The following is a 115,343-nucleotide window of genomic DNA, read 5'->3' as shown; positions in this document are numbered from 1 at the left end:
GCCGAAAGATAAAAATATTTTATTCATCATTAAAAACTTTAAAGATGACGTTGAAAACTTTCTAGCGGCAAAGCAAATTGCTAAAGAAGAAGGAAGAAAAATTGACCACATCATCGTAAATGACGACGTTTCAATTGAAGATGATGCTTCTTTTAATAAAAGAAGACGCGGCGTAGCTGGCACTGTTTTCGTTCAAAAAATACTTGGTGCGGCCGCTCTTGAAGGACATTCTTTAGAAGAACTAACAGCACTCGGCCGCTCTATTACTGAAAACTTACACACATTAGGAGTTGCCCTTTCCCCTGCCAACGATCCAGTGAAAGGAAAAGCTTCATTCACATTAAACGATGATGAAGTGTTTTATGGCGTCGGCATTCACGGAGAAAAAGGTTACCGTAAAGAAGCACTATCCTCTTCTGAAATATTAGCGATTGAACTGATGAACAAACTAAAAAGTATTTACCGCTGGAGAAAAGGAGACAACTTCGCTATCCTTATTAATGGACTCGGCGCAACTCCATTAATGGAACAATACATTTTCGCAAATGACATTCGCCGTTTGTGTGAACTGGAAGGATTACATGTGGAGTTCGTAAAGGTTGGTACGCTGTTGACTTCTTTAGATATGAAGGGTGTTTCTCTCAGTTTGCTTAAGGTAGAGGATTTGGATTGGGTGAAGTGGTTGAAGGCGGATGTTAGAGTGGGTAATTGGTAAGTAAAAATTATGATGATAAAAGCCTTTAACTATAACAAGTTAAAGGCTTTTTACAAATTGAAATATCGCTCGAGCGTTCAAAAGAAATTCATACTCACCTCACTGAATGATTACAGGTCTTCCAAATAAAGCTGGATAATAAATGAACATCGCACCTACAAATGAACACACTAAACAAAAAACAGCCTCGTATTTTATGACTAGAGACGAGTTTGTATCAAGCTTTTTTTCCTCTCTTTTCAATATCAATTTAAATAACGCTGTATATAATACTTTATATAAGACATACCCAATAATTGCCCCAAGGGTATTCGTAAATAAATCATCAATATCTGTAATTCTATTATTTAGTAATTGATTTAACTCAATTGCCAATGAAAAAAAGAATCCCGCGCATACGGTGTTTTTTATCTTTCTAAACTGCGGCCAAATAGTCGGTAATAAAAAACCTAACGGCATAAACAGTACAATGTTCAAAAGATACGTAGTACTACCTACCGTATCAAATAGAGTCAAGTTGATTTGACTTACACGAATCCACGTTTCATATCTACTTATATCCCATACAGTCGCGATTTGCGTCACCTTATACACTAGCGAAAGGTAGAATAGAAAAACATACACCCATAAAAAATGCCGAATAGATATATTGTTTTTCGCTTTAAAATAAAATCCAATTTGAAACACAATACAAAAAATTATAGTAAAAAAATACGTATACAAATAACTAATCAAAACTCCTGTATGCATGTAGAATCCCCTAACTTTACATTTTCATCTATGACTTTGTCTTTTTTAGTCTCCTTCATGATGTAAGTCATTTATAGGATAGGATAAACTTTTAAAATAAAGAGTGGGATAAACATAAAATTTTTCTTAAATCTTCAGTTGGGTTTTATTATTACTCTTCTTAGGAATACGCCATTGATAGCTAGGCAACAACATGCTTAAACCTAACAATACTATCATTTTTGCCTGTAATACTTTAACCGATGCAGCATATATAAACTCATGTGAATCGTTTGTTCAGTTAACACATGAAATTAAGAAATATATGACGTACTATAATCACTCTTGCTATCAATAGAATTTAAAGAAAATGACTCCTGTTTGCATACAGAAATCATCTTTTTTAGGTTGCCTAACTTTTTTTAGAATGTCCTTTACAAAAGGTACAGATCAAGAGCACCCTGTTCCTATTCGAGGGGATCAACTATACCTTCTTCCCTTAAAATCACACAAACCCATTTACAAATCTATAAAAGTAGATATAATATCCTTATGGAACCTTTATTAATTTATAAAGCATTGTCAAATGAAACAAGATGTCAAATTTTATCATGGTTGAAAAATCCAGAAAACCATTTCGATGAAAAAGCTTATCTAGAGCAAGGCCTTAGTTTTCAAGTTGGAGTGTGCGTAGGAGATATCCAGCTTAAAACTGGCTTAGCCCAATCGGTTATTTCTAGTTATTTATTAACTATGAAAAAAGCAGGTTTACTACAATCTGACCGAATTGGAAAATGGACCTACTATCGCCGAAATGAAAAAACAATACGAGAGTTTTCTGAATACGTTCAAAACGAATTATAAAATGAAAGCAAATAATCAACCTACCAATTGATTATTTGCTTTCACACATTCTACTTTTATATAGCTGTCCAATACATTCTTTTTAAAACTTCGCTACCTATAAAAGTAAGAAACATAGAAAGGAGCATTTTTTTAACATATCATATCTAGTTATTTAGATATCTGTCTTTGTATTTAACATTACATAATTCTAATACTATTGACATCCAATCATGCTCATTTCTTTGTTAATAAATCGATTTTACTTTCAAAATAATAATAAGAATGGAGAGTTTTACAAATGAAAAAAGTAAGTCCTTTACTTATTCTTACACTAGCAATAGGGGTGTTTGGAATTATTACTACCGAGATGGGTATTGTCGGCGTATTACCACAAATCACTCAGAAATTTGGCATTTCAACTGCACAAGCAGGATTTTTAGTAAGTATATTCGCACTAGTCGTTGCTATTTCTGGTCCGTTTTTAATTCTGCTCATTTCTAGTATTAATCGCAAAATAATTTTATTAACAGTCATCTTTGTTTTTGTTATTTCAAATATAATCTACGCTTATACAACACAATTTGAAATCATGCTTGTTTTTCGTATTTTACCAGCAGCACTTCACCCACTCTTCTTTTCAATCGCTCTTGTAACAGCTGCTAAACTTGCCCCTCCTGAAAAGAGTGGTCAAGCGGTTACAAAAGTTTTCATGGGAATTACGGTTGGCTTTGCACTAGGTGTACCATTAACCTCTTACCTTGCAGATCAATTTTCATTAGAAATTGCTTTCTTATTCGGAGCGCTTATTAACGCCCTTGCATTCATTGGAATGCTAATCTCACTTCCTTCTATGCCCGTTAAAGAAAAAATGTCTTTCGGCAAACAAATTCGTATACTCGGCAAACCAGGATTATGGTTAAATATTTTAACCATCACATTCCTTTTTGCAGCTATGTTTTCCGTATACAGCTACTTCGCCGAGTACCTTGCAAAAGTAACTTCCATGAATGGATCTCTCATCAGTGTCATGCTATTCATATTTGGTATAGTTATGATTTTAGGCAATCATTTATTTGGTAGTCTCTTGCAAAGAAGCATAGTAAATACAGTAATATCGTTCCCTATTTTATATTCTATTGTTTACATATTGGTTTATTATTTAGGTTCTTATCTTGTTCCAATGATTTTTATGGTATTCATTTGGGGAATCGTGCATGCTGGTGGATTAATTGTTGGTCAAACATGGTTAATAAGTGAAGCAAGAGAAGCACCCGAATTTGGTAATAGCCTATTCGTTTCATTCTCAAATCTCGGAATTACTCTAGGAACAACTATTGGAGGCTGGTTCATTTCAAACTTAGGTATTCATCAACTTATTTGGAGTGGATTTATATTTACACTACTTTCATTTCTATTAATTATAATAAAACTAAAATTTTTCACTTCTAATAACCTAGCTTCATTATCAAGCTAGTACATTTTCAATTCCAAATTGGATAAAAAACATTATAAAGTGAAACTTTAATCAGCTCTCACCACTTGGGCGTTTACAGGCAGCCCGGCAAATAGCGGGATAAATTCTATATAAAATACTGGTTATTCTTCTTATAAGATTTTATAAACTATAAAGTATGACACTTAGAGCCTTTAGCTATAATTACAAGTTAAAGGCTTTTTATATAAAAACAGCTTTAAAAGGTGCTAATCTTATGGAACATCATCAAAATAGAATACTAAAAAAAGGCTCCATTGCTGGAGCACTCAAAAAATAATATAACTAAACGAATTAAAACAAGGAACAGACAATTAAAATATACAAATAAAACATAAATAAATCTATATATATGTAATATTACATATAAAAACCCTATTTATCGCTGCTATAATAAACTTACTCGATGATTGTTATATTATTCATAGGTTATACCTTCTTAACACCAATTTTACAAAGAAAAAAGGACATCTTAATTGATGTCTTTTTTCTTATATGATAACGACGCAATACAATTAAGATGATTCCAATCGAAAGAAGGCACCTTAAAGTGTTTTTTCTTCATTACACAATACGAAAGCATACTCTCTTTCGCCTTCAACTTTATGTAATTATACATATTAACAAAAAATACACTTAATGAATATTAAATATAGTAAAATATAAACTGTGGACACGTTCTATAAAGCAGATTCTTTTGATAGGCGTAACATATCAATCATTTTAGGGGATGTGGCGTTACTCCGATACTAATCTCAAATTTCTTGTATTTTATGAACTAACAATCTGGTGTATATAGATGATTCTGTTTTATAGGGTGTGTTTACATTTATAACAAAGGGGTAATACGGATAGATTCGTATTAAATGAAAATGGTTCAAGTCGAAGGAAGGCACCTTAGGGTGTCTTTTCTTTATTCCTCCGCATCCCTCATACTGTAATACCCTAAATTAATAATAACCAAGAAATATCCCCCCATGATTCCAGCAGCAAATGTCCACATGAATTCATGGTGTTCTATTTCATACATAATAATCGCACCTAGTATTGCGGCTGCGAACCGATTCATCATTCCGAGCATCGGTGCTTTTTCTTTTTTTACAATGCTATCTCCGAACTTTTCAATACGCCTTCCTAAAATCCAGGCGCAGTACATACTCACCAAAAGGCCAATACTTATCCCTACAAACTGGGCTGAAAAAGGTGTCATCAACCATCCCAATAACATTACGCCTAGCAAACAATACATTTGTATGTTGAACGATCTTAGTGCCATACGAATCATGTTATTCTCCTTTATCTTTCTCATTGTAGTTCCGTATCATCAATCCAATCTTTCAGGCTTCAAGCTTTCAGCTATATCTTTTTTAAAATGAGGAAATTTGATTTTGCTCACCATTAAATAAGCGAGTACGCATGTACCAAATGCCACGGAAACTGGATTATTTAGGCGGCATAAAATGAGGATACACATCGCCGCAAATGGAATGGGCATTCCGATGAATGTTGGGAGTTTGCTTTGCCGTGTGTTAAACCTCGCAAGCCGAAGCATTCCACAAATACTATACGCGAGGGCACATATCATCCCGATAGACTGTAAATCTTTTAACGAAGCACTATATGCAAGAATAGACGGTGCCACACCAAAAGTAACTAAATCCGCAAATGAGTCTAGCTCTCCGCCTATTTCCGAAACAGAATCAAGTTTCCGAGCGACCATGCCATCAAAAAGGTCAAACAACATACCCGTAATAATAAAAACTGCTCCCAAATAAATATCGTGAACGAAAACAGCGTGAATAGCCAAAAGCCCACACACAAAATTTGCTATCGTAATCATATTCGGTATGTAACTCATCACATGCTTCCCCTCCTTTCTACTAATTGTTTCATCTTGCTTCTTACTCATTACAATCAATATCCTTCTGCTTTTCTTCCAATATCACTTTATTTATTTTCGTTAACGTATCGGTCATTTGCTCTAGGGCATTTATATCGATTTTGGAAAAGTATTTCTCAATTAATACATCATCTAACTCAGACAACCGCTCTATATACTTACTACCTTTTGGACCAAGTGTAAGAAAATACTCCCTTTTATTATTAGGGTTTACTTGTTTTGAAATCATCTGTTGTTTTTCCAATTTCGATAAAACTTGGCTCACAGCACTTTTCGTTATATTAAACGTACTCGCAATGTTATTTGCTGTCGTGTTTTCATTTAAATGAATATGAAATAACATGCTCTCTTGCTGCCCAGTAAGACCGAACTCATCCTTTAAATCTTGAAATAGTAAAATATAGAGTTCCGTATAGGCTCGATTCATTTCATTAATTACTTCTTTATACGTTCTAGTCATAGCATCCTCCATGCTTTTATTTCGTTTCACTTAATAGTTAAGTTTACTTAACTTAACTATATTATACCGTTATGTTCGTGTAAAGGGAAATATAACTCTACACTTTATCAGCTGTGCTTTTAATGTATGTAAAACTTTCTCTCTTCATAATCTTCTACATCAGCTTCTTCCCAAAGCTCACGATTTTCCCCTCGCTCGATTAATGCAAACCTCCCCTTTCTCCAGTTGTATTGCCGCAAGACCAATGTATAAGACATAGCACCTATATCAAGTTCATCTAAATACTCTTCTAAAACAAGCTTAGTTCCTTCATCTAAACACTTAACAAATAGTTATGAATAATCAAAATTAAAATCAAATAAATTCCATATAGACCCATTACTGGTTAAAATGTTATAATGAAATCACCCTACATAGTTACTCATAGCCAGACTGAGGAACTAGCGTCTTATTAAGTAATGCGCATAACTAAAATAAAAAAGACACTTTTTAAAGTGTCTTTTTTATTTATATTCTATTCCTAGGAATTATCTCTTTTATAAACAGAATCTATCAAACAGTAAAGGAGACTAACAGATGGAACATCCTGTTGCAAGAGAATTACGTTTTATACGTGTATGTCTTATCGTTTTGATTATTGTCATTGCATTCTGGGATCGTGAGAAAACTGTGGAAATCACTGATCACGGTAGTGAACCTATCGTAAACACGAGCAATATGACCCAAGTTGGTGAGAATACATTTGCATACAAAGACGAATCTAATCAAATTAAAATATTTAAGTTTAATCCAGATACAAATGAAATAAAATTAATAAAAGAGTTTTATGCTAACGAATATTAATGAAATTACATTGGACAAAAGGCACCTCAAGGTGTCTTTTTTATTTTCAAAAGGACCCGCTCATGTTTATACTTCAAAACATAAAGTAAATGGAATCCGTTAAAAAACACGAGTGCCCCTTTGTTTTCCCCTCTTATTAAAGGAGGAACTATTATGGGATTTGGCGGTAGTTGCGTTGGAAGCTGCGGTTTTTCTGGAGGATTTGCACTATTAGTTGTATTGTTTATTTTATTAATCATCGTTGGAGCTTCTTGCTTCTGCTAAAAAACTATTGGAAAAGACACTCTTATATGGGTGTCTTTTCTTTGTAAACTAAAATGTATGTGAAATGAAAACATAGTAAGAATAGAATACTCACTTAAATTATTTTTCACTTCACAAACTACATCCAAAAAGTTGGATAATTTCTTTTACTACTCATATTATTAATGAATAAAGCAATAACTACAATAACAACGGAGCCAATTAAAACTGGTGTTACTAAATAACTCCAACTATTTGCCCCTAAAATAACGATAATCGGATCGGCGCCTGCTGGAGGGTGCGTCGTTCTCGTTAACATCATAACGGCTATTGCCATCCCCACCGCTAAAGCAATTGTCCAATATTCATTCCCAAACAAATGATATATTGATAGACCGATGAAAGTTGAAATCAAATGTCCTCCAATAATATTACGCGGCTGAGATAATGGCGCATTCCAAACTCCAAACGCTAATACACAACTCGCCCCAAATGGAGCCATTAATAATTCTGTAGAGGTTATGCTCGTTAAATATGTTAAGGTAAGAATTGTTAAAAATCCCCCTAGTAGTCCCGTTAAAGAGTCCTTTACATTTACTTGTAATGGGCTTCTTCCTTTCCCTTTCATTTTTGTAAAATATCGTACACTTATTGGTTGAGGATCTTTCTGCTTAGTTGCTGTTATATTATCCATCGTTCTCCTCCTTTATTTACCAACAATTATAACCTGACATAACTAACCTGTAAACGTTAATTTTAAGGGTTAGTTCAAGAATACAAAAAAAGAATCAACTGTTATAAGTTGATTCCCTAAACTTCTTCACATTTTCGATTCTGGAATTTTGCTACCTTTTTCCGGTTCCCACATATTTTCATAGAACACCATTTTCGTTTTCCACTCTTATCTATAAATAATAAAACACAGTCAGGGTTTGAACACCTTTTAAGGGAAATAAGCTTATTTTCTACTATTAAAGTTAAAGCATCAAATGCAATTAACGATGTGAGTACATCCTCGATTTCTCCAACCGGGATAGGTACTAGCTGCTGTTCAATGATTTTATATGTAAACGGTGCTTTCTCAATTTGTTTTTCTAAATACGTAATAAAATCATTGGAAATTTCGTGCTGATCAGCAATTGCCTCAAACTGCTTTCTTATTATATTTCTTATTTCTAATATACTAGATGTAACCAGCTTCATTCGCTCTTGAATCCCTATAAATGTTTTTCCATTCAAAAAAGGAAGATTAACCTTTATTACATATAGCCATTCTAATACATCTTCATCTGTTATTAATAAATCATAACGTTGTCCACGCTTAACTAACTCTGTATTTACTAAATCTAATGAGAGATTTCCCGATATAAGTGGGAATTGTTTTGTTTCCTGCATGTACTCATCACCTTCTCTTTAAATAATCATATTCCAAATTAATACAGAAGTACAACTTTTTTATAAACTACAAAGTATGAAGATTAAAGTCTTTAGCTATAATTACGACTAGAGGCTTTTGTATGTAAGTAAATGAAAAAGGAGCTAATTTTATGGAACATAATAAAAATGGAGTGCTTGCTTTAATTGTTTTATTTTTAGGATTAGTGTTTTTTGTTAGTGGAATGGTTTATCATTTATGGGGCTCATTTTAATTTCAACTTTTAGACAGATAAATAATTCGAATCAGAGAAATGCACAATATTTTCCCTTTTCCTTCCAAAATCAATATAATAAGATATAAAATGTAATACATATAAAGATAAATATATATAGCACTCATTAAAAGTGCTTCTATTTTGGAAGGAAGAAACAAACGATGAACAAAAAGTTATTAACATCATTATTATGTAGCACATTCTTGTTTGGAGTATCAGCTTGCAATTCACATGATACATCTGCGAAAAACGAGCAAAAGACTTCAAAAAAAACAGAGAATAACGAACTTAATCGCAAGGTTCCGCAAAAAGAACTTCCTACCAATGTAGATTCCTCTGATGTATACATGTCAATGGGATCTGCCGAGTCATTAGATGTTCTAGGGACTGGAGAAGTTAAAGCACAAGGTGTCTTTAAAGTATTAGATATCGCAGTTTATAATCACAAAGAAGAACCCATTACACTAGATATCAACAACTTTAAATTAATTGATGGATTTGGAAGAGAATATCACATTTCCAATGAATATCAGTCAGTACTTAAAGCTGCAAATATCTCCACATTCAAATTTAATATTGTTAATCCTAATGAAAGTTCGGAAGGAAACATTGTATTTGATGTACCGAAAAACACGCAAGGATTAACTTTAAAAATTAATAATGATAAGTTAGATAAAGAACTCCAATTAAAAGTGGAATAGGCCAAATAAATACGTCTACCTTAACATTCTCTACTGACATAAAAAAGTACAGTCTTTTCTACAGCAGACTGTACTTTTTTACTTATCATTTCACATAACATTCCCTAATTTTTTTGACTAGATGCTCTCCAATCACGAAAAGATGTTGGGCGTCCAGAAAAAGCTCTTTGCTTTGTAACAGATGGTTTTTCTTCAGGAGTCATTGTTTTTTCTTTAAGAGTCGCTGGTTTTTCTTTAAGCGTCACTGATTTTTCTTCAAGAATAGTCACAGCTGTTTGCATTTTTTCTAACTGTTCTTTCAACAATTGTTGTTCAATCTTTAAATCCGTAAGTAAACGTAAAATCATCTCAGAATTAGCCATAAGATCCTCCTTCCCCCAATACACAGAATAAAATACAATATGTAGAAGACAAAATACCGGTGACAAAAATAAGGTCGTCAACTCTTTTTAACTTCCAAAATCCTTTTATTTTTTTAAGGACCTGCTCCATTCATCCTTAAAAACATAAATTAAATTAAATCCATTAATAAATGGTCTTTATGGAAGGAGGAGTTAATATGGGCTATGGCGGTAGTTGTGGTGGAGGCTGTGGTTTCGGCGGCGGATTTGCCTTACTTGTTGTGCTCTTCATCTTATTAATCATCGTTGGCGCTAGCTGTTGGGGCGGCGGATTCGGCTGCTAAGGAGAGGCACTCTTGAGAGTGTCTTTTTTTTGATATGCGGCTCGTATACATATTGTTCAAATCTATATATTTTTTAAAAATATAGATTTAAAACATATTTCTCAATGAATAAAATAACTTAACATGGTAAAATAATATTTGGATGGGAGTCCAATATATTATTAAAATTAAGATGGTTCAAGTCGAAGGAAGGCACCTTAGGGTGTCTTTTCTTTTTTATAAATAATTATAAATTAAAATCGCAAAAGATACTTACTACTTATAAGGAACATTTTGTTTAGTCCAACTATCCCCATATTTATTTGAAACTAATTACTATCATAAATATAAAGAAGTTATGGATAAAATAGTGAGGTAAATAAAACAAAATATAGATTTGATTCATATTTCTCAACGAGGTACCACCAGCGTTTTTTTTAAAATAAGCTAAGCAAAAAAATAATCAGCTGCCCATATGGACAGCTGATTTACATCATTACATTTCTATTATTTATCTTACCACCTGAACAGATGCTGGTTTCCACCCCTGATTTTCTACCCAATCAATATTAACCTTATATTTTTTATTATTTTGCTTATCTCGTACATTACCGTAGGCTTTATTATTACCATTATTCCCAATAAAATCGAAAATCAATTGGCTCTCTGGAACATCAACAGCATAAGAAATTGCTTTTTTCATCTCACTCCAATCTACTGTTCCTTCTTTAAATTTCATTTCAGGTTTTGCTCCTTGCTCGGTACCAATTGGCTTCCAAGAAGGATTAGTTTGAGAACCCTTTTCTTGAGATGCCGCTTTTTCTTCCTCATTATTTTCATTTCCGTTTGTTTTTACCGATTTTTCTGCTTTTGATTTCTCTTCTAGCTGTGCTGCTTCTTTATCTTCAGTTTTCTTCTCTTCTATCTTTGCTGTTTCTTTATCTTCAGTTTTCTTCTCTTCTATCTTTGCTGTTTCTTTATCTTCAGTTTTCTTCTCTTCTATCTTTGCTGTTTCTTTATCTTCAGTTTTCTTCTCTTCTATCTTTGCTGTTTCTTTATCTTCAGTTTTCTTCTCTTCTATCTTTGCTGTTTCTTTATCTTCAGTTTTCTTCTCTTCTATCTTTGCTGTTTCTTTATCTTCAGTTTTCTTCTCTTCTATCTTTGTTGCTTTCTTTTCTTGAGCAATTGCTTTCTTTGATGTATTAGAAGCAGTAAATAACTGGTATGTCACTATACCAACTGTCACTAATATTAAAGTAAATGCAATATTAAAAATTGCCTTTTGACGACGATTCTGTTGTTTTTCTTGAAATCTACTTACTTGTCCCATTCTTCAAACCTCCGCGTTTACTTTCTCCTCTACTCTTTATGTATTATCTCTATAATTTTCTTAATATTTTATTAAATAATAGAAATAAACTACACTTTCCTACAGGATCTCAGATCATAATAAAATTTATTTTTTTCAAGCATCTGACATATGTCATTCAAAATAGTTTAATACATTAAAAATTGATAAGCTTCCGCACTTAAGAAACCTTCAATTTTATTCAAAGGTGATTCCAATTATGTCCACATTAGATCTCCTGTAGAAAGCTTTTTAACAATTAAACCTCTTCTTCCCTTATTTATAATTTTTAAATTAAATTTCCCTCTATAGTATAATAAAGATGTTTCGTTTTCTAATGGGGTATGTCGTAAAATCAAAAGGGATTTTATCTCTTTTACCTTCTTTTCAGAGTAAATTTCACCACTAGGAAATTCTATTATTCCTAATGTAATCTTTAATTCGCTCTCATCGAAAGGCCACTCCTTATTAAGTTCCCTTATCTTTTGTATAAAGCTTCTTTTGGTTTGTCCTATATATAGCAATGTTACATTCTTAGCACATACTCTAGAGATTGCAAATATCCCCTTCTTAGAAGCTTCTTCCCTATTATAAAAATCATTTATACTATACATTCCATACCATTTAATATTTACTGTTTCTATGAATCTCACCTCATTTTTAGACAATATTATAATTTCTGAATGTTCAAATTATAATAGACACATAGTCCTGATTACTTGAATTATAAATTGTGCTTTTCAATAATACATTTTATTATTACTAATTTCAATAATACAAAAAAAATACAATATTATAGTTTAATTACAAAACTTTATAAAAAAACAAAGTGATGTCGTACCAAATATTATATTTTTTCAATATCAGACTATCGTGAACAAAAGTTAGAGAGTTATGGAATAAAATATAATTTGTATGTACATACATTTCTTTAAAAAGAAGTTTTGTAGTTTGCAACTGAATTAAAAAAACATAGATTTTTATGACTCTTTTTGGGGATATAGCAAAGTGGGATCTTTTATATGCACGTTACTATACCGAACTAAATTTCGGTATAGTATTTTTTTGCAGCTCCTTGATTTTTCACCAAATACGCATAAAAATCAATAGTATGAAAATAAACTACTGGCTAAAAGTTTACTTTCGATAAAATAAAAAAGAACCTGCTCCATTCATTCTTAAAAACATAAGGTAAAGTGAACCCGTTAAAATACACGAATGAACCTTAGTTTTATCCTCTTACCTAAAGGAGAAACTATTATGGGCTATGGTGGTAGTTGCGGAGAAGGCTGTGGTTTTGCTGGTGGATTTGCTTTACTTGTTGTACTCTTTATACTATTAATCATTATCGGATGCAGTTGCTTCTGCTAAAAAACTATTAGAAAGGACACTCTGATATGGGTGTCTTTTCTTTATGGAAAATATCTACTATCAACCTAATTAATTTTGCCTTATAACTTCTATCATCAACAAAGGGTGATACAAACTATTACATATGTTTGTACCACCCTTTGTTGATGCGTTTAGACTTCACAAGTGTTGAAGTTTTAGACTTCTCCCTTAGTGCACCCATATTATTAGAACATCCTGTAATCTGTAGACAAAATGTAGCTAATAAAAACAATATTAATAATTTCTTCAATAAATCCTCCTACATACATAAAACACCATATGTTACAAAACAAACATAACATCAACTCTTTATAAAAACAATATAATCCTCGGTCCTTAAGCTATCTCTTAACATAGGAGTACCGTCACATATCCATCAAGCTAAGATTTTAAAATATCCCCTGCTTAAGGAATTTGTAAGTATCAAGTAAGAAAAACGAGAGCTTTGTTTTCTATAATCAAAATAGAAAGTGAAGGAAAAAAGATTATTTCTGCGATTAATATGCATGTAACAAGAGAAGAAATCTACATTTTTTTAGAATAATAATATTAGTATGTCCAAGTTTTGGAGATTGCTTGCAAATATTTTGAAGTTTTCGCACCAGAATTCTAATTACCATACTTGTTTTTTGCCATCACATATTGGAGGTTAAAACATGATTAAAAAAAGAAAATACAAAGATTAGCACTTACCTTTATCCTACTCTTTTCTTTAGGCATTTCATCTTTCTCGCTTACAACAACTATTCACGCAGATACAAGCGAGGAACAATCTGCTGAAAAGAAACTAGTCTCTTTAACGGAGCGTACATCATTATTTTTTGAATATCTCCAGAAAGGTAAGTATGCAGAGGCACTACAGTTGACGTCTGCTGCTTTTCAATCCAAGTTTACAGCAACCACATTACAAAACTGGTGGACACAAAGTGGCTGGAGCGGGATAAAAAGCATGGGAATCCCCGTGATAAAAGAACGAAACTTGGTCCATCAGACGGTGGAAATTCCAGCAGCTACCGAAGGAACTACCATACCGCTACTCCTTAAATTCACACCTGGCGGGAAAGTAGATGAAATTGGCGAAAGGCCACCCGAGGAATCTTATACCATCCCGCATCCTAGCTATGATCAACCTGACTCCTATCAAGAACGTGAAATCGTCATTGGAAATTCTACCTATCCGTTACCAGCGACATTAACAGTTCCGAAACATAAGCGTGGTGAAAAGCTGCCCGTAGTTGTTCTTGTTCATGGTGCTGGCATCCATGATCGCGATAGCACATATATGGGAACAAAAATCTTACGAGACATTGCGGTGGGCCTTTCATCCAACGGAATTGCAGTGTTGCGCTATGAAAAACGCACCTTAGAACACGCATTAAAGATGAGTACAGAACCTGGTACGTTAGACCGTGATACTACAGATGATGCTATATTTGCAGCAAAATCAGCAGCGCAGCAGGAAGGCATTGATCCAAATAATATTTTCATTCTTGGACATAGTCTAGGAGCTGGTACAATGCCACGTATACTGAGCAAAGCGCCTTCCTCACTTGTCCGAGGAAGTATCTTACTCGCACCACCTGCACGCCCTTTGACTGACATTGCCATTGATCAGTATGAATACCTTGGGGCGTCAAAGGAAGAAATCACTGAACTAAAAAGACAGGTTGCTTTTATTCAGGATCCTACTTTCAATCCTGACCGTCCTCCAGCTGACTACAATTTTGGGTCACCTCATTTTATGTATGATGTTTCTAGGTGGCGTCCAGTTGAAGAGGCAAAATTACGAAAAGAGCCTTTACTCATTCTGCAAGGAGCACGCGATTACCAAGTAACAGTAAAAGATGAATATACAAAATGGCAAGAAGGACTTTCAAACCGCGGAAATGTTCAGTTCAAAAAATACCCGAAATTGAATCATTTCTTCATGGAAGGTGGCGGTGAATTAAGTCTTCCTAGTGAATACGAAATCCCTGCTAATGTTCCCGAGTACGTCATCCAGGACATTATTACATGGATCAACGAGACAAAAAAATAAGAAAACATCAAAATCCTTCATGCAATCATCATTGCGTGAAGGATTTTTGAAACTAGTGATTCAGACATATCTATTATAATTATATTTTTCTACGCACTAAATAAAAAGCTACGGACCCCATAATGACAGGTGCAGCGAAGTCAAAGAAATGTGAAAAAGTAAAAGTAAAAAGAAAAAGAAATGGTATAAGTGTATAGATAAATGCTAGTCCTATAAATAAAGGAATTCCAAATTGAAACTCTCGACATCGTTTAATTTTCCTATATAAAACTTCCCCAAGTAAACAAGCTATGAGAGCTGGTATACTACCATAAGTGACGATAGTTTTTATGAATCCATGTAAAACGTCCGGGTGAATAAAGCTAGGATTAAAAATATATGAAATTAAGAACCATCCAAAAATAAAAGCAAACAGACTTGCAGCATAACTAACTACAAATTTTATCAAAGTAAGCAACGTAATCATCCCCATAATTTCCTAATATTATCTTCATTGTATCATTTTCTCTTAAAAAGACTCCAAAAGGATATACTTGCCCTTCAGCTTTCTTTTTTAACGCTTGTTCAAGACGTATTTTTTGATGTTATTCTGTATAAAAAACTTCTGGGAGCAACCTGCTCTGTTAGGTTGATAGCGATGGGGTGCCGCCAGCTTTCCGAAAAAATCACGCTAAGCCAAAAACCATAATAAGCTTTCCGTATGAGCAGCTTATTTACATAAAAAAAGACACCCTTAAGGTGCCTTTCTCCGACTGGATAAACACTTTAATTTTACTAATGTGTATTGGACTTTCCATCCTCAATGAATGGAAAGTAGAGATGCTTCAATTATGTACCGATCTGGAGCGTCTCCTATATAGTCAAAAGGATAACAAGTTGTTAATGTTAATGTTGACTCACTTTTTTCTACAATAACTGTTCGATCTTCTGAATCTGTTATCCAATGCTTTTTAATTTCATATGTATATGTTTTATTTTCATATTCCACGATAAGTTGGTCATTTTCCTTTAATTGACCAAGCTCGGTAAAAACAGTATCTCTATGTCCACTTAAAACTGTATGACCATTTCCAGATGGTGTAGTAGTTAAGTCACTAACAAACATACCTACACCCTTTTTTAGTACTTTATCATCAGCTCCCCAATATACAGAGTATTTCTTTTGTATTTTAGGGATAATTAAATATGCTACTTTATCTCCTAACTGATGGTTTACCTTTGAAGCAGGAATTTGTACAGGTTCTTCAGATTGTAATGAAGTGTCAATCTTTGTCTCTGTCTCTATCTCTGTTTGATTGATTTTTTGCGTTTCATTTTCTTTAGAAGGTGTGGAGGTCTCATATTGTTTAGCCTCGTTAGTTGTTAACGACTCTGCTGATTGTCTAGCACTATACCATTCTAGAAAATAATAGGAAAAGATAGTAAGTCCAATAACAGTTAAACATAAGCCTATCCATTGTTTTTTATTCACTTTTATCACTCCATTTGAAAACGACAGGATTTCTCCTGCCGTTTTAAGGAACTATTTTATGCGTTTGTCTTTTTACGACGGAACATTAATACAGAACCAGCTAATGCTAATCCTAAGCTTGCTAACATCATTGTAACACCGTTTGATGCTGTATTAGGTAATTTTTCACCTTGTTTTTTCGTTTCTTTTTTCACAACTGTATTAGTATTTTTCTTTGTTTCTTTTGCAGTTGTTTGAGGCTTAGTTTGTTCTTGTTTATTATTTGTTGTTTGGTTGTTTTGTTTTGAATTCTCTTGCTTAGTGTTTTCTTGTTTAACAGGTTCTTGTTTAGTGTTTTCCTGTTTAGTGTTTTCTTGTTTAGGTTGTTCTTGAGGTTTAGTAGTTTCTTTATTTTCTGTTGTAGTATTTGTGCTCTTTGGATATTTATAATCTTCACATGGAATGCCGTCTTTATCATTATCTAAACGGTGTGGATCATTTCCAACACCATATCCATTTTGATCCCAGAATGCTTGAGCATCTTGTTGACTTTTAAAATGGCCACAGTTTTTTGTATCATTAGGACTCTTAGCTGCAAATGCAGAAGAACTGTACCCCACTGTTAATAGTGTTACCGCTGTTGCTGAAGCTAATAATTTTTTCATAAATTTCTTTATCCCCCTAAATGGTATGTATTTACATTGAAATATTTTACATTTAAAAAATTAAAAATACAATAATAATTTGTAGATAAATGTAAGATTTCTAGATAATAATACCAAACTATTAATTCGTATATTGTCATATTATGTCGAAAGAAAATAAAAAAAGAGCCAAAGCTCTCTTTAATAACTAATACTAACCATAGTCACTATTCTCACAGTAATATGAATTTGATTTATCACAACAAATATATGTTGTTTGTTGGATAAATAATGGAATCAGTAAAGCGTTAGCTGTAGTAGCATTTGAGACAGTAATACTTTGAAAACATCCTCAAGTAAGAAAGTTTTTGTATCTCTTGATGTTAATGTTGTTAGTGTAAAAACTCCCTTTAGATGTATACGGAGGTTTTTTAAATTTATATTTTATTAGATTCATAAACTTCTCATAAATTATAATACAAAATATAGAAATACAGTTATAATATACTATGTTCTTATATATTTTTGGGGAGGATTTATAGTGAATAAAGTATATGAATTTAAAAGTGCTGGAAAGTCTACAATTACTATTGATGGGAATTTTATCCGCATAAAAAGAAAAGGCTTTGTAAACCTTATGAATCATGGTTTAGATGGCGAAAAGACAATTGATATCAATACGTTAACTGGGGTACAAATGAAGCAGGCTGGATTTACTAGTGGATATATCCAATTTATTTTTATGGGGAGTAAAGAAAGCAAAGGTGGAGTATTTGCAGCTACAAAAGATGAAAATACAGTTATGTTTGTAAAAAAAGAGCAAAAAATGGCTGAAGAAATCAAAACATACATAGAAGGAATATTGTCAAATAAGGGGCAAACACAAGTGGCTGCAACTACAAGTGGTGCTGACGAAATATTAAAGTATAAAGAGTTGTTAGACCAAGGTATTATTACTGAAGAAGAATTCCAAGCTAAGAAAAAACAATTATTAGGTATATAGAGGGCACTCAGTTGAGTGCTTTTTTATTTTATGGATATCAACACATACACATCAAGCTAAAAATTCTTTGTGTTTTATACTAAGGAAATTTATTTTTATCATTTTGGTGAGGAACGTTTTCCTTAACCTGATAGCGATGGGGTGCCGCCAGCATTCCGAAAAAATCACGCTAAGCAAAAAATATAATAAGCTGTCGATATAGACAGCCCTTTACATAATTATCTTTATTGGAATCAAAATAAGCTTACACATCCAAGCTGTTGATGATAGCTAATATTTGATGATCTGTCCATTTGCCATTAATCCTTATATTTTCTTTCGCTATACCTTCTTTTTTAAATCCCACTTTTTCTAATACACGAATAGATGCTAAATTATCAAGCATCGCTCCTGCTTCAATTCTATGTAACTTTAATTCCCTAAAAGCAAAATCTACAACAAGTTGAAGAGCCTCTGTTGTATAGCCCTTTGCATTATGCTCCTTATCTAAAGTAAATCCCGTATAACAGCTTTGGAGGTCTCCCCTAACAATTTGAGTTAATGAAATGTCTCCAATCAGTTTATCATTTTCTCTTAAAAAGATTCCGAAAGGGTATACTTGCCCTTCAGCTGTCTTTTTTAGAGCTTGTTCAAGACGTATTTTTTGATGTTCTTCTGTATAAAAAACTTCTGGGAGCAACGGGCAAACTCGTTGAAAAAATTCGCGATTTCTAATATGTAAGTTAGCTAACTCGTTAGCATCAGCAGTTTTATAAAGCCGAATATAAATGTGCTTCCCTACTAGTTTCATAACATCCCTCCAACATTTTTATATGTCTAATGAGGAAAAAATATACCGTATACTATATACAGTTGGATATTATCAGGAATCATTTTGCACGAAAGAAAAGACACTCCATATGAGTGTCTTTTCCAATAGTTTTTAGCAGAAGCAAGAAGCTCCAACGATGATTAATAAAATGAATAACACAACTAATAAAGCAAAGCCTCCAGAAAAGCCACAACCGCCACAACTACCACCATAACCCATAATAGTTCCTCCTTTAGATAAGAAGGGAAAACTAAGGTTCACTCATGTATTTTAATGGATTCGTTTCATCTTATGTTTTTCCGCATTGATTGAGCAGGTCCTTTCGAAAACTATTCACATATTAACTATATTTTTAAAAATGAATAATTTAACTATAACAATAAATAGATAAGTTAATATAATGTATTAATTCTAAAAGAAGGGAGGAATAGCCATGCAATTAGTTTGTTTTAAAATAGTAAGTGGTCAGTATTTCTTGTTTGTAGAAGGTATTCAAATTCCTGTACCAATTCCAGCAGTTGCTGCAGCTTTATTAATTGGTTTAGGAGTAATTCCACTTTGTTCTTAATGTAAAGAATTCGGATCATTCCTAACTTTCAATTGGAAAAGCCTCAAGTATATGAATACTTGAGGCTTTCTTTATATCAAAGAAAAAACACCTTATAGCGCTTGAAGATCTCCTGATTTAATTAATGCGGCCGTTACATCATCACCGAAAGTATTGAGACAGAATACTTGCTCGTCTACCTTATCCATCACTGTAGCTTCACCTATCACGCCACCTTGAAGTTTAATAAAATAGTTATGTTCTTCTACAATTTTACTAAAATCTCTATTTGCCCATCTTTCAGTAATTGCTAATAGCTCTTCTTTGTTCTTGAAATTGTTTCCGTTTAGAATATTTCTTACTTTCTCTGCATTCTTTTTGGACATAGGGGTTGCTCCCTTTCCTTCACACGCTTTTACTTTTTGATGAGTCATGCTATGCATAGCTGAAATAACTTCTTCTTCAGTAGAAGTTACTGTAATGTGAAGTTGTGCATTTGAACCTTTCACTTCTGCTTCATTCGATAGTATGTCTTCTTTATTAACCTCTGCAAAAACATGGTCCTCACTCCCCATTGGGACTTCAGCAAACTGTAATATTCCATAAGTCATACCAGTTGCAAGTACTACTACCCCTATAATAGATGCTAGCCAATACGTTAGCTTCTTGTCCATCTTCATTTCCCCTGTCTTCGTTTAAATATCTTAACTAAATAATACCATATTTAATTCCTTTTTATTGAAGAGTCTCTAATTTCTACTATTTAAAAATATTCTCATCGTCTAATGTAATACGATATAATCATTTTATAATACAAAAAAATCATATTCTCATTCCCTATTTTTTGGAGGTGATTGTCTTGAATAAAAACATCAATCTACTTCTTCAAATAATAATTGGAATTATAATCATGATCGCACCTATTCTCATAACAGGATCTATATACGATGTCACTAAATCATTTGGTGAACTATTAGTGGCAGAACTTATTATAAGAACACTTTCTCTCATTATTGGACTTTTAGTTATTAGTACGGCTTTGCATCCTTATTCTCAAAAAGGATAATTATTGTACATACCAATTCTTATGTATAAAGACACCCAAAACAAGTGTTACGAAACAAATATAAAAAAGACATCTTTTCTAGGGAAAGATGTCTTTTTTATATAAACCTTAATGTTCGTTCTGTAAAATCCTCGCTGCCTTTACTCCTTCTTTCTCTTCTTTTAAGAATAACGATACGATAAATGCAACAATAATAAAGATTAACCCAAGTGCAAATGCACCTTGGAACCCTGACGTTAAACCGTTTAACTTCTCTACTGGATCCAGTGGATTTGCGGAGCTTTCCATATACTTAGTTGCTCCTGAAGACATTTTCGAAATAAAGATAGCTGTACCAATTGCACCAGCTACTTGTTGCAACGTACTAAATAGTGCTGTTCCGTGCGGATATAAATCTGGTGTTAATTGATTTAAACCGTATGTTTGTGCTGTCATGACAAACATGAGTCCAACCATTAATACGCTATGCATGACAATAATTTGTACCATTGATGTATCAGGAGTAATGCCTTTAAATAAGAACATTGCTATCCCTACTAAGACAATGCCGGGAACGATAATAACTTTCGGACTAAATTTATCAAATAGTTTACCTGCGATTGGTCCCATTATGGCGCTAATAACACTTCCCGGAAGCATGATAATTCCTGATTTAAAAGCTGTAACGAGTAAAACAGTTTGCAGGAACATCGGTAATAAAGTCATCGTTGAAAATAACGACATCATCACAATGACAATTAATCCAACTGATAATGTAAACATCGGAACTTTAAATGCTCGTAATTCTAAAATTGGATTCTCAATTTTCAATTGTCGAACGGCAAAAATACATAATGAGATAAGCCCAACAATTAAAGTGCCATACACTTTTGCATCGGACCATCCTAAATCACCCGATGCACTAAAGCTATACACAAGCCCGCCAAATCCTAATGTCGATAAAAGGATAGATGGGTAATCTACTTTTGGCCTTGTTAACTCTGAAACATTTTGAATGTACTTCATCCCAATCATAATGGAAATGATCACGATAGGAATAACAATATAGAATAACCAGCGCCAATTTAATGAATCCACAATTACTCCAGATAATGTAGGGCCAATTGCCGGAGCTGCCATCATCACGAGTGCGATTAATCCCATTGTCGCACCACGTTTTTCAGGTGGACAAATGATTAAAATCGTATTCATTAATAACGGTGTAATTAACCCCGTCGCTACAGCTTGGACGATACGGCCAATTAATAAAACGGAAAATGTCGGTGCGAATCCTGCAATTAATGTACCGACTAAAAACGTTACCATAGCGATCAAAAACATTTGTCTCGTTGTGAGCCATTGCTGAAGTAATGCTGTAATTGGTACTAAAACCCCAACTACTAACATGTATGCTGTAGAAAGCCATTGAATCGTTGAAGCCGTTACGTCAAATTCTTTCATTAATACCGTTAACGCATTTCCAAGTAATGTTTCATTTAATAATGCAACCATTGCACCTAAAAGTAATGCAATTAAAATGGGGGTATGTTTCAAATTAGAAGTATCAACTTTGCCACTTGTAGGGCTCTTAGTTGTCATATTCATTTACAGATTCTCCTCCTGTTTCTTACTTAAAAAACTTTAAATACACCAGAACACATGTAATATAATATACATATGTAGATTAAAAAGGGAGAATCAATTTTCAGCCACTGTATATTTAATCTACAAAAAAGGAGAATTGTAGATGAATGATAATGAAAAACAACTTGATTTACGTATTAGACGTACACATAAATTACTGTGGGATTCCTTATTTGAATTAATGACGCAATCAAAACAGAAATATAGTACGATTACGATTAACCAAATATGTGACCGCGCAATGGTACACCGAACAACCTTTTATAAACACTTCGAAGATAAAGATGCTTTATTAGCATTTGGATTTAAACGATATAGCAAGATGATTGCTGAAATACCGGTTTCAGATCGATTAAGTAAACCATTTCAAGTAATGGAACAATTTCTACACCATGAAGAAATCGGTAAAATATTAGAAACGCAAATGTCTGATGAACAATTTATTAACCGAACACAGCATTTAAGTCACGAAACGAGAAAACAAGAAATAGAAGCGTTAAATCAACTGCACAAAAATCATACGATGCCCAATGATTTAATCATTGAATTTTATTCAGGGGCAATCACCTCATTAAGCGCATGGTGGTTTAAAAGTGAAAGAAAAGTTTCTGCTGCTGAAATGGATAGGTATCTCCATCAACTTATTAATCGGGATATTTTTCAGTTTGAAAAGAAATAAGACTACACCTTTTCAATCATGCAATAAAGTGAAACTTTAATCAGCCCTCACCAATCGGACTTTTACGGACAGCCCGACCCCCACCTAACTTCTTTGCTTCCACTGAATTTTGAGGTGGGGGTCTTACTGCCCGTTAAAGCGGGATCAAATTGACCACAAAATAGGAATATGATATATTTTCCGTAGAATACTATATAAGTGTAACAGCGAATAAATTGGCATATAATAAAAAGAAGAGATGCGCTAACATCTCTTCCTTAACTGCTACCGTATAGGGTGGTGGTTATTATACGTTATTATTTTTACGAAACCCACCCTTTTGCTTTGGTCGGCGCGGAGTGGGTTTTTTGTTGTCCTTACCCAGAAGTTGCTTCCGCAAAAAATACGCTGAAACTTCACGTACAGTCGCTTTTACAAATTCTTTTACAAGGTCAAACAAAAACTCCATATTATCACCCCCTTTCCTTCCAAATGGAAAGAAGGGATAACCACCCACCCTCACAATATGCAGTTACATATATTTTATCAAATGATTGTAAAGATATTATGTAAACAAAACAAATGAAGTTTTACATAGAAAAATATGAGTTTATATTATTTTCATTCTCTTCAATTAGATTTTCTTTTTAGATGCTATCTTCAAATAAGGTAGCATCTAAAAAACGTTAAAAGGAATTTTCTCCCTAGTGTCTTCTTATATTTTATGTAATCTGCGTATTTAACCTTTTCTACGTTCTTTAATTACTTACTGAATATAGTCATACAGATTTTTCGCTAACAATAAACAAGTTACTGTAATGAAAAGAGCACGAACATACCCGCTTCCTTTTTTTATAGCGAATTTGGAGCCAACAATCCCTCCAGCAATTTGAGCAATCCCCATTATGAAGCCATACACATAGTTTACTTGTCCTACATACATAAACATCAACAATGCACCAACGTTACTTCCTAAATTAAGAAACTTCGCCGTACCTGCTGCTTTTAAAAAATCATACCCAATAAATAAAAGAGAAAACATTAAAAACGAACCTGTTCCAGGACCTAGAAATCCATCATAAAAACCAATAGCAAAAATAAAAAAGGTAAAAATAATGACGTGTCGACCAGATAATTTCTTATGAGTAGAAATACTACCCCAATCCTTTTTGAATATCGTATAAATAGCGACTGCACCAAGCATTACCAGCATCAATGGCTTCAGTACTTCTGGGTTCATTAAATGAACGGTCCATGCCCCTATTATGGAACCTATGAAAGTGATTGGAAATAATTTAAACGCCGATTTCAAATCAAGATTACCAGAACGATAAAACACAATATTACTAGTTGCACTTCCCATTGTCGATGCTAATTTATTCGTGGCTACTGCACTTGCTGGATTCAATCCTGTAAATAATAAAGCTGGTAAGGCAATGAGTCCACCACCACCTACAACTGAATCAATAAATGCAGCTACAAATCCAAAAACAATCAAAATCATTAATACAGATGGGTCTAAATAAAAATCCATACGAGTAGCCTCCCCCTTTAGTCACTATTGTAATAGTAACTATCAATTTGCTAAATGTAAACAGTTATTGTAACGTTGAAATATAAAAGCAAACATCGGAGGACGAAAAAAGTGGACTACATAGTGCAACAGCTTAAAAAAATTGGTTTCAATGAATATGAAGCTAAATCTTATGTATCTCTTGTTAAACAAGGGCCTGTCACAGCCTACCAAGTGAGTAAAGATTCGGGTGTCCCAAGAGCGCGAATTTATGAGATTTTAGGTAACCTTGTAGAAAAAGGAATTGTCATGAAGGAAGAAATAAATGACACCACTCGCTATTCACCTCTACCTGTTGAAATCTTTTTACAGAAGGCGCAAACAGAATGGCAGTCTACTTATGAAGGAATGAGTGATTCATTAAAAAAACTAGAAACTTCCGAGGAAAAAACGGATAATCGAGTGATTACTTTAAAAGACAATCAAACAATCATTAGCTATTGTCAGGCATTAATAAAAAAAGCAGAACGACGTATTGTCATTTCAATGTGGGATGAGATGTATGAAGCGTTAAAAGAAGATCTATCTGAAGTAGCTGATAAAGTTACAATACAAGGTATTACCCTGCATGTTGAAAATCCAATTAAAAATCTAGAAGCCCATCGCATAACACCTTATACAGAAACCTTGTCTACAGAACATTGGTTTATTTTATCGATAGATTCTAAAGAGATGATTTATGGACCATCACTTGAAGAGCGTAATATTGCTTTTTATACAGATGACCCCGTTCATATATACTTATTAGAGGATTACGTATGGCATGATGTTTTAGTGAATCGACTTGTCCGACGTAGCCAAGATGACTTGCAGCAATGGATCACTGCGGAGAGAAGATCTTTCTTTATGGGGAAATAAGGAGTATATTGAAGAGCAAATCAAAAAGTTTGCGTATTAAACCTAACAACTTCTCCTTATAAAAATAGCCAACTATTACATAATAGTCGGCTATTTTTATATAAATTTATACAGACACTGCCATTTTCCCTTTGCAAAATATTCCCATTAATGCAGCGATTAATGAGATAAACGCTTCTCCCACTCTTTCACCTTTTCAATTGTTACATCTAATTTTTTAGCTATTTCTTCTACACTCATTCCTTTAAAAAGCATTCCAGCTGCCGAAAGTGCTTTATCAATTTCTTCTTGCTTCTCTTGTTCATATAAACGACCTACTTTTGTCATCCGTAACCACTCCTTTACCTTTTTCGCGTAGTCTTCATCAATAAATTTATCTGTAGCTACAAGAATCCCAGCAATAACTTGAATTTGTTCTTGCTCATCGGAGATACACTTTGCTACTTCTATCGTTTTTTCAATTAAAATTTGTCTTTTCTCTCTACTATGCATAAGTGGTACAAGTATTAATTTCATGGTTTCTTCATCCGTCAAAGATTTTCCTTCTTCCATTTTTCTAATAATCTTTTGAAGAATGGCATCACCATTGTATTCATTTAGTAAAACCGCTTTAGAATTTAAACGTATACTACATACATCTATTTCTTCTATAGGATTCATTACCTCACTTGTATAAATAACTACGATTTGAATATCCGGTAACTCTTTCCTCTTATTATAGTAACGATACATAATTTGATTCCCATAATCCATATACTTCAAATGGTTTTCGAGGAAACGGGTATTACTTTCAATACTCTAACATTAAAATTGAACCATCTTCCATTTCAAATAAAGTATCTGAGCGCCTTTGATCTGCACGAACTCTCGAAAATTCATTTAGCAACAATTCTTTTATTCTTGGATAACCTTTTAACCCATATGCTTCAAGCCCTTTATCCCTATAACATTCACTTAAAAACTTCATCAGAATATCTTTATTATGATAAGAAATATCATTCCCTGCCAATAGCTAATCCCCCTTAACTATTAGTTACCATTTTCTTTATTATATAACTTATAAAATTAGCGTTACAACTTTCGTTCACATGCACATGCTATTTTCAAAACACCTTCCTCTCACTACTTCTCCCTCTCCACAAACCGCCCAAACTCCTTCAAAAACCTCAGCTTAAAACTCCCCACAGGCCCATTCCGATGCTTTGCCACATGAATCTCCGTCATCTCTTTCTGCATCGTTTCCTTATCGTAATAATCCTCACGATACATAAGCATAATCACATCCGCATCTTGCTCAATTTGTCCCGTCTCTCTTAAATCAGATAAAAGCGGACGCTTATCTTGCCGTGACTCTACAGAACGAGATAATTGCGACAGCGCTACTACACAAACATTTAAATCACGTGCTAATAACTTAAGCTTACGAGAAATCTCACTAATCTCTTGAAATCGATTGCCCTTATGCTTCGGATCGCCCGTAATAAGCTGCAAATAATCTACAATAATTAAAATCTTTTTATCACCGTGCTTCCTCTTTAACTTACGAGTTTGCATCCAAATATCTTGTACCGTAACACCTGCATTGTCGTAAATCTCAAATGGCAACTCACCAATCTCCGCAAACGCCTTACTTACCTTCTCCCAATCTTCCATCGCAAAACGATGCTTCGGATTTTTCAGCCTGCCTCCTGACACTTCACCTACACAAGAAGCCATCCTTTTTAACAATTGCTTACTACTCATCTCTAACGAAAACAATCCAACCGCCGCTCCAGACTTCGCCGCATGCAGTCCAACATTTAACGCAAACGCAGTCTTTCCCATAGAAGGGCGCGCACCAAGGACAATAAAATCACCTTCCTGCAATCCGCACGTCATCTTATTTAGCGATGTATAACCAGTCTCAATACCTGTAATTTCTTTCACATCTTGATGAAGCTCTTCATACAAACCAACTAACGCATCCTTCAAATCAAACTCACATACGCAGTCCTTTTCCTCTAACTCACAAAGTGCCGTAATCGTCTCACCAATAACTTTCTCATTCTTCTCCGCAATAAGACGCTCTCCCATCTTGTGCCCGAGAACACCCGCCTGATACATTTTCCAGGCACCTCGAACAAGCCCCTCATAATAAGAAAAGTTACTAGTCGCAGGCACACCATCCATTAATCCTATAAAATACTCCATTCCCCCGATCCCCTTCAAAAAATTCGGATCTACTCTAGAAATGAACGTCACAAGATCAATCGGTTGCCCCTCCTCTTCCATTTTTCGCATTAACTGAAATATAGACTTGTGCACGGGCATAGAAAAATAGTGCTCCGTCAAACGGCACTCCTTAATAAGCTCTCCATCAAGTAATAAAGAACCTAGCACCGTCTTTTCCGCCTCTACATTTTGAATACTCATGGCCGCCACCCGCGTTCCGCTAAAAAGCGCTGCAACTCTTCCTCTGACGGCTTATTCTTCTCCCACTCCTCACACTTCGCCAAAAAATTCTCCGTCTCTCCGCTACTAACAGACGACTCCTTCTTTCGAAACCTTTCCGTATCCGCCTCAACCTCAGACACTTTCGTAAATCCTTTCCCGTGCCATCCCCTCAAAATCCCCTTCACATAAGCCATCTTCCGATTTTTATTCTCATACGAAATTTGAAGGGCCTTCAGCACAAGCTCCTCTGACAAATCATTCATCCACGCATTCAATTCCTCTACCGTATACGGAGACAAACTACCAAAATGTTGCTCATAAAACGTGAACACCTTACTTCCCGTTTCCTTCTCTATCCCCTCTTCTTCCACTGTTTCCTCGCAAACTGGATTAACATCATCCATATCCATATCACTAGGCATACCGAAATGTGCTAAAAGCATCGGAACATTCAGCTCCTCCTCCGCACACTTCTGAAGAAACATATGTACAAACTCCTTATTCTTCACACCCTTCAGCTCACGGAGCACACACTTCTCCACATTCGTATTCGTCACAGGATTATAACGAAGCCAATTTAAAATGAATAACTCCCGCGTCTCCACATCATAAAGGATCTTTCCATAATCAATGAAGCGCTGCAAAAGCTTATCAACAGTCTCCCGGTTATAACCCGTCTCCATCTCAGCTAACCGCTTCGGAAAAGGAAAAATCCCACACTGCGTCGTCTTCGAACAAGTTAACAAATAAATATAAAAATACCGCTCCTCCGGCGTCAAATCCAATACAAAATCATCCTGCCAAAAATTCACCTGCACATTACGATACACCGCCATCCTAATTCCTCCTGTCTCCATTCAAAAATGAAAAATCCCTCTTTGTACTATATATAGAAAGGAGGGCCAGGTTTTTGGCGTGTTATTTCAAAATTTTTTTCGACGCCTACTACGGTGTTTGTTGTTGTTTTTGTTTTTGTTGTGTTTTTTCTTAGTGATTTATTACTTGGTAGGGGCTTGTAAGGGGCTTAGGAGGGGTTAGTTATCGGTTACTTCGATTAGGAAGACTCGATCTGAGAAGCCACCTCTTTCTTCTGCCTTCTTTTTGCGGATGTTGTTGATTTCTTTTAGTGTTGTGCCTTCGTGTTTGGTTAGGGGGTTTATTAGTTTTAGGAGGTTTGATAGTTCTTCGAGTTTGTAGGGTTTTGTTTTTACTTCTAGGTATTCGGTTAGTTCTTCTTGTGTTTTTTTTCAAAGTTCTTTTATGTATTCGTCTTCGGGTAGAATTCTTGTTATGGGTGTTTTTCCATTGGTTTTTATTATTTGTGGGATTTTGTTTCGGATTAGTTTGTTGTAGGTTGGCATGGGAATTCGAATAATGGAGTTCAGAATTTTTTGATGATATCCTCTATATCGCTTTGAGGTGTATCAAAATAGTTTGTTATCTCCTGTATTAAATGGAGAAATTCTTTCACGGTAACTGGAACATCATGATGAGTTGGATTTCCCTTCCTTATATCCTTTCACATCGCTGCATCCATTCTTTTAACGATCCTATCTTAATTTTATACTTTGAACAGATTTATTGGAGTATACGTTCTCCTGTTTTATAAGCAAGTAACACTTCCTTTTTAAACTTCATAGAGTATGGGTTTTTGACATAGAAAAAAACTTTAAGGTAGACAAGTTTTTATTTTTTAATCTGTCTACCTTAAAGGGAACATATCAATTTGTCGATGTGACCTTTCTAATTTAGTAAGAACACAGAATACTATACATCTCGACCACATTATCCCGCTAGATGTATACGGTAGTAATGACGCTTCAAATTTCCAATTATTATGCGAAAGGTGCAACACTTCTAAAGGAGCAAGATTTACAACCACCAGCTTAGTAAGCACTCCTGTTTGGAATTTGTAAATATCGTTCTAATTCACTAATAATGCTCTCTAATCATCGTCATATCCTCTTTTTATTTTCTAATAAATAAGGCCATATCAAAAGCAAGCATCCCCCGATGCCATTTTGATACAGCCTTATTTACTACTGCTCTTTAATCATTTTAAGGACATGCTGGTATTAAAAACTTACTCTACCTACAAAACATTACCATCCTTTAAATAATCATAAAGCTTATTATCCATCGATTTCTCCATAATCATGTTCATCGTAACAACCGGTAGTTCTTTTCCATTTTTATCTTGCATTTCAGTTTGTTCTACACTTGCTTTATCAGGTCTCGCTTTTCCTAAATAGTAAAAGTCGCTTCCCTCGTCATCATCTTTTTTCACAAAAATATGGACGTCAATATTATTTTCTTTAGCATCAATAATTGTTTGAACTTCCTTTGATTTTAATGTTCTATTACTTCTTGTATACCATTTAAGAACATCTTGATTAAGGAATTCATCACCATAGTCCACACTGGATTCTACCTCATCATTTTTATGGTATGTGATAAATATTGGACAAGTATAGTACTTTGTCTTATAACCATACATAGTTGAGCTCTCATCATTATGCCAATTTAAAAGTTTACAAACATCTTTTCTTGAGTATTTTTTATATACAGTAAGGTTACTATCACACTCATAGTTTTTGCTCTTTTCCCTTGCACTTTTAATAATGTCCATAACCATACGCTTAAAGTATTCATTTTGTTCTAAGCTTTTTCGGATAGAATCATTAAACATATACGCCTTATCGTCCTGTAAAGAGAGAATTGGCTTTTCTCCATATTTCTTTTGGCTGTTTTGCAAGAAAAATTCTAATTCAAAAATTCGTTGTACAGAAGTAATCGTATCATCATCTGTTAAGCAATTAGATTCTTCAAGTTGCTTTATATACTCATCTTTATCAACTTTTTCTTGCTTTAGTAACAATTCTAATAAAACAATTTCGTTTTTACGTTTTCCATTCAATACTTCCAATGAAAACATCGTTAAAACTTTATTTTCGTACTCTGTTAAGGCAGGGACATCTTCTTTCATTTTCAATAAGAACTGATAATAGTTCGAATATCCTTCTGCCAGTACAACTGGATCAATAGAATGGTTTACTATAAAGTCATATAGATATGGAGTTCTTCCTATTCTATTTTTCAACTCAGCAAAAGCTTCCTTTAATACTTTCATTGCTGTTAAATTACTATTATTAATCGCTTTAAAAATTTGCTTTTTCGCTATCTCTTCAAAGTTAACTGTTGAAATACCTTTAATATAACTCGTATCATTTGTATATCTACGTATATTGTCTTTATTTTGTGATCTATCTCCTGAAAGGGCGATTGGAATTAAATAGTTGTTTTTATAATTTCCAATAAAATCAATGATTGTAACAAAATCTTTCGAGTCGTGTTTTCGAAGTCCACGCCCCAGTTGCTGTATAAAGATAATACTTGATTGAGTTTGTCTCAACATAACAACTTGGTTCACACTTGGAATATCAATTCCTTCATTAAAAATATCTACCGTTAGAATATAATCCAGTATGCCATTTTCTAATTGATTCACTCGCAGTTCTCTTTCCTCTTGGGAATGATCACCGGTTAATGCAAATGTGCGAAAACCTCTATTATTTAAGGCATATGATAATTGTTCTGCCTCATCTTTTCGGCTGCAAAACATTAATCCTGTTACTTTCTCACCAGAATAACCATAGTATTTTACTTTTTCAACTACATGATCCACTCGCTCTTCCGTAACAAGTTTAGATAAAGCAGTTGTGTCATCTATCTTTTCACCATTATATTCAAAATCAGTAACTCCGAAATAATGAAAAGGACAAAGCATATCTTCTTCAAGTGCTTCTTGCAAACGAATTTCATAAGCAATATTGTAGTCAAATAGCTCATAAATATTAAAGTTGTCTGTACGTTCAGGTGTAGCAGTCATTCCCATTAAAAATTTCGGTTTAAAATAATCAATAACCCTATGATAAGAACTAGCACCAGCTTTATGAACTTCATCTATTAAAATATAATCGAATAGCTCAGGATCAAATTGGTGTAAAGTGGCCTCTTTTGAAATAGTTTGGATCGTCGCAAATAAATATTTAGCATGCACTTGCTTATTTGATCCTGATAAAATCCCAAAATCCTCATCGGCTCCGCCAAGAACCTTTTGAAAATCTGATTTTGCTTTATTTAATATTTGCTCTCGGTGAACAATAAACAGCATCCGTTTAGGTGCAAAATTTCTAACATCAAATGCTGAAAGATATGTCTTCCCCGTTCCTGTTGCGGAAATGACTAAGCCTTTTGCTTCTCCAGCGTCTCGAATAGCTTGTATTTCTTTTAATGCAGCTTGTTGCATTTTATTTGGCGTAATTTTCAACGCTTCTTCAATTGCATTATGATATTGACCAGGTAATTCTATAACTCGATCTAGCAACTTATTTTCTGCAACTTGTTCATATATTGTTTCGTAATTTGCAATCAACTCTTCAGTTAAAATTTGGGAATTTCCCCAGACTTCTTCAAATTGTTTTTTAAAATGCTGTACTATCTCTCCATCTTCATGCGATGTTAACTTGACGTTCCATTCATAGTTTACCTTCAAAGCATGCGCAGTCAGATTTGAACTACCGACAATTAATGAACAATGTGTTTTATTATCAAATATGTACCCCTTTGAATGAAAACCAGATAAGTTTGTTAATCTTACTTCTACATTTTCAAGTTTCATTAATTCTCTAAACACTTTTGGTGTATTAAAATTTAAAAATGTAGATGTTAATATACGTCCTTTAATCCCTTTTTGTTTAAGATCAAGGAAATGTGACTTTAAAGTCGCTAGCCCACTTTCCGTAATAAAAGCCACCGAAAAAATAAAGGCTGTACTATTTTCAAGCTCTTCCAGCAATGAGCTTAAAACATTTTCATTTTTCTTCGTATTGTTTACTAATAATTTAGGCTTATATATTCCAGGATGATTATGTTTTTGATTAATAAATCCTTTATATAAAGACCCTTCTAACTTTTGAATGAAATTCTCCATATGATCACCATTTATGACAAATTTTTATACTAATTGTATTACTCACTGATTTAAAGTGCAAATTTATTACAATAAAAAAACTATCCGCATAAAACGAATAGTTTTTAATCAAATTACTTTACAAGCGATTCTTTTGATAATTTCTCAATAGTTGGGATATCCGCAGGTGCCCATTCTAAAGCTGCTAGTTCATTCGGATATAACCATTTAATTGCTACGTGCTCAGTTAGAACCGGACTTCCTTCAACAAGTTTACAATAGAAAGTTTTCAAATGAACAATACCAAAATCATACTCATAGGCTGTATAATCAATTTGCTCACCAATCTGCACGCTACAATGCATTTCTTCATCAATTTCACGCTTTAACGCCTCTTGAGGTGTTTCTCCCTCTTCTATTTTCCCACCTGGAAATTCCCACATAAGAGGTAGCGATTTAGATGGCCCTCTTTGTGCACATAAAATTTTCTCATCTTGGACAATTACTGCTCCAACAACATAAATATTTTTTTTCATTATGTCCTCCTTAAATCTCACAGAAACTCTATACTTTATGTTTCCACACTTTATAGACTGAAAAATGCCTTGTATATCTTTTAACGACTAATATATTTTTAATCAGTAAGCTAGATTTTATCTAACCCTATCTAGCCCTTTTAATGTCATTAGCCTAACACTCTCATCTCTTTTATATTATATAGAAGTAACTACAAAAATAAAGCCCGATTGAATACTTCCCTCTTAATTCTCTTTTTTCAGCATTTCCTCATACCTAAAATCACATTGCTCCAACAACAACCTACTCTCCCCACTATCCTTATAATAAGAATTCCAACCCCGCTCCCTCAAAATCCCCTTCCAACTATCACTCTCAACCATCCTCTTAATCACACTATCCCAATAAGCAACCTCTTCCTCTGTCATATCTTTCGGTCCCATAATTCCTTTCCAGTGCTGGAAGATGACGTCGATCCCTTGTTCTTTCCATGTTGGGATTTCTGGTAGTCGGTCTAGCCGTTTTGGTGCGGATACGGCTAGTATTTTTATTTTGCTGGCTTTGTATTGTTTTTCGGCTTCGGATAGGGTCATGGTTGCGGCGCTGATTTGTTTGTTCGTTAGGGCGTTTATGATTTTTTCTTTGTTTTCGTAGACGAAGAATTGTAGTTCGGCAGGTTTTATGCCGAATGCTTTGCTTACTTGTACGAATGATAGGTGATCGTCGTTTCCTAGGCCTGGTGCAACGCCGATTTTGAAGTTTTTCTTGTCTTGTTTTAGTTGTTCCATTAGTTGATTTGCGTTTTCTATGTTTGATTCTTTTGATACGACAACAACTTCCCAGTCCGATGCGAGTGTCGCGAGCAGCGTGAAGTCTTTATATGTTAGTTTACTGTGGCCTAGTAGGTTGTTCGTTATGAGTAAGCTTGAGTTAATCGCCAGTACGTGACCGCCTTTTTGTTTCGTATATTTCCATCCGACATCACCGCTGCCGCCTACTTTATTTGTGACTGTGATTGGTTTTGTGAAGATTTTTTCTTCTGTGAGCGTTTTTTGCATCGCCCGCGCTGTTAAGTCCCAGCCTGCTCCTTGAACGTTCGGCGCAACGATTTCTACTTTGTCGATGTTCACTGTATTCGTATGGGATTTTTCCGAGGAACAACCAGCTATTACTCCTGTCATGATCCATATACATAGTAATAATCGCTTCTTCATAGTCCTCGTCCTATTCGATATTTTCGTTCTGGTCGTCCGATAATGCCGTATGTGTAATCTACTGTGCATTCGTTTGTCGCTACTAAGTATTCTAAATATCTTCTTGCGGTTGTTCTGGAGGCCCCCATTTGTTCTCCCATTTCTTCTATTGTAATGCCCTCTTCGAATCCTTTTATAATCCCTTTCACTTTTTGTAGTGTTAACGGGTCCACACCTGTCGGTAAGTTTTTTATGTCTTGTGTTTGCGAAATGCCGAAGAAGTTATCGATAAGTGCTTGATTCACTTCATTGTTACTATGTAATAGTTGCTTCTTTCTTTTATAGTCTTCAATGGTGCGAACGAATTTTTCTAACGTGACCGGTTTTATAAGGTAGTTACTTACGCCGTTTCGAATTGCTTTTTCTAGCATATGGTTTTCATTTGCCGCAGTAACCATAATAACGTCAACGTTTGGAAAGGCTGCATGGATTTTCGGCAATAAGTCCGTACCGATCCCATCTGGTAAATAATTATCTAATAGAAGTAAATCGATTTCTTCCCTTTGTAGTAATTCCATCGTTTCTTTCGCGTTCAATGCTTTTCCAATCACTTTTACGTCTTTTATTTTTGATAAAAACTCTTCCTGAATTTGCTCGACGCGGAAATCATCTTCTGCAATTGCAACCTTCAACATATGCCCATCCCCCCTGTTTGTCATGTACTTTCTTTCAATGTTTTCGGAAGGTAAATTGTAAAAATCGCTCCCCCGTTTTTCTCGTTTTGAATTTCAATTGTTCCCTGGAGTAGTTCTACCATTTCTTTTACGTTCGCTAGCCCGTAACCACGCTCATTTCCTTTCGTTGAAAATCCTTTTTGAAAAATGGTCGTGATTTTTTCAACTGGTATCCCTGCTCCACTATCTATTACTTCAAACACAATGTCGTGCCCAATATCCGTAACAAAGAAGGAAACATTCTTTTCCTCTCGTTCATTCACCGCATCAAATGCATTGTCGATTATGTTTCCAAGGATCGTAATAAGGTGCGAAACTTTTATATGATCTGGTAACGGTTGAAGCGCACTATCACCTTCAATATGAAAATCAATTTTCTTCTCAGACGCTGTTCCGATTTTCCCCAATAAAATAGCTTGTACTTTTGCATCAAGAATTTGATGGAATAAAATATGATTTTGGCTTTGATGAATATTAGATTCTTGCTGGATAAATTCAATCGCTTCTTTGTAATGCCCTAACTGAAGTAATCCTGATAAAACAAAAAGTTTATTTGTAAATTCATGCGTTTGAGCACGTAAGTCCTCTGAATACTTTCTTACCTCAGATATTGTGTTCACTAAGTTTTGCAGTTCTGTTTTATCTCTAAAACTACATACAACGCCTACCGTACTGTTATTTTCGAGTATTGGTGTCCTATTTAAAATAAACACTTTATCTTGAAACGCGATTTCTTGATCGTTTTCTAGTACTCTCTCCATATGAAATTCTGGTAAAACTTTTGAAATGTGCCGCTGCATATAATCATCATGTACATGCAGCATTTCTTCTGCCGAGGTGTTCATCATCGTGATAAGGCCATTTTGATCAATGGCGATAATTCTTTCTTTTATAGATAGTAGTATTGCACTTCGTTCCCGGTATAGCGCTGCGATTTCATTCGGCTCTAAACCGAGTGTATCTTTACGAATACTACGTGCTAAAAGAATGCCACCAATGATTCCAGCTAGTAATACACCTAAGGAAAAGAGGATAATTTCTTTCGTTCTGCTTAATATGTTATATTCGATACCTTTTATTGAAAACTCTACTGTTACAACGCCTACTACTTGATCGTAGTCTTCGTTATGAACAATAATAGGTGCCTTTGCCATTAAGGCTAGACCACTTTCACCATTTCCTTCAAGCGTATAGTACCCTCCAAAAGTGAGTGCCTCATAGTTATACGGGTTGTTACTCTTTGTTCCAATCAACTCAGAATTAGAATGGGAATACATAACCCCATAGCGATCTTCCACAATTACATAATCCGCACCAGCTTGCTCACGAACTTGTTCCGCAATGGATTGAATGCTACTTTTATGTTCGTTATATTGAAAAGCATCTTTTATAGCTGGCATAAAAGAAAGAGATTTAGCCGTTTGCAGTGCTAGCTGTTCCACTTGACGTTTCGTATCAACGGACTGAATGTAAACAAATATTCCTGCTAATAGGAGAACGACAAATAAAATTAACGTAATAATTAAGCTTACTATTTTCGTTTGCAATGATACTTTGCGTGATTTCTTCATATTTCATATCCTTTGATAAAATATTCAAAACTATCAATCTCCTTTTTCTATTATTATGACAAAACTGAAAATGAAGCAACTATTAAAAATATCCATGTACATAAAGTACAAAAAGAATAAAATTGTCATAATATTGAGATTTAAAATAAAGAACAGTACAATTCAAATACAATGAACACGCTTTCGTATATACCTTTTATTACTAAGCAAGAGGAGGAATTAGTATGGCTCAAGCAAAATCTAACCGAGTCGCCGGCAATATCTTTAAAGGTTCTGTCGGCAATTTAATTGAATGGTACGACTGGTACGTTTACTCTGCTTTTGCTGTTTATTTTTCAGCAGAGTTCTTTCCTAAAGGTGATCCAACGAGTCAATTACTGAACACAGCAGCTATTTTCGCAGTTGGATTTTTAATGCGCCCTATCGGCAGTTTGCTAATGGGACGATATGCAGATCGGCACGGACGCCGGGCAGCATTAACTCTTTCCATTACGGTTATGGCCGGTGGTTCTTTAATTATCGCCTGTACACCTAGTTACGAAAGCATTGGGATTATGGCGCCGATCATCTTAGTTCTTGCCCGTTTATTACAAGGATTATCACTTGGCGGAGAGTATGGGACTTCCGCAACATATTTATCTGAAATGGCTAGTAGTGGCCGCCGTGGTTTTTATTCAAGTTTTCAATATGTAACGCTCGTTGCTGGACAAATGGTTGCGTTAGGCGTTCAAATTGTTCTTCAACAATTACTAAGCGAACCAGATATGAAAGCTTGGGGATGGCGTATTCCGTTCATTATTGGAGCAATGGGCGCAGTAGCTGTATTATGGCTTCGCCGCACGATGGATGAGTCGGAGCAATTCTCAAACATAAAATCACAAAAACGCGAAAGCGCAGGAACCATTAGCGCTCTTATGAAACATCCGAAAGCTGTATTAACAGTAGTCGGCCTAACATTAGGCGGCACTGTCGCATTTTATACGTACACAACATATTTACAAAAGTTCATGGTAAACACAGTCGGCCTTCCGAAAGAAGTTGTAAGCTGGATTAACTTTGTCGCACTACTTATATTCGTCGTACTTCAACCGATTGCAGGACTACTATCCGATAAAATCGGACGCCGTCCACTATTAATGGCTTTCGGTATTCTCGGAACGTTACTAACAGCACCGATCTTCTTCTTCATGGAAAAAACGACAGAACCAATCGTAGCATTTTTACTCATGATGGTCGGCCTCATTATCGTTACTGGTTACACATCAATTAACGCAATTGTAAAAGCCGAACTCTTCCCAACTGAAATTCGCGCACTTGGCGTAGGTTTACCATATGCACTAACAGTTGCGATATTCGGTGGAACAGCTGAGTTCATCGCATTATGGCTAAAGAGTATCGGAATGGAATCACTATTCTACTTCTACGTAGCTGGATGTATTGCAATCAGCTTTATTACGTATTGGCGTATGGATGAGTCATCGAAGACTTCGCAGATTGAGGCGGAGCTTGGTGGTGGGGATACACTAGCTAGTAATAAATCTAGTTAAAATTATGTATTCTATGTTCTTCGTTTATCTGAACTCGATTTGCTTTATATAAAAAGCATAATTCATTCATATATAATTTAAAAACCTCTACTTATATGTAGGGGTTTTTGTATGACGAAAAAACACGTATTATCGATAATTGCAAAAAGCCGGAGATTTTGCCAATGTAGAATCCATTGGTACTCACACCATGCGAAAAACCTTCGGCTATTGGTTCTATAAACAAACAAAAGATGTTGCTATGTTACAAGAAATTCTTAACCATAGCACACCACACATCCCCCTGAAATATATTGGAATTAATAAAGAAGAAAAAGATAATATTCTTGATACATTTCAAATTTAATTCACTTAAAATTACTATTTCAATCATCATAAAAAAGACCTTTTATTTTAAAATAAAAGGTCTTTTTTTATAAACATATATGTATTAAGATTTATATTTTTTTACTGTACAAGGAATAGTTACAATGTACAAATCTATAGCATAGATTGTAACCCAGATACCTTTACCTTCAGCTTCTAACTTTTTATCTAGTTGAGACAAATGCTCTGAAACTTTTCTTTTTCCCCATCTTCTAGGAAACCATTGAAAAACCTTAGGAACATTATATTTTTTATTATACCAAGTATTCAATCTCCAAAAAATGAAAAAAACCAAAACAATAATTATGATACGAAAAATATCAGAATATGAAATTCCTAAAACCATATTATATTTTCTCCATTTCCACTAAAACTCAGATAATTTACTTCTTAATTCTAATTCATCCTCTGTTTCGAAACCCTTAAATAATAAATGAATTATTTGATTATGATTAAAAAACACATTATATTCTTTTGATAAATTACCATGAGGATATGGACAAGAAACATAATCGCATAATTTATTATCAGCTTGTTGTTGCTTTCTTCCATAAATCATAAGAGGTTGATTAATTTCTTCTATAAGAGCTACAGAACCAATTGGTAATAATTAGCCTCCAATTGGAAAATAAGGGACAAACAAGGACAATCTACTCAGCTACCCTAAGATTTTAATGGTTTAATATTTTGATTTTCAAGTTTTCCTTCACAAATTCCTGTTAACACTGATAATAAGAAAAACAGGCCGTAACGAGCGATCAATTTGATCATAAAGGTCATACGCTTCGCCAAGTGGAACATCCGAATCATGTGGCTGTTCACCCTGTAACAATTACTAACAGCAAGTAGAAAACGTTTGGATAAATAAAAAGCAAATAAATTATTAAAAGATTGTAACCCCTACTATAAGAAATACTATTATTACTAAAGGAAGAATGATAATCATAAAGGATATTATTATTGTTAATAATGCTTTCCATGCTGAAAATTGGTGTGCTTCCCCTAAACATTTTAAGGAAATAATGATTGTCCAAATTCCAATAACTATATCAATTATGGCAAAAATAAGAAACAAAATCGTTAAAGTTATGCTACTATCCATTTCCGGTGTCTCACTCGTAAAGTTTTCTATCCCAAACAAGAAAAATGAAGGCACCCAAACTAATATAAGAGAATAAACGTAAGGGATATAAGAATAGGCAACTGAGTAACGTGTTTTTTCAAATATACCTTGTCCACCAAGTTTTTTTGCCACCCAATTAAATAACGCTGGTAGCAAAAAATAATAAATTAAGAAAGCAACGAAGGTACCGAATATAACCATTGAGATTATTGAAACTGGACTACTTATTGAATCCCCCACATTTTTAGAAGATGCTCGATCTAAAGTCTGTACGAATGAGCCTAGTAAAATGAGTAAAAACACATTCTTAGGTTTGGATATAAAAATTTCTTTCATTGTATCACGTGGTTTTATCCAAATGGAGAACCAAGGATTAAGTGCACGTTTAAATTGATTTTCTGGAGTTTCCATATAAAAAACATTCCCCTTTCTTAAAACATATTAAATGTAAATCCCTAATTATCCCAATTTTGTACATATAAATATTAAAGCATAAATAGTCGATTATTTAATTTCATCTGAAACTTAGGGGGAGTGCTTCTTAGCAATTACCTCTATATTTTCTTACATTTTTAACTATGGGCTGATTAGTTACTTTCATTTTTGAGTACCTCACATTCTTTAATACACGGGATAAACAGCTATAATCTTATCATCAATAAGAACAAACCTAATTTCCATTCCTTCAGATGTTTTACCAGAATATAATCTTCCACTTATACATCTTTTATTGCTATAAGCCTCGTGAATGGCTTCCATAAGAAGAATGCAATTATACACTTGAAATGCAACAAATCCTCTTTAAAAGCCTATACATATTTTCCCTCCATCTTCTATATGCTTACGTAAATAATAATACTTATGGAGTTCTATAATCATATAAAACAAAGCAAACGAAAACACTGTGCATGCAGACATAAATACAATTGCCCCCATCTGTTGTGTTGCAATGCTAAGAATTATATTAGCAATTAACTGCCCCAATCCCGCTGCAATAGCTGCTACTTTTACACCACCAGTTTCTTTCGATGATTTTGATTTTTTTCTTGGTTCCTGAAGTTTTTCAATATGATTTTTATAAAAATGATACAAAGCGAAACTATACAAACCAAATGAAAGAATAAAATAGATGGGAGTTTGTAATTGTAACACTTCATAAGCATATTTTTGAGTTATAACCAATAATCCGACTGAACATATGGTGCCATATACTCCTCGAAATAGAGTGTATTGTAATTGTCGTTTCCGAGGATTGATAGCAATCCATATCGCCCACAAATTTAAAAAAACAACTGGAGGAGTTACTATATATACATAGAGTAATTGAAAAGGATTCGCGAATGCAGGCAAAAGAACAAACACGTCTGCCCCCAAAAGGACAAGAACAATTACGTGGACTCTTATTTCATTTACAGCATAAAGAGCCATATAATATTCAAAAGCTTTTTTATTAAAATCTGTATTTTTTTTCATGTGAATTAAACCACCCCGCTACTGTTGACCAAGTTTTTTTCATTTCCCCTTTAATACATAATGAGTAAAATATGAATCGGTTAATTTTACTAAACATATTACGAGATTTTGTCGCGAATTTTCAAACATCAAATCTTTTTATTGAATATTAGCATATAATCAATTCTAATCATGAAACATTCTACCTTTTATAATGATTTTGGATAAGTTATAAATAGTCTCTACCTATTAATATTGTATAATTCAATAAATTTGTTAAGACTGTCTTCTAATCTCTTAATTGTGTTTGGATACTTTTTTGAATAACCCTCGCACATTTTTTTAAAATAATGATAAAGTGTTTGATAATTAATTATTACCTCATCACCACTGTATAATACAAATTCTACCCCTTCAAATGAATCTCCATTGGCAATATCATACTCATCCAAATCTCCTGGAAAAGTACATGCGCCATATTCCTCTCCAAATCCTACTCCTTCACAAACTGAATTGATTACCTTTAAAAATCTTTCATCATCTACCATATTAAACACTGCTTGTATAGGAAAATGGGTTAAATCTAGTAAATCCTCATCTTTTAATCTAAATTCTCTTTGCATACATATCTCTCCTCGTATATCTTTAATTTATTCTGGAAAAAAAGAAGAGATTTCTCCACCTTTATGGTATCCTCTCCAAGTTATTTCTTTACCGTCAACACCCGCCCCTTCTCTCGAAAGAACTCCATCACTGGTTTTTAATTTAGCGTCATTAGCTGCTTCAATTCCACGGTTAATAAATTCCTTATCACTTATAATTTTAGGATCATAAATGTTGTTTGTGAATACTTTATTTCCATACTCTCCTGTAGGGGTGCCATCCATATTTAACTTAGGCATATTGTATTCTACTGTTTTTACACCTAGAATTTTTGAAGGTGATTCACTGACTATTTTTAATATTGTTTTTAAAGAACTCTTCACTGTTGTGTGCTCCATCAATACCTCTCCCTCTCCCTCTCCTTCTTGGAACAGAGGGATCTATATTTTTAATATGATTTTCTAATTTAGGAGTCGCTTTAAACTTTCAAGTGATTTAATGGTGAATGTTTTTGATACTTTTTACCTATTATGGACATTAAAAAAGCTTATGCAGGTTATACATAAGCTTTTTTACTCATGATTAGATATTTTTCAAATGCTACACCTTAATGCAAGTCTTAAAAAGATTAAATATAATAGTCAGGATTTTCATCCATTTTAATTAAAAATTCTTCTAAAGAATCCGCTATTTTCTCATCTTCAGAGTAAGTAGGACATTGACCTAATTCATTTTCCTCTTTAAATTTAATTGTTAAAAAGTTAAGTTCTGTTACTTCAAAAAACACTAATGAATCATCATCTAGGTTTGGATTATATTCATAAATATCTTGCCTTAAACGGAAATCTGCAACTGAAATCGGGTCCATAAATCTGTTGAAAAACGTTCTTGTATCAGACTTAAAAAAACCACAACCTATTTCTTGATAAAAGCGTTTCAGTTCTTTTGGAAGTTCCATTTGTAATAAGCTTTCTGCCTCATCTATCTCATCTTGATATATAGGATAGAAAATAGGTTTTTGTTTAGAACGGACACTTCTGTCTGCTACAACATATTCTTTTAAAAAATTAAACATAATTTTTAATACCCCCTATTAAAGAAGGGTTATTTTTAACGCTTCCTCAAGCATTGTATTAAAATCATTATATGTGTTCATTACCGTACCAGATGGTTTATCAAGTTCTAAATAAGTACCGTCTGATAAGCTCTTACAAAACCACGCAATATTTGAATCGCCAAAGAAAAGATACTCTTTTTGAAATTCATTTTCATACCAAATCTCATTGGTTTCTATAAGCCCGCAAATTGATTCGTCCCTTTCTGTATCTAACAAATAAGAGTCAACTCCATAAAGTACTAGCCCGTTAAAATCTAATCCATTTACAGTTTTAAGAAACTCCTCATATTCACTCGGTAGGTCAACATTATAACTCTCTTTCATGCGTTCTCTTAATTTCTGAACTTCACTATCTGTTGCTGGTGTATTCAGTTTATCATTAAAACTTTTCTCTATTTTTTCAATTTCTAAAACCATATTTTTCCACATATAAATTTCACCATTGCTTCAGCTTGAATCAGTTCAAAAATTTCTTTTTCATTTCCCTCATAATTGTTTAACATTCTTAGAATTTTTAAATCCTTTACATCCATGTCACTAACTCCTATCAATTATTTTAGGACTTTCTTTTACATGTTTGCTTCTGAATCCCATACCTCGATAAATTCAAAACCTTTTAAATCACTTTCTAACACTGTATTTCTAAATTCATCTGATACAAAAACGGAAGGAATATGTAATATTTCATTTAAGTAAACTTTAAATATTGTTTGGTTCTTAACCATATTAGGTAAGAATGCGTATTTTTTGAAATCTATTACTAAGCCAGAACGTAGTTTCTTTAGTATAGCTTTCTCATAGTTAATAGCATCTAGTGCATTTAAAACGTTAATTATATAATACACTTCTCCCGTCACATCATGAATTAGGGGAAGAAATTCTACATTATCACCAAGTATAGACTCTAAAAATTTTTTAGCTTTCCCACTAACCATTGGCGTACCAACTTCTCCCCAAAAATGAGGCAAATCACTTTGATTTCCTTCTTCTACACATTTAATACGTATTTCTCCCCATGAATCAGATGCTTTTACTGCCGAGTCAATTTTCCCTTCAAAATACTTTTTAGAATCTTCTTCTAAGTTCAATAGTTGAAAGGATTCATAGTCATCAAATGAACTCTTTAATTCCCAAATTTTCATTTTTACTCTCCTTTGTTATTTTTCTATTATAAGATTACTCTTTCTTCGGTTTATTTAATTTTAATTCACCATTCAATAAACGTTCTCTTATATCATGTAAGGCGTCAACAGCATCTTCTTGAGTACCGCCCCGTTTCTTAACAAGACTTAATACTCTCTCTACTTCAAGTATATACTCTGAACTATGCTTTCCTATGTGTAAGACTTCAGTAGTCACGTATTTATTAACTTTATAAGGTAAAAATACTCCATTAGCCGCCGAATCATGGTCTATCCCAAATTCCTTTAATAATTTTTGTGCCTTTTCTGCCCTACTATCATTCCAAGGTGTTAGATGATGTGCTGCATTAGAATATGGGGGTGGTTCAATCCCTGCATCCTTAAGTTCTTCACGTAATATTTTAGATGCTGTATACGAATCAGGATACTCATTTTTCACTTCAACTCTATCAAGAACTTTATCCGCATAATCTTTTATTACTTCTTGTACACCTTTAACTCTACTTCTTCCACCAGTTTCAGAAAACATAAATGTATCACGGGCTTCTTGTAAAACTTCAAATGTTTTTATCTGATTGCTACCAAAGCCACTAGTACCTGCGAATGCAAATCGTTCTTTCAATGGTAAATGATTCGAAACAGACGAAATACCTTCTGAGAATTTTGTTAGATTTGCAGTAGTTGCTACCTTCGATACTTTACTTAATCCTTTATCACCAATAAGTCCTAATCCAACTTGTGTTAAAGCATAACTTCCCCATTTAGCACGACTTTCAGCATCTCCATTTATTACATCATTAATAAATGAATCTGACAATGCATTATACATCGTACTAAGGGTATCAATAGGGTGCAAAGCAGCGTTCCCCATGTTTTCCCACGTTTCCCAATCTCCTAAAGCTTTTATTCCGTCTATTGTATCGCTAACTGCTTGTCCCGTACCATCTACAATACCGTCCCATATTTTTTCACCAGTAGATTTTTCTGGTAGCTTACCACACATTTCACCTTCTTCAATTGAATTGGCAGCTTGTCGTGCCCTCTCTTCTGTAATCGCTTGAATTGAAGTTGTCCATTCCATATTCAACCCTTGCATACTAAATGTACCACTTGCAGGACTAAACCCTTTCCCACTTTGGACTTCCGCAAGACCTGCAGCAATACTCGCTGCTAATTGAATTGCTGTACTATAATTATTACTAGAGGTCTGATTGAATTGATACAAATGATCCAGCTTTTCTTGCAGTTTTTTCCTCATAACAATAAAAAGATTTACCATGGCATCCATACCCGGCATTGGCATAGCTTGATTGACAGCTTCCATACTTGTTTTCATTCGGTCAATTTCCCGAATTTGTTCTAATATCTCGTGTTCAATTACATCTGCCTGAGCTACCTGTGATTGAAAGTCACTTGGAAAAGCATCATTTTGACGGATTAATTCTTCACACAAATAAATGATTCCTTGTGCCAAAGGTCGAAAGGTTTGTACAAAAAATGCTTTTGCACTACTATATGTTTGCCCTTGTAAAACAGTATCAACTGCAAAAGCGTCAATCGACTGAATGGCTTGTTCCATACCTTGAATAGTAGCGGTACATACAGCATTCATGCTTTGAGTTTGGCTTCGTACCTCTCCCAAATACATATTTAAACTCATGCATTGACCTCCCTTGTTAATTGTTGTTGTTGATAGGAAAGGGCGTTTTCTAAATCATTAAGGTCTCGTCTTTCTTTAAGCAACGTTTCTTTTTTGTTTTCCAATTCAAATGTGACTTTTCGTTCAATATGTTGTGCATCTTGATACGTATTCATAAAAAACTGGGACATTTCTCTATCACCATGCCAAGTTCCTAAAATTCGATCAAACAAACGACGATTTCGACTTCTACATTCATAAAAATCTGCTTCCGCTTGTTCTTGAGCTTGAATCGCAGATTGATTTCGGTCTTGTTCTTCAAATACACTTCGTAACTTTTGATTTACTTGATTAATTTGTTTTTCAATATCTTGACTCATCTTTTTCCTCCTACTATTTTACTTTACGTAGGTTGTCACATTAGCGAAAAGTATTGTGAAGTTCGTTATCCATTCTCTCAAATTCATTAGATACCGAATGAATATTATCAACCGCTTGTTGAAAGGCAGCGGAAAATTGTTTCGTCAAGTCTAATATTTGTTGATTCGCTTCTTGTGCTTTGAAGTTAACAGATAATGTTGTACGCGTCGCCTTTGTTATAGAACGAGTTGTTACACTTTGAATCCTATCAGAGGCTGATTCCATTTTCGTAGCAATTTGCGTTGCTGTTTGTAAATTACTTTGAAATTGTCCCATTCTTTCAAACCCTTTCTATAAGTTTTCCAAACGCATCAAAGAAATCTCATAAAATATATATCCCTATCAATATCACTCGCTCTAGGCATGCAATCAAATGAGCCATACAATATAAGCTGTATGGCTCATTTGAAATGCTTGTTATATAGAGTATGACAATTTTTATTTCAAACCGAAATTACGTGATAATTCTTCATCATGAGAAGCAACAGCTTCTGCAGTTTTATTCAGCTGCATATTAATTTCTTGTAATAGCTGTGCAAAGTTTTGTACTTTTGGCTTTAATTCATTGAACTGTTGATCAAAACCTTCGAAAGCACGACCTTCCCATTCTCCTCTTAATTCATTTTGCAAGTTTTGTAGTTGACTTAAAATGTCCTCAATTTGATTTGCACCTTGTCCATATTGAGCCGCTTTTGATTTAAGCTCCTCTGGTGACATACGAATTTGTCCAGCCATTTTCATTTCCCCTTTAATACATAATAAGCAAAATATATTTTGGTTAATTTTACTAAATAGATTATAATGTATTATTTTGAACTTTTAAACACTTTATCTTTCTATTGAATATTAGAATATTAATATTCTACTTTTTCTTGCTTTACAAGATTTTATGCAAAAAAGACCACCAAAAGGCAGTCCCTCAAAACTCAATCCCATCCCTGAACTGACCCCATAAAGTTAGACAGGTCGTTTCATTAGGCAGCCTTTAGGGCATGAGTTCGATATTGTACCGGACTCATGCCTTTTAGTTTTGCCTTAATTCTTTTGTGATTATAATAATCGATATATTTTTCAAATTCTTGTTTAAAGTGTTCTATGCTTTCAAAATCTTTTAGATAAAGAAATTCAGTTTTCATAATACCAAAGAAACTTTCAATAACCGCATTATCGTAACAGTTCCCTTTACGAGATATACTTTGCGTAATCTTGCGTTCCTTTAGGGCGTGACGATACTTCTTCATTTGATAATGCCAGCCTTGATCAGAGTGAATAAGGAGTTCGTCTTCTTCTGTCAATTGTTGAAAAGACTTCTCCAACATCTTCGATACAAGTGAATAGGTTGGTCTTGAATCAATTGTATAAGCGATTATCTCTCCATTAAATAGATCTAACATCGGTGATAAGTAGAGCTTCTCGCCACATAATTTAAATTCTGTTATGTCTGTAACCCATTTTTCGTTCGGCTTTTCAGCTTTAAAATTACGTTCTAAAATATTTGGCGCAATCTTACCTACTTGTCCTTTATACGAGCGATATTTTTTCATACGAACTAGACTCTTTAAACCTAACTCTTTCATAATTCGTTGAACTTTTTTATGGTTGATTTTGTGTCCTTGGTTCATTAACTCATCGCGAATACGGCGATATCCATAACGACCTTGGTGTTCATCGTAAATGTTTTGAATTAAGGATCTTTAGCTCTTTATCTTTATCTGGTCGATTAGAATTCTGTATCCAGTAATAATATGTACTTCGTGGGAGTTCTGCTAATTTTAAAAGTGCCTGCACCGGAAATGCTTTCCTTAGTTCATAGATTACTTGCGCCTTATCTTGTTTGGTGATTTTTCCTTGTTTTGAACTAAGGCATTCAACTTTTTTAAATAAGCATTCTCCATACGCAAACGCTCCAATTCAGCTTGTAATGTTTCTACTGACTCTTCTGTTTGTGTTTGTTTCTTAATTGATTTTTGATTGTCCTTAGTCATAGATTGACGCCCCTTTTTCTTCGATTTAAGGGCGTCTACTCCTTTTTGATGTAGCTGAATACGCCATTTTCTAATAAGTCCAGGTGAAGAAATATTAAAAATGACTGCCGTTTCGTTTGGAGACGTCCCATTTTCGAACATATAATTTAGTACGTCTAGTTTATACTGTGCAGAATACGTTGTATAGCCTTTTTCAAAGGCCCGGATTCCATGATATTCAAATTGTTTTATCCACATGCGAACCACTTCGTGATTCGCTCCCAATGATTTCGCAATATCTTTTATACTCTCACTTCCATCTTGATAATGTATTACTGCATTCATTTTGTCTTCTGAAGTAAATTTAGTCATAAAAAAACTACACCTCCAATTGTTAGACTGTGTCTAACAATTGGGGTGCAGTTTTTTTATTGTTTCTTGCAAGTAAATTATTTATATTCCTGTCTATATAATTTAAACGAATAAATAGCTCCAATAAAAAATACAAAAGCTTCAAATAATATAAAGATTTGACGGAAATTCTCAATATCTTTACCAACTAAAGAAATAAATATAGCATTCATTAGAATTTGAGTAGTAAACATACGAGAAGTAATTTTTAAATAAATAGCATTTGTGCTTTCATCTGGTTTACCAATTTTTTTGTAAATAATAATAAGTGCAATTACTGAACCCAAAAATAGAAGTGCTGTAATTCCTACAACGATATTGAAATTGCCTGTACTTTCTAACATCCATTTATTTAATAGATCAATCATTATTATCTTCCTTTCCTACATAAGAGAATATTTCGTCCTTCTTTTTCACTATAATAAAAAAAGAAAAAGGAAAACATCGAACTTTCTTACAAACATTCGTGTATTCTTACAGTTTTGTCATTTTGTAAATGTATTCATCGCCTTGCCTTTCACTATTTTCTTTAGAAAACATAGTGAATTACGAGAAAGAGCGCTACAAGATCAACTTCCAAGGAGTAGTGCACTAAAACTCTTAATTAATGCAATTAGTTTGTTTTAAAGTAGTAAGTGGACAATACTTCTTAGTTGTAGAAAGTATCGAGATCCCTGTGCCAATTCCAGCGTTTGCTGCAGCTCTATTAATTGGTTTAGGAATAATCCTGCTTTGTTCTTAATTTAAGGAACTCCAAACAGCCCTACCTTTCAATTGATAAACCCTCAAGTGTATGAATGCTTGGAGGTTTCTTATAAAAAAAAGACGCCATAAGGCGCCCCCACAATTGGGTAGATAAGACTTTAGTTTTCCAATCTAAAGAAGTTTTGTATCAGCTCTTTGAGAGTATATCATAATATTCGGTTCATTTATTATGTATTTTTACATACCTATAAAAATCCCTCTATTTTCCACTTAATAAAATGAATTACCAATATTAATAAGATTCAAATAAAATTTTCTACAAATTCAAAACATTTACAAAATAAGAAAAGTGATATATTTAAGGTGCAAGTTATAAAAAATATTAAGGGGGATTTATTATGTTCAAGAAATTAGTAGTTGGAGCATTAGCAACTGGTATTAGCTTAATTGTTAGTGCATTTGGAACACCGTTTAATAATAGGATGCAGGTGTTAGCCATGTTACATAGTAAATTCGTTGAAGATTCGGTTCTGGTGCAAAAATGTTAGTTGAAAACATAGAATAGCAATTTTCTCTTCATTTCTATCTTATGAAGCTAAGCCAAACCATTTAGGAATAAATTCTTTCTGATTTTGGACAGACTTGTCCGGTAAAACAAGTTGCCCGTTTTTTATCATATGCATAGATTCGACACCACTCAATATAGAGATTGCTGTTTTAAATGACTTGAATCTCTACAGGATAGGCAGGGTTCTTATCTACTGTTATCACACGAGGTTTAGAAACATGCGAAAAAGCCAAGGCTTTCTTGAAAAAGCGCTTGACTGCTGGTTTATCTCTTGATTTACTTAGATAAAAATCAATTGTATTACCCTCTGAATCAACTGCACAATATAACTATATCCATTGACCTTTTACTTTTCTTTCAACTTAGGTCTTATATCTTTCTGTAACGTTTGTGAGGGATTTAAGTGTCAATTCTTTGTACGATAAATTTCAATGTTAAAATCCGCTTTTTTCTTTTTTCTTTTTTCTTTTCTTCAGACCCTCTTATTGATTCTTCTAAACACTTCAATAATACGTCTTCACTTTTGCATCGAATAGCTTCATAAATTTTAGGTCCAATGTTCTCAGGCAATTGCCTAACTGCAACATAGAATCCACTAAACAACATTTCTAATTCACTTGCTGTAAACTCATACTTCTTTAACTCGCCTTCCGATTTGCGTACAGATTCATTCACCAGAGCATTCTGTGTTATATCTAACAAACATATTAAATAATCGTATAAACTTGCATTTTCTTATATATATTCAATAACTTGCAAACGTTCATTAGGAAATCTTCTCAACGCTTCCATTTTTATCTGTCTATAACTCGGAGTGTGCTCATGAATATCTGTTAAAAACTCTTCAGTGCTCATAACTCTTCCCCCTACATACTCATGTTATATATTTTAACATGTATAACTCGTCAGAAATAGAAACATTTATTTAGAATGCTAACGGATAACCATTTTTAATTTAATCCCATAGATGAGGTCTTTTTAAACCTAAAGCCCTCATATCTCTTAATAATTGCCCTGTATGTACGGCTTCATGATACGCCATTCTCATTAACATATCTCCAAGGTTTCTAGTATATCCTACATCTGAGCGATCTATTTTTATATTTTCAAGATCTTCCTCATTTAATCCCATTATAAAATCTAAGAAATTTTTTCGATAAGGTTTTGCAAAATCAACCTCATCTTGAATGGTTGTAAAATCGCGTGTATTAAAAGGATTTGGTTCATCATCGCTATAGGGCAAACTTTTTCTAGTCTTTAAAATTTCAAGATATAAATATTCAGCTTCTAAAACATGCCGTACTTGTTCTAATATAGTCATTGAAGATGAATCAGCCCTATGAAATAAAACCTCACTGGGAATAGAACTCCATAAATTTAAACTTCTCCGGCGTACTTCATTAGAATTCATAATTATTAGTTCAATTTTGTTCATAAAATAACTCCCTTTACACTTAACTAATTACAATGCTGTATCATTTTGAATCTTATCTAATCTTTTTCTATCAAATAAACCAAGACTTACACCTACGATTGATGATACTATCGCGAAAGCACCTGCAACTAAGAAGATTGACAAAACATTTATTGACTCAGCCAAAAAGCCAGCTATCATAGCACTAAAAGGTAAAGCTAAAAATGCTACCATTCTAGTAGAACTGATAACTCTTCCGAGCAACTTGCTAGGTACAGTCTCTTGTCGCAATGTAAACCAATTAATAGCTAATAAAGTAACTGATCCTTTAATAAAAATTTGACAGAATACTAAAATTACTAAGCTGAATTGAGAGAAGTACAGGAGCATCTGGGCAAGTCCTATAACAATCCCTGAATAAATAATAACATTTCCTCTTGGAATATGTTTAAATTTACTTGCAAAATAAACAGCCAAAATTGGTCCAATTGCCTGTAATGAAAAAATTAATCCAATATTTATAGGACTCAAGCCTAGATAATCTTTCAAGTAATACATAAAAAGAGATTCTACAGCTCCAAATCCTATATTAATACCAAAAATAACTAGAGAACCAACTAAGATAATTTTCGTTCCAAAGACATATCTTAGTCCTTCAACAATAGGTTTTACTAATTCAGGGCGTTTCTTCTCTTCTTCAGCAAAATCTCTAAATTTTAAAAATAAAAATATTGTTCCTGATAAAAAGAAGGCCACACTTGTTATTAATAAAACATTCGAATTCCCAAAAAGCGCTATTGCAATCCCCGCTACGGCAGGTCCCAAGAATGTGATAATCGTTTCGCTTAGTCTAAAGAATGAGTTACCTTGAATAAGATCCTCTTTAGATAAGATTTCAGGAACTGCAGATTCAAAACTAGGATGATGAAAAGCTGCTAAAGCAGATAAGGTAAAAGCGGCAATATATATAACTATTATGCTGTTATAACCACTTAAAAAAAGTATAGGAACTACGAGTACAAAAAGCGCTGAAGCATAGTCTCCTATTATCATTATCTTCTTTTTAGACATTTGGTCTGCTAATGCCCCACCTATTAAACTAAAAATAACTTGGGCTCCAAGCTCTAATGCTAGTACGAAGGCCATTTTACTTGGAGAATGGGTTAAATCATAAACAATTAATGGAATTGCTATAGTGAAGAACCACATTCCTAATTTACTTATTGTCATCCCAGAAAAAAGTATTACATAATTCTTATTTAAAAAAACTTTAGGTAGCATATCAAATCACTTCACTTCACTTTTAACTTCACTTCACTTTTAACTACTTGACCACAGAGAGGACAATCTAACATTTTTTCCCACGAAGAAACAGTATTAGTTTCTAGGGTTAAAAAGTCCACTTCCATAACTTTCCCTAAAGAAATAGGTTGTGCAATCTGCGTTAAAATTTTTAATGCTTCATTAACAATTGTTCCAGCTACAATAGCTACGTTTGGACTTATAGCAGCATTGTTTCTAGTAAACTCCATGTTATTCATAGCTTCTAATTGCTCGTCTTGTTTATCGTTTAATTGTCTTGCATAATTAATGTGACATTGTACACAACCTGTCTTAGAAGGAATCATAGAAAAGAATCTACCACGAGTATTTAATACTCCACCATAAACCATTGGCAGATTACATTTAACCACACCTTCGTTTACCCAGTTTGCAATATGTAATGTTGGCTTATCTGCAACACATATCACAAGCTCAGTTCCTTCAATATGTTCAATCACATCTTGAGGTGACTCTATTTTCTTATTTATAATTTGAAGATCCACATTAGGGTTGAATTGGGATATTCGCTTTTTAGCCATTTCAACCTTACTATTCCCTATATCTGATTCCGAATAAAGCAACTGTCTATTAAAATTACTTAATTCAATATTATCAAAGTCCAGAGCTTTTATATTATGAAATCCTAATGCTGCCAAATGATACAGTACTTGTGTTCCAAGTCCTCCTACACCAAGAAGTGCAATAGGCGTTTCTAAAATCTTTTCTTGAATTTTATATTTATCTTCTCCGAATTTCGTGAATAGTGAAAAATAATTTATATTCGCTTTATATCTTTCTAAGGTGTAATCATTGAGTTCTGGTACAATTGAATTATCTTCTAAATAACCTTCATTTCCTAAAACTTTTATAGCCTCAATAATTTCATTTGAACTAATATCAGGAAATTCTTTTTGTACTTCTTGAACGATGTTTGGAATGTTTCTCTGGCCATCTAATTTATTTATTAGAAATGAGATGCTACCAGTAGGGTCTGGAATTATACCTGCTAAACCTTCTTCTTCACCAATTTGAATTTCTTTATTTAGGAAAAAATAAGGGATAGTTTCTTTAAATTTTGGTTTCATTTTATAACATCTCCTTAATTAATTGATTAATTAAAAAATTAAGAAGAACCGGAAATCCGGTTCTTCTTAATGACTTAACCTGGTACATTAGTAAGTGCATTAGCAGCAACTACTTTTTTAGAAGCTTTTTTTACTTTAACGATCATATGTAATCACCTCCTACATTTGATAAATCTAGCATAACACACAAAAAAGAGAAATTACATAATAGTCTGATAGTTTCAGGTTGAGAAACTTTTTTTTGAAAATTATAGAAATAACTATTTTTAGTAGTTTATTCACCTGTAAAAAATCAATCCATAAGCAAGTTTAAGTCTTGATAGGTTAAGTTTCCATTTGAATGTAATAATTTCCCCTGTTTAAAGGTGCTGCTTATCTTATCAAGGTTTGTTAGAATATTCCTAAAAGCTGAAGATCCAAGACTCACTCTCTCAATTTTTAGTGTCTTTATGTTTTGCATGGAATTTAAGTTTTCACTTTGAAGCAAATTTATAGGTAACTCTATATTTTCTCTAAGTACTTTTATTGTCTCAATATCCTTAACTCCAGGAATAAAAATACAATCTGCTCCGGATTTTTTATATTCTTCTGCACGAACGATTACATCCTTAATACGATCTTTTAAATCGCCAATATCTAGCCAAAAACTATCAATTCTTGCATTTATGAAAAGATGAGGCGAATAAGCTTTAATAAAGTCTAAAATGACCTTTTGCTCATTAATTTCTCTTAAATACGTACCTCTCCCATCCTCTATATTTATACCTACCACTTCAAATTTTTCTAACTCATTTAATATTTTTCGTAAATCAAAAATATTAGCGGCATATCCTCCTTCAATATCAGCTGAAACAGGAAGTTTGATATTTTTCGAGATATTACTAATGGAATTTAACATTAACTCTAAAGGAATCTTCTCGCCATCTGGATAACCTAAGGTTGCTGCGATACCAGCACTAGTAGTCCCAATCGCTTGAAAATCGTTTCTCTCAAAAATCTTAGCACTTGATGCATCCCATGCATTTGGAAGCATTAATGGATTGTTTTGATCATGTAACGTTCGAAATAACTTAATTTTCTCTTTAAATTCCAATTTAAACACCCTTTAGTAAATTATTTTTTTAGTTTTACACTTGACTTTTTTTGCACCTACTAGTTATGTTGTTTTACATAACGGATTAAATTAGATCTTGCAGAAAGGATAGGTGTGAGTATATGAAAATTGCGATAGTAGGTTTAGGACCAAGAGGTATATCAGTATTTGAAAGAATAGTCTCTAATATTTTATCTGAATTAAAATCAGAATCTTATGAAATTTCCTTGGTTGATCCACATCCTCCAGGTGGAGCTGTATGGAGAACAGACCAGTCACCTCAACTTTTAATGAATACAGTGGCTTCGCAAATAACTTTATTTACTGATGATAGCGTCCAGTGTCGGGGTCCTATCGTTAATGGGCCTAGTCTATTAGAATGGGCAAATGAATTAAGGGATAAAATTGACACTTTGGATATGCCCACCGTTATTACAGAAGAAATTTATTCCTTAGAACCTAACTCTTACCCTACAAGAGCTCTATACGGCTATTATCTTAAAGATTCATTTAATACTATTCTTGAAGAATTACCCTCAAATATTAAGATTAACTTAATTCAAGACACATTAATTAATCTCTATCCGAACAATGAAGATTATACTTTATTTCTTAATAAGTCTTTAACACCAATTAAAGCTGAAAAGGTTATCTTTACAACTGGGCACTCAGATCAGAAATTAACTTCAGCTGAAGAACATTTCTTTGAGTTTGCTAATAGTAACAACCTAAATTACTTCCCACCATCCAATCCAGCAGATGTTAATTTAGATTCAATAGAACCTAAAACTCCCGTAATAATAAGGGGATTAGGCCTTAATTTTTTTGATTACATGTCACTTTTAACAAGTGGGAGAGATGGAAAGTTTGAAGAAATTAATGACAAATTAAATTACATTCCCTCTGGTAAAGAACCTTTATTAATTGCAGGTTCTAGGCGAGGCTTACCTTATCACTCTAGGGGACAAAATCAAAAAGGTTCTTCAGAAAGACATATCCCACTATTTCTAAAAAATGAAGTTATCGAGCAGTTAAAACATAAAAATAACCTAAGCTTTAAAAAAGAGATATGGCCTTTCGTAAAATTGGAAGTTGAAAGTATCTATTATACAACTTTAATTCGCAATCTCTATGGAATAGAAAAATCTTGTCAGTTCCTTTACGAGTTTGTTAATTGTGCCATAGAATACCATAAGGATCTTTTAATCAACTTTGGAGTAAAATCAGAACTATTTTTTGATTGGCACAAAATTAGTTGTCCTTATGGTGATAAAAAATTTAATTCAATAACAGACTTTCATAATTGGTTAGATACTTACTTACATAATGATATTAACGAAGCAAACCTGGGTAATAAAAACAGTCCACTAAAAGCCGCATTAGATGTTTTAAGGGATATCCGAAACGAAATAAGAATACTTGTTGATCATGGAGGAATAAATGCTGAATCTTATAAAGAAGAGTTACGCAATTGGTATACACCTTTAAACGCATTTCTTTCAATTGGCCCTCCTGTTCAAAGAATCAAAGAATTGAGGGCATTAATAAGAGCCGGAATTTTAGTTTTAGTTGGACCTGAAGCAACTGTAGCTACTTCACCTATAAATAAAGATTTTAAAATTAGCTCTAACCGTGTTAAGGATTCGATATTTCATGCAAAGAACCTAATTGATGCTAGACTACCCTCAGTTAATATAAATCAAAGTAAAAATATTTTAATCTCAAATATGTTAAAAGCAGGTCTAGCCTCAGAATTTAAGATTGCAACGAACAATAATTATATTTTTGAAAGTGGAGGTTTAGCAGTGACTCCCCCCCCAAATAGATTAATAGATAAAAACGGTAAAGTTAATCCTAATTTATACTCCTTTGGAATTCCAACAGAAGGCGTTCATTGGGTAACTGCTGCGGGAGCGCGACCAGGGGTTAATTCTGTAACACTCCTTGAATCCGATTCAATTGCAAGAGATGTTCTAGGCTGCAATATTACAATTAATAATGTGTATAAGCAGACCATTAGCTGAGGAATTATTCCTCAGCTAATGGTCTTAAATTGGTTTTATGTATAACTCAACCACTTGTTATAAACATCATCAACAAACTTTTCACTCAACCCTGTGTATGATTCTGGATTAGTAAGGGAATTTATCTCTTCATCGCTAAAATACTTCTTAATTTCATTGTCTTCTAATAAAATATCTTTTAAATCTTTGTCTTCTTCAAAAGCTCTCATTGTTAATTCGTACAATAAATCATGGGCAGTAGTTCTACCAATTATCTTCCCCAATTCTAACATTACGTTCTCAGATACTATTAAACCTTTGGTAAGAAAAAGATTCTTTTTCATTTGTTCTTCATTTACTATTAAGTTTGTTAAGACATTTTTAAGTTGTTCTAATGCGCCGCTTAAAGTTATGCAAATTTCCGAAATATAAGACCATTCAGATTGCCAAAATGTAACATCTCTTTCGTGTTTCTGAATCATACTGTCAATAGCTAAAGTTGATTTTCTATTGACTATTTTAGTTAATCCCACAATATAAGAGCAAGTCATAGGATTTCTTTTATGCGGCATAGTGCTACTTCCTACTTTACCAGAATGGTACCCCTCTTCTACTTCTCTAATCTCTGTTCCTTGAAGGCTTATTATTTCTTCTGCAACTTTAGCTGTAGTTGCTCCAATCATATTTAAAATCATGCTAAATTCTGCAAATCGGTCTCTAGACGTGTGCCAAGATACTAAGGGTTCAATTAGGTTTAAATTTTTTACATACTCTTTTCTAACAGCTAACCCTTGCGCTCCTAATGAAGCTAAAGTACCAACTGCACCTCCCAGTTGCCCCACTAAATATCGGTCTGCACCTTGTTGTAACCTTTCTAAGTGACGACCAAGTTCATCTGACCATATAGATATCTTATATCCAAAAGTAATCGGTAAGGCATGCTGACCTAACGTTCTGCCTGGCATTACTGTTGACTTATATTGCTGGCTTAATCTCAAACATATCTTTAATATTTCTTGAGTTTGATTATAAATAAGTTCATGAGCACCTTTAATTTGCAGGGTAAGTCCCGTGTCAATTATATCTTGTGTTGTTGCTCCCCAATGAATGTACTTACGTGATTCTTCATCACATAAACTCTCGAACTCATGTAGGAATGCTACAAAGGGGTGTCCAGTTTTTTTCATTCCTTCTCTAATCTTATTAAAATCAAGTTTATTTTGGTCAGCTGCATTTGCAATATTAGTCGCTGCATTTTGAGGTATAATACCTAATTTAGCTTCAGCTTTTGCTAAGGCAACTTCTGAATTAAGCCACAATTGTATTAAATTCTCGTCTGAAAAATTTGTTCTCATTTGTTTTGTACCAAACTGGTCCTTAAAGATTTCAGAATCAATTGGTGTCGAATTCATTAGTATCACCTTTCTTTTTCATTAATTTAAGATAAAATATCTACTATTGATATTAGCATATTAATGTAAGTAATTTGTCTTAAAATTGATTTTATATATTTTTGAAACCTAAAATGAAAAGGAATACGGGAACAAAAGAACAAAAAAACACAACAGATAAAAGATTCTTTTCGTAACAAACGAAGGGATCTTTTATCTGTTGTAAGAACCATGGGTTCCCAAGAATCCTTCACCTATCATTTATTCATTTCCTGTTCCCAATTATCAACTTAAATATCCGCTACTCCCTGTTCCAATGGCTACACATCTCCTTTTGTTACTGTAGCTTGTTCATATAACGTGTTTAACGATGTTATTCCCCATAAAGAAAAAGATAATCCACTTAAAATTGTAATCTCGATGACAGTTTTCCCCTTACCTTATATAACGTAGAAAGCTGAAAAAGTACTTGTTATATTGTTATTATTCCTTCATACTCGTCTCTACATAGTCTAAATTCAATTCATTAAATTCTTCTAATGTATCTAACGCTCTAACGTATTCTATGGGGGTATTTCTTTCTTTGTTGGATAATAGCTTGTTGTATTTTCCCATCTGTTTGCAATTTTTCGACAGCAATGTCTCATACGATATGAAAAACTCTACTAGGGTGTCTTTTACCCAATATTCAAAAGGTTACATGTGTTTGCTGATTAAAAATTATTTCCTTATAAAGGATAGAATCACAATAATTATGCATATAATTCCGCCTAAAAGCTTGTCCTATTTCAGTGATTTTGTCTAAAAAATTTTGCGTATTTTTTTAACTGTGTTCCTTTAAAATTTCTCATTTCTCATGAGTCTGTTCAGTTTTTTAAAGTGTAACTTTGTTTAAAAAGCTTTGCAACAGAATTACTACCAGTAACACTCGTCATATAATTAATAATTTGTTGTATATATTCACTATTAATAATAGGCCATTGAATACCTAATAATTTTAGTGTTTTTTGAGTTTCAGTCGAATCAAGATTTATTGGTTTATAACAATTATCTTTTGGTTCTTCAAATGTCATGAGGTTTTGAATATCTTCCTGTTTCTTTTTATCTTTAGAAAGTTCTAAAATAAATTGTTGATACTCTGTTTCAGAAATTACTTTAATTGGATATCCCATTGAATTTAGTAATTTTACAAGTACATTTAAATTTAACGTAAGATGATTGTATATATGATTTACGCAATTTTTGCTATTTTCATGTATTTCATTTGAAGTTACAAACCCTGTGATAATTTTGCTGCAATAATCTACAGGTGTAAACTCAACTTCACTTGATAATAATACATCTGTCACGATACCATATTGTAATATAAATTTTAATTTGCTCATAAATGCATTTTCGGTGAAGTTATATTGATGTTGTCCATCAATATATCTATTTGTAAGATTTCCTACTCTATAAATAGTAGCATCTGTTCCCGTTAATATTGCCTTGAATATTTCATATTCCGCCAAAAATTTACTTTTCACATACACATTATCTTTGTAATTTTGTTTTACATAAAAATCGCTTTCTTTAAATATTGTTTCCGTTTCATTTAATACAAATTGTCCGGCTACACCAGTTGTAGATATATGATGTAAATCCTTAGTATCACCAACAAATGCAAGAAGTTCTTTTACCGCCTGGACATTTGCTCTTTCAAATTCACTATACTCGCCAAAATGTTTTGTTAAAGCTGCAGCATGAATAACAGTTGATATTTGTTGATGAAGCTCCTTATATAATTCGTTTTCTAATCCCATATTTTGTTTAGCTAAATCACCTTGTACAATAAAGATACGTTGATTTACTAAAGATTGATAGCTTACAAATTTATTTTTAAAATAAAATTTTAACATGTGTAATAAACGATTATTTGCCTCTTGTTTATTTTCCCCACGAACTAAACAATATATCTTACATTCTGTAGTATCCAATAGTTGTTCTAGTAGGTGAATACCTAAGAATCCTGTAGCACCTGTTAAAAGTATTTTGCTATTATTACTAAATTCGTGTCTTTTTGTTTTCTTTAGCTTCTTTGGAGGAGTTGTCAATTTAATATCTAATGTATCTGAATGTGAATTTACTTTATATCCATATTGAATTTTTTTAGCTATATTATTAATTGTTTTTAATTCAAAGTAATCTTTAATAGTTACATTCCAACCTTCAGAAAATGTTTTTACTAAAGTACTCATAATTTTTAAAGAGTGCCCACCTAGATCAAAAAAATTATCATTTATCCCAATGACAGAGGAGTCAATCCCTAATACCTCTGACCAAATTTCTACCATTTTTTGCTCTACTCTATTCCGAGGTGCTATATATCCCTCGTTCGTTTGTATAATAGAGGCCCATGCAGGTAAAGCATCTTTATCTACTTTCCCATTAACAGTTAATGGCAATGATTCTATCTTGATAAAATGAGCCGGGACCATATAATTTGGAAGATGTACCCCTACATGTTTTCTCCACTCTTGTGTATCTCCTTCGCCCACAATATAGGCTACTAAGATGTTATCTCCAAATGAATCTTCTTGCGCTACCACAGTAACTTCTTTAATGTCTGGATGATTTCCTAATATTGTTTCAATTTCACCTAACTCAATTCGAAACCCTCTAATCTTAACTTGTTTATCAGCTCTTCCTATATATTCTATATTTCCATCAGGTAAATATTTAACTAAATCACCAGTCCGATATAATCTATCATTAGAGCTATTCTTGAATGGGTGTGGGATAAATGAGGCCTTTGTTAATTCAGGTTGATTCAAATATCCTCGTGCTAATGCGATACCTCCTATATAAAGTTCACCTACTGTCCCAATAGGGACAAGTTTTTTAGCTTCATTTAATACATATACCTCTACATTGGGAATAGATCGACCAATAGGTGGTGTCCCTTTGCCGCTATAAATGTCTATAGTAGCAACCGATGCTTCTGTTGGACCATATGCATTTATAAAGAGGTGATTTTTCACCCATCGTTTTGCCACTTGTTCACTACAGACTGAACCCGCAGAAATAACAGTTTGTAATTCCTCAAATTTAGATTCATCTAACAGATTTAGTACCGTAGGTGGTAAAAATGCATGCGTAATTTTTTTTTCTAGCAAAAACTGGGTAAGTGGCTCGACTGGCATAATATCTTGTTGACCACATACATATAAAGTTCCACCAGACACCAGAGTTGCGAAGATATCATATAGTGAAACATCAAATGCAATTGAAGAAAACTGAACTACCTTACTACCCGTATTTAATTTTGTAAAATTAATGCTGGCATTAATAAAATTACATAGACCTTTTTGTTCATAAAGGACACCCTTTGGATTTCCTGTGGATCCAGATGTATAAATTACATATGCCAAATTATCTGGTTTAACTTCAATTGTAGGATTTATATTTTTTTCTCTCGAAATATTCATTTCATGTTCTTTTATATCAATACAATCTATTTCTTTAGGTATCCACTGTGTTAGATGACTTTGTGTCAGCAATACTTGTATGTTGGCATCTTTCAAGATATATTCAAGCCTCTTTGTTGGATATGCGGGATCTAGTGGGACATATGCGCCACCAGCTTTTATTATTCCTAATATACTTACAATCATCTCTAAAGAACGTTCTATATAAACCCCTACCATACTTTCAGGGCCTATGTTTCGTTTTTGTAGATAAAAAGCTAATTGATTTACTTTTTCATTTAATTCCTTATAAGTTAACTGTTGATCTTTATATACCAACGCAACAGAATCTGGATTCTGAATTACTTGCTGTTCAAATAACTCTTGAATCACCACATCTTTTTGATAATTGCCCTCTATGTTAGTCCATTCATGTAATAATTGCTTTTCTTCGTTCTTAGTGAGTATTCTTAGATTCTCAATAGGTTCCTCCGGAAATTGTAAAATTTCATCTAGCCAAATTTCAAAAGATTGAGCCATTCTTTTTATTGTAGAAACCTTAAATAAGTCTGTATTATATTCAAAATCCACTTGTAATCCTGTTGGTATCTCTTCCATTGCTATAGTTATATCAAACTTTGCACCATTCATATGTCTAGGGATTTTTTCTACGCTATGATCTAATAATTTTGGTAACTCTTTTAATTGATTGTGAAAAACAAACATTGTCTGAAATAATGGAGAATAACTCATATCACGTTCTGGTTGTATAGCTTCTATAACTTTTTCAAAAGGAACGTCCTGGTTTTCTTGTGCATCTAACATTTTTTTCTTTATTTGTTGGACCAATTCTTTAAATGTTATATTATTTGAGCAATCTGCACGATAGACTACAGTATTTGCAAAGAATCCAATAAGATCTTCAACTCCTGGATAATTCCTATTTGCAATCGGGCTGCCTACTAAAATATCTTTTTGATTGGTATAACGAGAAAGAAACCCTTGATAACTTGCTAATAATGTGGCGAATAATGTAACGCCTTCCTTAGAATTGAATACTTTTATTTTTTCTAACAATTTATTGGGTATGACAATTTGATACGTATCTCCATTATAGCTTTGTATTATTGGACGAGGATAATCCAATGGGAGTTCCAATATAGGAAGTAAACCGCGTAATTCTTTCCCCCAATATGCTATTTGTTTTTGTATAATATCTTCTGTTAACCAACTTTTTTGCCATTTTGTAAAATCAATATACTGAACAGGTAAAGGGGGAAGCTTTTCAGTTTCGTTTTCTAAAAATGCCTGATAAAAACTCATCCATTCATTGATAAAGGTATCTAATGACCAGCGATCAAAAATAATATGATGGATGGTACAAAGAAGTACTAACTCTTTATTGTCCATTATTATTAAATGAGTACGTAATAAAGGTCCTTGGCTTAAATCAAATGGCTTTTTAGCTTCTATTTTTGATATATTTTCTATTTTAGATGTTTTATCTTCAGGAGAAAGATAACGCAAATCAATTACTGATAAGGGAACTGTTATATCTTGTTGAACAATTTGCACTGGTTTTCCGTCAACTTCATGAAATACTGTCCGTAGAATTTCATGGCGATGTATTATTGCATTATATCCTTTTTTTAACATCTCAATGTTCCATTTTCCTTTTAAACGCCATGCAATCGGGACATTGTAAAGCGCACTATTTGTTACAATTTTATCCATTATCCATAAACGCTGTTGAGCGAAAGATAATGGTTCGTATTGTTCACGTTTAACTGATTGTAATGGTGTAAAAACATCGATCTCCCCCGTTTTTCCCAATAAAAATGTTAAACGTTTTGAGAAATGTTTAATGGTAGGGTATTCAAATATATCACGTATTTGTACTAGAATCGAAAAATCAACACCTAAACGTGAAGTTATTTTAGTTGCTAGGAGAGAGTGTCCACCTAACTCAAAAAAATTATCGTTTATTCCAATGGCAGAGGAGTCAATCCCTAATACCTCTGACCAAATTTCTACCATTTTTTGCTCTACTCTATTCCGAGGTGCTATATATCCCTCGTTCGTTTGTATAATAGAGGCCCATGCAGGTAAAGCATCTTTATCTACTTTCCCATTAACAGTTAATGGCAATGATTCTATCTTGATAAAATGAGCCGGGACCATATAATTTGGAAGATGTACCCCTACATGTTTTCTCCACTCTTGTGTATCTCCTTCGCCCACAATATAGGCTACTAAGATGTTATCTCCAAATGAATCTTCTTGCGCTACCACAGTAACTTCTTTAATGTCTGGATGATTTCCTAATATTGTTTCAATTTCACCTAACTCAATTCGAAACCCTCTAATCTTAACTTGTTTATCAGCTCTTCCTATATATTCTATATTTCCATCAGGTAAATATTTAACTAAATCACCAGTCCGATATAATCTATCATTAGAGCTATTCTTGAATGGGTGTGGGATAAATGAGGCCTTTGTTAATTCAGGTTGATTCAAATATCCTCGTGCTAATGCGATACCTCCTATATAAAGTTCACCTACTGTCCCAATAGGGACAAGTTTTTTAGCTTCATTTAATACATATACCTCTACATTGGGAATGGACCGACCAATAGGAGGTGCTCCATCTCCTTTGTATATTCCCGCAACGGTATAAACTGTAGTTTCTGTTGGACCATACGCATTAATAAAAAGGTGATTTTGCATCCATCGTTTTGCCACTTGTTCACTACAGGCTGATCCCGCAGAAATAACAACCTGTAAATCTTTAAATACAGATTCATCTAACAAATTAAGTACCGTAGGGGGTAAAAGTGCATGTGTAATTTTATTTTTTTGCAAGAACTGAGTAAGTGGTTCAACTGGCATAATATCGTGTTGACTACATACATATAAAGTTCCACCTGAAACTAGGCTAGTAAATATCTCAAATACTGAAGCATCAAATGATAATGAGGCAAATTGAATATTTCTACTGTCTGAATTCATTTTTGATAAATTAATACTAGAAATAATAAAGTTACATAAGCTTTTTTGTTCAATTAATACCCCTTTGGGTTTTCCTGTAGATCCAGATGTATAGATTACATATGCCAAATTATCTGGTTTAACTTCAATTGTAGGATTTATATTTTTTTCTCTCGAAATATTCATTTCATGTTCTTTTATATTAATACAGTCTATTTCTTTAGGTATCCACTGTGTTGGATGGTTTTGGGTTAGCAATACTTGTATGTTGGCATCTTTCAAGATATATTCAAGCCTCTTTGTTGGATATGCGGGATCTAGTGGGACATATGCGCCACCAGCTTTTATTATTCCTAATATACTTACAATCATCTCTAAAGAACGTTCTATATAAACCCCTACCATACTTTCAGGGCCTATGTTTCGTTTTTGTAGATAAAAAGCTAATTGATTTACTTTTTCATTTAATTCCTTATAAGTTAACTGTTGATCTTTATATACCAACGCAACAGAATCTGGATTCTGAATTACTTGCTGTTCAAATAATTTTTGAACAGTGTGTTCTGGTCTGTTTGATAATTTAAGATTAGTATTCATTATATCACTCCTTGAATATTATATTTAACAGTACTCATAGCGGTCCCAACAACAAAGCGCGAATTTCATACGCTCAGGAATTATAAAGATTATAGCCTTAGCGTACAGAATCTATGAAATGTTGGTGCTACCCCATAAGGAAAACGTAAACAATCTCATTAGGCATATTAACTTTTAGGGGCAATGCCTTAATAAGTCAATTATATAACAAGTATTAACATTTGAAGATTTAAATTTTAAAAATTTAGTCAATTAAGAAAACAGAATGATTCATTGTATTTGCATCCCTAAAAAAATCCCATCTGTTCATTTTGTACAAAAAACTTTAAATCAACATTGATATTATAATGAATTAGTTAAATTATAAATATAAGTAAATAGCGAAGAATATTGCATTCTTACTGAAAGATATATATATTTATCTAAAAATAATATATGCATTAAATATATACATATAGTTATACGCATCTATTAATAAATCCATCATCATCTTTTCTTTTTAAAGTGTTCCAAATATAAATTAATGTATAATTTATATATAACAAAGAAAAAAGTACCTACTCTTATAGGTACTTTTTTCTATTTTGATTAATTGTGCATCTAGTTACAATTGCGACTTCATTTATATTTGAACAAAGGTTAACTAAAATGAGTGGGTCTATAAAAGATTACTATTTAAATAATATAAAAATAGATTGTTCAAATTAAGAATTCTAAAGATCCTAGATTATGCCTAAACAGATAAGTAGCTAACCATCTCTACACTCGATACCACAGAAAGACTGCCAGTAATGGTGGTCTTTTTAAATTGGTGAGATTGTACTAGGTTGAGCAAAAAAATGGAACCGAAAAAGTTATTTCTAATGAGGATAGCCTTCTTATGATGAAGTTTAATTCAGTGGATCTGCAAGCAAACATAAAAGAAGGAAAAAATTACAATTTTACTTTACGTGGATATAGAGTACCTATACTTTCATGGTTTCCAAATTTAGATGGTGCCGAACCACAAAATTAGCACTATTCTTTAATAAAAAATCCTACTCATTTTTTACTGAGTAGGATTTTTTATTAAAGAGCTATTTCGTATTAATTTGTGCCATCATTTAATATGCTATTTTTAAATGATTTCCAAATTTGATAACTAATTATCTAAATTTCTAAATTCTATACAGCACTATCAATTAAACAATTATTAAATATATCTTCTATCTAAAACATCGTATTATCATTAGCTGCTTCACTTGGAATCTCTTGAATTACATCCCAGTGTTCGACAATCTTTCCATCCTTGATACGAAATATATCCACTATAGCAACTCCCTTATCTTGAGAATTAGTACGAGAATGTACATGAAGAGCAACCGTATCCCCTTCAGCTACTACACGTTTAATCTCTGCAGAGGAATTAGGATTTTTAACAAAATCCTCCTTAAAGAAATCCATGAAGGCTTTTCGTCCATCAGCAACAAAAGGATTATGTTGCTTATACTCTTCACCTACATATTTAGGGATAATATCGATATTATGTTTGTTAAAAACTTCATTATAGAAATCAACTACCATCTTTTTATTCTTTTCATTTTCTTTTACTTCTTTTGATACAGAAGCAACATTTTCGCTCTTAATTGAGTTCCCTTTGTTATTACCGGTGGAAGCTTGATATACCAAAGTCGAAACTACTCCTAAAATAAATACAGAAATAATTGTTATGATTAAACTTTTCTCTAATTTCATATATACCTACCTCTTCTACTTAAATAAGTTTTCTTCTATAAAAAGTTTGAAGAAGGAGAAACCTTCCCAAAAATGTAATGTCAGGGGTAATGTTAGGAATTTCATTTATCCTCCCCCTATACAAGGCATATTAGAAACGATTAACTCTAACTTAATACCTCATTAACAGTTGCACTGTCCACAATTTGTATAAACTTCTTAACCTTATCGTTCTCATCAAACTTATAAAGATGACAAAAATCTGCTACAAATGACTTCCCTGTAGCTTTATATGTTCCACTATATTTTCCATACACAATAACAGTATTGTTATTAAAAGCATAAATTTCATCTTTTGCACTATAGTTATCCCATTCCGTACCAAGACGTTCATGTACGTTCTTCACTACTTCATCTGGACCAATATAAGTACCCGCATATGGAAACCCAGCAGCTTCTGTCCAAGATACATTTTCACTTAAATACGTTTTGAACGCATCCAATTTCCCTTCGCCAGTTAACACATACGTTTCATGTAATAGCTTTTGATATTTATTCATATCATTAACCCCAAGGCATTTCTTTTGTTACAACTTTTGCACTTAATTCTAATACACCTTTATTTGCATAGCCTGGATATGCTGCATCAAGTCTTGCTACAAAATCTTTTGAAGTTTTACTTTCCTCAGAAGCTTGAATCGCAGTTCTTAGATAATCCATTGTCGCAGTAAGTGCTTGATTATTTAAGGATTTTTCAATTGATCCATGGCTAGGTACAATGATGTCAGCATGTAATGCTTGTAACACTTTCAAGTTTTCAATCCAAGCCTCCATTGCCGCTTTTGAGCTAGTATCAGCTAAGAATACATGGATTTCGTTAAATACATCAATACCACCAATTAATACTTTCAGCTCTTTATTAAATAAGCTAGTTCTGTAATGATCTAAGCCTACTAGTTCAAATGTTAACCCCTGAAAATCAATTGTTTTTTCTTTAAACACTTGAGGTAATACCACGTTATTCGGTGCATTTTCTCCAAGGGCGTCTTTCCAAACTTTTAATTTCCCTAAGACAGAATGAACGATATGTTCAACAGTAGACTCTGTTGCATACGCTATAGCTTCTGGGTAAACGGCTTTAATGCTCTCTAATCCAAAGTAGTAGTCTGGATCCCCATGAATAATAAAGATTTTATCTAAAGATAAGTCGTTTTTTTTCAGATACTCAACAATTTCTTTCGAATCAGATTGAGTAAATTTTGAGTTTATTAAAAATGCATGTCCTGCTTTCTCAACTAATGTTGCTGTGACCATAAAGCTTTTTTCGTCCGAACTAAACACCGTTAATTTCACATCTTTTTGATTTGTATCGATTGTTTTAAACATAGTATGTTATTCTCCTTTTATTAAAGTTATTAACTAATTATCATATTTTTATCTTGTTCCGATAAAATCTCCCACTCCCATTTATCTGAAAGTGTAATAGTACTGGCGAATATTCCGGAGATGAATGTCAGGTGGCCTAAGATAACATGTTTGCTACTATATCCTAAATTTTCTTAATATAAATTTTTAAAACGCGCTTCAATTTTACCTGGCGTCATTACGCCACCACCAATAGGAATAATTTGATTATCCTTTTGTAAAAGTAATGAAGGATAGCTATTAACACCAAGCTGTCGAACTTTATTGAAATCATTTTGGACATCTAATATTGTTTCTTGAGCGTTTAAACGTTCTAATACTTGTTCAGGGTCCAAACCATGCTCGATTGCAATTTTGCGATATGTTTCAGGATCACTCAGACTTTGGCCCTCATAATAAAACGCTTTTTGCATAGCCGAAGTGAATTCTAATAAACGGTCTGGCGCTAATGAGCGTAAAGCTGAAAAACCAATTGCAGCATCTTTCGAATTCATTTTAAAAGTCCCTTCCTCCACCAATTTTTGATAGGAAGGACCAAATTCAGCACCTGTAAGTTGATTAATTCTTTTATTTCCCTCTTCTATATATGAGAAGTTTTTCATTGGTAAATTATCTAAAAATAACCCTCCACATAAAACTGTTAATGGCACTTCAGTGTGGTTTTTGTAAAATCCTTTAATACTTTCTGAAAAACCATAGCACCATCCACAATATGCATCCCATACGTAAATAAGGTTATCTTGTTTCGTCTCCATTTAAATCTCCTACCTTTTTTTTATTATCCAGCTCAACTAAATTTTTGGTTTATATAAGTACATCTTTTTATACCTTGTTCTTTTTTAGATACCTTACTATATTTCCCCAAAACTAATATTTCCAAAGAAAGATCCACCAAGGTTTTTAACAAAAGATAACGTTGCACCTTATTGCCCCGTAACAGAAAATACTAAAGCTTGGAATATGCATTGATTTGAATGTGTTAGTAACTTTCTACACCGGGTGGCAACGTATGGACCACCATCCTTAATTAAATATATAAATCATATTTTTAGCAGATATTAGTTGTAACTAAATTAATTACATCTTTATGTAACTATTTTAGTTACAACTAATATAGAAGTCAATTCTTTTTTTCGAAAACATTAAATTTCTACATTAAGTTACAACCAATCCCACTCTTTACAAAAATATATCAACGTTTATTCAATTATATCAATCGTAACTCCGAATATATCAACGTTTCGACACAACATATCGATTTACCGACAAATTTCGAGCGCGCTATCTCCTAAACTAACAACCAATCCCACACCACGTCCACCTACAAAGAAAAAAGCACCAGGTCCCCCCTAGTGCTCTCCCTCTAAAACAAATGACAAGCCACCTCATGCCCCTTCTCAATCTCCACCATCTTCGGTACTTCCTGTGCGCATTTTTCAGTGGCGAATTTGCAGCGCGTTCTGAATTTGCAGCCGGATGGTGAGTTTAGTGGGCTTGGTACTTCTCCCTCTAGGATGATCCGTTCTTTGCCTGTGTTTGTTGGATCTGGTTCTGGCATAGATGAGAGTAGTGCTTGTGTGTATGGATGTGCGGGTTTTGTGTATAGGTCTTCACTATCGGCAATTTCTACTATGTTTCCTAAGTACATGACTCCGATTCGGTCTGATATGTGCCTTACCATCGATAGGTCATGTGCGATGAATAAGTATGTGACTCCTGTTTCTTCTTGGATGTCTTGCAGCATGTTTACGACTTGTGCTTGGACTGAGACATCGAGTGCTGAGATTGGTTCGTCACATAGGATAAAGTCTGGTTTTACAGATAGTGCCCGCGCGATGCTAATGCGCTGGCGCTGGCCTCCGCTAAATTCGTGCGGATAGCGATATAAATGTTCTTCTTTTAAACCTACCTTTTTCAGAAGGTCTAAAATGATTTCTTTTTGTTCTTCTTTTTCGTAGGAACCGTGAATGTTCATCGGTTCGCTAATAATTTGGAATACGTTCATTGCCGGGTTTAATGATGCGTATGGATCTTGGAAAATGATTTGCATTCTTTTTCGATATTCTTTTAGTTCACTTTCCTTTAAACTTGCGATATCTTTTCCGTCAAACAAAACGTTACCTGAAGTGACATCATGTAAGCGAATGATACTTCTTCCTGTCGTTGATTTTCCACAGCCAGATTCCCCTACTAACCCGAATGTTTCACCCTTTTTAATAGTGAAGCTTAAGTCATCGACTGCTTTTAATTGCTCTGTTTTTCTGCCGAATAGTCCTTTTTTAATAGGAAAATACTTTTTTAAGTCCCGAACTTCAATTAAGTTTTCTTCATGCATGTGAATCACCTACTGTCTTATCGTTTAACCAGCACATGGAACGTCTTTCGTTTCCGATTTCAAAATATGGCGGACGTTCTTTTTCACAAATGTCCATCGCATGCGGGCAACGCTCTGCGAATGGGCAACCTTGTGGCGGGTTTAATAAGTTTGGCGTTACACCTTGAATAAGAGCGAGTCTTTCTTTTACGCCGTTCGCTATTTTTGGCAAAGAGTTTAATAGCCCTTTCGTATATGGATGATTCGGCGATTGGAAAATATCAAGTACAGGTCCTTCTTCCATAATAAGCCCGCCGTACATAACGATAACGCGCGTACAGTTTTGCGCGACGATTCCTAAGTCATGCGTAATAAGAAGTAACGCCATATTCGTTTCGTTCTTTAAGTTTTTCATTAAATCTAGTATTTGCGCCTGTATCGTTACATCAAGTGCAGTCGTCGGTTCGTCAGCAATAAGAAGGTCCGGATTACAAGACATCGCCATTGCGATCATAACCCGCTGCTTCATACCACCGCTTAGTTCATGCGGATATTGTTTTACCCTTTCTTCTGGTGACGAAAGACCGACTTGTTTTAACAAGTTAACTGCGATTTGCTCAGCTTCTTTCTTTTTCACTTTTTGATGCCTTATAATTACTTCCGTCATTTGTTTCCCAATTTTCACGACTGGATTTAGCGCTGACATTGGGTCTTGAGAGATAAGTGAAATTTGATTTCCTCTAATAGAGCGCAATTCTTTTTCAGATTTAGAAAGTATGTTTTCATTATGAAAAAGGATTTCCCCTTCTTTCACTTTTCCTGGTGACGTAACGAGAGACATAACAGACTTCGCCATTACACTCTTTCCGCTTCCAGATTCCCCAACGATACCGACTACTTCTCCTTTATTTAAGCGAAATGTAACGCCGCGAACCGCTTCAACTTCGCCACTTTCTATGAAAAAAGAAGTCTTCAAATTTTTCACTTCTAGTAGTTTTTCAGACACGCTTCTCACTCCTTTCACTTAACACTTTAGTTTTCATGTCCGGCTCCTTTTGGTGCGAAAGCTTTCTTCAATGCTTCACCAATTACGTTAAAACTCAGTACCGTTAAAAGGATAAGGAATCCTGGGAAGAGCGTTAAATACCAAGCTTCACCTATATATCCTTGCGCATTGTTTAGCATGCTGCCCCAAGAAGAATCTGGTTCTCTAATACCTAAACCTAAGAAACTAAGTGATGATTCCATTAAAATCGATGTCGCAATCGTTAATGTCGCGGCGATAATAATGGTTGATAAAATGTTAGGAATGATATGTCTTACAATAATCATAAATGATTTTTGTCCTGATACTTTTGCGTATAAAACGTACTCACGCTCTTTTACAGATAACGTTTCTGCCCTTACAATACGGGCGGTGTCCATCCATGTTAGTAATCCGATAATAAGAACTAACGTCGTAATTCCTGGTTTTAAATACGCATTTAATAGTAGCATTAAAAAGAATGATGGAATTGACATAAGTACTTCAACAACTCGCATTAAAAAGTTGTCTAACTTTCCTCCAAAATATCCGCTAATTGTTCCGACTGCGGTCCCGATTGTAATAGAAACAACCATCGCAAGGAAACCGACCGCAAGTGAAACTCGTCCGCCATATAACGCTCTCGTTAAGTAATCCCTTCCGTAATCATCCGTTCCGAAAGGATGACTCATACTTGGTTCTTGTAAGCGATCTGGAATTGACATTTTACTAGGATCGTACGGCGATACGAATACGAAAATTGATGCGACCGTTAAAACCGCAAGTATAATAACTCCCATTGCAACAAACTTATTTTTCGTAAAGCTATGTTTTATCGTTTGAAATCTCCTATTATTCATTCCAAATCACCCCCTCATTCGAATGCGCGGATCTACTACGCCATATAAAATATCAGCAATTAAGTTACCGAGAATTAACATGAATGATGATAGTAATGTAATTGCCATGATAATCGGATAATCAAATCTAAAAATAGCATTTACCCCAAGTGAACCAAGTCCTGGCCATGAGAATACTGTTTCCGTAATAAATGCTCCGCCTACTAAACTTGGAATCGATAATCCGAAAATTGTAATGATTGGTATTAATACATTTCGAAGTACGTGATTAAATAACACTGTTTTCTTCGAAGCGCCGTATGCATATTGAATTTGTACATATTCTTCTTCTAATTGCTGAATCGTACTTGAACGAATATATCTCATATAAACAGATACGTTTTGGAACGCAAGCACCATGCAAGGTAAAATGCCGTGTTGCACAATATCCCAGACAGAGTCTTTACCAACGGTGCGCATCCCCATACTCGGAAGTAGGTTCAATTTTAAAGAGAATAAGTAGACTAATAGTAGTGCAAACCAGAAAACCGGCATAGAAATACCAACGTATGAAATAAAGTTTACAATGCGGTCAAAGAATGAATTCTTTTTCACACCTGTAAATAGTCCAAGTGGTATTGCAATTACGAATGAGACGAGTAAAGATGATCCCATTAATCCAATTGTTGCAGGTAATCTTTCTGTGATAAGTTCCAAAACAGGACGATGATTTTGAAGTGAGTAACCAAAGTTTCCTGTTAAAATGTTTTTTAACCATAAAAAATACTGCACGTAAATTGGTTGATCTAATCCTACACTTTTACGAATACGCTCAACATCAATTGGACTCATGTTTGGCGTTACAAAGTTTCGAACCGGATCCCCCGGTGCTAGTTTTATTAATAGAAAAGAAATAATAGAAATAACAAATAAAAGCGGAATTGCATTTAAAAGCCTCTTCGCAATTACTTTATACACAAACTTCCCCCCTCAAGCTAAAGAAGCTGATTTCCACCAGCTTCTTTATTGTTTCTTATTTCACTTCATAAATCTTAGATAGATCTTCAAACATTGTGACAGGAATTGCTTTCGCTTCTTTTAATCCATCAAACTTTTTATCTACTGCAATAACTGCTTTCGGATACGCGATTGGTAGATAAGGTACGTCTTCTCTAGCTGTCTCTTGAATTTTATGGTATAGCTCTGCGCGTTTTGTTTTATCTGTCTCAACTGCAGCTTCTTCCCATAACTTATCGAAATCAGCGTTTTTATATCGTGCATAATTGTATTCAGCATTGCTTAAGAATAAGCTCTTATATGAATCTGGCTCAGGTCCCATTATGTAACCACCAAATGTAATGTCATATTCTTTATTCTCTTTATCTAAGCCTTTTTCACTTGCCGCACTAGCATCTAATGCATTTAGTTCAACTTCTAAGCCAACTTCTTTTAATTTTTGTTGTGTATATAACGCTAAGCTTTCCATAATTTTATTATTCGTTACATACATCACACGTACTTTTTCCTTATCTTTCACGCCAGCTTTTGCTAATAAATCTTTCGCTTCTTTTTTATCATACTTATAGTCTTTAATATCTTTCGCATAATACATAGCGTCTGGCGTTAAGATTGAATTTGCTGGTTCTGCAAATTCACCCGAAACGAATGCTGAGTTAATCATTTCTTTCTTATCTAACGCATGTGCAATTGCTTGGCGCACTTCTTTTTTCTTCATAAGATCAGTATTCATGTTATAAGATAAGTAGAATAATCTACCTTCAGGGAATGTCACCATTGAGAAGTTCCCAGTGCTATCTAGTTTCTTAAAGTCTTGCGGCTCAATCATCTTCATGTTGATTTGACCATTTTGCAGTGAAACATTTGCTGTATTACGGTCTTTTACAACGCGGTATACGATAGAGTCTAATTTAGCTTTCCCACCTACATAATCATCAAATCGATCTAATGCAACGTACTCATCTGATTTATACTCTTTAAACTTAAACGGCCCTGATCCTACAGGCTGTAAGTTTTTCTTACTCTTCGCTAAATCTGCTTCCCCTTCAAATACATGTTTCGGAATTGGGAAGAAATCATTCATCACACCTTCGAAAGATGCGCTTACTTGTGGTAAAACGAATTGAGTTGTTAACTCATCTACCTTTTTCACCTCAAGCGGCTTTCCTTTAAAAATAAAGTTTTCACGACTTGAGCTATTTTGCTTCTCATCCAAAATAGATTGGAATGTAAATGCTATATCGTCTGATGTAATTTTCTTACCATCATGCCATTTCAAATTATCTTTTAATTTCAATGTCCACGTTAATTGATCTTCTGAAGGCGTAAAGCTCTCAGCAAGAACAAACTTTTTCTTACCGTCTTCCATATGATATAGCGGCGCATATAAAGCTTGCTGCACAGTTAATGACACACGATCATTCGCATAAAGCGGATTCATCGTATCTGGATTATCGCTAACACCAATCGTTAACGTTCCTCCATCTTTCGGAGTCCCTGATTTACTAGTGCCCGCTTGCTTCGAAGAATCTTTTTCCCCTGAACAAGCAGCTAATGCAATAAATAATAGTAGGACAAATGGTAATACAAACAACTTCTTCTTCATATTTCGACCCCTCTCGACTATTTAGACCTATAAGAAAACTCGGAATTAATACCGAGTTTTCTTATAGGTTTTAAATTACCACTACCTGTATGTAAAGTCAAACTTTTTTGTAAATGTGGAAAGTTTGCAATCTACTAATACATTCTTGCCATAAAATATATTTATAAGGATGATAAAATAAAAAGACCACCAAAAGGCAGTCTCAAAACTCAATCTTACTCCCTACTCCTTGCTCCACCGCTCTCTCATACAAATACTTCGCAACGATAATATCCACTACTGCCAAACCAACTGATTTGAAAATAGTAATCTCTTCATCGCTTTCGCGGCCTGCTTTTTCCTCGCTTATAATTTGACCAAGTTCAGCGTGAATGGCGTTCGCTTTGAATAGACCTTCTTTTATCGGAACTTGGAGATCGCCTGTTTCGTCTAGTGCTGCTTCTTTTGATTCGACTACTACTTTGTTTGCGCTTGTGATGGCGTGAGATGGTAGTTCTTGCATGCTCGGTCTGAATGAGCCGACGGCGTTTACGTGGACGCCTTTTTGTAGTGTTTCTGAGAAGACTGGTGTGGATGCGTTCGTAGTTGTGACGATGATGTCTGCTTCGCTTATTGCTTCATTTGGATCTCTATAAACGTATGCTGGTTTACCTAATTTCTCTTGTATATATTGCGCAAATGCATACGCTTTTTCTTCTGTTCGATTGTATAAAATGACCTTTTCGATATCTCTAACTGCAAATATTGCTTCGGCAATCCCCTTTGCTTGTTCACCCGTGCCGATAATGCATAAAGTTTTTGCGTTATGACGAGCTAAATATTTTGTCGCTACTCCTGATAAGGCACCTGTTCGAATCATCGTTAAGTACGATCCTTCTAAAAGTGCGAGTGGTTCTCCCGTTTGAAAGTCTGATAGCATCACAATCCCATTGATCGTTTTCTTTCCTATCTGTTTATTTTGCGGGACTACCGTTACTATTTTTACTCCAAGTGCCTCAAGCCTTTCCGCTACTGAAGGCATAATTAATGCCGTATTTTTCTCGTTCGCAAATGGTAATGACCCCCTTATTGGTGTAATCGTTCTTTCTGCGGAAAATTCTTTTAAAGCAAGTGCCGCGTATTCAATAACTTCATTCATATTTACTAAGTTTCTTTGTTCGTTCGCGCTTATAACTAGCATATCTTTCCACCTCCTCCTTCTACCCTAACAAAAATCCCCGTTTCAAATCATCTCTCGGATCTACAACGAACTGATGAAACCCTGTAATAAATGCATGCCCCGTTACTTTCGGAACGACAGCTTCATATGTACCTACCGCTGTTACGGATAATACTTCTCCCTGGAATTTCCCATCAGTAATGCATTCATGGACGAAGATTTCTCCTTTTTGTAAGGCATCTTTTTCAAAAAGAGTTGCGATTCTCGCTGAAGTTCCTGTACCGCAAGGAGAACGGTCTACTTGCCCATCAGCAAAAATCGTTACATTTCGTAGCGTAGCGCCTTTGTCTTTCGGTTCATCTGAAAAGATAACGCCGTATATTCCTTTCAATCCTTCTTCAAGTGGATGTTTCACTTCTATTTTGCTCTCTATATAATGTTTAATTTTACCGCCCCACGTTTGAATAGCGGGCAAGTCTTTAAAATCAACTTTCAAACCAAATTCTTTACAGTCTACAACAGCGTAAAATGCTCCTCCAAACGCGATATCTACTTGAAATTCATAGTTATCTATTTTAATAGGAACGTCTTTTTTGTATACAAATGAAGGAACATTTTCAAATGATACAGATTCTACTTCACTCCCGTTATATTTTGCATACGCAATAACTTCTCCGGCTGGGCTATCAATAATGAAATTTTGTTTTTCACCCTTTACTTCAAACATGCCTGTTTCAATTCCAACTGTAATGACAGCAATAATGCCATGACCACACATCGTACTCCATCCTTCATTGTGCATAAATAAAACACCAAAATCAGCGTGGGCACTTGCTGGTGGTGTAATGATACAACCGTACATTCCGTGATGTCCTCTCGGTTCATACATCAGAATTTCACGAAGGTAATCCAAATGTTCCATACAGTATGCGCGTCTTTCCAGCTGCGTTTCCCCTTTTATTTCTGGCACTCCGCCCGTAATAATTCGAAGCGGCTCCCCAGCTACGTGTGCATCAATCGTTGTATATATTTTACTAACCTTCATTTCTATCTCTCCCCTATACGTTGATACTATTTCCAACGCAAGTATCATGCCAAATCGTATAGCATTACTTTTTTCAAATCCCCTCAGTAATGTGTATTCTTTTTTCAACAAATTCATATACAACTGTCTACTTTTTTATACACGGCTTGGACGTTACGTTATAAAACACCTCGATAACTTTGCGATTCCTCTCGTACACACATGCAAAATTCCTTTTACCATTATTATTTTCAATGTAAAGTTACTTCTCCCCCCAACATATACTGTTCAAAAGCAAAAGGAAGTGATCTCATGTATTACGGAACAAAAGGCTGGTACGTAGCTGAACTAAAAAAATTAGGTGTGCGCTATCATGAAGGACGAAAACTAGAAAGTTACCGCGGACACATATTACGCAATTTATTAATCGCACAACAAGAAAAATTAAAAGAACAGTAATAGACTCCTATCACAATATCAACTTATCTCCACCTGCAAACTGCCAATCAATCACACATCAAACTACACTAAAAAGGTCACCCAAACGGGTGACCTTCCTTTCTTATTCACAAACAAGAATTTGTCTAGTAAATGATCCTTTTCTTGTAATACAGCGATCTGTAATTTCAAATCCTGCTTCATGGATCATGTCATCCATTGTTTCCATCGTGACAACGACTACCTTTTTAGCAATGCGGCGCGCACTTGAAAGAATGGAGAGCTGGTCTTCTGGTGTGGCATGCGTAAATAAGTCGTATGGCATATCGATAATGGCAACGTCATAGTTCTCAGTAATTTCCTCAATTGGACCTTTTGTTACTGTTCCTTCAAATCCAAAATGTGCGATGTTTTTTCTCGTTCCAAGAACTACAAGTGGATTAATATCTCTACCAACGATATTAATCCCCATAGAAAGTGCTTCTACTACTACTGTTCCAATACCGCAGCACGGGTCAATTGCTCGTACTCCCTCTGGATTTGGTACAGCGATATTTGCAACTGATCTCGCAACACGTGTGCTAAGTGATGTCGAATAGCTATGCGGTTTTTTTATGTGATGATACCAAACTGGTTCGCTTTCTACATAGTGCCCGAAGTACCAGCGTCCTCCAAGAGGAACAATCCCGAATACACGCTCTGGATTACGAACATCCGCTTCTCCTTCGATATGCATGCCAAGGTCTCGTTCAATAAGACGTCTTTCTCCATATTCAATTTTATTCTCCCCAACGAGGTCATTGATTTTAACGAAAATAACTTTAAATGTCGCTCCCGCCAAATCAATTTGTTCCACTTGTTTTAAAATGCTTTCTAAGTCGTCCCCTTCATACATAACCTCAACGCGCTCTTTCATAAACGCACTTCTACTCGGGTCAATTTTTACATCACTTTTTAAAATATTAACGTGGGACTCCATTCCAAAGAACGAGCGCATTTCCAAGTAACATAAAGCACGCTCCTCCTCACGAAATGCATACGTATATATACAGGCAGGTGTTTTACTATGATTATTCAATCTATTATCATCCTCTATCGTTTAAAATTGTTATGATTACAATTACTCAATACTTTTCTTTTGTATATAAAATTAAATGATATCATATGCCGGAAATAAAGAGAAACGTTAATAAATAAAAGAGACTGCCAATGGCAATCTCTTATTATTTATTAACGGAAAGAAGACACGTTGTTACCCATTTCTTCATAGTAATCTAAAATACCTTGATAAATAGCTTCCGCTGCATTTTGTCTTTGCGCTGGTGTAGCTATTTTATCTGCATCACTTTTATTATCTACAAATGCTAATTCTGCTAATACAGCTGGCATTGTATTTTCTCTAATTACGTATAAATCGCCTTTTTTCACACCACGATCTTTTGTTCCCAGTGCATCTACAAGACGCTCTTGAATTTTTTCTGCTAGTAAACGACTTTCTGATACGTTAGGATTTGTTCCTCTTGCTGTCGCTGATTCATAGTAGAACGTTTCTGTACCTTGTCCATTTTTCTCTTCCGTGCCATTACCATGAATGCTTACAAAAATATCCCCATTATTTTTTTGAGCAAATTCTACACGTTTCTTTAAAGAATCAGAAGCACTTGTTCCTGGACGTGTATCATCTGTACGAGTGAATAACACAGTAAATGGTGTCTTTTTCTCAAATATCTTCTGTAATCGCAATGATACATCTAATACAGTTTCACTTTCTTTCTCATAATAACCTGGATTACCTGAATCAACTCCGCCATGACCTGGGTCAATGATAATCGCTTTTCCTTCTAAGAAGTTACCCTGCTTCACTGGATTTAATTGATTTTTATTAACCCATTGGAAACCAGCGCCCATGCGGATACGAATCCAGCTGCCGTTCTCTTCAATAACAGTTACTTGTTGTGCGCTATGTGTTCCCATTACTTTTGAAGAAGAAGAAGCTTCTGCATAAGTAGTGAATCCTTCATTAATAACTTCTGTTTTCTCTACTAAAGGTGTCCATTTATCACCTTTACTTGTTGCAATTTTGATCCATCCATCTCGTTCTTCTTTAATTTCAACCATTTGTGGATTATGCTGATTTGCACTAATCCCAGAACTTAATGATGGTGCGTGATATGTAATGAATTTTCTATCTATGTACATTTTCTTTGTTTCTACTGGACGATCACTATTCTTGCTAAATTTATCTGTTTGCGCAGTAAGCTGAGCTGCTTGTTCACGCGTAATAGAATCATTCGGTTTCCAGCCATTCTCTGTACCTAAAGAAAGTTTTAATTCTACTAAAATATTAACTTCTTCTTTACCCCAATGATTCTCTAAATCAGCGAATTTTGTAGGAACTGGTCCTGTTACTTTGCTCTTCAGATTATATGCTCTTACAAGCATAGCTGCCATTTCAGCACGAGTTACTTTTCCTTCAGGATCAAATACTCCTGGTTCTCGCCCTTTAATAATATTCTCTTTTTCCATGGCTGCAATAAATGAAGCTGCCCAACTATTTTTTGCATCATTATAAGACGGCTTTGCATTTGGATCTACTTTAGCCCCAATTGCTGTTGCGATAATCTTTGCTGCCTGGGCACGTGTTAAATTTCCGTATGGCATAAAGTTACCATCTGGCATACCGTTAATTACATTTCTCTCTACTAAATAATAAATTGCGTCTTTCGACCACGCACTATCTGAAACATCAGGAAATTTCTTCGTTTCTGCTAAACTACTAATTGGATGTGCTAGTAAATTTGCTGCTAATAAACCTGCGGCTATTGCTTTGTACTTCATGAAAAATAAATCTCCTCTCAAAACTTCATATTCATACATTTTTTTTAATCAAGCTAACTAAAACATATTAACTATTAATTAATTCCTTTCATAGTGTATAACATTATATATCTATAGTAAACACGTTTCCGGCCGTATAACAAAAATCGCATATATATAACTTATAATGAATGTATATAAAATAAAACTTTAATCAGCCCACAAATAGCGGGCTAAAAAAGCGATTAGAACATGTCTCCTAATCGCTTCGCCAAATAAAAAGCTGATTAAAAATAATATTTTTAATCAGCTCTCTATTATCTATGAAATTATTCTTCAATTAAATTAGACATTACATATGCATACACTAATGATTCTGTATGCGCAATAGAACTTTCATGTGTACGTTCAAATGCGTGAGAAGAATCAATACCCGCTCCAATTAACGCATGTTTCACGTCAAATCCCGCACGAATCGCAGCTGATGCATCAGATCCGTAGTACGGATAAATATCTACTTTATATTCAATATGATTCGTTTTCGCAAGCTCTACTAAATGTTTACGTAAAGCGTAATGGTACGGGCCGCTAGAGTCTTTTGCACAAATAGATACTGTATATTCATCAGATGTTTGTCCATCACCTAACGCTCCCATATCAACTGCTAAGTATTCAACAGTTTCTTCTGGAATATTAGAATTACCACCGTATCCAATCTCTTCATTATTAGAAATTAAGAAATGCGTCGTATATGGTAATGTTACGTTTTCATCTTGTAATCTTTTAATTAATTTTAATAAAATCGCAACACTTACTTTGTCATCTAAATGACGTGATTTTATGTATCCACTCTCTGTAATTTGAACGCGCGGATCAAATGAAACGAAGTCTCCTACTTCAATTCCTAATTCGCGTACTTCATCAGCTGAAAATACGCGCTCATCAATACGAACTTCAATATTTTTCTCATCGCGTTTTGCTTCACCTGCATCTTTATATACATGTACAGATGTTTGATGCATTAAAATCGTTCCTGTATACGTCTTGCCACTTGATGTTTCAATTTCGCAATATTCTCCTTCTACAGAGTTCCAGCGAAATCCACCAATCATAGAAAGACTCAGGCGACCATCAGGCTTAATTTCTTTCACCATCGCACCTAACGTATCAACGTGTGCCGTTAATAAGCGGTGCTGCGCATCATTCTTCCCTTTTACCGTTAAAATAAGAGCGCCTTTATTGTTACGTTTCGTTTCTACATTCCACTCACTGACATAGTTTTCAATAAAATCAATAATTTTTGCTGTATTTCCAGACGGACTCGGAATAGAGACAAGCTCCTTAATAAGTTCCATCGTTTCTCTCGCATGATGTGCCATTGTCGTTTCCTCCTCATTTTCTCTACTATTCAGTATACAAAATTCACCAGAAAACCTCTACTTATATAGCTTAATTTTCTAAATTGTAGTAAAATTCTTTTTAGTATACAAAAGGAGTCCTGAAATATGAATATATCAAAAAAATATATACACATTGCACTCATTTGGTTTTTAGCATCATTATTTTGTTTACAAGTTTCTTATGCCGTTCATACTACTACTTCTATTACAATCAGCTGGATATTAACAGCTATTTTCTTCATTATTAGCTTCATTGCAACAAAAAAGCATAGCGTTACTCATTAACGCTATGCTTTTCCTATTAAACTATTCTTCCGAGACATCTAATAAATAAATCCCTCTTTCAAATCCACCGCGCTCTACTTCTTTTTTCTTACGAAGGCGTTCCACATCTTCAATTGATGCACCTTCCGCACGTGCTAATGAAATGATTACTTCTAGTGCATCCGCAAGAGAATCTAGCGCATGTTCGCGTTCTTTCATAGAAGCAAATTCACGAATTTCTTCCGTTCCAATTTTCGCTAAAGCTTGTATGTATGCTTGACCTGTTAATTTTTGTGCGGTATACGTTTTTCCAGACATTAAAATCTTCTCTGGAACACGATCTCTTACTAACTTGTTATATGCTGACATCATTCATCCTCCTATATTTAATAACACCCGAGCTCTGCTTTATAGAAAAACCATTTTTTCTTCACGCATGCACTTAACATATCAATTCCTGATTCATGTGCTCTTACATGCGGAAAGAAATAGTGCTCTGAGTTTTCTTCCTTACCATATAGAGTTTGGTACTCATCTGGAATCGCTTCTTTTTTCACATCTTTTTCTTTCGTCACCCCACCAGAAAACGCAACACTTGGATGTCCCTCAAAAAATAACGCAGTCCGAACTGCCAAAGATGGTGTACTATGCAAAGCAGAATATGTAAGCAAAATAATAGTGATAACACCGATCATTCTCTTCATGTATTACTCCTTAAAAAAAAGTGCTAACACAATTATACTAAAATGTGTTAGCACTTTCTCCCCTTTATCCCGAATTAACGAGCTACTCATGAGGAATGGACAAACTTTATTCCCCTTTAAATGCTGGTAAACGTTTCTCTAAAAACGCAGCAATTCCTTCTTTATGATCCGCTGTTTGTCTCATTGCATATTGACCACGCTTTTCTAATTGCAATGTTTGCTCTAAATTAGAGCGATTTACTTCACATAAAATTTGCTTCGTTTGAATCATTGCTTTAATCGGTTTTTGTGACCATTCATTAATTTTTTGCTTCACAGCCGTTTGGAAATCTTCGCCGATTACTTCATCAATTAAGCCGATATCAAGCGCTTCTGTCGCTGATAATTTCTTACCTTCCCAAATAATTTGCTTCGTCATATTTTCACCGACGCGCTTTTGAAGGAAGAAATGACCGCCTCCATCTGGAATTAAAGCGATTCCAATAAAGTTCATCGCAATAACAGATGATATATCCGCCATTACATAATCAGCTGTTAACGCAATACTTAACCCAAGACCTGCAGTTGGTCCATGAATTGCACTAATAACAAGCTTTGGCATCGTATATAACGTCACGACAACTTCAGAAATAGTATTCATAATGCCATCAAACTTACTTTCATCATTACTTGAAAGCATCGATTTAATATCCCCACCCGCAGAAAAACCACGGCCGTTTCCGCATAACACAACGATATGCGCAGAACTTTCCGCTACTTCTTTCAACTTTTGTAATAACTCTTTTAATGTCGGCTCATCTAACGCATTTAACACCTCTGGGCGATTGACCATAACCGTTGCAACGTGGCCTTCATATTTCACAACGACAGATTCTGTTTTACTTGTTATTTCCATTATATATACCCCTCTTTTCTCCATAAAGATTATACTTATATAATTATAGAGAACCATTGAAAAATCCTTCTTTTTTCTCAATTTTCTGTCTAATAATCTCGCAATTTGTACATATACCGTATAAAACATACAATTCCGTTGAAAAATATAGAAATTAAAGTCGGTTTATCCATGCTTTTCATCTATTTACCATTACAATGAAATGGTGTATTCTTAAGTTTGATAAAAAACAAATATTGAAATTCATTCGCCTTACTATGTAAAAAAGGCTTTATACCCATCTTTTGGGTGTTGTAATAAAGGAATGAAGAACTGGAGGAACATATGGTTACTAAGTTGAAACAAACGGATAACTACTTCCCACATTTCCTATTGCTATTCATTGTGTTTCAACCAATTTTAGATTTATTAACATCTTTTTCAATCTATATATTACACATGAGCGCAACAGTTGGAGTTGTAGTCCGTTTCGCCTTTATGCTTCTTGCATTAGGATACCTACTTCTTCATCACAAACAACAAGATGCGAAAAAGTACATCCTCTATTTATGTTTACTCGGAATCGCACTCGCAATCGGTCTTGTAAATAATATGATGGTTAAATCTCCAGTTTCATTTGGAGAAGAAGTTAAATTCATCTTAAAGAGCATATATCCAATTGTGCTACTGTTTGGATATATTATCGCCTTTAAAGAGCTAAAAAATAAAGAGTATGTATTTCATAAAATCATTACATATTTCTTATATGCAACTTTAATTTTAAGCATCACAATGATTGTCGCAATGCAAACTGGAACAGATTTCCCAAGCTATCCTCACTCAAAAATCGGTTCAAGAGGTTGGTTCTTCGCTGGAAATGATTTAAGTTCTCTTTTCGCCATTATGTTCCCAATCATTGTCTTATATTCGATACATAAAACAACTTCTTTCTCGAAAATATATTACTGGATTCCAACAATACTTGCGATGTATGCAAGTATTATGGTCGGAACGAAAGTCGGATATGGCGCAATTGTTATTACATTAGGCGTAGCACTTTTCTTCTCATTCATTGAATACATGATAAATCGTAAAAAAGAAGGAAAAGGATTTACACATATTGTAAATACCATTGTTGCCGCAGTTATACTAGGAGGTTTAATTGCTCTTACACCGCATACTCCTATCGCAAAAAATATGGGCATTCACATGCAAATATACGAATACAAAAAATCAGTACAAGAAGAGAAAGATCGAAAAGAAGGAAAAGTAATTAAAGAAGATCCAGAAGATGCAAAAAAACATGCAAAAGGTGAACTTACAGATTCTGAAGTGAAAAGTTTAATTTATAGTGATCGCGACAAATTCTTAAAAACATACAAACAATACTATAAAGACGCACCGCTTTCACAAAAACTATTCGGAATGGGTTACGCTGGTAACTACACAGATAAAATTAAATTAATTGAAATGGACTTCCATGACCTATTTTTCGCCTTTGGCATTGTCGGTTTCCTTATTTACTTACTACCACTTCTATACTTCGGTATTAAATTATTCATCAGCATGATCACAAACTTTAAGAAAATCATGAAAGTAAAGTATATGCTATTAGCGAGCACACTCGTTCTATCACTTGGCATTGGTTTTATGTCTGGCCACGTATTAACAGCGCCAGCCGTTAGTATTTTCTTCGTTGTTATACTCGCTTATATCATTGTTGATTTTGAAATTGAATAGAAAGAAGGTGCTACGAAATGTCAGTAGCACCTTCTTTTTTATTTAATTAATGTTTTACGTACTCTAAGCTTTCTTTTGCGATATAGGCTTCAGTTACAGTAGGATTATCTGAAATAACTTTAATCCACGCTTTTCCATTTATTATTTCTTCACCAGTAACTGTGACAACTACATTTGTATTTAAACGATACAGTCGCTCATTTGATATACTAGGATTCTTTTTCACTTCTACGTTATTCATCACACGTGCAAGTTTATACTTGTTGTATTCTTTTTTACCTAAATAAGAATCAAAACGGTTCATATGCCCCGCTACTTTTTTACCCCAGTTCGCATCAGATGCATATTTCGCATTTAAACCAGCAGCTTTATCACCTGTATATGTTGCTGTATAACGCCAATGTCCTGGATTTAAATATCCTTCATTCATGTATAATTTTGCTGCATGTTCAATACAATCTTCTTTTGAATTAAATGCTTCCCCGTTACCATATGGACTATCGTCTGTTGCTTTTAAACCAAATAAATTATTTTTATCTTTTGCAAGAGCGCTTGTTCCATAATAACTTTCATGGATTGCTAATGAATATAAGAATAATGCATTTACATTATACTTGCTTTCTACTTCTTTAAATTTCTTTCCTAAACCAATTAATGGAGAGTCTGGCTTAATCGATTTCACATAACTATCTAGTTGTTCAGCTGTATAATTTGTTTTCGAACGTAATGATAAATAATTGAAATATTGATAGAAAGTTTCATCTCCAAATGTTTTTCCATCTACACTATACATTTGCTGTCCTTGCTTCATGAAAGAAGGTGCCACACCATATCTAAATTCTGTATATCCAGGTGAACTTGTATTATATGTATAATATTTATGGTATAAATATCCATCTGATTTCACATAATAAGACGACTGTTTCATTTCATTTGTAGGAATTAAAGTGATTTCATTCTTCTTCACATAACCTGTCAAACCAGAAAGTTGAACTTTCACACGATCTTCGCCAACTTCTAACACTTTCAATTCTGTTCCATACTGAATATACGTATATACTGTTGACAAATTCTCATCATAAATATTAATGATGTTTTGCCCAGTTATTCTTTTCGCACTTGCAAAACCATCTTTAATCCATAAGAATTCGTTCTCGTATTTTACCGCATTCATACCTTTATTTTGAGCAGCCGTAACTGCCTCTTTATACGTATTATAGCGCTCTACTTCTTGCTCTGTTCCGTTTTCTCTTACATTTGTCACAACATATTTCTTAGTTTCTACAGGATTGCTATTTCCGTTTTTTTCAATCGTCTGAAGCATACGATCCAACATAGCTGAAGCCATCCCTCTTGTAGCTGATAAATGTGGTCTAAATGTATTATCTTCTGGATACCCTTTAATAATTTGAGTAGCCACCATAACTTGTACATGCTCTTTATAGTTAATACTATCTTTATCAGTAAAGGTAAGCGGACTTACAGCTACTTTAATATTTTTATAGTCTAACGCTCGCTTTACCATTATCGACATTTCTTCACGTGTAATCACATCATTTGGTGAGAACGTCTCGTTCGTACGACCATTAATAATTTTCGCTCCATATGCTCTACTTACACCATCATATAAACCGTAAGTCTTCGGCACATCCTCGAAATTCGAATCAGCTTTCGGTAAATTTAAAGACCTTGCTATGAATGTAGCAAACTCTGCTCTTGTTACTAATTTATCAGGCGCATATACATTCTCACCATACCCCATTAAAACTCCTTTAGTAATAAGTGAGCGCATATGCGTCTCAAACATATGTCCTGTAATATCATCATTTGCCGCATAACTTGAAATAGGAGTTAAAAGTAATGATCCCGTTAATGCCACTGCTGTTATACCTTTTGAAAAAGTCTTCAAGGTTATCCTCCTCGTAATCTACGAATTTATTATCACAAATTTGATTATATAATAATCGCAATCATTTTAGCATAATAAATAAGAATTAAAATAAAACGTTTTTATAATTATAATTTTCATTAAATTCAAAACAAAAGACACTTTACTTTTTTAATAAAGTGTCTTTTTCCATATGATCAATGAGTTTCTTTGTTGCCTGTTTGCCTTGCAACCGAAGCTCATCTATTATTAATTGTAACTCTTGCTCCACAGTTCCTTGTTGCATTAATTGCTTTTTCGCAATTTCATATAAATACTCCGCACTCCATTCGCCATCCACACTTCCTATAACTGGCTGATTCACTTGACTTAAAAACGAATCAATTTTCGGATCGTACGAAATCCCGACCATTGGAGTTTTGGCTACAGCAGAAAAAACAAGTGCATGAAGACGCATACCAATTAGTAATGAACATTGTGATAAAATGAATATTTTCTCGTCGATATCCATTTTATATGGAAGCATATACGTCTCTTCTCCCATTAAGTCTACTACTTCACGCGAAGCTTTTTGATCAAATGGCTCATGCATTGGAACAAATAGAATTTGGTATCCTTCTTGCTTTAATTTTTTTAATGCCGTAGCTAATTTTTTTACATAATCTTCTTTTGAATTCCAATAACGCACACTAACCGCGATTACTTTTCCATGTATCGAATGCTTTTGCAACCAATCCGATTGTTTTGTCCGTTTCCATGTTAAAACAGGGTCTGGAACAATTTCAATATCGTTTTTTATGCCAAGTTCTTTTAAATATAAAAACGAATCTTCATCTCGAACTGATACATAGGAAGCTTTTGACAAGTTCCATTTTACTAATAGACGATTATATCCTTTTGTAATTGGACCTATTCCTTGTGAATAAATATAATACGGCTTTTTTAATAATCGAGCGAGTCCCATAATACCCGTATAATATAGAATACTCTTCGTACTTGTCTGATCTTGAAGAAGGCTCCCGCCACCGCTAATAACTCCATCACTGTTTTTGATTGCATGATAAACAGCTTTTATATTCCAGCGATCTACCGATTCTACACCATACCTTTCCTTTGTATATTTAGAATCATTTGATAGTACTACTAGTTCTATATCCGGGTTCTCTTTACTTAACGATTCAATAATTGATTGTAGAATCGCCTCGTCTCCAACATTATAAAAACCATAATATCCTGATAAGACTAAACGCACCCTAAATCTCCTCCAAAACTAGGTAACCGTTTATTTCATCTAACATAAACTGGTACCCATTCCTTACCTAAACACTTAATACCCTACATAGTTTCCTCTTTATCAGCTCATATGAATTTTAATAAAAAATTAAATTTTTATATTTATCTTTTCAAAAATGGTATTTTTTTTATTGATATCCATTTTAATTTCAAAGCACATACACCATACAAAATGGTTGTAATACTTAATGCTATACCACTGAATAATAACGTCATAATTCTTGAAGATGTAACATCTATCACATTACATAGTTCATACAATCCTAGTCCGAAAATACATGCTATTGCTAGCACACCGAAAAAGTTTTTGAAATGAATAGAATAGGCAATATAGCTTCGAATATACAAATGATTTACAATACAAATCAATACGTAAGTAATTAATGTACTATACGCCGCTCCATCTATGCCAAACTTCTGCACTAACATAATGTTTAACACGACTTTCACACAACTCGCGCCAATAACAATCCATGCAGCTTGTGCAGAACGATTAATCCCCTGTAAAACACCTATTGATAATACCATAACCGCAGTAAAATACGAACTGCCAATCATAACTGTTAACATACTACTGCCTTTTACGTCTGTGAACAATCCGACATTTAACGGTACTGTTAATGCCATCAACCATACTGTTAATGGTGCTGTCCAAACATGCGCTAGTCGGTTTGTATTTTGAATTGTTATTTTCGCCAAATTTATATCTCTTTTGGCCAATGCGGAAGTTAAGAGTGGTATTAACGGAAATACAATTGCACTTGCAAAAATAACAATTATTTGCGTGAATGCAAAACCGCGACTGTATATTCCAAATTGTTCTTGAATTTCTGTTGATGATCCTTGTAATACATGCGGTATTGTAAGCGAGTCTACTAAATTTAAAAGCGGCATTGATAAAGCTCCGATAGCGATTGGGATCGATACCCGCAATATCTTTTTGCCGTTTTCTCTTAAATCTCGGAGCGAATAGGAATTGCTTTTATTGTAGTATGGACTTCTATTATATTTTATACGCAAATATATAAGCGAACTAATGACTCCAAGAAAAGAGCCAACCATCGCACCACTAGTAATAACAGTATTACTCTTATCCCACGATACTAGTATGTAAGCAATTATTAACATAAAAAACACACGGACAAATTGCTCAATGACTTGTGATACTCCTGTTGGTTTCATATCACCGAAACCTTGGAAATACCCTCTATACACCGCCATGTATGGCGCAATGAGTAATGCTAATGAAGTAATAAGCAACGGCATTCTAGTTTCTTGTCCACCGAGCATATTTGCAATTTCAATAGAAAATAATACAATGACTAAACAGCCGAAAACGCCAAATGCTATCCCTATAATTGACGCTGATTTAAATAATTTCGCAATTTCCTTTTGCTTATTTTTTTCGTTCAACTCTGCAATTAGTTTCGAAATTGCAAGTGGAACTCCGGCTACCGATAATGTAAGAGCAATCATATATACAGGAAAAACAAGGCGGAAAATACCTAGCACTTCATCTCCTGCAATATTTTGTAATGGAATTTGAAAAAAACTACCAAGCAATTTCGACAAAAAAGTTGTAATGGTTAAAATTGCTGCTCCTTTTACAAATGTTTTATTCATATTTTTTCTCTTTTCTTTTATACATATACTCTCAAACATATTGTTTTAAACGATAGGGATTCACTTTATCCCATTGGTTATCATAACAAATTTATTATAGGTTGAATACTTGGTTTTTTTTTCAAAATAGAAAACAGAACCAATTCAAACCTATCTCTTCACAATCTTTTTCTAATTCCTTCCATTATATATGTACACATTATAACCGTTTCTGTTACGCAAAAAGAGCTCTTCCTCTCTATCACTGCGATACATATTACTAAAAACATTATAAGAATATCCCACAACTCTACATTATAATTTATGTAAAGTTGTGAGATATTCTAATTGCCATCTAAACACTTAAGATTTTCAATTGCTCTTTCTGTTCATCGCTTGCCATTACTACAATTGTTTTTTCAATACTTGGATGTACTTGCTCAAGCTTTACACTTGCCCCTACTTTATTTGATTGCTCAACAAAATTTAATAATGCCATAGCTCCTGATACATCCATATAACGCACATCTTTCATACGTAATACAACTGGTGACTTCACATCTTGTAAAGTAGAGAAAATACGATCTACTGATAGGAAAGAGAGCGGTCCTTGAATTGTATACGTTTCTTCTCTTTCTTTTACGATAGAAGTTTTACGTTCTTTACATTTCACCATATATATGATGAACGAAAGAATAATACCGAATGCAACGGCAATCATTAAATCGAACTTCACCGTTACAATCATCGTTACGAGCATAACAACGACATCACCTTTAGGAGCGACATGCATCTTTTTCATGCTTTCCCAATCGAACATTCCAATACCAGTTAAAATTAAAATACCTGATAATACAGCAAGTGGAATATATTGTACGACCGAACCAAGACCCATAATAAAAATAAATAAGATAACACTATGCATACATGCCGAAAGTGCCGTTTTACCACCACTTCTTATATTCACGATAGATCTTACAGTCGCACCTGCACCTGCTAATCCGCCAAACAATCCGCTCATCATATTACCGATACCTTGTCCAACAAGCTCTTTATTACTTTTATGACGCGTACCTGTCACATTATCCATTACGACCGATGTTAACAACGAGTCAATCGATCCTAATAAAGCAATACTAAGCGCTGGTAAAATAAGTGCTGCTATTCCTGTTCCACTTAAAGATGGAATATGAAGCGTAGGCATCGCTTCTGGAATGGTTCCAATCTTTTCAATTACTTTATTTAGTGAAAGATTTCCGATAATCGGTAACTTTACTGCAAGTCCTTCGAGTAGAGAAGAAAATAAAGGAAGCAAAGCTGTCACACCGACTAGTGCTACTAAACTAGACGGAATCGCCTTAATCCATTTGCCAGAAACAATCATTACAATAATCGTTAACACAACAAGTAGAAAACTATTTTGTACATGCTTTATTTCACCTAAAATAATGATTAATGCAATACCATTCATAAATCCTGAAACGACAGGATACGGAATATATCGAACGTAAGAACCGAGCTTACATACACCGAATAAAATTTGAAATAATCCTGCCATCATAAAGGCAATAAAACTTGCCTCTAACCCGTGCGTCGCAATAACTCCAGTTGCGATAACGGTAATTGGTCCAGTTGGCCCCGTTACTTGCCCAGGTGTCCCGCCAAATAACGCTGCGAATAAACCTGCAAAAATCGCACCATATAATCCAACAAGCGCTCCCTCAGACGTTCCTGTCGCGGCAATACCAAATGCAATCGCAAGTGGTAACGCAACAATCGCAACAGTAAATCCTGCTAAACATTCCTTTGCTATTTTTTGAAACATAAAAAAACCACCTTTGTATAAAGTCCATGTTCCATTGTACACCTAAAAAGATACATTCGTTAGCTCACTTTTTACATTCTCGTGACGTAAACGGATTTAATGAAAAGTTTCCCCCTTATCTTTGGAAACAATTGCAACTATGCTATAATGAACAAATTAAATCTTTTACTATATACTTGGAGGCACTATGCTAACTTTTGAAGAAAAATTATCGATTATTGAATCTTTCCCAGAACTAGAAAGAAAGAACGTATCATTAAAACGTGTAAACTTCCACTTTGAAGAAAGTCGTTTAGATAAAAAGAACGTTGTATTTCATTTACACCCAAATGGAAATGGATTTGTGTATGCAAGCGGTATTAAAGGTTACAAAACGGATGATAAAGGTATGGTTAACATCCGCGAGTTTTCAGCAGAAGAGTTACGTTCAGTAATTGAGAAATCAATTGACCTTCTATCACAAGAAGAAGTAGTAGCACCTGTAGAACCTGCGAAAGAAGAAGAATGGCAGAACGAAGATGGTCATATTCTTACTCTTATTTCAGAGGATGACATGTGGAACGTGTACGCTGGTGTAAACTTAGACGGTACATTCAACTCTTATCCAGAAGCTGCGGAATACCTTGATGAAGAAGGTTTTTCACGCAAATAAAAATAGAAAGTGGGTATCCCCCACTTTCTATTTTTTTGTCCCTTTCAATGACTCCCTCAGCACAAACTTCTGCAACTTCCCGCTCGCATTACGCGGAAGTTCATCTACAAATAAATAATGACGCGGACGCTTATAATCTGCTAATTCGTCACTTTCTTTGCAATACGTTTCTAAATCAGCTTCTGTTATTGTTTCATCTTTCTTCACAATAACTGCCACCACACGCTCTCCCCATAATTCATCTGGCTCACCAAGTACCGCTACATCTAATATACCGTGATGACTATGAAGGAAATCTTCAATTTCACGAGGGTAAATATTTACACCACCGCTAATTACCATATCATCAACGCGATCTGCAACGAATAAATAACCATCTTTATCGAAGTATCCTAAATCACCAGAATGATACCATCCTTTATACATCGATTTTTTATTTGCCTCTTCGCGATTATGATAGCCAGCCATCATAGTTGGGCCACGTAAAATAATTTCTCCCACCTCATAAGGAGGTAATACATCATCTGGTTCTGCCGGTGCCTCCTCGTTCGGTTTCACAATACGAACTTCGTGGCTAAAGCATGGCGTGCCTGCTGAACCAGCTTTCGTAATTTGATCCTCCTCTACGAGAAACGCAACAACTGGTCCCATTTCTGTCATTCCGTATATTTGAACAAGGTCAATATAAAGACGTTCTTTACATTCCTTCACTAACGCCGGCGCCATTGCCGCTCCGCCATATATACCAATTTTCATTGAAGTTAAATCATACTGAGTTAAATCTTTTTGCAACAACATATTCCACATCGTCGGTGCTGCAAAGAACGTCGTAATCTTTTCTTCTTGAATCGTATGTAATACTGTTTCTGTATCAAAATGATGCAAAATAACATTCTTCCCGCCAACTTGAATGCGTGGTATGATTCCGGCATTTAATTCACCACAGTGATATAAAGGCGCAACAACAAGCCCCACACTATCTCTATTATATTTTAAGAAATACGTACAAATCATACTATGCTCAGCCATTTCACGATGACGATGTAACACACCTTTCGGATGACCTGTCGTACCGCTCGTATAAAGCATAGAACAAAAGTCCATTTCATCAATTTCGATATTTACTTTCTCAGAAGATGCTGCATTCACTTTTTCATGGTAGGAACTTGCATAGGAAGGTTTATCGTTTTCTATAGACCAAAAAGATGTATTTGGAAAATCTCGTTCAATGATAGCAACAGTTGACTCAACTGCTTTTTCAAAGACAACGACTTTCGAGGATGCGTCCTGAAGAATATAAGATACTTCTTTCGCCTTTAAACGAAAGTTAATTGGGTTAAAAATCGCACCAATTTTCGCACAAGCTAAGTAAACGTTTACAAATTCATGGCAGTTATATAAGTAAACAGATACCGTATCTCCCTTTCTTACTCCGTCTTCTAATAAAGCGTGTGCCGTTTTATTTATTTGTTCGTCCCACTGTTTATATGTCCAGCGAATATTTTTTTCAGGTTCCACTAACGCCTCTTTATTCGGATACTTACCAACAGATAAATCAAAAATTCTCCCTATCGTCATGTACATGCCAACAATTTCCCCCTTTTCTCTTTCATAAATCTATCATTTCGTCCATAAGTAGACATTGTCCTTCAATGTTTTGACTAATTTTTCTGATTATTATCGACATAGTTTTACAACACGTGCAAACCTTTGATACATGAAATTATATTGGCGATTTTTCAAATATATCGACCGCAATTCAATTTATAGCAGCGATTTTTCGAATATATCGCCTTACTGACAAAAGCTGACAATATAAAAAAGAGAGTGTTCCGATTTGGAACACTCTCCTTCTTATACAAATAGCTCTTCTAAAATTTTCAGTTTATCTTCTGTATATTTTACAAAGCCATCGTTATATGATTTTGGATCTTTCGGATTTGCGAAGTGCGTAATTGCCCCCGTCTTCGGATGAACAAATTTACTTGATGCACCGCAACCAAGTCCGATAATTGATTGTACTTCTTCCATAATGACAATGTTGTAAATACTCTCTTGCGTCGGCATTGCATAACCAACGTTCTCTAAGTTACCTAAAATATTCTTTTGACGATATAGGTAATATGGTACGTAATTATGCTTTTGCGTCCACTCTTCTGCTTCGTGCATCATCGCTGTAATCTCTTCGCGACCTGCTACTTTATATTTACGTTTGTTTTGCGTCATTTCAGAAGCACGTTTAAATGATAACGTATGAACTGTTAATGATTCTGGCATTAACTTTTCTGTTTCATCTAACGTATGCTTGAAGATATCTAACCCTTCACCAGGAAGACCAATAATTAAGTCCATATTAATATTGTTCATTCCCATTTCACGAGCTAAATGGTATTTCTCAATTGTTTCTTCTACAGTATGGTGACGTCCAATTGCTTTTAGTGTCTCTTGATGATATGACTGCGGATTAATACTAATACGGTCAATGTTCCATTTATTTAACACTTCTAGCTTTGCTGGCGTAATCGTATCTGGACGACCTGCCTCAACTGTTACTTCACGTACATTTTTCACGTCTGGGAACGCTTCGTACATTTCTTCATACAGCATATCCATCTCTTCTGCTGTAATACTTGTAGGTGTACCGCCGCCATAATAAATCGTCGTAACTTTCACACCTTTTTCTTTTAAAAACTTACCAATTTCACGAACTTCATAATGTAAACCACCTAAGAACGAATCAACAGACCCTTGGCGTCCATTAATCGCATAAGCCGGGAATGTACAGTATGCACATTTCGTTGGGCAGAACGGAATACCGATATAAATACTTACTTCTTCTTTCAAACGGTATAAATCCGGAACAACTGCTAATTGGCAATCAACAATGCGCTGAAGAAGTTCAATTTTCTCTTCATGAATTAAATAACTTTCACGAAGTTCTTGATGCGCTTCTTCCTTTGACATACCATTTTGAAGCATTTTATGAAGAAGTTTCGTCGGACGTACTCCCGTTAAAATACCCCAGCTTTGTTCAAGTCCAGTTAACTGCTGAAGAACAGAAAGATATACATAAGAAACAACGTGCTTCACTTGCTTCATACGCTCTTTTTCATCTGTGAAAGCAGATAAATCTTTCGAGAATGTTTCTTCATACACATTTCCTGTGCTAACATCCGTTAATCGAGCGGATGCTTTCACATTATCCTCAATGTGTATATCAACGATCAGATTCGCTTCCTCTTGTTCAAATCCAATCGTACTATCTTCAAAAAATAAGCCGCCAATATTTTGTAGCGGACGTAAAAAACGATCATCTTGTAACGTTTTAATTGAAATTAACACATTATCACCTTTTCATTTGCAAACTCTCTTTAGTTTACTTGAAGGGCGTTTACAGGTCAATACAGAAGGTTTTACCTGTTTCTCTTACATTTTTTCAAATAATTCTTTTTATGAATATCGCTCATGTATATAGACATCCTGATTTTCTCTTGTTAAAATTTATTAGTGTTAAAATCGATACATAGTGAAAATACAATATAAAAAGGAGGAATGTTAACACTAGATTCTATAATCTAATGTGTTAAAAAAAATATGAAAAAGAAATTTTATAGTGTTTTAACTCTCTCTCTTGCATTACAAACTGTTCTTGCACCTACTTATTCATTTGCAGAGAGTGCTGAAAAATCCGCCGAAGTATATACGGAAGATCAAGTTTTTAAAAGTATTAAAGAGCATGTTAATGAGCATAGTACTCATGAAGAAGATATCGAGGTTACTGGCCAATTCCTACTATACACTTCAAAAAAACATTCATTATATACCGCGAATGATTTAAAAAACAAATCGAATATCGAGATTACAGAACAAGTCGTAACGGCGACAAAGAAAAAAGGAAATGCTTACTACATAACGACGCCAACTGGCGCTGGATGGATAGATAACAATGATAATAGCTTAGAAGTTCAAGAGATTCATAAACTATCTAACCAAAAATTAATCGTAAAAGAAGAAGCTTCCATACATGCCCTTCCGTTCCAATCGTTTAAAGAAGAAGGGAAACTACAACCACAAGTCATTACTCCTACTGAACAAGCTGGAAATTGGTTTAAAGTCCAAATAAACGAAACAGCAAAATGGATTTATGCACCTTCTGCTACATTTGAAGGTACAAAAGCTTCATTATTAAAAAACAGTCGTACTGCTAAAAATAGTTTATTGAGAGCTCCGGAAGCTCTACAAACAAACAATATTTATGGCGTTACATTTAAAGAAATGATTGTCCCAAAAGGAAATGACGATATTCGCCCCGGCTACCCGATGGTACCTAAATATATTACGATTCACGAAACGGCTAATACAGCGAAAGGTGCCAATGCTCTAAATCATGCAAAATTCTTAGATAATCAAGCACGCGGAACAGCTGATCGCGCCGCATCTTGGCATTTCACAGTAGATGATAAAGAAATTTATCAACATCTTCCAGTAAATGAAGTTGGATGGCATGCTGGAAATAAAACTGGAAACTATGAATCTATCGGAATTGAAATTGCCGTTAATCAAGATGGAAACTATGAAAAAGCGGTAGAAAATGCCCGTAAATTGGCAGCTTATTTAATGAACGACTTAAATATTTCTCTAGATAAGGTCCAAAAACACCAATTTTGGTCAGGAAAAAACTGCCCTGCGTTTATGATTCAACGCGGACAATGGAATGCTTTCTTAAAAGGAACTGAAACATACTATAAGGAAAACCAAAAAGATCCAGTAACTGATGACATTACAGGTGGATGGTATGAACAAGACATTCGTCAATTAGCAGCTAGAGGCATTATGCAAGGAGAAGGGAACGGCAAGTACTTCCCAGAACGTCTTGTAACGCGTGCTGAATTCGCTACACTAATTACTCGTGCTTTACAATTACCAAGTGGAAATGCTAAGTTCACAGACTTAGAACAAGTACACCCATCTTTAAGAGACGGTATTAATCGTGCAGCAAGCGCAGGCATAATCCGCGGACGTGGTGATAATACATTTGATCCAAACACCACAATTACACGTGAAGAAGCTGTTATTATGATCGATCGTTCTCTAAAACACGCTGGTATTTTTGCAAAACAAGTTGAACTACCATTTGTAGACCAAAACTTAATTTACGCTAAAGAAGAAGTACAAAGAGTGTATGGATTTGGAATTGTAAAAGGTAATGAATTTAATCAATTCGTACCAAAAGGACCATCACAACGCGCTCACGCAGCTGCATTTATAAACAGAATGCTTAGCGTAATTGAAGCTTAAAATATTTATCATTCCATATAGATATTTACATTTTATCTGTATTCACTTAAAAGGCATCAGAGACTATATATCTCTGATGCCTTTTATACATCTGTTAGCTATTTTTAGCCATGAATCTTAATCGTATTCCTAATAACAGAAGCATAAAACCGATGAATGGAACGTAATTCGTATTGTGTCCTGTAGCTGGAAGTTGTTGATTATTAGAAGAACCTTGTCCTTTTTCTGGTAAATTAGGTTTTTCTACTCCCTCACCTGGTTTTTCTGTTCCTTCACCTGGCTTTTCTGTTCCTTCACCTGGTTTTTCTGTTCCTTCACCCGGCTTTTCTGTTCCTTCACCCGGCTTTTCTGTTCCTTCACCTGGCTTCTCTGTTCCTTCACCTGGCTTTTCTGTTCCTTCACCTGGTTTTTCTGTTCCTTCACCCGGCTTTTCTGTTCCTTCACCCGGCTTTTCTGTTCCTTCACCCGGCTTTTCTGTTCCTTCACCCGGCTTTTCTGTTCCTTCACCTGGTTTTTCTGTTCCTTCACCTGGTTTTTCCGGACCTTTTTCTGTATCTTTTTTATTTGTAATTTGAAGCTTTACAACTTCAATTTTTTCATTAGAAATCGTAAATTTCATTTCCTTATTGGATAAAGTGTATCCTTCTGGCGCTTGGATTTCTTTTAAAGTGTAATCTCCTGGTTCTAACTTCTTAGAAGTCGCTTTACCGCTCTTGTTTGTTGTTAATGTGTCGATTTTTGTTCCGTCTTTCCAAATTTCAAACACTGCGCCTGCTAAAGTTTTATTTGTATTATTGGCATCTACCTTTGTAATTTCTAATTGACCTGTAATTTCTTCTTTCACTTTTTCATTCATAACTTCTTGTTTTACTACTTCGTTCGCTATAACATTTACTTCTACTGTTACTTCTAACGCCTTATAACCTTCTGGCGCTTTTGTTTCCTCTAACGTGTACTTTCCTGGCACTAAGTTTTCGAATTTCACAACACCTTCTTTATTCGTTGTTTTCGCTTCTTCAACTACTTGACCAGCTTCGTTCTTTAATTTAAATTCTGCACCCGCTAGAACTTTTCCACTCTCTGCATCCTTTTTGATTACTTGTAAGCTTCCTAGTTCTTTTGCGTTTTCTACTTGTACTTCTACTACTTTGTTTGCTTCCACAACGACTTCAATTTCTTCTTTTAACAACTTATATCCTAGTGGTGCTTTCGTTTCTTTTAATGTGTACTTTCCTGGTTCTAATTTCTGTGAAACTACTTTACCAGTTTTATCTGTTCGTAACGTATCTACTTTTTTACCATCTTTATACACTTCGAATTCTGCGTCTGATAATACTTTCGTTTTATCTTCCGCATCTACTTTTACAATTTCGAATTGACCAAGACTCTTACTGTTCGTTACTTTTACATCAACAACTTTTTCACCGTCAACTGTTACATGAATTATTTGTTTTGTTAACTCATAACCTTCTGGTGCTTTTGTTTCTTCTAACGTATATTCACCTGGCACAAGTCCGTCTACTTTAACCGTTCCAGACTTATCTGTTGTAATTCCTTCTTTTACAACATTTCCTTTCGCATCGTTCAATGTAAATTCTGCGCCTGCTAAGCGTTTCGTTTGATCTTTATCATCCATTTTAATAATTTGTAGAGAACCTAAGATTTTTTCGTTTTCTGCCTCTACTTTTACTACTTCTTTCTCGTTTTGAATTGTTACTTTCCATTCTTTATTTGAAAGCTTGTAGCCCGCTGGTGCTTTCTTTTCTTTCACTGTGTATTCACCTAGCGGTAATTTCGGTGACATCACTTTTCCACTCTCATCTGTTTTCAGTTCCGCTACCTTTTTACCATCTTTATACACTTCGAATTCTGCACCTGATAACAATTTCGTTTTATCATTCGCATCTACTTTCATGATTTCGAATTGACCCATTACTTTTTCATTCATGACTTCTTGTTTTACTACTTCGTTCGCTACAACGTTCACTTCTACTGTCACTTCTAGCGCTTTATAACCTTCCGGCGTTTTCGTTTCCTCTAACGTGTACTTTCCTGGCACTAAGTTTTCGAATTTCACAACACCGTCTTTATTCGTTGTTTTCGCTTCTCCAACTACTTGACCAGCTTCGTTCTTTAATTTAAATTCTGCACCTGCTAGAACTTTTCCACTCTCTGCATCCTTTTTGATTACTTGTAAGCTTCCTAGTTCTTTCGCATTTTCTATTTGTACCTCTACTACTTTGTCTGCTTCCACAACGACTTCAATTTCTTCTTTTAACAATTTATATCCTTGTGGTGCCTTCGTTTCTTTTAATGTGTATGTTCCTGGTTCTAATTTCTGAGAAAATACTTTACCAGTTTTATCTGTTCGTAACGTATCTACTTTTTTACCATCTTTATACACTTCGAATTCTGCATCTGATAATACTTTCGTTTTATCTTCCGCATCTACTTTCACGATTTCAAATTGACCCGTTACTTTTTCGGAGATCTTTTTATTCACCACATCTACAGTCACTACTTTATTAGCCTCTACATCAACAGAAACTGAACTAGATGATAATTCATATCCTTTCGGTGCTTCTACTTCTTTTAATGTATAGCTTCCAACTGGAAGTTGTTTCGATAAGGCTTCACCTTTATCATCTGTAACAATTGTTTCCACAACTTTCCCATCTTTATCGATAACATCAAATTTTGCACCTGGTAGAAGTTGACCAGATTCACTATCTTTTTTCAATAATTTAAATTGGCCATTCTCTACTTTTCTCGTATTCTTCATAACAAGTTCAATTACGTTTGTATTATCAATTGTTACTTTGACTGGTGTATCAACTTTTATATATCCTTCTGGTGCATTTATTTCTTTTACAAAATAGTCACCAAGTGGTAAATCTTTAACTTCCGCAATACCCTTTTCGTTTGTTGTAACAGTAGCCACAACGTTATTATCTTTGTCTATAACATCAAATTTTGCGTCTTTTAAAACAATGTTTTCATCGTTTTCATCAACTTTTTTAATTTGTAAATGTCCTTTTTCAGTTGCTGGCTTATTCCACTTTGGCCAGTTAAATTTAAAGTTATGAACCTCAAAACCATCTCTTTGGTGTAATCCTCCAACATAGGCTTGTCCATTAATAGAACCACCTTTTGTTTCTACAACTGCATTAGGTGCAAACACACTACCTACTACACCATAACCTTTAGTTGTTATCTTTGTAGCATTAGGAAATACCCAAATTACCTTACTAGCTAACTCAGTAAAAGATGAATTAGGATCGTATGCTTGAGATGTATTAATTAAATCCGTCGCCATCCCAGTATTTCTTGTATCATACAAAATTGCACCGCCACCAAAACTCACTTCTTCTGCATCTGAATAAATAACAATAAAGTCTTTATTCTCTACATTCGGAAGAAAAACGTCTTTTACATCAAATGTTTTCTTTCCAGTTTGGCCTGAAGAGACATAAATATTAGGGTTATTTACATCTTCACCGATGCCAAAGCTCATATTAAGTTTTGGCTTATCAGTCTGTAGTTTACTTGCATCCCCGATTACACCATCAACGTCTTTTCTAAATTCTTTAAACTTAGCATCAATCTCCGCTTGCTCTTTATAAGAGATACGGTCATATGATGTTTTCATTGCGCCATCTGGGTCACCGTCTTTTGTCATCGCCACTGTTCCATCTTGAATAATTACTTGTCCTGCTCCCGCTTTCGTAAATTGACCGCCTAGTAATAATGATGGATATCCTTCATCTACCCAAGTTGCTCCAGCTAAGTTATTTGCTCCAGTTGCAGCCGCTACGACTGTATAACTTGATGCGTTCATATTTTTCTGAACAGCCATCGCACCTTCAATATCCGCACTCGTTGCACTATGATCTCCAAAAATGATGGCGTTGTAATAAGATACATCACCTAAACCCTTTAATTCTTTTGTAGCTGCCTCTGCTTTAAATGGTAAGTGGATTAAAAAATTCATACATATTAGTAATACAACTATTAAACTACTACTTAACTTTTTAATTTTTTGATTAAATGATTTCCTCAAGAAATTCATTCCCCCTTTTAAACTTCCTAAAACCACAAAAAGAAGTACATATCATATGTACCAAACCTTACTCACATTAACTTAAAATAATCCATTTAAATAAAACAAAGAAACACTACAACTACTTAATAAGATTGCTACAATTCATTTTTGAAATAATACGTGAACTAAACTGTCATGCGGAAATACTTTTACGTATGGGAGCCCAATAAAATTAATCTGGAGAATATTTCATGTGGTGTAACTATTTTGGCAACATCATTCACTTTACATTAGTTTTCTAAAGGATTCAAGTGAATTGTATAGATTTCATACACAATTCATATTTTAAAACGCTTTCACTGTTTTTAATAAGATAAACAAAAAAACGTAGCCAAAAAGCTACGTTTTTCTGTCATCGTTTCGGTGTATTTTTATGATTCTTCAAAAACGGAAGCGGGAATTGCTTACGGAAATGCTCTTTAATCATATACTCTACACCGTTTTCACTATTTGAACGTGTGATCCAATCTGCTGCTTGCTTTAATTCTACAGGCGCGTTCCCCATCGCTACCCCAAGTCCCACGTTTTCAATAACCTCTAAATCTTCCATACTATCTCCAATCGCAACCATTTCATTTAGCGAAATATTTAAATGCTCTCCAAGCAATTGTAATCCACGTAACTTTGATACATTTTGCGGTAAAATTTCTATTCGTTTTGAATCACATTCAACATACTCTACATCTTGGAATGCTTTTCTTAATGTGTTCAGTCCTCTTTCTTTTTCACCTTTACTTTGGAAAAGAACATCAATTTTTGGCGCCGCTACCGGATGGTCCCGAAGCGCATCACCTAACGAATCTACAAATTGAACTGGATAAAATAACGGATCTGCGCTTGATAATACAGTGCGCGCAATTAAGTTTGGTGTATTTCTCTCACGATTTCCTATCGAAAACCGTTCATGAGAAATACGTACGTTACAATCAAAGTGCTCTAACACTTGCACAATGTTAAAAGTCTTCTCTTCAGACAATCTTCTTTGAACGTACGGCTTATCTAACGTTGCTGAAACGAAAGCACCACCATGTGTCACTAATATAGAATCTAATTTTAACGCCTTTGCTACTTTATGAGCGGATTGAAAATTACGACTCGTAAATAACGTAACGTATACATCTTTTCTTTTCACAAATTCAATTGTTTCTCGTAATCCTTTTGCAATTTTTCCATTGTTGTATAGTAGTGTCCCATCTATATTAAGAGCTAGTAAGCGATAAATCATGTCGCACTCCCCCTCTTCGCTGTTGTACTCTATCCATAATTTATGAAATAAACCCGATAAATAGAACGAGTTAGAATTACTACTGAAAATTTGGTTTACTATATACATATACACTTAGCAAAGGAGATAGTACAATGCATGCACCACCTTCCTTTTATGAAGGCGATACGTTAGAAGTCGCAAAAAAATTACTCGGGCAAAAACTTGTTCATATTGTAGACGGAATAAAGCGAAGCGGAATCATTGTAGAAGTAGAAGCATATAAAGGCCCAGATGATAAGGCCGCACATAGTTACGGCGGTAGACGGACAGATCGCACAGAAGTTATGTTTGGCGCACCAGGGCATGCTTACGTATATTTGATTTACGGTATGTATCATTGTTTTAACGTTATTACAGCACCAGTGGGCACCCCACAAGGTGTTCTCATTCGAGCCCTTGAGCCGGTAAATGGGATAGAAGAAATAAAACTAGCGCGCTACAATAAGACCGAAATTACAAAAGCACAGTATAAAAATTTAACGAACGGTCCTGGCAAACTATGCCGTGCCCTCGGAATTACTTTAGAAGAACGTGGCGTATCATTACAAAGTGACACATTGCATATTGAACTCGTCCCAGAAGATGAACACATATCATCACAATATAAAATAACAGCAGGACCTCGTATTAATATCGACTATGCAGAAGAAGCTGTACATTATCCGTGGCGTTTTTATTATAAGGGGCATCCGTTTGTTTCAAAGAAATAAACGATATCAATGATCTTTCAAATATATCTATCGTAACTTACAATATATCAACGATTTTTCAAATATATCTATCATAACTTACAATATATCAACGGTTCGACAAGAAATATCGATTTATCGACAAATAATAACATTACGAATAAAAGAAGACTGTTCCAAAATGGAACAGTCTTTCCCTCTTACTCTGCACCTTCCGCAGTTGCAATATTATCCTCTAAGTTTTCTCTTGATAATTCAGCCGCCATAAAATCTGCTGTTTCTGGAAGTGCTAAATGCATATGAGCTTTTTGACAAATTTGGATCGTGCAGTTTTCTACAACATAGTCGAAAACATGTCCGCCTCCGCTTCTTTCATCATCAATGTAATGTAAGTGGAATCCAGCTACCCCAATACCTTGTGCGTAATCTGGTGTCCAAAATCCAGCAAGCGTACCTTCTGTATTTTCAAACGAAAAGATTGGTTGCGATTTCGTCACTTCAACGAGTGGTGTATACGGTTTTTCTTGTCTTGGAACAGTTCTCGTTCTTACTTCACGGAACATACCGTCCATTCGAATAGCGTAAAATAAGTTTTTACTTGGCATTAATTCATGTAATAATGCTTCAACTTCTTCACGATTCATCGGATGCTCTACCGTATAACTCATTTCTTTTTCAAAAAACGTTACAGTCGCAAATGGCGTTGTTTCTTCTGGCTCTACTTTTTCCGCTGAACCGTCTGAACGTAAATGATAAAATTCATTATCAAATGCAATCATTTCACCATCTAATTGATCAAATGTGCCGATGCCGAAATCACCATGTTTTTTCAAATCTTCAAAGCTAATCACACCATCATATATACCATCTAATAGCGCAAGCATTGTAGATGTTTGATATACTTCATTACTCATTTTCGTTTTTTTTGCATCAATATCAATTAATTGCGCAACAGTCATCTCAAATCTGCCTCCATTAGTTTAATTGGTTTGGTAATAATTTTTCGCTTAATTTAATGTTGTCACGATAGTCAATTGGAATATCAATAATGACAGGACCATCTGCTGCTAATGCTTCTTTTAATACCCCTTCTAATTCATCAGGCGTGTTAACACGAAGACCTAACGCTCCGAAACTTTCCGCATATTTCACAAGATCAACATCACCAAACTCTGTAGCTGATGTTCTACCGTATTTCATCATTTGTTGGAATGCAACCATATCATATGTGCCGTCTCTCCAAACAAGATGGACGATTGGAGAATTTAAACGTACCGCCGTTTCTAACTCCATCGCTGAGAATAAGAAACCACCGTCACCTGATACGGAAACTACTTTTTTACCTGGTTCTACTAAAGTAGCTGCGATTGCCCAAGGAAGTGCAACACCTAACGTTTGCATGCCGTTACTAAATAATAATCTACGTGGTTCATAAGAACGGAAACATCTCGCCATCCAAATAGAATGGGAACCGATGTCACATGTAACAGTTGTATCGTCACTAATTAAAGAACGAAGTGTACGAATCACTTGAAGTGGATGCGTAACACCCTCCGAAGCACGGTTCGGAACTTCTGCTTGTTCTGATAATTTCGCGCGTAATCGTTCTAATACCGCTTCTGATTTCGTACTTAATACAAGTTTCGGTAATTTCTCCGCGATGCTATTTACCGTTAAGGCAATATCACCAATTAATTCACGCTCTGGTTGGTAATCATGGTCGATATCTGCTTGATGGTCGTCAAGATGAATAATCGTTCTGTCGCCAAGTTTATTCCAGAATTTTGGATCATACTCGATTGGATCATAACCGATAGAAATAACAAGGTCTGCTTCTTCTAGTAAAATATCACCTGGTTGGTTACGGAATAATCCAACGCGGCCGAAGAAATGATCTTCTAACTCACGTGAAATCGCACCAGCTGCTTGATATGTTTCAACGACAGGAAGTTCTGTATCCGCAATTAATTTACGAACAGCTTTCGTCACTTCATTTGTGCTCGCTCTCATACCGAGTAAAATAACTGGTAATTTCGCTGATTTTATTTTTTCTACTACATATGTAATATCATGTGTGGGAGCGATTCCAAGCTGTGGCTTAGAAAGCGCACCGATAGACTCTACAGTTGTTTCCGCAGTCATAACGTCTTGCGGAAGACTTACTAAAGTAGCTCCCGGATTTGTGGAAGTCGCACTTCGAAATGCATTACTAAGTGCTTCTGGCACATTATCAGGATGCTCTACTTCTACGCTATATTTTGTGATTGGTTCGAATAGTGCAGCATTATCCATAGATTGATGCGTACGTTTTAATCGATCCGTACGCGGTACTGCACCAGCTAAAGCAACAACGGGATCACTCTCCGCATTCGCAGTAACAAGACCTGTCGCTAAATTTGATGTCCCTGGTCCTGAAGTTACAAGACATACGCCCGGTTTCCCTGTTAATCTACCAATAGCAGCTGCCATAAATGCTGCATTTTGTTCATGACGACAAACGATTAACTCTGGTCCTCTTTCTTGCAATACATCAAATACAGAGTCAATCTTTGCTCCTGGAATACCGAAAACATGTGTAACACCTTGTTTAATTAAACAATCAACAACAAGATCTGCTCCTTTTGTTTTTGTCTTCACGTCGTTTGCTTTTACACCTGTACTCAAACTAATCATCCCTTTATTTCATAATGTGTGTAATAAAGATTTTAATTTCACCTAGTTAATTAAGCTGGTGAAGTATCTTTATCATTATATTACAAATGCATTATTTTTCCAACAATATGAATTTGAAATTATTTTGACAAGTTTTAAAGAATGCGCTTACAACCTTTTGTTTATCTTAAAATAACATTTTTATATCTCTTCTAAAAATACGCAAAAATATTTTCACCCATTTATAATATTAACAATCTTATAGTACCTTGCAAAGAACAATAGTAAGTGATATATTTGTAAATAATGGAATACCCATTATTTGGAATGTTATTCGCAATTAGTATATCTCCTTTCAAAAAGTAGATATAGATTGTGTGTGCTGTTTAGAAAAAAGATAGGATTTTCAGCCATAATTCATCATTTTATAAAGGAAAGTGATCGTTATGAACAAAAGTGAATTTTTAGAACAACTTAGTTCTTCCCTACGGAATATGCCTAATTCAGAAAAGGAGGATATTATCTCGGAGTACGAAACTCATTTTATTAGTGGTAAACAAGATGGAATATCTGAAGAGGAAATTTCTAAAAAGCTAGGAAATCCTAAAACTATCGCTAAAGAACTTAATATTTCATATGTAATAAGTAAAGCTGACAAGAAACGCAGCCTAAAAAATATTATGACAGCACTGTTTTCTGTTATGAGCTTAAGTGTTTTAAACTTTATATTTATCATTATCGCCTTTTTCGTATTACTCTTTCTATTACCGCTTCTTCTAGCACTTATAATTGCTACACCATTATTAATTATTTCACCTATCTTATTAATAGGATTAGGATTCTTTAAAGGGTTTCATCAAATCAGTTATTCCGATGTTTATAATGTATTTATAGCTTTTTGCATCGGCTTACTAATATCCGTCATATCTTATCAATTAATAAAACATATATACTCACTTTTAGTTAAGTATTTAAAATGGAATTTAGCTATTTTACAAAGATACTAATGAATATAAAAGGAGATTAATATGAAAAAGTATATTTTATATCCACTCATGTTACTTACAATGTTATTTCTATCAGCTTGTTCAAACAGTGTACAACCTAAGGAAGAAAACGATGTCCAATCTATTAAAGATGTTGCTATTAAAGTTCCAGAAAATATATTTAGTTCCTCAAAGAAAAATGAAAATATTAGTGAAGACGAAATGAAACAAAATATAAAAAGTTATTTAAATTATAGCGGAGAGTTAGACGAAAATATCGTTCCACTTTCATCCACTACATCCGATGAAAATATCACTGAATCTGACCGAGAAAAATTACAAAAACTAATAGAATTAGCGAAACAAAATGATACAAACTTCCATAATTTTATTAGTAACAATACAATCCCTGATGATTACAAAAAGCCTTCAAAAGAAATATATGAATTTATTTCATCATCTACAGCACTTTCAGTAGAACTAGATCAAGAATTAGACAAACTCGCTCAAGATCGTAACTTATTCAAAACTGATTTCTCTTTTACAAAGCGCTTTGAGAAAGCTAATGGTAGGAAGCAAAAAGAAATTGAAAAGTTTTTGAAGGAAAAGAACATTAAAACTTCAATTAACAGCAATAAAAAAAATTAGATGTATTACATACCCCTTTCAAAATAACCAATAAGAAATGGCTATTTTGAAAGGGAGTTTTTGTGGTATAACTATTAAATTCCCTAAACAAAAAAGACGCTCCTAAACTAGGAGCGTCTTCCACTATTACGCTTGTTGTTGCGCGCTATATAATTCTTCAAGTGGCTTCATGATAATTTTGTTAACGTCACCGATTACAACGTTTAGGCGTTGCTCAGTTTCCATTAATTTTGTAATTTTAGCATCTTGTTGAATGCGAGCTACAACTTCTTGTGCTTGTTGGTTGTCTTCTTCAGTGATTTCTTGGCCTTGCATCATTTTTTGTTGTAGGCTAAGTTGCATTGTACGGAACTCATCAAATAAGTTCTTTGAAGCCGCATCGGCTTGAACTGCTGCGTAGCTCTCTTTTAAAGTTTTGAAGTCTTCGTTTTCAGCGATTGCTTTTTGTAATTCATATGCAACATCATGAATGTTCTTTGTCATTTTATTTTTCCTCCTTTAGAAGGCTAGCGTTTTTCATACGCACTGCCTTTTCAGTGCATTTACATACGCACCTCTTCTTACCATATCAAACTATGCAAGAGATGTGAAGAAATTTCACTTTTATTTCTATGTACTCACCTTATTATCTAAGAAACAATAGTAACAATCCTTGTACGAGTCCGATTATTCCACCTAATAATGCTCCTAAATACGTAATCATTTTCAATTCATTTTTCGTAATAGACAGAACTAAGTCTTCTAATCTTTCTGTTGAGAATGTAGACACTTCTTGCTGGACAATTTCCGCAAGATGTAGATTGTTTAGTATACTCTCTACGTTTTCTGTTCCCCACTTCAAGCCTTTCGTTACTGTGCTTGGAACCACTTTTTCAATAATTGTTTCTCGAACTGGCTCACATACTTGCTGAACAGATTGATTTAAAAACTTACTCACTGTTTCCTCTACTTTAACTGCTGACAACACGGAGCTTACAATCATTTCTTTCTCTACAAACGATTCTAATTCTTTTACATCTCTTCCTTTTAACTTTTCCCACTCTTTTTGCAGTACGTCAGTTAAAAGCTGCTTTGTACCATCTTGCCCTAAAAACTTAATAACTTCTGGCTGCACACGATCCACTACACTTACATTTCCTAAAAACATTCCGACTAAGTTAAGTAGCGTTCCGCGAGAAGCAAAGAAATCATCAATCATTTTTGAAAGACGGCCTTTCCCTTCTTCACTTTCAAAAAAGCTAATTCCTCGCTCTAAAATAAACGCCGAGACATTCGGAATCGCATTCTCTACTTTTTCATTTACAGAATGAGGTAAAGCCTGTTCCCATGTATATGTATAATACTCAGCTAAAAATGCCTGTATTTTTTCTGTAATCACATGTTCAATTTTTTGAGTCACTTCTTCTTCTACATGCGCTACATTCCATTTTTCTAACATATGTCGCAGTGATTGTTCATTCTTAATTACTTTATCCACTTCCACTTGCGCCCAGTGGATTAAACCTTTTTGAAACTCTTCATTTGTTAGCTTTTTTCCGATTCCTTCCGGTGTTAACAAATGTTCTACGACCATTTCCCCTAATTGAACAGCAAGTTCATCACGGCGCTTCGGAATTAATCCTGGTGTAAATGGAACTTGAAACTTCCCGATATAAATAGGGCGATGAGGACGAAATAACATTTTTATCGCTAAATGATTCGTATATCCCCCAATAATTGCTCCGAGTCCTGTCGTCGTTAACATATTTAACCATATATTCATTACAATCAACCTTTCACTTCTCCAAAACTATAGCATATCATCATACGGACAAAAGTATAATGGTATAAAAACGTATTTGCAATATATAGCTTCGCCTATTATGCAAATAGTAGTAAAGGAGTGATTTCGTTGGTTCTCGGTCTTTTAGCTTCTAAACTTCATTATGAGCAAACATATTACACCGAAATCGCTAAACGCGCTCGGCTTTATCATAATGTCGTTGCCCAGTTTACGCCATTTTGTATTGATCCTAAAACAGACCTTGTTTCTGGTCTTATTTACGATACAGATACAGGAAAATGGAAAGAGCAAACATTCCCTATTCCTTCTTATATATATGATCGTTATTCTTTTCACGAGGAAACAGACTTTGAAAAAGCAAAATCAATTATTCACTCTTTGCACAATCGTCCTTCCACTACCTTTTTAAATAACACACTTATTAATTTAAGTGAACTACATGATTTATTTCTCACTAATAAGAAACTGTCTCCTTATATACCAAAATTTGAAATAGCAACGATACAAAACATTTTCAAACTGTTGTTAAAAACTAAAGATATTATTATACGCCCCACTAATATACATTCTAAGGATAACTTATATCGAATTGCTTACAAAAATAAAACGTTTCATATCGATACAGTAAATGAAAAATACCATACTTCTATTACAATCAAACGGACAGACGAATTTATATCTTGGTGTAAATCTAACATACGTTCATCCCGTTATATAGCGCACACTATGCTACAACCACCAAATCAATTAACATATCCACTCCACATTCGAACCATTTTGCAAAAAAACAAAGAACAAACTTGGAATGTTATCGGTCAATTTATACAAAAAAGCTCATTTCCTAATCAGCTTTTACCCTCAACAACGGACGATGATTCATTACATTCATTTTCAAAAATTAAATACGTACTATCTAGTACGGGTGTGCAACTATTGCAAGATGCTTTACACGACATTGTAAATGAAGTATTCCAAACACTAGATCAGTCTTATTCTTCGTTATTTGAACTAGAACTTTCCACCATTATGGATCAAAAAGGCGCAATTTGGCTTATGTATGTCAACACGATTCCCCCTTACGAACAATACATTCGTCATAGTGATTCATTAGCTGAAAAGATATTTCACGGACCACTTAAATTCAGTCGCTTTACACCATAATGAAAGGAGGTAAACCTATTTTGAAAGAACATATATATACATTAAACATTTCAGATGAACATCCAAATAGTATTACTTTACCTTACGTTTTTTCTATTACGCCACCTATTACATCCCTCTCCTTCGGTATACGTCACATTGCAAGTGAAGAGGTGAAAATTCATTATTCCTTTACTCGCGAAATTATTATCGGAAAACATATTGCTGAAAAACTTTTACTACCTCAATCAACCACTATTCATGCATTCACACAAAACCAAACAATTATTTTCGGACCATTAATCGGCATTTTCACAACTGGCTTTAACGATGATTCTTCTATCCCTTTAGGAAATCGTTCAATTGCCCTCAGTGAGTTGTTAACACCACCATTCTCATTACGACCGTTCGTATTCGTCTTTGGCGTTCAACATATAAACTGGGAAGAAGAAACGATTGAAGGATATTTCTTTCAAGAGAAACAATGGATAAAGAAAAAGGTTCCTTTACCAAATGTCATTTACGATCGATTACCAAATCGACAAGCAGAAAATTACAAACCAATCGTCAGAGCAAAAAGAAAGTTAGAACAAGACTACTCCATTCCATGGTTTAATCCAGGTTTTTTCAATAAATGGGAAGTTCATCAACTTCTTATGAAAGACGAATCAATTAGACCCTTATTACCAAACACAGAAGCATTTCAGCATTTTGAACAAGTAGAACGGTTTCTTGGCACGTATAAATCAGTGTACATGAAACCAATACACGGGAGCTTTGGTAGAAATATTCATCAAATATTTTATTCTCAAACAGAGAATTGCTACTACTGTCGTTATCGCGAAAATGAAGAAAATAAACTGAGAAAGTATCAATCATTAGAAACTCTTCTAAACCACGTATTAAAGGGACATGATTTAAAAAAGTTTATCGTACAGCAAGGTATTTCGTTACTTCGCTTCGATGGGCAACCTGTTGATTTCCGCATTCATACAAATAAAAATCATTTCGGTAATTGGATAGTTAGTGCAATCGTCGCCAAAATCGCCGGCAAAGGCAGTTTAACAACGCACGTAAATAGCGGCGGTGATACAAAATTGCTACAAGAGCTTTTTCCAGATTCAACGAAACAAGTTCAAATTGAAAACAAATTAAAACATACTGCCTTACAAATAAGTTACGCGCTCGATGAACAAGTAACCGGAAATATTGGAGAAATCGGTTTTGATATCGGTTTAGACACAAAGGAAAATCCGTGGCTCTTTGAAGCCAACTCTAAACCTGGGCGAACTGTATTCCAAGATGAAAAATTAAAAGAGCAAAGTGAAATGACGCGCCAGTTATTTTACGAATATGCCGTCTACTTAACTGAACATTCTTTACGTGATACAAAAGAAAAAATGTCTCAAATAAAATCAGGGGCTTCATCAAATACCGAACATATCCCTTCCCCTATGATTCACTCACAAATACAAAAACAAAAACTTCCACCTAGATAATAAGGTGGAAGTTTTCTATTTACACAAGTTTTACTACAACCTCTGTTTCCACGTTACATACTCCGCAATAAAAAATATGATTGCAATATTCATTTGAATTATTATGCGTTAAACCATCTACTGCACTTAATAATTCTTGATCCATATAGGCACTATAATCGTCTATGTAATCTACAGACTTCCCATAATCTTGGAGTATACTTTGGCAATTTTGACAAGAATATGTTTGTGATTCTAATGCGTTGCAAAGCGGGCAAATCCCCATCATGATTCCTCCATACGTTATCGTTTAAAGCCTCTCTTTTTTAGATTGAAGAGAGCACCTACCCATGCATAGGAGCGGTCACTCCATCCCTACTTAAAAATAGAACTATGAAGTTGCTACCGATTTCATTTCAATAAATCATAAATAAGAAGCTAATGATTAGCCTACAAGTAGCAGGCTACAATGAGAAAATTATATTTAATATCCTCCTTAGTTTGGCCTGTTTTCTTAAAAATACAACGATTACTCTTATTTCATAATTTACGAAATCAATAAGTTTTTTTGACAAAATTTACAAATTATTATTTTGTATATCTTTCTAGGTAACATCCATACTATGAGTACAAACTTAATTACCGATGGATTAGCGCCAACCGGGGCGATAATCTGGTTCAACTCCAGCTAGTCCAACCAAAAAAACTTTTATAACTCTAAGGAGGATATATTCCTATGGCAAACCAAAATTCTTCAAATCAATTAGTAGTACCAGGTGCAACAGCTGCAATCGATCAAATGAAGTACGAAATCGCTCAAGAATTTGGTGTACAATTAGGAGCAGATTCTACGGCTCGCGCTAACGGTTCAGTTGGTGGAGAAATTACAAAACGTCTAGTTGCAATGGCTGAGCAAAGCCTTGGCGGATTCCACAAATAAATATATATGGCAAAAAGGTCTCAAGGCATATGCCTTGAGACCTTCCTTAATTTATTGCAACATTTGTAAAAACTTCTTCGTACGTTCTTCTTTTGGATTTGTAAATACATCTTCTGGTGTACCTTGTTCAACAACGACACCGCCATCCATGAAAATAACACGGTTCGCAATTTGATGTGCAAAACGCATTTCGTGCGTTACAATGACCATCGTCATACCTTCTTTAGCAAGTTCTTTCATTACTTTCAGAACTTCTTGAACAAGTTCAGGATCAAGTGCTGACGTCGGCTCATCAAATAGTAACACTTCCGGCTCCATCGCAAGCGCGCGCGCAATTCCAACACGCTGTTGTTGTCCGCCTGATAATTGAAATGGATATAAATCCACTTTATCTGCTAAACCAACTTTTTCAAGGAAGTAGTTTGCTTTTTTCTTCGCTTCTTCTTTCCCTACTTTTTTCACTGTAATGAGTCCTTCCATTACGTTTTGAAGTGCTGTCAAATGAGGGAATAAGTTATGGTGCTGGAATACCATACCTGTTTGCGTACGAAGATTTACAATATCTTTCTTCGATACTTTTTGAGCAAAATTAAGCTCTTTATTGCCGATGCGAATGCTACCGGCGTTTGGTGTTTCTAGTACGTTAAGACAACGTAAGAATGTCGTTTTACCAGATCCAGACGGTCCAATAATAACAACAACCTCGCCTTTCTCAACTGTTAAATCTATATGCTTTAGTACGGTATTATCTCCGAAACTTTTTTGTAAGTGCTGAATTGAAATCATAAAAACAAAAACTCCTTTTGTAAAAGGATTATTTTAATGTGTAGCGTTCTGAACGCTTCTCTAACATCTGTTGTACGATTGATAATAAGAAACAAATAACCCAATAAATAAGACCTGCTTCAAAATAAACAATTAAAAACTCGTAGTTCATCGCCGCAATCTCCTGCGCTTTTCGGAACATTTCTGTTACTAAAATTAATGATGCTAATGAAGTATCCTTCACTAAGCTAATAAATGTATTCGAAAGCGGTGGAATTGATACGCGCGTTGCTTGTGGTAAAATAACACGTTTTAATGCTTGTGGATATGTCATCCCAATTGTGTAAGCTGCTTCCCACTGCCCTTTCGGAATGGAAAGGATAGAAGCACGAATAATTTCAGATGCATATGCACCGACATTTAATGAAAATCCAACAACTGCTGCTGTATATGGCTCAACTTCAATATTAAGAGTTGGAAGACCATAGAAAATAATAAATAACTGTACAAGAAGTGGCGTTCCGCGAATGATAGATACATAGATACGAGCAATCCATTGTAAAATACGACTACCAGAAATACGTGCGAGCGCTGTTAACGTTGCCAGTATAATCCCGATAATAAATGTAATAAGCGTTAATGGAATTGTCGTAAAAACAGCTTCCTTCAGCATAGGCATGAAGGAAGACTGCATAATATCTATCCAAGTAGACAATCGATCTGAAACCAATGCACTACTTAGATACATTTTCACCGAACCATTTTTTCGTTATTTTGTCATACGTACCGTCTTTTTTCATATCTTCTAACGCTTTATCTACTTCTTGTACAAGCTTAGTGCTACCTTTACGGAATAAGAATCCACTTTCTGAAGCTTCTTTTTCAGTATCTACAATTTTAATTTT

At 34.4% G+C, this 115,343-nt stretch carries 112 protein-coding genes and 12 pseudogenes (2 of these 124 cut by a window edge); 34 read left to right on the top strand and 90 right to left on the bottom strand.

Translation table 11 applies throughout. The annotated features are described in order from the left end of the window. A protein-coding gene (gene dhaQ, locus NZ044_RS05235) for a DhaKLM operon coactivator DhaQ (protein ID WP_017762868.1) crosses the window boundary here: on the top strand, positions 1-715 show its 3' portion. 284 nt of this gene lie to the left of the window's left edge; only the last 715 of its 999 coding nucleotides appear in the window; its start codon lies beyond the left edge, outside the window; it ends in the stop codon at positions 713-715. A 99-nt stretch (positions 716-814) separates the two neighbouring features. Here dhaQ and NZ044_RS05230 read toward each other — a convergent pair whose 3' ends face one another. Further along, a complete protein-coding gene (locus NZ044_RS05230) occupies positions 815-1,465 on the bottom strand; it encodes a VanZ family protein (RefSeq protein ID WP_000556849.1) in 651 nt (216 codons plus the stop codon). 235 nt (positions 1,466-1,700) lie between these two features. Between NZ044_RS05230 and NZ044_RS05225 the strand changes: the two are divergent. The 4 genes and pseudogenes from NZ044_RS05225 to NZ044_RS05210 form a co-directional block, all read left to right on the top strand. Then, positions 1,701-1,802 (top strand): annotated as a pseudogene (locus tag NZ044_RS05225) (TetR family transcriptional regulator); the annotation flags it as partial. A gap of 194 nt (positions 1,803-1,996) precedes the next feature. Further along, positions 1,997-2,308: an ArsR/SmtB family transcription factor gene (locus tag NZ044_RS05220; RefSeq protein WP_000433538.1), complete on the top strand. Its 312-nt coding sequence runs from the start codon at positions 1,997-1,999 to the stop codon at positions 2,306-2,308. Between the two features lie 280 nt (positions 2,309-2,588). Then, a complete protein-coding gene (locus NZ044_RS05215; protein WP_000757913.1) occupies positions 2,589-3,764 on the top strand; it encodes an MFS transporter in 1,176 nt (391 codons plus the stop codon). A gap of 157 nt (positions 3,765-3,921) precedes the next feature. Further along, positions 3,922-4,062: a hypothetical protein gene (locus NZ044_RS05210; RefSeq protein WP_003281151.1), complete on the top strand. Its 141-nt coding sequence runs from the start codon at positions 3,922-3,924 to the stop codon at positions 4,060-4,062. 633 nt (positions 4,063-4,695) lie between these two features. On the opposite strand, the gene NZ044_RS05205 is transcribed toward NZ044_RS05210, so the two are convergent. From NZ044_RS05205 to NZ044_RS05190, 4 genes and pseudogenes are all read right to left on the bottom strand, one after another. Continuing rightward, positions 4,696-5,067 carry an ATP synthase subunit I gene (locus NZ044_RS05205; protein ID WP_086396963.1) on the bottom strand — a complete coding sequence of 124 codons (372 nt, stop codon included), beginning with the start codon at positions 5,065-5,067 and terminating at the stop codon, positions 4,696-4,698. A 39-nt stretch (positions 5,068-5,106) separates the two neighbouring features. After that, positions 5,107-5,691 (bottom strand): CDP-diacylglycerol--serine O-phosphatidyltransferase, encoded by a 585-nt coding sequence (gene pssA, locus NZ044_RS05200; protein ID WP_000038933.1) that lies wholly within the window; start codon positions 5,689-5,691, stop codon positions 5,107-5,109. Continuing rightward, the gene (locus tag NZ044_RS05195) at positions 5,684-6,142 is read right to left on the bottom strand and encodes a MarR family winged helix-turn-helix transcriptional regulator (protein ID WP_000198951.1); all 459 of its coding nucleotides are present in this window, start codon (positions 6,140-6,142) and stop codon (positions 5,684-5,686) included. The genes pssA and NZ044_RS05195 overlap by 8 nt, the downstream gene beginning before the upstream one ends. A 69-nt stretch (positions 6,143-6,211) precedes the next feature. Beyond that, a pseudogene (locus NZ044_RS05190) lies at positions 6,212-6,471 on the bottom strand (hypothetical protein); the annotation flags it as partial. A gap of 247 nt (positions 6,472-6,718) precedes the next feature. Here NZ044_RS05190 and NZ044_RS05185 point away from each other — a divergent pair. Together NZ044_RS05185 and NZ044_RS05180 are read left to right on the top strand one after the other, a co-directional pair. Further along, positions 6,719-6,985, top strand: a complete 267-nt coding sequence (locus NZ044_RS05185; protein ID WP_000400973.1) for a YmzC family protein — start codon at positions 6,719-6,721, stop codon at positions 6,983-6,985. A gap of 153 nt (positions 6,986-7,138) precedes the next feature. Next, positions 7,139-7,249, top strand: a complete 111-nt coding sequence (locus NZ044_RS05180) for a YjcZ family sporulation protein (RefSeq protein WP_098505961.1) — start codon at positions 7,139-7,141, stop codon at positions 7,247-7,249. 118 nt (positions 7,250-7,367) lie between these two features. On the opposite strand, the gene NZ044_RS05175 is transcribed toward NZ044_RS05180, so the two are convergent. Next, positions 7,368-7,922 (bottom strand): HPP family protein, encoded by a 555-nt coding sequence (locus NZ044_RS05175; RefSeq protein WP_000368843.1) that lies wholly within the window; start codon positions 7,920-7,922, stop codon positions 7,368-7,370. Positions 7,923-8,038: 116 nt separating this feature from the next. Continuing rightward, positions 8,039-8,623, bottom strand: a complete 585-nt coding sequence (locus NZ044_RS05170) for a CGNR zinc finger domain-containing protein (protein WP_063675040.1) — start codon at positions 8,621-8,623, stop codon at positions 8,039-8,041. 418 nt (positions 8,624-9,041) lie between these two features. Here NZ044_RS05170 and NZ044_RS05165 point away from each other — a divergent pair, with 418 nt between their 5' ends. Next, the gene (locus NZ044_RS05165) at positions 9,042-9,581 is read left to right on the top strand and encodes a DUF4352 domain-containing protein (protein ID WP_017762862.1); all 540 of its coding nucleotides are present in this window, start codon (positions 9,042-9,044) and stop codon (positions 9,579-9,581) included. 104 nt (positions 9,582-9,685) lie between these two features. Here NZ044_RS05165 and NZ044_RS05160 read toward each other — a convergent pair whose 3' ends face one another. Beyond that, positions 9,686-9,943, bottom strand: a complete 258-nt coding sequence (locus NZ044_RS05160; protein WP_000013694.1) for a hypothetical protein — start codon at positions 9,941-9,943, stop codon at positions 9,686-9,688. Between the two features lie 197 nt (positions 9,944-10,140). Here NZ044_RS05160 and NZ044_RS05155 point away from each other — a divergent pair, with 197 nt between their 5' ends. After that, positions 10,141-10,266, top strand: a complete 126-nt coding sequence (locus tag NZ044_RS05155; RefSeq protein ID WP_000540377.1) for a YjcZ family sporulation protein — start codon at positions 10,141-10,143, stop codon at positions 10,264-10,266. 490 nt (positions 10,267-10,756) lie between these two features. Here NZ044_RS05155 and NZ044_RS05150 read toward each other — a convergent pair whose 3' ends face one another. Together NZ044_RS05150 and NZ044_RS05145 are read right to left on the bottom strand one after the other, a co-directional pair. Then, on the bottom strand, positions 10,757-11,575 hold the full coding sequence (locus NZ044_RS05150) for a YrrS family protein (protein ID WP_106081515.1): 819 nt from the start codon (positions 11,573-11,575) through the stop codon (positions 10,757-10,759). A gap of 236 nt (positions 11,576-11,811) precedes the next feature. Beyond that, positions 11,812-12,246, bottom strand: a complete 435-nt coding sequence (locus NZ044_RS05145; protein ID WP_002162905.1) for a hypothetical protein — start codon at positions 12,244-12,246, stop codon at positions 11,812-11,814. A 607-nt stretch (positions 12,247-12,853) separates the two neighbouring features. Here NZ044_RS05145 and NZ044_RS05140 point away from each other — a divergent pair. Both NZ044_RS05140 and NZ044_RS05135 read left to right on the top strand, forming a co-directional pair. Next, positions 12,854-12,964 carry a YjcZ family sporulation protein gene (locus NZ044_RS05140; RefSeq protein ID WP_000540371.1) on the top strand — a complete coding sequence of 37 codons (111 nt, stop codon included), beginning with the start codon at positions 12,854-12,856 and terminating at the stop codon, positions 12,962-12,964. 694 nt (positions 12,965-13,658) lie between these two features. Beyond that, positions 13,659-15,023, top strand: a complete 1,365-nt coding sequence (locus tag NZ044_RS05135) for an alpha/beta hydrolase family protein (RefSeq protein WP_118961913.1) — start codon at positions 13,659-13,661, stop codon at positions 15,021-15,023. 79 nt (positions 15,024-15,102) lie between these two features. Here the strand turns inward: NZ044_RS05135 and NZ044_RS05130 are convergent, their stop codons facing one another. The 4 genes and pseudogenes from NZ044_RS05130 to NZ044_RS05115 all read right to left on the bottom strand — a co-directional run bounded on the left by NZ044_RS05130 (position 15,103) and on the right by NZ044_RS05115 (position 17,138). After that, positions 15,103-15,495: a hypothetical protein gene (locus tag NZ044_RS05130; RefSeq protein WP_229145400.1), complete on the bottom strand. Its 393-nt coding sequence runs from the start codon at positions 15,493-15,495 to the stop codon at positions 15,103-15,105. Positions 15,496-15,514: 19 nt separating this feature from the next. Further along, a pseudogene (locus NZ044_RS05125) lies at positions 15,515-15,637 on the bottom strand (GNAT family N-acetyltransferase); the annotation flags it as partial. 185 nt (positions 15,638-15,822) lie between these two features. Beyond that, positions 15,823-16,494, bottom strand: coding sequence for a class D sortase (locus NZ044_RS05120; protein ID WP_001036099.1), 672 nt, complete (start codon positions 16,492-16,494; stop codon positions 15,823-15,825). 56 nt (positions 16,495-16,550) lie between these two features. Beyond that, positions 16,551-17,138: an excalibur calcium-binding domain-containing protein gene (locus NZ044_RS05115; RefSeq protein ID WP_000734536.1), complete on the bottom strand. Its 588-nt coding sequence runs from the start codon at positions 17,136-17,138 to the stop codon at positions 16,551-16,553. Between the two features lie 520 nt (positions 17,139-17,658). On the opposite strand from NZ044_RS05115, the gene NZ044_RS05110 reads away from it, so the two are divergent. After that, positions 17,659-18,120, top strand: coding sequence for a DUF4429 domain-containing protein (locus NZ044_RS05110; protein ID WP_001045577.1), 462 nt, complete (start codon positions 17,659-17,661; stop codon positions 18,118-18,120). Between the two features lie 244 nt (positions 18,121-18,364). Here NZ044_RS05110 and NZ044_RS05105 read toward each other — a convergent pair whose 3' ends face one another. Continuing rightward, a complete protein-coding gene (locus NZ044_RS05105) occupies positions 18,365-18,910 on the bottom strand; it encodes a GNAT family N-acetyltransferase (RefSeq protein ID WP_044783246.1) in 546 nt (181 codons plus the stop codon). A 132-nt stretch (positions 18,911-19,042) separates the two neighbouring features. Further along, positions 19,043-19,150 carry a YjcZ family sporulation protein gene (locus NZ044_RS05100; protein WP_000540375.1) on the bottom strand — a complete coding sequence of 36 codons (108 nt, stop codon included), beginning with the start codon at positions 19,148-19,150 and terminating at the stop codon, positions 19,043-19,045. A gap of 214 nt (positions 19,151-19,364) precedes the next feature. Between NZ044_RS05100 and NZ044_RS05095 the strand changes: the two genes are divergently transcribed. After that, positions 19,365-19,499, top strand: a complete 135-nt coding sequence (locus NZ044_RS05095; RefSeq protein WP_001177693.1) for a hypothetical protein — start codon at positions 19,365-19,367, stop codon at positions 19,497-19,499. 92 nt (positions 19,500-19,591) lie between these two features. Here NZ044_RS05095 and NZ044_RS05090 read toward each other — a convergent pair whose 3' ends face one another. After that, the gene (locus NZ044_RS05090; protein ID WP_000358712.1) at positions 19,592-20,152 is read right to left on the bottom strand and encodes a PRK06770 family protein; all 561 of its coding nucleotides are present in this window, start codon (positions 20,150-20,152) and stop codon (positions 19,592-19,594) included. A gap of 185 nt (positions 20,153-20,337) precedes the next feature. Here NZ044_RS05090 and NZ044_RS05085 point away from each other — a divergent pair, with 185 nt between their 5' ends. Beyond that, positions 20,338-20,544: a hypothetical protein gene (locus NZ044_RS05085; RefSeq protein WP_098506558.1), complete on the top strand. Its 207-nt coding sequence runs from the start codon at positions 20,338-20,340 to the stop codon at positions 20,542-20,544. 108 nt (positions 20,545-20,652) lie between these two features. Here the strand turns inward: NZ044_RS05085 and NZ044_RS05080 are convergent, their stop codons facing one another. After that, positions 20,653-22,128 (bottom strand): MDR family MFS transporter, encoded by a 1,476-nt coding sequence (locus NZ044_RS05080; protein ID WP_098506559.1) that lies wholly within the window; start codon positions 22,126-22,128, stop codon positions 20,653-20,655. Between the two features lie 142 nt (positions 22,129-22,270). Here NZ044_RS05080 and NZ044_RS05075 point away from each other — a divergent pair, with 142 nt between their 5' ends. After that, the gene (locus NZ044_RS05075) at positions 22,271-22,846 is read left to right on the top strand and encodes a TetR/AcrR family transcriptional regulator (protein ID WP_098506560.1); all 576 of its coding nucleotides are present in this window, start codon (positions 22,271-22,273) and stop codon (positions 22,844-22,846) included. 286 nt (positions 22,847-23,132) lie between these two features. On the opposite strand, the gene NZ044_RS05070 is transcribed toward NZ044_RS05075, so the two are convergent. Both NZ044_RS05070 and NZ044_RS05065 read right to left on the bottom strand, forming a co-directional pair. Beyond that, positions 23,133-23,294 (bottom strand): hypothetical protein, encoded by a 162-nt coding sequence (locus NZ044_RS05070; protein ID WP_172583214.1) that lies wholly within the window; start codon positions 23,292-23,294, stop codon positions 23,133-23,135. Between the two features lie 297 nt (positions 23,295-23,591). Further along, on the bottom strand, positions 23,592-24,359 hold the full coding sequence (locus tag NZ044_RS05065) for a TSUP family transporter (protein ID WP_000348451.1): 768 nt from the start codon (positions 24,357-24,359) through the stop codon (positions 23,592-23,594). A gap of 111 nt (positions 24,360-24,470) precedes the next feature. Between NZ044_RS05065 and NZ044_RS05060 the strand changes: the two genes are divergently transcribed. Further along, entirely contained in the window at positions 24,471-25,256 is a 786-nt protein-coding gene (locus NZ044_RS05060; RefSeq protein ID WP_000384626.1) for a TrmB family transcriptional regulator, read from the top strand. A 159-nt stretch (positions 25,257-25,415) separates the two neighbouring features. Here the strand turns inward: NZ044_RS05060 and NZ044_RS05055 are convergent. The 5 genes and pseudogenes from NZ044_RS05055 to NZ044_RS30805 form a co-directional block, all read right to left on the bottom strand. Further along, positions 25,416-26,265, bottom strand: a pseudogene (locus tag NZ044_RS05055) (transcriptional regulator). Between the two features lie 113 nt (positions 26,266-26,378). Beyond that, positions 26,379-27,668, bottom strand: coding sequence for a replicative DNA helicase (gene dnaB, locus NZ044_RS05050; RefSeq protein ID WP_118961912.1), 1,290 nt, complete (start codon positions 27,666-27,668; stop codon positions 26,379-26,381). Next, complete coding sequence (locus NZ044_RS05045) at positions 27,665-28,525, bottom strand: DnaD domain-containing protein (protein WP_086390190.1); 861 nt, start codon at positions 28,523-28,525, stop codon at positions 27,665-27,667. Before NZ044_RS05045 ends, dnaB begins: the two co-directional genes overlap by 4 nt. A 198-nt stretch (positions 28,526-28,723) precedes the next feature. Next, positions 28,724-29,050: pseudogene (locus tag NZ044_RS05040) on the bottom strand (nucleoside triphosphate pyrophosphohydrolase). Between the two features lie 23 nt (positions 29,051-29,073). Next, positions 29,074-29,190 (bottom strand): annotated as a pseudogene (locus tag NZ044_RS30805) (MerR family transcriptional regulator); the annotation flags it as partial. A gap of 217 nt (positions 29,191-29,407) precedes the next feature. Here NZ044_RS30805 and NZ044_RS05035 point away from each other — a divergent pair. Then, positions 29,408-29,605: an HNH endonuclease gene (locus tag NZ044_RS05035; RefSeq protein ID WP_080018653.1), complete on the top strand. Its 198-nt coding sequence runs from the start codon at positions 29,408-29,410 to the stop codon at positions 29,603-29,605. Positions 29,606-29,781: 176 nt separating this feature from the next. On the opposite strand, the gene NZ044_RS05030 is transcribed toward NZ044_RS05035, so the two are convergent. The 5 genes from NZ044_RS05030 to NZ044_RS05010 form a co-directional block, all read right to left on the bottom strand. Beyond that, positions 29,782-32,682 (bottom strand): DUF3427 domain-containing protein, encoded by a 2,901-nt coding sequence (locus NZ044_RS05030; protein ID WP_074789482.1) that lies wholly within the window; start codon positions 32,680-32,682, stop codon positions 29,782-29,784. 113 nt (positions 32,683-32,795) lie between these two features. Next, the gene (locus NZ044_RS05025; protein WP_000739609.1) at positions 32,796-33,197 is read right to left on the bottom strand and encodes a (deoxy)nucleoside triphosphate pyrophosphohydrolase; all 402 of its coding nucleotides are present in this window, start codon (positions 33,195-33,197) and stop codon (positions 32,796-32,798) included. Positions 33,198-33,422: 225 nt separating this feature from the next. After that, positions 33,423-34,391, bottom strand: coding sequence for a tripartite tricarboxylate transporter substrate binding protein (locus NZ044_RS05020; protein WP_000746639.1), 969 nt, complete (start codon positions 34,389-34,391; stop codon positions 33,423-33,425). Continuing rightward, positions 34,388-35,065, bottom strand: a complete 678-nt coding sequence (locus NZ044_RS05015; RefSeq protein WP_098506692.1) for a response regulator — start codon at positions 35,063-35,065, stop codon at positions 34,388-34,390. Before NZ044_RS05015 ends, NZ044_RS05020 begins: the two co-directional genes overlap by 4 nt. A gap of 20 nt (positions 35,066-35,085) precedes the next feature. Continuing rightward, positions 35,086-36,675 carry an ATP-binding protein gene (locus NZ044_RS05010; protein WP_098506693.1) on the bottom strand — a complete coding sequence of 530 codons (1,590 nt, stop codon included), beginning with the start codon at positions 36,673-36,675 and terminating at the stop codon, positions 35,086-35,088. Between the two features lie 224 nt (positions 36,676-36,899). Between NZ044_RS05010 and NZ044_RS05005 the strand changes: the two genes are divergently transcribed. Continuing rightward, positions 36,900-38,222, top strand: a complete 1,323-nt coding sequence (locus tag NZ044_RS05005) for an MFS transporter (RefSeq protein ID WP_000035836.1) — start codon at positions 36,900-36,902, stop codon at positions 38,220-38,222. A gap of 139 nt (positions 38,223-38,361) precedes the next feature. Further along, a pseudogene (locus NZ044_RS05000) lies at positions 38,362-38,568 on the top strand (tyrosine-type recombinase/integrase); the annotation flags it as partial. Between the two features lie 84 nt (positions 38,569-38,652). Here NZ044_RS05000 and NZ044_RS04995 read toward each other — a convergent pair. The 18 genes and pseudogenes from NZ044_RS04995 to NZ044_RS04910 form a co-directional block, all read right to left on the bottom strand. Next, entirely contained in the window at positions 38,653-38,934 is a 282-nt protein-coding gene (locus tag NZ044_RS04995) for a hypothetical protein (protein WP_000242739.1), read from the bottom strand. 21 nt (positions 38,935-38,955) lie between these two features. After that, positions 38,956-39,147: a DUF4176 domain-containing protein gene (locus tag NZ044_RS04990; protein ID WP_000639126.1), complete on the bottom strand. Its 192-nt coding sequence runs from the start codon at positions 39,145-39,147 to the stop codon at positions 38,956-38,958. A 104-nt stretch (positions 39,148-39,251) separates the two neighbouring features. After that, a complete protein-coding gene (locus tag NZ044_RS04985) occupies positions 39,252-39,398 on the bottom strand; it encodes a hypothetical protein (RefSeq protein ID WP_000620647.1) in 147 nt (48 codons plus the stop codon). A gap of 73 nt (positions 39,399-39,471) precedes the next feature. Continuing rightward, positions 39,472-40,122 (bottom strand): Yip1 family protein, encoded by a 651-nt coding sequence (locus NZ044_RS04980; RefSeq protein ID WP_118961911.1) that lies wholly within the window; start codon positions 40,120-40,122, stop codon positions 39,472-39,474. 390 nt (positions 40,123-40,512) lie between these two features. Beyond that, positions 40,513-41,184, bottom strand: a complete 672-nt coding sequence (locus tag NZ044_RS04975; RefSeq protein ID WP_340949592.1) for a hypothetical protein — start codon at positions 41,182-41,184, stop codon at positions 40,513-40,515. A gap of 221 nt (positions 41,185-41,405) precedes the next feature. Further along, positions 41,406-41,786 carry a ribonuclease toxin immunity protein CdiI gene (gene cdiI, locus NZ044_RS04970; RefSeq protein WP_001188530.1) on the bottom strand — a complete coding sequence of 127 codons (381 nt, stop codon included), beginning with the start codon at positions 41,784-41,786 and terminating at the stop codon, positions 41,406-41,408. Between the two features lie 27 nt (positions 41,787-41,813). Further along, the gene (locus NZ044_RS04965; RefSeq protein WP_001999206.1) at positions 41,814-42,164 is read right to left on the bottom strand and encodes a CdiA family toxin C-terminal domain-containing protein; all 351 of its coding nucleotides are present in this window, start codon (positions 42,162-42,164) and stop codon (positions 41,814-41,816) included. Positions 42,165-42,394: 230 nt separating this feature from the next. Beyond that, positions 42,395-42,841 carry an SMI1/KNR4 family protein gene (locus tag NZ044_RS04960; RefSeq protein ID WP_000481679.1) on the bottom strand — a complete coding sequence of 149 codons (447 nt, stop codon included), beginning with the start codon at positions 42,839-42,841 and terminating at the stop codon, positions 42,395-42,397. 18 nt (positions 42,842-42,859) lie between these two features. Continuing rightward, positions 42,860-43,312 carry a YrhA family protein gene (locus NZ044_RS04955; RefSeq protein WP_000265805.1) on the bottom strand — a complete coding sequence of 151 codons (453 nt, stop codon included), beginning with the start codon at positions 43,310-43,312 and terminating at the stop codon, positions 42,860-42,862. Further along, positions 43,291-43,416 carry a hypothetical protein gene (locus NZ044_RS04950; protein WP_000382634.1) on the bottom strand — a complete coding sequence of 42 codons (126 nt, stop codon included), beginning with the start codon at positions 43,414-43,416 and terminating at the stop codon, positions 43,291-43,293. The genes NZ044_RS04955 and NZ044_RS04950 overlap by 22 nt, the downstream gene beginning before the upstream one ends. Positions 43,417-43,452: 36 nt before the next feature. Then, positions 43,453-44,025 carry an imm11 family protein gene (locus NZ044_RS04945; RefSeq protein ID WP_000707085.1) on the bottom strand — a complete coding sequence of 191 codons (573 nt, stop codon included), beginning with the start codon at positions 44,023-44,025 and terminating at the stop codon, positions 43,453-43,455. A 34-nt stretch (positions 44,026-44,059) separates the two neighbouring features. Then, positions 44,060-45,685, bottom strand: coding sequence for an AHH domain-containing protein (locus NZ044_RS04940; protein WP_086413384.1), 1,626 nt, complete (start codon positions 45,683-45,685; stop codon positions 44,060-44,062). Then, positions 45,682-46,044, bottom strand: coding sequence for a DUF3958 family protein (locus tag NZ044_RS04935; RefSeq protein WP_000076127.1), 363 nt, complete (start codon positions 46,042-46,044; stop codon positions 45,682-45,684). Before NZ044_RS04935 ends, NZ044_RS04940 begins: the two co-directional genes overlap by 4 nt. Positions 46,045-46,084: 40 nt before the next feature. Further along, positions 46,085-46,360: a TIGR04197 family type VII secretion effector gene (locus NZ044_RS04930; RefSeq protein WP_086413383.1), complete on the bottom strand. Its 276-nt coding sequence runs from the start codon at positions 46,358-46,360 to the stop codon at positions 46,085-46,087. Positions 46,361-46,522: 162 nt separating this feature from the next. After that, positions 46,523-46,819 (bottom strand): WXG100 family type VII secretion target, encoded by a 297-nt coding sequence (locus tag NZ044_RS04925; RefSeq protein ID WP_086413382.1) that lies wholly within the window; start codon positions 46,817-46,819, stop codon positions 46,523-46,525. 111 nt (positions 46,820-46,930) lie between these two features. Next, positions 46,931-47,032, bottom strand: a pseudogene (locus NZ044_RS04920) (ornithine cyclodeaminase); the annotation flags it as partial. A gap of 26 nt (positions 47,033-47,058) precedes the next feature. Beyond that, positions 47,059-48,420: pseudogene (locus NZ044_RS04915) on the bottom strand (IS3 family transposase). A 77-nt stretch (positions 48,421-48,497) separates the two neighbouring features. Beyond that, entirely contained in the window at positions 48,498-48,827 is a 330-nt protein-coding gene (locus NZ044_RS04910; RefSeq protein ID WP_000566275.1) for a hypothetical protein, read from the bottom strand. Between the two features lie 139 nt (positions 48,828-48,966). Between NZ044_RS04910 and NZ044_RS30800 the strand changes: the two are divergent. The 3 genes and pseudogenes from NZ044_RS30800 to NZ044_RS04900 form a co-directional block, all read left to right on the top strand. Then, positions 48,967-49,083, top strand: a pseudogene (locus NZ044_RS30800) (transposase); the annotation flags it as partial. Continuing rightward, positions 49,067-49,201 carry a hypothetical protein gene (locus NZ044_RS04905; RefSeq protein WP_001177699.1) on the top strand — a complete coding sequence of 45 codons (135 nt, stop codon included), beginning with the start codon at positions 49,067-49,069 and terminating at the stop codon, positions 49,199-49,201. The pseudogene NZ044_RS30800 and the gene NZ044_RS04905, both read left to right, overlap by 17 nt. A 361-nt stretch (positions 49,202-49,562) precedes the next feature. Further along, positions 49,563-49,712 carry a hypothetical protein gene (locus NZ044_RS04900; RefSeq protein ID WP_000473828.1) on the top strand — a complete coding sequence of 50 codons (150 nt, stop codon included), beginning with the start codon at positions 49,563-49,565 and terminating at the stop codon, positions 49,710-49,712. A gap of 39 nt (positions 49,713-49,751) precedes the next feature. Here the strand turns inward: NZ044_RS04900 and NZ044_RS04895 are convergent. The 6 genes and pseudogenes from NZ044_RS04895 to NZ044_RS04870 form a co-directional block, all read right to left on the bottom strand. Further along, positions 49,752-50,085, bottom strand: a pseudogene (locus NZ044_RS04895) (DDE-type integrase/transposase/recombinase); the annotation flags it as partial. A 46-nt stretch (positions 50,086-50,131) separates the two neighbouring features. Further along, positions 50,132-50,434, bottom strand: a complete 303-nt coding sequence (locus NZ044_RS04890) for a hypothetical protein (RefSeq protein ID WP_002082978.1) — start codon at positions 50,432-50,434, stop codon at positions 50,132-50,134. A gap of 253 nt (positions 50,435-50,687) precedes the next feature. Continuing rightward, positions 50,688-51,167 (bottom strand): DinB family protein, encoded by a 480-nt coding sequence (locus NZ044_RS04885; RefSeq protein WP_001033111.1) that lies wholly within the window; start codon positions 51,165-51,167, stop codon positions 50,688-50,690. Positions 51,168-51,194: 27 nt separating this feature from the next. Further along, on the bottom strand, positions 51,195-52,427 hold the full coding sequence (locus NZ044_RS04880) for an MFS transporter (protein WP_000937089.1): 1,233 nt from the start codon (positions 52,425-52,427) through the stop codon (positions 51,195-51,197). A gap of 11 nt (positions 52,428-52,438) precedes the next feature. Next, positions 52,439-53,554, bottom strand: coding sequence for a HesA/MoeB/ThiF family protein (locus NZ044_RS04875; RefSeq protein ID WP_000802789.1), 1,116 nt, complete (start codon positions 53,552-53,554; stop codon positions 52,439-52,441). Between the two features lie 292 nt (positions 53,555-53,846). Beyond that, positions 53,847-54,656: an isocitrate lyase/PEP mutase family protein gene (locus NZ044_RS04870; protein ID WP_253262804.1), complete on the bottom strand. Its 810-nt coding sequence runs from the start codon at positions 54,654-54,656 to the stop codon at positions 53,847-53,849. Positions 54,657-54,769: 113 nt separating this feature from the next. Between NZ044_RS04870 and NZ044_RS04865 the strand changes: the two genes are divergently transcribed. Then, a complete protein-coding gene (locus tag NZ044_RS04865; protein ID WP_000684560.1) occupies positions 54,770-56,671 on the top strand; it encodes an FAD/NAD(P)-binding protein in 1,902 nt (633 codons plus the stop codon). 35 nt (positions 56,672-56,706) lie between these two features. Here NZ044_RS04865 and purB read toward each other — a convergent pair whose 3' ends face one another. From purB to NZ044_RS04795, 14 genes are all read right to left on the bottom strand, one after another. After that, entirely contained in the window at positions 56,707-58,062 is a 1,356-nt protein-coding gene (gene purB / locus NZ044_RS04860) for an adenylosuccinate lyase (protein WP_001089379.1), read from the bottom strand. Positions 58,063-58,524: 462 nt separating this feature from the next. Further along, positions 58,525-58,656: a hypothetical protein gene (locus NZ044_RS04855; RefSeq protein WP_003281298.1), complete on the bottom strand. Its 132-nt coding sequence runs from the start codon at positions 58,654-58,656 to the stop codon at positions 58,525-58,527. Between the two features lie 251 nt (positions 58,657-58,907). Next, positions 58,908-65,072 (bottom strand): non-ribosomal peptide synthetase, encoded by a 6,165-nt coding sequence (locus tag NZ044_RS04850; RefSeq protein ID WP_340949587.1) that lies wholly within the window; start codon positions 65,070-65,072, stop codon positions 58,908-58,910. Positions 65,073-66,281: 1,209 nt separating this feature from the next. Continuing rightward, the gene (locus tag NZ044_RS04845; protein WP_000764209.1) at positions 66,282-66,806 is read right to left on the bottom strand and encodes a nuclear transport factor 2 family protein; all 525 of its coding nucleotides are present in this window, start codon (positions 66,804-66,806) and stop codon (positions 66,282-66,284) included. 146 nt (positions 66,807-66,952) lie between these two features. After that, positions 66,953-67,345 carry a nuclear transport factor 2 family protein gene (locus NZ044_RS04840; RefSeq protein WP_001046370.1) on the bottom strand — a complete coding sequence of 131 codons (393 nt, stop codon included), beginning with the start codon at positions 67,343-67,345 and terminating at the stop codon, positions 66,953-66,955. A 4-nt stretch (positions 67,346-67,349) separates the two neighbouring features. After that, a complete protein-coding gene (locus tag NZ044_RS04835; protein ID WP_098505542.1) occupies positions 67,350-68,171 on the bottom strand; it encodes a cytoplasmic protein in 822 nt (273 codons plus the stop codon). Positions 68,172-68,344: 173 nt separating this feature from the next. Beyond that, a complete protein-coding gene (locus NZ044_RS04830) occupies positions 68,345-68,965 on the bottom strand; it encodes a DsbA family protein (RefSeq protein ID WP_000448624.1) in 621 nt (206 codons plus the stop codon). A 608-nt stretch (positions 68,966-69,573) separates the two neighbouring features. Then, on the bottom strand, positions 69,574-70,545 hold the full coding sequence (locus NZ044_RS04825) for an ABC transporter ATP-binding protein (RefSeq protein ID WP_118961774.1): 972 nt from the start codon (positions 70,543-70,545) through the stop codon (positions 69,574-69,576). Then, a complete protein-coding gene (locus NZ044_RS04820; protein WP_098505543.1) occupies positions 70,538-71,530 on the bottom strand; it encodes an ABC transporter ATP-binding protein in 993 nt (330 codons plus the stop codon). The genes NZ044_RS04825 and NZ044_RS04820 overlap by 8 nt, the downstream gene beginning before the upstream one ends. A 26-nt stretch (positions 71,531-71,556) precedes the next feature. Next, positions 71,557-72,408 (bottom strand): ABC transporter permease, encoded by an 852-nt coding sequence (locus NZ044_RS04815; protein WP_098505544.1) that lies wholly within the window; start codon positions 72,406-72,408, stop codon positions 71,557-71,559. Between the two features lie 6 nt (positions 72,409-72,414). Beyond that, the gene (locus NZ044_RS04810) at positions 72,415-73,365 is read right to left on the bottom strand and encodes an ABC transporter permease (RefSeq protein WP_118961775.1); all 951 of its coding nucleotides are present in this window, start codon (positions 73,363-73,365) and stop codon (positions 72,415-72,417) included. Positions 73,366-73,420: 55 nt separating this feature from the next. Next, entirely contained in the window at positions 73,421-75,010 is a 1,590-nt protein-coding gene (locus NZ044_RS04805) for an ABC transporter substrate-binding protein (protein WP_098505545.1), read from the bottom strand. 202 nt (positions 75,011-75,212) lie between these two features. After that, a complete protein-coding gene (locus tag NZ044_RS04800) occupies positions 75,213-76,190 on the bottom strand; it encodes an ornithine cyclodeaminase family protein (RefSeq protein WP_000960312.1) in 978 nt (325 codons plus the stop codon). 19 nt (positions 76,191-76,209) lie between these two features. Further along, complete coding sequence (locus tag NZ044_RS04795) at positions 76,210-77,214, bottom strand: proline racemase family protein (protein WP_000868677.1); 1,005 nt, start codon at positions 77,212-77,214, stop codon at positions 76,210-76,212. Between the two features lie 208 nt (positions 77,215-77,422). Between NZ044_RS04795 and NZ044_RS04790 the strand changes: the two are divergent. Next, positions 77,423-77,652: pseudogene (locus NZ044_RS04790) on the top strand (YflJ family protein). 103 nt (positions 77,653-77,755) lie between these two features. Here the strand turns inward: NZ044_RS04790 and NZ044_RS04785 are convergent. The 3 genes from NZ044_RS04785 to NZ044_RS04775 all read right to left on the bottom strand — a co-directional run bounded on the left by NZ044_RS04785 (position 77,756) and on the right by NZ044_RS04775 (position 81,827). Beyond that, positions 77,756-78,709 (bottom strand): TRM11 family SAM-dependent methyltransferase, encoded by a 954-nt coding sequence (locus NZ044_RS04785; RefSeq protein ID WP_001059321.1) that lies wholly within the window; start codon positions 78,707-78,709, stop codon positions 77,756-77,758. Between the two features lie 152 nt (positions 78,710-78,861). Then, positions 78,862-80,469, bottom strand: coding sequence for an N-acetylmuramoyl-L-alanine amidase (locus NZ044_RS04780; protein WP_000875337.1), 1,608 nt, complete (start codon positions 80,467-80,469; stop codon positions 78,862-78,864). Positions 80,470-80,777: 308 nt separating this feature from the next. Continuing rightward, on the bottom strand, positions 80,778-81,827 hold the full coding sequence (locus NZ044_RS04775; RefSeq protein WP_000930044.1) for a M42 family metallopeptidase: 1,050 nt from the start codon (positions 81,825-81,827) through the stop codon (positions 80,778-80,780). A gap of 126 nt (positions 81,828-81,953) precedes the next feature. Between NZ044_RS04775 and NZ044_RS04770 the strand changes: the two genes are divergently transcribed. Further along, on the top strand, positions 81,954-82,133 hold the full coding sequence (locus tag NZ044_RS04770) for a hypothetical protein (RefSeq protein ID WP_098505547.1): 180 nt from the start codon (positions 81,954-81,956) through the stop codon (positions 82,131-82,133). 21 nt (positions 82,134-82,154) lie between these two features. Here the strand turns inward: NZ044_RS04770 and NZ044_RS04765 are convergent, their stop codons facing one another. The 3 genes from NZ044_RS04765 to NZ044_RS04755 all read right to left on the bottom strand — a co-directional run bounded on the left by NZ044_RS04765 (position 82,155) and on the right by NZ044_RS04755 (position 83,735). After that, on the bottom strand, positions 82,155-82,481 hold the full coding sequence (locus tag NZ044_RS04765; protein WP_001277348.1) for a nucleoside triphosphate pyrophosphohydrolase: 327 nt from the start codon (positions 82,479-82,481) through the stop codon (positions 82,155-82,157). A 17-nt stretch (positions 82,482-82,498) separates the two neighbouring features. Continuing rightward, a complete protein-coding gene (locus tag NZ044_RS04760; protein WP_000827125.1) occupies positions 82,499-82,816 on the bottom strand; it encodes a hypothetical protein in 318 nt (105 codons plus the stop codon). Between the two features lie 106 nt (positions 82,817-82,922). Then, positions 82,923-83,735, bottom strand: a complete 813-nt coding sequence (locus NZ044_RS04755; RefSeq protein ID WP_001999174.1) for an enoyl-CoA hydratase — start codon at positions 83,733-83,735, stop codon at positions 82,923-82,925. Positions 83,736-84,035: 300 nt separating this feature from the next. Here NZ044_RS04755 and NZ044_RS04750 point away from each other — a divergent pair, with 300 nt between their 5' ends. After that, positions 84,036-85,430 (top strand): O-antigen ligase family protein, encoded by a 1,395-nt coding sequence (locus NZ044_RS04750; RefSeq protein WP_098505548.1) that lies wholly within the window; start codon positions 84,036-84,038, stop codon positions 85,428-85,430. A 46-nt stretch (positions 85,431-85,476) separates the two neighbouring features. Here the strand turns inward: NZ044_RS04750 and NZ044_RS04745 are convergent, their stop codons facing one another. The 4 genes from NZ044_RS04745 to NZ044_RS04730 all read right to left on the bottom strand — a co-directional run bounded on the left by NZ044_RS04745 (position 85,477) and on the right by NZ044_RS04730 (position 92,038). Further along, positions 85,477-87,339, bottom strand: coding sequence for an S-layer homology domain-containing protein (locus NZ044_RS04745; protein ID WP_000847500.1), 1,863 nt, complete (start codon positions 87,337-87,339; stop codon positions 85,477-85,479). Positions 87,340-87,481: 142 nt separating this feature from the next. Beyond that, complete coding sequence (gene csaB / locus NZ044_RS04740; RefSeq protein ID WP_001241599.1) at positions 87,482-88,570, bottom strand: polysaccharide pyruvyl transferase CsaB; 1,089 nt, start codon at positions 88,568-88,570, stop codon at positions 87,482-87,484. A gap of 143 nt (positions 88,571-88,713) precedes the next feature. Continuing rightward, positions 88,714-90,234: a putative polysaccharide biosynthesis protein gene (locus NZ044_RS04735; RefSeq protein ID WP_098505549.1), complete on the bottom strand. Its 1,521-nt coding sequence runs from the start codon at positions 90,232-90,234 to the stop codon at positions 88,714-88,716. Positions 90,235-90,568: 334 nt separating this feature from the next. Then, entirely contained in the window at positions 90,569-92,038 is a 1,470-nt protein-coding gene (locus NZ044_RS04730) for a SulP family inorganic anion transporter (protein WP_000486648.1), read from the bottom strand. A gap of 187 nt (positions 92,039-92,225) precedes the next feature. On the opposite strand from NZ044_RS04730, the gene NZ044_RS04725 reads away from it, so the two are divergent. Then, on the top strand, positions 92,226-92,690 hold the full coding sequence (locus NZ044_RS04725) for a hypothetical protein (protein WP_000954998.1): 465 nt from the start codon (positions 92,226-92,228) through the stop codon (positions 92,688-92,690). Positions 92,691-92,717: 27 nt separating this feature from the next. Here NZ044_RS04725 and NZ044_RS04720 read toward each other — a convergent pair whose 3' ends face one another. Further along, on the bottom strand, positions 92,718-94,274 hold the full coding sequence (locus NZ044_RS04720; protein ID WP_000281977.1) for a fatty acid--CoA ligase: 1,557 nt from the start codon (positions 94,272-94,274) through the stop codon (positions 92,718-92,720). Between the two features lie 270 nt (positions 94,275-94,544). Further along, positions 94,545-96,032 carry a coproporphyrinogen III oxidase gene (locus NZ044_RS04715; protein WP_000908777.1) on the bottom strand — a complete coding sequence of 496 codons (1,488 nt, stop codon included), beginning with the start codon at positions 96,030-96,032 and terminating at the stop codon, positions 94,545-94,547. A 252-nt stretch (positions 96,033-96,284) separates the two neighbouring features. Here NZ044_RS04715 and NZ044_RS04710 point away from each other — a divergent pair, with 252 nt between their 5' ends. Next, positions 96,285-97,988 (top strand): S-layer homology domain-containing protein, encoded by a 1,704-nt coding sequence (locus NZ044_RS04710; protein WP_017762833.1) that lies wholly within the window; start codon positions 96,285-96,287, stop codon positions 97,986-97,988. Positions 97,989-98,082: 94 nt separating this feature from the next. On the opposite strand, the gene NZ044_RS04705 is transcribed toward NZ044_RS04710, so the two are convergent. Together NZ044_RS04705 and NZ044_RS04700 are read right to left on the bottom strand one after the other, a co-directional pair. Continuing rightward, complete coding sequence (locus NZ044_RS04705) at positions 98,083-102,048, bottom strand: SpaA isopeptide-forming pilin-related protein (RefSeq protein ID WP_277514269.1); 3,966 nt, start codon at positions 102,046-102,048, stop codon at positions 98,083-98,085. Between the two features lie 394 nt (positions 102,049-102,442). After that, positions 102,443-103,315 carry a Cof-type HAD-IIB family hydrolase gene (locus tag NZ044_RS04700; protein WP_000640419.1) on the bottom strand — a complete coding sequence of 291 codons (873 nt, stop codon included), beginning with the start codon at positions 103,313-103,315 and terminating at the stop codon, positions 102,443-102,445. Positions 103,316-103,449: 134 nt separating this feature from the next. Between NZ044_RS04700 and NZ044_RS04695 the strand changes: the two genes are divergently transcribed. Next, positions 103,450-104,067, top strand: a complete 618-nt coding sequence (locus NZ044_RS04695) for a DNA-3-methyladenine glycosylase (RefSeq protein ID WP_086397351.1) — start codon at positions 103,450-103,452, stop codon at positions 104,065-104,067. Between the two features lie 179 nt (positions 104,068-104,246). On the opposite strand, the gene alsD is transcribed toward NZ044_RS04695, so the two are convergent. Together alsD and alsS are read right to left on the bottom strand one after the other, a co-directional pair. Continuing rightward, positions 104,247-105,005, bottom strand: a complete 759-nt coding sequence (gene alsD, locus NZ044_RS04690; RefSeq protein ID WP_074790654.1) for an alpha-acetolactate decarboxylase — start codon at positions 105,003-105,005, stop codon at positions 104,247-104,249. A gap of 16 nt (positions 105,006-105,021) precedes the next feature. Beyond that, positions 105,022-106,710 carry an acetolactate synthase AlsS gene (gene alsS, locus NZ044_RS04685; RefSeq protein WP_000103523.1) on the bottom strand — a complete coding sequence of 563 codons (1,689 nt, stop codon included), beginning with the start codon at positions 106,708-106,710 and terminating at the stop codon, positions 105,022-105,024. 434 nt (positions 106,711-107,144) lie between these two features. On the opposite strand from alsS, the gene NZ044_RS04680 reads away from it, so the two are divergent. After that, positions 107,145-107,705: an HAAS signaling domain-containing protein gene (locus tag NZ044_RS04680; RefSeq protein ID WP_001042971.1), complete on the top strand. Its 561-nt coding sequence runs from the start codon at positions 107,145-107,147 to the stop codon at positions 107,703-107,705. Positions 107,706-107,726: 21 nt separating this feature from the next. Further along, positions 107,727-108,332, top strand: a complete 606-nt coding sequence (locus NZ044_RS04675; RefSeq protein ID WP_000760031.1) for an NDxxF motif lipoprotein — start codon at positions 107,727-107,729, stop codon at positions 108,330-108,332. A gap of 126 nt (positions 108,333-108,458) precedes the next feature. On the opposite strand, the gene NZ044_RS04670 is transcribed toward NZ044_RS04675, so the two are convergent. Continuing rightward, complete coding sequence (locus NZ044_RS04670) at positions 108,459-108,815, bottom strand: YlbF/YmcA family competence regulator (protein ID WP_000164612.1); 357 nt, start codon at positions 108,813-108,815, stop codon at positions 108,459-108,461. 142 nt (positions 108,816-108,957) lie between these two features. Beyond that, positions 108,958-110,094 (bottom strand): DUF445 domain-containing protein, encoded by a 1,137-nt coding sequence (locus NZ044_RS04665; RefSeq protein ID WP_033794062.1) that lies wholly within the window; start codon positions 110,092-110,094, stop codon positions 108,958-108,960. Between the two features lie 129 nt (positions 110,095-110,223). Between NZ044_RS04665 and NZ044_RS04660 the strand changes: the two genes are divergently transcribed. After that, complete coding sequence (locus NZ044_RS04660; protein WP_000242801.1) at positions 110,224-111,276, top strand: YheC/YheD family endospore coat-associated protein; 1,053 nt, start codon at positions 110,224-110,226, stop codon at positions 111,274-111,276. 20 nt (positions 111,277-111,296) lie between these two features. Next, a complete protein-coding gene (locus NZ044_RS04655; RefSeq protein WP_000658095.1) occupies positions 111,297-112,754 on the top strand; it encodes a YheC/YheD family endospore coat-associated protein in 1,458 nt (485 codons plus the stop codon). A gap of 19 nt (positions 112,755-112,773) precedes the next feature. On the opposite strand, the gene NZ044_RS04650 is transcribed toward NZ044_RS04655, so the two are convergent. Then, positions 112,774-113,019 (bottom strand): hypothetical protein, encoded by a 246-nt coding sequence (locus NZ044_RS04650; protein WP_000510474.1) that lies wholly within the window; start codon positions 113,017-113,019, stop codon positions 112,774-112,776. Positions 113,020-113,469: 450 nt separating this feature from the next. Here NZ044_RS04650 and sasP point away from each other — a divergent pair, with 450 nt between their 5' ends. Further along, entirely contained in the window at positions 113,470-113,673 is a 204-nt protein-coding gene (sasP, locus tag NZ044_RS04645; RefSeq protein WP_000013338.1) for a small acid-soluble spore protein, SasP family, read from the top strand. A gap of 51 nt (positions 113,674-113,724) precedes the next feature. On the opposite strand, the gene NZ044_RS04640 is transcribed toward sasP, so the two are convergent. The 3 genes in view from NZ044_RS04640 to NZ044_RS04630 are tightly spaced (at most 28 nt apart) and all read right to left on the bottom strand, a layout consistent with a single transcriptional unit that may run on beyond the window. Next, entirely contained in the window at positions 113,725-114,459 is a 735-nt protein-coding gene (locus NZ044_RS04640; RefSeq protein WP_000623613.1) for an amino acid ABC transporter ATP-binding protein, read from the bottom strand. 28 nt (positions 114,460-114,487) lie between these two features. Continuing rightward, the gene (locus tag NZ044_RS04635; RefSeq protein WP_000281496.1) at positions 114,488-115,186 is read right to left on the bottom strand and encodes an amino acid ABC transporter permease; all 699 of its coding nucleotides are present in this window, start codon (positions 115,184-115,186) and stop codon (positions 114,488-114,490) included. Further along, positions 115,173-115,343 carry the final stretch of an amino acid ABC transporter substrate-binding protein gene (locus tag NZ044_RS04630; RefSeq protein ID WP_000732844.1) on the bottom strand. The gene runs 627 nt beyond the window's last position, so 171 of the gene's 798 nt are visible here — the last part of the coding sequence; its start codon lies beyond the right edge, outside the window; its stop codon occupies positions 115,173-115,175. The genes NZ044_RS04635 and NZ044_RS04630 overlap by 14 nt, the downstream gene beginning before the upstream one ends.

Source organism: Bacillus sp. FSL K6-1338, from assembly GCF_038006965.1.
Classification (GTDB): domain Bacteria; phylum Bacillota; class Bacilli; order Bacillales; family Bacillaceae_G; genus Bacillus_A; species Bacillus_A thuringiensis_S.
Note: the sequence above shows the minus strand (reverse complement) of the source record. Positions and strands in the feature narration are given on the sequence as shown.

Coding starts and splice junctions, on each gene's coding strand:
- NZ044_RS04930 (WP_086413383.1), bottom strand. CDS start 46,360: ATGGGACAATTTCAAAGTAATTTACAAACAGCAACGCAAATTGCTACG.
- NZ044_RS04905 (WP_001177699.1), top strand. CDS start 49,067: ATGCAATTAGTTTGTTTTAAAGTAGTAAGTGGACAATACTTCTTAGTT.
- NZ044_RS04730 (WP_000486648.1), bottom strand. CDS start 92,038: ATGTTTCAAAAAATAGCAAAGGAATGTTTAGCAGGATTTACTGTTGCG.
- NZ044_RS04935 (WP_000076127.1), bottom strand. CDS start 46,044: ATGAGTCAAGATATTGAAAAACAAATTAATCAAGTAAATCAAAAGTTA.
- NZ044_RS04800 (WP_000960312.1), bottom strand. CDS start 76,190: ATGCTAGTTATAAGCGCGAACGAACAAAGAAACTTAGTAAATATGAAT.
- NZ044_RS04815 (WP_098505544.1), bottom strand. CDS start 72,408: ATGAATAATAGGAGATTTCAAACGATAAAACATAGCTTTACGAAAAAT.
- NZ044_RS04980 (WP_118961911.1), bottom strand. CDS start 40,122: ATGGAAACTCCAGAAAATCAATTTAAACGTGCACTTAATCCTTGGTTC.
- NZ044_RS04855 (WP_003281298.1), bottom strand. CDS start 58,656: ATGGGAAAATACAACAAGCTATTATCCAACAAAGAAAGAAATACCCCC.
- NZ044_RS05150 (WP_106081515.1), bottom strand. CDS start 11,575: ATGGGACAAGTAAGTAGATTTCAAGAAAAACAACAGAATCGTCGTCAA.
- NZ044_RS05020 (WP_000746639.1), bottom strand. CDS start 34,391: ATGAAGAAGCGATTATTACTATGTATATGGATCATGACAGGAGTAATA.
- NZ044_RS04910 (WP_000566275.1), bottom strand. CDS start 48,827: ATGATTGATCTATTAAATAAATGGATGTTAGAAAGTACAGGCAATTTC.
- NZ044_RS05115 (WP_000734536.1), bottom strand. CDS start 17,138: ATGAAAAAATTATTAGCTTCAGCAACAGCGGTAACACTATTAACAGTG.
- NZ044_RS04700 (WP_000640419.1), bottom strand. CDS start 103,315: ATGATTTATCGCTTACTAGCTCTTAATATAGATGGGACACTACTATAC.
- NZ044_RS05185 (WP_000400973.1), top strand. CDS start 6,719: ATGGAACATCCTGTTGCAAGAGAATTACGTTTTATACGTGTATGTCTT.
- NZ044_RS04720 (WP_000281977.1), bottom strand. CDS start 94,274: ATGTACATGACGATAGGGAGAATTTTTGATTTATCTGTTGGTAAGTAT.
- NZ044_RS05230 (WP_000556849.1), bottom strand. CDS start 1,465: ATGCATACAGGAGTTTTGATTAGTTATTTGTATACGTATTTTTTTACT.
- NZ044_RS05130 (WP_229145400.1), bottom strand. CDS start 15,495: ATGGGGATGATTACGTTGCTTACTTTGATAAAATTTGTAGTTAGTTAT.
- NZ044_RS04680 (WP_001042971.1), top strand. CDS start 107,145: ATGAACAAAAGTGAATTTTTAGAACAACTTAGTTCTTCCCTACGGAAT.
- NZ044_RS04900 (WP_000473828.1), top strand. CDS start 49,563: ATGTTCAAGAAATTAGTAGTTGGAGCATTAGCAACTGGTATTAGCTTA.
- NZ044_RS04725 (WP_000954998.1), top strand. CDS start 92,226: ATGCTAACTTTTGAAGAAAAATTATCGATTATTGAATCTTTCCCAGAA.
- NZ044_RS04960 (WP_000481679.1), bottom strand. CDS start 42,841: ATGTTTAATTTTTTAAAAGAATATGTTGTAGCAGACAGAAGTGTCCGT.
- NZ044_RS05070 (WP_172583214.1), bottom strand. CDS start 23,294: ATGGAGTTTTTGTTTGACCTTGTAAAAGAATTTGTAAAAGCGACTGTA.
- NZ044_RS05065 (WP_000348451.1), bottom strand. CDS start 24,359: ATGGATTTTTATTTAGACCCATCTGTATTAATGATTTTGATTGTTTTT.
- NZ044_RS04995 (WP_000242739.1), bottom strand. CDS start 38,934: ATGGTTTTAGGAATTTCATATTCTGATATTTTTCGTATCATAATTATT.
- NZ044_RS05175 (WP_000368843.1), bottom strand. CDS start 7,922: ATGGATAATATAACAGCAACTAAGCAGAAAGATCCTCAACCAATAAGT.
- NZ044_RS04795 (WP_000868677.1), bottom strand. CDS start 77,214: ATGAAGGTTAGTAAAATATATACAACGATTGATGCACACGTAGCTGGG.
- NZ044_RS04635 (WP_000281496.1), bottom strand. CDS start 115,186: ATGTATCTAAGTAGTGCATTGGTTTCAGATCGATTGTCTACTTGGATA.
- NZ044_RS04825 (WP_118961774.1), bottom strand. CDS start 70,545: ATGCATGAAGAAAACTTAATTGAAGTTCGGGACTTAAAAAAGTATTTT.
- NZ044_RS05210 (WP_003281151.1), top strand. CDS start 3,922: ATGACACTTAGAGCCTTTAGCTATAATTACAAGTTAAAGGCTTTTTAT.
- NZ044_RS04735 (WP_098505549.1), bottom strand. CDS start 90,234: ATGAATAAAACATTTGTAAAAGGAGCAGCAATTTTAACCATTACAACT.
- NZ044_RS05100 (WP_000540375.1), bottom strand. CDS start 19,150: ATGGGTTATGGTGGTAGTTGTGGCGGTTGTGGCTTTTCTGGAGGCTTT.
- cdiI (WP_001188530.1), bottom strand. CDS start 41,786: ATGCAAAGAGAATTTAGATTAAAAGATGAGGATTTACTAGATTTAACC.
- NZ044_RS04780 (WP_000875337.1), bottom strand. CDS start 80,469: ATGAAGTACAAAGCAATAGCCGCAGGTTTATTAGCAGCAAATTTACTA.
- NZ044_RS05080 (WP_098506559.1), bottom strand. CDS start 22,128: ATGAATATGACAACTAAGAGCCCTACAAGTGGCAAAGTTGATACTTCT.
- NZ044_RS04940 (WP_086413384.1), bottom strand. CDS start 45,685: ATGAGTTTAAATATGTATTTGGGAGAGGTACGAAGCCAAACTCAAAGC.
- NZ044_RS04805 (WP_098505545.1), bottom strand. CDS start 75,010: ATGAAGAAGAAGTTGTTTGTATTACCATTTGTCCTACTATTATTTATT.
- NZ044_RS04755 (WP_001999174.1), bottom strand. CDS start 83,735: ATGGAGAAAAGAGGGGTATATATAATGGAAATAACAAGTAAAACAGAA.
- NZ044_RS05075 (WP_098506560.1), top strand. CDS start 22,271: ATGAATGATAATGAAAAACAACTTGATTTACGTATTAGACGTACACAT.
- sasP (WP_000013338.1), top strand. CDS start 113,470: ATGGCAAACCAAAATTCTTCAAATCAATTAGTAGTACCAGGTGCAACA.
- NZ044_RS05170 (WP_063675040.1), bottom strand. CDS start 8,623: ATGCAGGAAACAAAACAATTCCCACTTATATCGGGAAATCTCTCATTA.
- NZ044_RS05025 (WP_000739609.1), bottom strand. CDS start 33,197: ATGAAAAAAAATATTTATGTTGTTGGAGCAGTAATTGTCCAAGATGAG.
- NZ044_RS04845 (WP_000764209.1), bottom strand. CDS start 66,806: ATGAAATTAGAGAAAAGTTTAATCATAACAATTATTTCTGTATTTATT.
- NZ044_RS05005 (WP_000035836.1), top strand. CDS start 36,900: ATGGCTCAAGCAAAATCTAACCGAGTCGCCGGCAATATCTTTAAAGGT.
- NZ044_RS05010 (WP_098506693.1), bottom strand. CDS start 36,675: ATGAAGAAATCACGCAAAGTATCATTGCAAACGAAAATAGTAAGCTTA.
- NZ044_RS04710 (WP_017762833.1), top strand. CDS start 96,285: ATGAAAAAGAAATTTTATAGTGTTTTAACTCTCTCTCTTGCATTACAA.
- purB (WP_001089379.1), bottom strand. CDS start 58,062: ATGAATTCGACACCAATTGATTCTGAAATCTTTAAGGACCAGTTTGGT.
- NZ044_RS04885 (WP_001033111.1), bottom strand. CDS start 51,167: ATGAACAAAATTGAACTAATAATTATGAATTCTAATGAAGTACGCCGG.
- NZ044_RS05015 (WP_098506692.1), bottom strand. CDS start 35,065: ATGTTGAAGGTTGCAATTGCAGAAGATGATTTCCGCGTCGAGCAAATT.
- alsD (WP_074790654.1), bottom strand. CDS start 105,005: ATGACTGTTGCGCAATTAATTGATATTGATGCAAAAAAAACGAAAATG.
- NZ044_RS05160 (WP_000013694.1), bottom strand. CDS start 9,943: ATGGCTAATTCTGAGATGATTTTACGTTTACTTACGGATTTAAAGATT.
- NZ044_RS05090 (WP_000358712.1), bottom strand. CDS start 20,152: ATGGACAAGAAGCTAACGTATTGGCTAGCATCTATTATAGGGGTAGTA.
- NZ044_RS04950 (WP_000382634.1), bottom strand. CDS start 43,416: ATGGATGTAAAGGATTTAAAAATTCTAAGAATGTTAAACAATTATGAG.
- NZ044_RS04670 (WP_000164612.1), bottom strand. CDS start 108,815: ATGACAAAGAACATTCATGATGTTGCATATGAATTACAAAAAGCAATC.
- NZ044_RS04840 (WP_001046370.1), bottom strand. CDS start 67,345: ATGAATAAATATCAAAAGCTATTACATGAAACGTATGTGTTAACTGGC.
- NZ044_RS05220 (WP_000433538.1), top strand. CDS start 1,997: ATGGAACCTTTATTAATTTATAAAGCATTGTCAAATGAAACAAGATGT.
- NZ044_RS05205 (WP_086396963.1), bottom strand. CDS start 5,067: ATGATTCGTATGGCACTAAGATCGTTCAACATACAAATGTATTGTTTG.
- NZ044_RS04835 (WP_098505542.1), bottom strand. CDS start 68,171: ATGTTTAAAACAATCGATACAAATCAAAAAGATGTGAAATTAACGGTG.
- NZ044_RS04965 (WP_001999206.1), bottom strand. CDS start 42,164: ATGGAGCACACAACAGTGAAGAGTTCTTTAAAAACAATATTAAAAATA.
- NZ044_RS04775 (WP_000930044.1), bottom strand. CDS start 81,827: ATGGCACATCATGCGAGAGAAACGATGGAACTTATTAAGGAGCTTGTC.
- NZ044_RS05095 (WP_001177693.1), top strand. CDS start 19,365: ATGCAATTAGTTTGTTTTAAAATAGTAAGTGGTCAGTATTTCTTGTTT.
- NZ044_RS04925 (WP_086413382.1), bottom strand. CDS start 46,819: ATGGCTGGACAAATTCGTATGTCACCAGAGGAGCTTAAATCAAAAGCG.
- NZ044_RS05140 (WP_000540371.1), top strand. CDS start 12,854: ATGGGCTATGGTGGTAGTTGCGGAGAAGGCTGTGGTTTTGCTGGTGGA.
- NZ044_RS04850 (WP_340949587.1), bottom strand. CDS start 65,072: ATGAATACTAATCTTAAATTATCAAACAGACCAGAACACACTGTTCAA.
- NZ044_RS04990 (WP_000639126.1), bottom strand. CDS start 39,147: ATGATTTATGGAAGAAAGCAACAACAAGCTGATAATAAATTATGCGAT.
- NZ044_RS04695 (WP_086397351.1), top strand. CDS start 103,450: ATGCATGCACCACCTTCCTTTTATGAAGGCGATACGTTAGAAGTCGCA.
- NZ044_RS04650 (WP_000510474.1), bottom strand. CDS start 113,019: ATGGGGATTTGCCCGCTTTGCAACGCATTAGAATCACAAACATATTCT.
- NZ044_RS04750 (WP_098505548.1), top strand. CDS start 84,036: ATGGTTACTAAGTTGAAACAAACGGATAACTACTTCCCACATTTCCTA.
- NZ044_RS04765 (WP_001277348.1), bottom strand. CDS start 82,481: ATGTCAGCATATAACAAGTTAGTAAGAGATCGTGTTCCAGAGAAGATT.
- NZ044_RS05165 (WP_017762862.1), top strand. CDS start 9,042: ATGAACAAAAAGTTATTAACATCATTATTATGTAGCACATTCTTGTTT.
- dnaB (WP_118961912.1), bottom strand. CDS start 27,668: ATGAGTATTCAAAATGTAGAGGCGGAAAAGACGGTGCTAGGTTCTTTA.
- pssA (WP_000038933.1), bottom strand. CDS start 5,691: ATGAGTAAGAAGCAAGATGAAACAATTAGTAGAAAGGAGGGGAAGCAT.
- NZ044_RS05155 (WP_000540377.1), top strand. CDS start 10,141: ATGGGCTATGGCGGTAGTTGTGGTGGAGGCTGTGGTTTCGGCGGCGGA.
- NZ044_RS04875 (WP_000802789.1), bottom strand. CDS start 53,554: ATGAAACCAAAATTTAAAGAAACTATCCCTTATTTTTTCCTAAATAAA.
- NZ044_RS04640 (WP_000623613.1), bottom strand. CDS start 114,459: ATGATTTCAATTCAGCACTTACAAAAAAGTTTCGGAGATAATACCGTA.
- NZ044_RS04985 (WP_000620647.1), bottom strand. CDS start 39,398: ATGATTCGGATGTTCCACTTGGCGAAGCGTATGACCTTTATGATCAAA.
- NZ044_RS04770 (WP_098505547.1), top strand. CDS start 81,954: ATGAATATATCAAAAAAATATATACACATTGCACTCATTTGGTTTTTA.
- NZ044_RS05195 (WP_000198951.1), bottom strand. CDS start 6,142: ATGACTAGAACGTATAAAGAAGTAATTAATGAAATGAATCGAGCCTAT.
- NZ044_RS04830 (WP_000448624.1), bottom strand. CDS start 68,965: ATGGAGACGAAACAAGATAACCTTATTTACGTATGGGATGCATATTGT.
- NZ044_RS05180 (WP_098505961.1), top strand. CDS start 7,139: ATGGGATTTGGCGGTAGTTGCGTTGGAAGCTGCGGTTTTTCTGGAGGA.
- NZ044_RS05045 (WP_086390190.1), bottom strand. CDS start 28,525: ATGGCGGTGTATCGTAATGTGCAGGTGAATTTTTGGCAGGATGATTTT.
- NZ044_RS05215 (WP_000757913.1), top strand. CDS start 2,589: ATGAAAAAAGTAAGTCCTTTACTTATTCTTACACTAGCAATAGGGGTG.
- NZ044_RS05030 (WP_074789482.1), bottom strand. CDS start 32,682: ATGGAGAATTTCATTCAAAAGTTAGAAGGGTCTTTATATAAAGGATTT.
- NZ044_RS05105 (WP_044783246.1), bottom strand. CDS start 18,910: ATGAAACTAGTAGGGAAGCACATTTATATTCGGCTTTATAAAACTGCT.
- NZ044_RS04865 (WP_000684560.1), top strand. CDS start 54,770: ATGAAAATTGCGATAGTAGGTTTAGGACCAAGAGGTATATCAGTATTT.
- NZ044_RS04975 (WP_340949592.1), bottom strand. CDS start 41,184: ATGAAAAAAAATACAGATTTTAATAAAAAAGCTTTTGAATATTATATG.
- NZ044_RS04955 (WP_000265805.1), bottom strand. CDS start 43,312: ATGTGGAAAAATATGGTTTTAGAAATTGAAAAAATAGAGAAAAGTTTT.
- NZ044_RS04945 (WP_000707085.1), bottom strand. CDS start 44,025: ATGAAAATTTGGGAATTAAAGAGTTCATTTGATGACTATGAATCCTTT.
- NZ044_RS04675 (WP_000760031.1), top strand. CDS start 107,727: ATGAAAAAGTATATTTTATATCCACTCATGTTACTTACAATGTTATTT.
- NZ044_RS04880 (WP_000937089.1), bottom strand. CDS start 52,427: ATGCTACCTAAAGTTTTTTTAAATAAGAATTATGTAATACTTTTTTCT.
- NZ044_RS04760 (WP_000827125.1), bottom strand. CDS start 82,816: ATGAAGAGAATGATCGGTGTTATCACTATTATTTTGCTTACATATTCT.
- NZ044_RS04665 (WP_033794062.1), bottom strand. CDS start 110,094: ATGAATATATGGTTAAATATGTTAACGACGACAGGACTCGGAGCAATT.